The sequence below is a fragment of the Arthrobacter sp. RIT-PI-e genome (assembly GCF_001187915.1).
In the GTDB taxonomy this organism is placed as follows: domain Bacteria; phylum Actinomycetota; class Actinomycetes; order Actinomycetales; family Micrococcaceae; genus Arthrobacter_D.
The window spans coordinates 1-111,289 of sequence record NZ_LGIU01000051.1; the positions used below are offsets into that span (position 1 = coordinate 1).

Genomic DNA, 111,289 nt, shown 5'->3' on the forward strand with positions numbered 1-111,289 from the left:
GCGTGGTGCTTGGAGTGGTGCAGCTCCATGATCCGGCCGGAGATGTGCGGCTCCAGGGCCGCGTAGTCGTAATCAAGATCCGGCAGTACGTAAACGCTCACGTGATCCTCCTCGGTAGTGGTACGGGGGCTTGTGTTCTCCCTGGCCGGTGAGCCGGTCGGGAAGGGGACTGGGGTTCAGGTCAGCAGCGACCGCTCGGTCAGCCGGTGGTAGGCGCGGTCGTGGTAGACGAGCGGCGGGTGCCCGGCGTCGTCCGAGGACTGCTCCACGGACACCACCTCGGCCGCGAGGATCATGGAGCCGCCCACGGGTAGGCGGTGCAGGATCGCGCAGCGCAGCGCCCACGGCGCATCGGTGAGCAGTGGCTCCCCGGTGGGCAGTGTGTGCCAGCGGGTGGTCCCGCCGAACCGGTCGGCGCCACGGGTGGCGAACAGCCGGGCGAGCTCGAGCTGGTCGGCGCCGAGCAGATGCACCACCAGGGTGTCCGCCGTGATCAGTGCTGCGGCGGAGGCCGACGCGGTGGACACCGAGAAGGCGAGGACGGGGGGCTCCGCCGACACCGAGGAGACGGAGGACGCCGTGAGGCCCACCGGCCCATCGCCACCCTGCGCCGTGAGGACGGCGATGCCCGCGGGGTGGTGGCGGAAGGCGAGCTTGAAGAGGTCGGCGTCGGGAAGCGCGGAGACCGCGGGCACTGTCATGTTCCCCACGCTAGGACCTCAACCAAGGTTGAGGTCAATTCGGTCACGACGGGCCCAGGAGCGTGGACGGGACGCCGCTCGAGCCGGCCGCGTCCTCGGGGTTGAGGAACCTGCACGTGACCAGGGAGAGGCACCCGCAGCCGATGCAGCCGTCCAACCGGTCCCGCAGGTTCTCGAGCCGCACGATCCGCGCCTCGATCTCCTGCTGCCACGCGGAGGACATCCGCTGCCAGTCCTCCGCGCCCGGTACGCCGTCCTTCGGCAGTTCCGCGAAGGCCTCGGCCACCGTGGCGAGCGGGATGCCCACCCGCTGTGCCGCACCGATCACCGCGACCCGGCGCAGGATCGAGCGATCGTAGCGGCGCTGGTTCCCGGGTGTGCGGCGGCTGGAGATCAGCCCCTCGCGCTCGTAGAAGTGCAGGGCGGACACGCTCATGCCGCTGCGCGCGGCCAGCTGTCCCACGGACAGGTCGTGGTCGTCGGGCATCGGGCTCCCCCTTCGGCCTACTTCCCGAGGAACTCGGTGACGTACTGCCGCAGCGGCGTGGTGGGACGGCCGATGATGCGGGAGAGGGTGCCGTCGGTGTCGGCGAGCAGACCGTCGGCGATGTTGGCGTCGAGCCCGGCCACGAACCCTGCCGTGCCCTCGTCGAACCCGAAACCCTTGAGCGCGGCCACGTGCTCGTCCGTGGTGACCTGGGTGACGCCCACCTCGCGGCCGGAGACCTCGGCGACGGTGGCGGCCAGCTCGTCCATGTCCCATGGTGTATCGCCGCCGAGCTCGAGGATCTCGCCTGCGTGGTCGTCCGAGAGCAGGACGACGGCGGCCGCCTCCGCGTAGTCCCGGCGCGTGGCGCTGGCCACCTTGCCCGTACCCGTGCTGGTCAGGATGCTGCCGGTCTCGACCGCGTGGCGGATCGTGTCGTCGTAGTTCTCCGTGTACCAGTTGTTGCGCAGCACGGTGTAGGTGAGTCCGGAGCCCTCGAGGAGGCCCTCGGTGGCCTTGTGCTCCGGGGCGAGGATCAGGTCCGACGTCGTGGCCTTCGGGGCGCTCGTGTAGACCAGTTCGGCGTCGACCCTGCGGGCGGCGTCGATCACGGCCTTGTGCTGCACGGACCGCTTGCCCACCTCGCTGCCGGAGATGAGGAGGATCTTCTCCGCGCCGACGAAGGCGTTGTCCAGGGTGGACGGGTCCGAGTAGTCGATCGTGGCGGTGCGGACGCCGTGACCGGCGAGTTCGGCGAGGGCCTCCTGGTTACGGCCGCCGGCGACGACGGTGGAGGGGTCCACCCCGCGGGCCAGCAGTTGCTCCACCACGTGGCGGCCGAGCTGACCGGTGGCTCCGGTGATGACGATGCTCATGGGGTTCTCCTTGTTCGTGGCATGCGGTCGATGCGTCTGCTGGGGGTAACCCGCGGCGCCGCTCGATCCTTCCCGGGGTCTGCGCCTCAGCCGTGCGGGGTGGTCCCGTACCAGCCCGTGCAGTCGAGGATCCGATCGGCTGCGGAACGCGAGGCCCCGACGCGTGCGGCGTTCGGCTCGTCCACCTCGCGTACCCACCGCTCGGCCTCGGGCCGGCTCTTGCCGAAGCGGACGTGCCGCTCGACCAGGCGGCTGCGCCGGAGCGCTGGGTCCACCTCGAGGAACCAGACCTCGTCGAGCTGGTGCCGTGCCTCCCGCCAGCCCGGGGCGTCGAGCAGCAGGTAGTTGCCCTCCGTGATCACGAGTTCGGCCGACGGCGGGACGGCCAGGGCCTGCTCCAGTTCCCGGTCGAAGGAGGGTGCGTAGACGGTGGTGTCCGGAGCACGCCGGAGCCGGGCCAGCAGGGCGGCGTACCCGTGGGCGTCGAAGGTCTCGGGAGCTCCCTTCCGGTCCAGGGTCCCGTGTGCGGCCAGCACCCGGTCCGCGAGGTGGAAACCGTCCATCGGCACCAGTGACGCGGCGGATCGTGCTCCGGCGAGGGCTGCGGCCAGTGTGGACTTGCCCGCTCCGGGAGGCCCGGCGAGACCGAGCAGCATCCGCGTCCCCTCCTCGACAGCAGGCAGCAGGGCCACGAGGTCCTCCGGCCGGTCCACCGAACTGGTCCGCTGCATCCGATCCTCCCCTCGTCGACGTCCTGACCCCATCCTGCCCGCCCCACCCGGTGCGGCAAGCGAACGGCACGGGCGGCACGACCTCCCCGGGACCGATTGCGTAGGGTCGGAGCATGCACTCCGACCAGATCACCGCCCTCCGCCGTCGTTTCCACGCCCACGCCGAACCGGGCTTCCTCGAGTACCGCACCGCGTCCGTGATCCTCGCCGAGCTCGCGGGGATGGGCGTGCCGGTCACCACCGGCGCCGACGCGATCGACGTCGGCAGCATCGCGGTGCCGCCCACGGACGCCGAGAAGGACGAGTGGGGCCGGCGCGCCGTCGAGGCCGGATCGTCCCCCGACGAGGTGGCGTGGTTCCAGGAGCACGGGACGGCCGTGATCGCCGAGCTGGCCGGGAACCGCGAGGGCCCCGTCTGGGGGCTGCGGGTGGACATCGACGCCCTGCCGGTGGACGAGGAGACCGCCGGGGACCACGCCCCCGTGGTCGGCGGCTTCCGCTCCACCACCGGGTACATGCACGCCTGCGGACACGACGGCCACGCCGCGATCGGCCTCGCGCTCGCGGACCGGCTGCGCGACGGCAACTTCCCCGGCCGCGTGCGCATCCTGTTCCAGCCGGCGGAGGAGGGCGTCCGCGGCGCCCAGCCCATGATCGACGCAGGGGTCACCCGTGGGGTGGACCGCATGCTCGCCGTCCACCTCGGCGGGGATCTGCCCACCGGCACCGTGGTGGGAGGGGTCACCGACGCCATGGCCACCACCAAGTGGACGGCCAGGTTCGACGGCGAGGCGGCCCACGCCGCAGCGGCGCCCGAGAAGGGGCGGCACGCGCTCGCCGCGGCCGCGCAGGCCACCCTCGCGATCCTCGCGCTCCCCCGCTTCGCGGAGGCGGACACCCGGGTGAACGTGGGCACGTTCCACGCGGACGGCAGCGCCAACATCATCCCCGCGCGGGCCACCATCACCTACGAGACCCGCTCCACGTCCAACACCGTGCTCGAGGAGCTGAACCGGCGCGCGGAGGCGGCGGTGCAGGGCGCGGCGCAGATGTACGGGGTGACGGCGGCCACCAAGGCGTACGGCCGGGCGGCGGTGTCCCAGCCGGACGACGCCCTGCTCGAGGACGTCACCCGCGCGGCGGCTGCCGTGCCCGCCGTCGAGCACTTCACTCCGAAGGGTCCCTCCGGTGGCGGGAGCGACGACGCCCACCTGCTCATCAACGAGGTGCAGCAGGCCGGCGGGCTGGGGACCTACATCTTCGTGGGGGCCTCCAACCCGGCACCCCATCACCACCGGCGCTTCGACGTGGACGAGGCAGCCCTGCCGATCGCCGTCGACCTCCTGGAGCGGATCCTCCGGGGCTGACCGTACCCGGCGGAGGATCAGCTCCGCAGGTGCATCGGCAGCACGCTGCCGGGGGCCCGGCTGCGGATGTGCAGGAGGTTCCGCGCGTGCTCGTGGAGCCGCCGGTCCTCGTCGGACACCGGTACCCAGGCCGGGACGGGGACGGCACTGCCGTTCTCGTCCCGCGCCACCATGACGGTGAGGCACGTGGTGGTCAGCTCCATGTCACGGGAGCGCGGGCTGCCGGAGCGGACCTGGACCGCCACGTGCATCCCCTTGTTCCCGGTGTAGACGAGCCGTGCCTCCACCTCCACCACGTCACCGATCCGCAGGGGCTTGAGGAAGCGGACGCCACCTGAGAACACCGCCACCGTGTCGCGTCCGCAGTAGCGTGCGGAGCAGACGTAGGCGGCCTCGTCGATCCAGTCCATGACGGTGCCGCCGTGCACCTTGCCGCCCCAGTTGACGTCGGTGGGGGCGGCGAGGAAGCGGAGCACCGTCCGTTCCGCGGTCCCGGCGTCCGTGTACACCTGGCGGCGCATCTCCTCGACGATCTCCCTGCGCACCTCCACGCGGGCCACCGCGTGTTCGCTGTCGGTCCGCTCGGCCTGCGTCCGCGGTTCGAACGCCGGGACGGGAACCGGCGTGCCCTCGGGGCCGACGGCGACGAAGATCACCAGGCACTCGCTGCGCTTCCCGCCGTCACCGCCCGCCACCGAGCCGGAGGAGACCACGGTGCGGATGTGCATGGAGGACGTCCCGGTGTGCACGATCGTGGCCTCGACCTCCACGAGGTCACCCACGGCCACGGGGTCCGCGAAGTGGATGTTGCCCACGTACGCGGTCACGCAGTAGGTCTTCGCCCAGCTGACGGCGGCCGCGTAGGCCGCCTTGTCCACCCACTCCAGCACGGTGCCCGCATCCACGGAGCCGCTGTGGCCGAGATCGGTGGGCGAGGCGAGGAACCGCAGGATCACGGAGTTCGAGGTGGGTCCGGCGGGTGCGGGCGTGATCATGCCCCAGTATCACCGTGCCGGGCGTGCATCCGGTAGCGCGTACGCGCCGGCGGCGTCATGAAGGGGCAGGTGCGGCTCGGAGGTCGACGACGGTGACCCCGCCCGCGGACCGGTCCCCGGCCATCGCGACCAGGGCGTCCGGGACCTCCTCCAGACGGATCCTGCGCTCGACGAGGTCCTGCGGCCGCAACCGGCCCGCGGTCACCAGGTCCAGGAGTCCGGGGTAGTCCTGCGCGGGCATGCCGTGGCTGCCGAGCACGGAGAGCTCCTTGCCGATCACCGCCCCCATCGGGATCACGGGGTCGGTGGGGAACAACCCGATCTGCACGTGCCGGCCGCGCGGCTTCAGGGCGAGGATGCCGGCCGCGGCGGTCTCCTCACGCCCCAGGGCGTCGACGGAGACGGCGAACCCGGACGGCACGGCCTCGGCGAGGGCCGCGAGCAGCCCCCCCCGGGACAGCCCGGGGAGTTTCCGGTCCGCACGGCGCCGAACCGGGCCGCCCGGGTGAGGGCGTCGTCGTCGATGTCCACGGCCACCCCCTCGGCGCCGAGCGCCCCGCCGATCATCCCGGCGCTGAGGCCCACGCCGCCGCAACCCACCACCACGAGGGACTCGCCGGACTGCAGCCTCGCCTGGTGCACGAGGCCGCGGTAGGAGGTCGCGAACCGGCACCCGAGCAACGCCGCGGCACCGCTGTCGAGGGACGCGGGCACGACGACGAGATTCGTGTCGGCGTCGTGCAGGGCCACGGACTCGGCGAAGGACCCCCAGTGGGTGAAGCCGGGCTGGGTCTGGTTGCGGCACACCTGACCGTTGCCGGAGGCGCACTCCGGGCAGCGCCCGCACGCGCACACGAACGGCGTGGTCACGCGGTCACCCACGGAGAAGCGGCGCACCTCCGCGCCGCGGGCGGTGATGGTTCCCACCAGCTCGTGACCGGGGACGTGCGGCAGCGTGATGCCGTCGTCGTGCCCGGACCAGCCGTGCACATCGCTCCGGCACAGCCCGGTGGTCTCCACCCGGACGATGACGCCGCGCGGCGAGGGCACAGGTGCCGGGACCTCCCGGACGGTGGGGCGGGTGGAGAACTCGTCGAACAGGACAGCGCGCATGACACCATCCTGGCAGCCTCAGGCGTGCAGGCGGTGCTTCTCCCGGCGGTCCTTCACGGTGTCCGTGGTGAGACTGAGCGCGAGGCTCGCCGCCACCATCACGATCAGCACGAACGGCAGGATCTCCAGCCCGGCGCCGTCCACGAGCAGACCGCCCACCAGGGCGCCGCCGCCGATCCCGATGTTGAACGCCGTGGTCTGGAGGGCCGCGGCGACATCACGCATCCGGAAGGACGCCGTCCGGAGCATGCGGGTCTGCAACATCGCCGGGATACCGCCGAAGGCCGCACCCCACACGATCACCGCGACCAGCACCATCGCGGTGCTGTCCGCGAGGATCGCGAGGGTGAGCACCGCACCCATGACCAGCAGCACCGCACCCACGAACCCCTTACGCGGGAACCGGTCCGCGGCGTACCCGGCGGCCACCAGACCGATGATCCCGGCGCCGCCGTAGAGGAAGAGCACCAGCGCGACGTCGCCCTGCTCGAAGGAGGACACCTCGGTGAGCCAGGGGGCGATGTAGGTGTAGAAGACGTTCTGCCCGGTGAGGACGATCAGGATGACCACGCACAGGAGGATCACGGCCTTCAGGCTCGCGTCGCGGCGCAATGGCACGCGCTCCTCGCCGGCCTCGTGCTGCACGTGGTGGTCGACGGGCGGGAGGAACTTCACGATCACCAGGGCCAGGAGGGCCACCACCGCACCGATGATCACGAAGGCGGTCCGCCACCCGAACGCGGAGCCGATCGCGGTGCCCACGGGGACGCCGAGCACGAAGGCCGCGGTACCACCGCCGGCCGTGATCGCCACGGCCTTGCCGAGCTGGTGGGCGGGTACGAGGTGCGCCGAGTAGGCGGCCACCACGGCCCAGAAGAGGCCGTGCGCCAGACCCCCGAGGATGCGCGCGGCCACCAGGACGCCGTAGGTGGGCGCGACGGCGGCGAGCACGTTGGCCACGGCGATCACGAGGAGCACGACGACGATCAGGGACTTCCGCGAGAACCGCTGCGTCAGTGCGGCCAGCGGTGTGGTGGCGACCACCACGGTGCCCGCGAAGATGGTCACGAGGTAGCCGGCGGTGGAGATCCCCACATCGAGGTCCTCGGCCATGGCGTTCAGGAGCCCGGTGGGGAGGAACTCGCTGGTCACGGAGACGAAGATGGCCCCGGCAAGGGAGAACAGCCCGATGTAGGGGAACGGTGCGGTGGTCTTCACGGGCGAGGAGGAGGTGGACACAGGGGTACCAATCATGGGGTGGGCGAGTCGAGCGCCCCCGTTGCGCCGTCGGAATCGGACAGGGCGTGCTGTGCCAAGCCTAGTGAGGTCCTGACCTTCGCCCCAACGCCACCGCGCCGCGCGGCATTCCCGGCCTGCCGTGGACGGGGCCCGTCAGGCCAGCAGTGCTGCGATGACCACCAGCGCCGGGATGGCCAGCAGGGAGGAGAGCAGGATCGTGTCGCGGGCCAGGGGGATGCCGCGCTGGTACCGGGTGGCGAACATGAACGTGTTCTGGGCGGCGGGGAGCGCGGCGACCACCACGGCGCCCAGCAGCCGCTCGCCGTCGAGCCCGAAGAGGTACCGGGCCACGACATATGCCGCCACCGGCATGATCGCCGTCTTCAGGATCGTCGCGGTCAGCACCTGGAGACGGTCGGGGCTGCGTTCGAGCGGGCGGCTCCCCGGGATGGACATCCCGAAGGAGAGCAGCACCATGGGGACCGCGGCCCCGCCGAGCAGGGAGACGGAGTCCCACACGGGCGCCGGGGGCCGCAGGCCCGTGGCCGAGACCGCGACACCGAGCAGGGACGCGATGATCATGGGGTTCCGGAAGGGCTGCGTGAACACCGCCCGCAGGGACGGTTTCCGGGCGGAGGTGAGATCCAGGACGGTCAGGTACATCGGGGCGAGCAGCAGCAGCTGGACCAGGAGCACGGGCGCGATCAGCGTGGGGTCCCCGAGCGCGTAGACGGTGATGGGGATGCCGATGTTGTTGGCGTTCACGTAGGAACTCGCCATGGCGCCGATGGCCGTCTCCGCCGCGGGGCGGCGGAACAGGAACCGGCTGATCAGCACGTAGAGCAGTGCGATGGCCAATGAGGAGAGGAGCGCGATGGGCACGTACTCGGAGAACACGGAGTCCAGCTCGGCGCCCGCGAGGACGGTGAAGAGCAGGGCGGGGTTGGTGACGAAGAACGCCACCTGGCTCAGCGTGAAGCTTGCCTGTGGGCCGCCGATGGTCAGGCGCCCGGCGATGTACCCGACGAGGATCACGGCACCCACGACGGCGAACCCGCCCAGCAGTCCCAGCATCCCGATCCCCTCGTCCGCCCCGCCGCCCGTGCGGGAGCACCCCTACGAACCTAGTGCGTGGACCGACCACCCACGAACCCACCGGGGCCGGACCACCCCGCCTCGTGCCCGGGATCCCGGGACCCGGCTCCTGCCTGCGGGTATGCTCGTCGCAATCGATCCGACTGCGAGGGGGCAGGTACGTGGCTGAACGGGTGGGCGTCGACGCGCAGGAGCTGGAGCGACCGCGGTGGCGGCTGGTGGGTCCCGGACTGCTGGCGGCAGCCACCGGCGTCGGTGCGGGTGACCTCGTGGCCACCCTCGTGGCGGGCAGCCGGTACGGGTACGCCCTGCTCTGGGCGGCGGTGATCGGCTGCGTGCTGAAGATCATCCTCGTGGAGGGCGTGGGCCGCTGGTACCTCGCCACGGGCAAGACCATCTTCCAGGGCTGGCGCACCCTGGGCGTCTGGACCAGCTGGTACTTCGGCCCGTACATCGTGCTCTGGGGCTTCGTGTACGGGGCCACGGCCATGAGTTCCACTGCGCTGCCGCTGCAGGCGCTGTTCCCCGCCGTCCCGCTCACCGTCTTCGCCGTCGCCTCCGGTCTGCTCGGGCTCGCGCTCGTCTGGTTCGGCCGGTACGGGTTCTTCGAGAAGATCATGTCCGTCATGGTGGCCATCATGTTCGTCTCGGTGGTCGGCTCCGCCGTGCTCGCCCTCCCGAACATCCCCGACATGCTCGGCGGGCTCGTCCCCACCCTGCCGGAGGGCTCGGTGTTCTACGTCCTCGGTCTCGCCGGCGGGGTGGGCGGCACCATCACGCTCGCCGCCTACGGGTACTGGCTGCGCGAGAAGGGGTGGAACACGCCGCAGTGGATGAAGGTCATGCGGGTGGACAACACCGTGGCCTACGCGATGACGGGCATCTTCGTGGTGTGCATGCTCGTCCTCGGCGCCGAGCTGCTCTACACGGCGAACATCTCCCTGCAGAGCGGCGACCGCGGCCTGCTGGACATGGGCGTGGTTCTCGAGGACCGCTACGGCGTGGTCTGGGCGAAGGTGTTCCTCATCGGGTTCTGGGCGTCCTCCTTCTCCTCGCTCCTCGGGGTGTGGCACGGGGTGAGCCTCATGTTCGCGGACTTCTGGGCGAACTTCCGGAAGAAGGCGGACGACCTCACGGACGACGACGCCCCCGGTGCGCACAGCGCCCCCGCCCGCGCGTACATGCTGTGGCTGACCTTCCCGCCCATGCTCCTGCTGCTGCTCGGCCGGCCCTTCTTCCTGATCCTCCTGTACGGGGTGCTCGGATCCCTCTTCATGCCCTTCCTCGCCGTGACCCTGCTGGTGCTCCTCAACAGTTCCCGGCTCGCACGTCAGTGGCGGAACAGGTGGCTGTCCAACGTGTTCCTGGCCGTCACCACCGTGGTGTTCCTGGTGCTCGGCGTCAACGAGCTCGTCGGCGCCGTCACCGGGGGCTGACCGGGGGGCACCCGCGTGCCAGACTGGGTGCATGCTCGTAGCCTTCAGCGTCGCCCCGTCCGGTTCGTCCGAGCTCACCCGTGAGAACCCGGAGGGGTCGGTGCACGACGCCGTGGCCGCCGCCGTCGCCGTGGTCCGCGAATCGGGGCTGCCGAACTCCACGGACTCCATGTTCACCACCATCGAGGGCGAGTGGGACGAGGTGATGGCCGTGGTGAAGAACGCCACCGACGCCGTGGCCCGGTACGGCAGCCGTGTCTCGCTCGTGCTGAAGGCGGACATCCGCCCGGGCCGCACGGGGGAGCTGACCGGCAAGGTGGAACGGCTCGAGGCCGCGATCCTCGAGCAGGAGCAGTTCGAGGGCCACTCCTGATCCACGGCGGCACACAGTGTCCCCAGGCCACTAAAGTGGAGCCGTGACACAGCCTGCGCTGACGCTGCCCTACCTGATCCGCCCGGCCACCGAGCACGACGCCGAGGCGTACGCACGCACCCATGTGGCGGCCCTGCACCAGACGTACGAGCACATCATGCCCCGCGAGTACCACGAGCACTACGACGCCGAGCTGCCGGCCCTGATCGAGCGCCGTCGTGAGACGTTCGCCGAGGCGGAGCGCGCGCGGGGCGGTGCGCGGAGCTGGCTGGCGTTCGACGACGACGGCGAACCGGTGGCCATCGCGACCTCCGGTCCCGGGCGCGACGACGACCGCCCCGACTTCGAGCTGCACCACATCTACACGCTGCGCTCCACCCACGGTTCGGGTCTCGGGCAGGCACTGCTCGACACCGCGATCGGCGGACGGGGCGCCTACCTGTGGATCCTGAACCACAATCCGCGGGCCGAACGCTTCTACGTCCGCAACGGGTTCACCCCCGACGGCACCTCGATGCTCTGCGGACCCACCTGGCACCACCGGCCCATGTTCCGGATGCACCGCGCCGACCAGGGGCCGGCGGAGCGCGACTAGCATGGGAGTCATGCCCTCGACCGTGTCCCCGGACCACGCGGACCGGTCCTGATGCCGCGACCCACCGGGCCGCGCCCCGAGATCGGCGAGTTCGCCATCGACACCGGGACCTGCGAGCTGGAGCCCGACCCCTACGCCGCCGACGGCTGGGTGCTCCGGATCAACGGCGTCCCCAGCTCCCACATCGATCTCGCCGATCCGCTGCGGCTGGACTTCGAGTACATGCGCTGGATCGCCTCGCTCGTGGACTCCCGCTGGGCGTCCACGGACAGGCTGCGCGCACTCCACCTCGGCGGCGGGGCCTGTTCCCTGGCCCGCCGGTTCGCGGCCTCCCATGCGCAGGCACGCCAGGTGGTCGTGGAGCTCGACGGCAGGCTCGCGGAACTCGTCCGCGGGTGGTTCGACCTCCCGCGCGCACCGCTGGTGCGCATCCGGGTCGGTGAGGCGCGGGCCGTCACGGAGACCCTGAGCGAGGGAAGCCGCGACCTGATCATCCGCGACGTCTTCGCCGGCGCCGTGACCCCGGCCCCGCTGCTCACCGTCGAGTTCGCCCGCGCCGCCAAGCGCGTGCTCGCGGACGACGGCGTGTACGTGGTCAACTGCGGTGACGGCCCGAGCCTCGCGCTCGCCAAGTGCGAAGCCGCGACCATCGGCGCGGAGTTCGCCCACACGGCGATCATCGCGGACCCCGCCATGCTCAAGGGGCGGCGCTACGGCAACGTGATCATCGCCGGCAGCGACGCCCCGCTCGGCGAGGACCCCGCACTGGTGCGCGAACTCCTGGGCGGCGGGGTGCCCGCCCAGCTCTGGCAGGACGCCCGGGTGCGTGCCTTCGCGGCCGGCGCGCAGGTACTCACCGACTGAACGCCCCGGGGAGCGACACCCGGGGTTCCCGCGAGGTCCCCGGGCAAGGAGGTCCCGGCGGCATCGGGATGCCGTCCGCGGACCGCTCCGGCTCCTGCCGTACATTGACCGTACCGGCCGCGTACTGCCGGGAAACTGCCACCGCACCGGTTCCAGGGGGACCATGTCCGACTACCCGGATCGCCGTCCGGTACAGAACGTCGTCGTCCGTTCGGCGAAGGAGACCTGGCTCGCATACCTCCTCTGGTTCCTCCTCGGGACCTTCGGTGTGCACAAGTTCTACCTGCGCCAGAACGGGACGGGCTTCCTCTACCTCGCGCTGGGACTGATCGGAGGAGCCACCGCCTGGTTCCTGGTCGGTTTCATCTTCCTGGTCCCCCTGTGGGTCATGATGGTCATCGACCTCTTCACCATGCCCGGCCGGGTCCGCTCCGTGAATGCCCGGATGCTCGGCGGTCACACCTTCTGACGCCCGGGGAGGAGCGACTCCTCCCCGGAGGGTTCGAGCGTTCCCGCGCAGTGCACCACGGTGCGGGTGGGAGCAGGCGCCGGGACGACGCTGTGCGGTACCCCGACCGTCCGGGTCTAGGCTGACACGGTGGAACTAGGGCTGCTGGGCATCATCGGAATCGTCATCCTCGTGGCGGTCGCCATGCTGTCCCGCCGGGTCGGGGTGGCGGCCCCGCTGATCCTCGTGGTGCTGGGGATCGGGCTCTCCTTCATCCCCGGGGTGCCGGCGTTCAGCATCCCGGACGAGTGGATCCTGGCCGGGGTGCTCCCGCCCATCCTGTACGCGGCGGCCATCAAGACCCCCGTCACCGACTTCCGCCGCAACCTCGCACCCATCGCCAGCCTGTCCGTGGTGCTCGTGGTGGTCTCGGCCCTCGCGATGGGTCTGCTGCTGCACGCGCTCCTCCCGGAGCTGGGACTCGCGGCGGCGATCGCCGTGGGCGCCGTCATCAGCCCACCGGACGCCGTCGCCGCCACGTCGATCGGACGCCGGCTGGGCCTGCCGCCCCGTCTCCTGACCGTGCTGGAGGGGGAGGGCCTGGTCAACGACGCCACGGCCCTCGTGCTGCTGCGGAGCGCCATCGCGGCGTCGGCCGGCGCGCTCGCCGGCTTCGGCTCGGCGCTCGGCGACTTCGTGTTCGCCGTGGTGGTGGCCGTGGTGGTGGGTCTGGCCGTCGGCATGGTCACGGTCTACGTCCGCTCGAAGCTCGACGACGCCGTCCTCGACACCGCGCTGTCCCTCGCCGTCCCGTTCATCGCGTTCATCCCGTCCGAGGAGCTCGGCGCCTCGGGTGTCCTGGCCGTGGTGGTGGCGGGCATCTACACGGGTCATCGCAGCGCCAGCCACCTCGACGCCCGTGCCAGGATCAGCGACGGCGTCAACTGGCGCACCATCCAGTTCCTGCTCGAGAACGGCGTCTTCCTGCTCATCGGGCTGGAGGTGCGCAGCCTGCTGGAGAACGTCGACGAGTCGCAGCTGACCGTCGGGCACACCGTGCTGATCGGTCTCGTGGCCGTCCTCGCACTGAACGTCATCCGCTTCCTCTGGGTCTTCCCGCTCGTGCTCGTGATGCGGCGGGTGCCGGACCGCGCCGAGAAGCGCACGGCCCGGATCCGGCAGGGGCTCACCCACCTCACGCGGAGGCGGAACCTGGACGCGCGGCAGGAGCGCCGTCGTGAGGCCCTCCGCCGGCTGTACCGGCGGCGCCGCGCCGATCTGGAGCTGGAGCGGCGTGAGGGGTTCGGGTGGAAGGGGGCCACCATCCTCGGGTGGTCCGGGATGCGCGGGGTGGTGACGCTCGCAGCGGCGCAGTCCCTGCCGTCGTCGTTCGCGTACCGCGAGCAGCTGGTCCTGCTCGCCTTCACCGTGGCCGTCACCACGCTGCTGGTCCAGGGGAGCACGCTGCCCCTGCTGATCCGGGTGCTGCGCGTCGAGGGGATCGACGTCGCGGAGGACCGCGAGGAGGCGGCCAACCTGTTCGACGAGCTGCGGAACGAGGGCCTGCGGGTGCTCGAGGACCCGCAGGCGATCGTGGGGGAGGACGTCGAGCTGGACCAGGAGGTCCTCGACCGTGTCCGCGCGGACACGGGGATGCGTTCGGAGGTCGAGTGGGAGAAGGTGCACCTGTCCGAGCAGAAACTGGTGCGCTCACCGCACCGTCAGTACCGGGACCTGCGCCTGGCCGTCCTCGAGGCCGAGCGCCAGGCCCTCCTGGCCGCGCGGGCCGGCGGAACCTACACCTCCCGTGCCCTCGCGAGGGCGCAGCGGATCCTCGATGTCGAGGAGACCCGCTTCCACCCCCGCTGAGGCACGTCCCGACCCGGTCCGCCGATCTGCGGCGCCCGGGACCGCCCCCGCTGAGGGTCAGAGGCCGAGCAGCTCCTCGATGGGACCGAGGCCGAAGAAGATGACGAAGGCGCCGGCGACGGCCCACATCAGCGGATGCACCTCGCGGCCGCGGCCCTGGATGGCGCGGATGAGCACGAAGGCGATGAACCCCGCACCGAGCCCGTTGGCGATCGAGTAGGTGAACGGCATCAGGGTGAAGGTGAGGAAGGCCGGGATGGCGATGCCCCAGTCGTCGAAGTCGATGCGGCCCACCTGCGCCACCATCATGAAGCCCACCACCACGAGGGCCGGGGCCACGGCCTCGAACGGCACCAGGCTGATGAGCGGGGTGAGGAACATGGCCAGCAGGAACAGCAGACCGGTCACCACGTTCGCCAGCCCCGTGCGGGCCCCCTCGCCGATCCCCGCACCCGATTCCACGTAGATCTGGTTCGAGGACACCGATCCGGCGCCTCCGGCCACCGCTCCGAGGGCGTCGACGATCAGCACGCGGTTGACCCCCGGGATGTCGCCCTTGGCGTCCACGAGCTTCGCCTCGTTGGCGAGTCCCACCATGGTGCCCATGGCGTCGAAGAAGATGCTGAGCAGGATGGTGAAGGTGAGCAGGACGGCGGCGGTGCCGCCGAGGTGCGCGAACGCCCCGAAGAGGCTCACGTTGCCCACGAGGCTGAGATCGGGGAGGTCCACCCAGGAACTGGTGGGTAGCGCGGGGACCACCAGTGACCACCCCTCCGGGTTGGGGCCCTGCTCGCCCCCGACGCTCGGGCCCACCTGGAACACGGCCTCGAGGATCACCGAGAGGACGGTGGCGCTGAGCACGCCGATCAGGATGGCACCCCGTACCTTCCGCACCACGAGCGCGATGGTCAGGATCAACCCGAAGACGAACACGAGGGTGGGCCAGCCGAGCAGCACACCGCCGAACCCGAGCCCCACGGGCACCGTGGTGTCGGCGACGTCCGGCACGCGGCGCACGAACCCCGCGTTCACCAGCCCGATCAGGGCGATGAACAGGCCGATCCCCACCACGATCGCGGTCTTCAGGCTCTCCGGCACGGCATTGAAGACGGCAGTGCGGAAGCCGGTGAGCACCAGGATCAGCATGGTGAGACCGGCGAGCATCACGAGGCCCATGATGTCCGGCCAGGTGAGCCCGGGGTTGGTGGCGACGGTGATCGCCACGAAGGCGTTGACGCCCAGTCCCGTGGCCAGGGCGAAGGGGTACTTGGCCCAGGCGCCCATGACGATGGTGAGGACCCCGGCCACCAGGGCGGTGACCGCTGCGACGCGCTCGCGGCCGAGCTCGTCGCCGGAGGCGTCGGCGCCCCCGAGGATGAGCGGGTTGAGCACCACGATGTAGCTCATGGCGAAGAAGGTGGCGAGGCCACCTCGGATCTCGCGGGAGAAGGATGATTCCCGCTCGGTGATGGCGAAGTATCGATCCAGCACGGAGCCTTGCTTGAGCATGGTGGGTCCTAGGGCGGGAGGTGGGAGGGACGGCTTGAATTCTATCCCCGTCCTCGCCGCGCATCGGTGGCCGGGGCGGTGGCCGGTCGACGCCCGAGGTCCCGCGCCTGGTCGGGGGGGCCGCGTAGGGTTGGACCATGCCTGTCTCCCCACCCCTTCCCGACTCCCGCCCGGCGCCCGGGCGCACCCGGTCACGGAACGCCGTCGCCACCCCCGCAGCGCTCGTGTCGGCGGTCCTTCCCGCGCTCGCCGCGCCCCCCCGGGGCGGTGGCGCGGCGCACGCCCCCGACGAGCTCGTGGGCCCCGCCCCCCCGGCCGGGGCGACCGCCGGCGCCCTGCCGCCGCGCATCGCCCTGACCTACAGCAGCGTCCCCTCGGGCATCGGTGCCGAGGTCCAAGTGCTCGACGAAGCGGGGACCGACTGGGCCGACGGCGCGGTGGGGATCACCGACCGCACGGCCACCCAGACCCTCCGCACCGGCGGGCCCGCCGGGGAAGCCACCGTGAACGGGGGGGGGGGGCCCGCCGATTCGCCCCCCACCGGGGGTCCTTTCACCTTCACCGCCCGGCGGGGGACGTCGGCGGTCCCCGACTCGGTCACCACCTCCGGCCCGATCGACGCCGAGGAGCCCGCGGCCGGTCAGGAACCGGTGGCCGGGGTGAGTGACTTCCCGTGGAGCATCGTGCTCATGATCGGGGTGCTGGTGGTCATCGTGGCCGCTCTGGGTGTCACGGCGCGCAAGCGGCTCGGCTCGCGCGACTGACGGGACAGGCACCCGGAACGCTCAGGGCCTGCCGACGTGGTCGCGGTGGGCTGCCGGCCCTAGGCGCTCAGGGGTGAGACGGCCGGTGCGGTGGTGAGGCGCTGGAGCGCCGTCGGACCCTGCGCCACGATCGCGTCGCTGACGAGCTTCGCCTGGCGGACGATCTCACGCGTGGTGGGCGTCAGGAGCTCACCCACCCCCACGAGGTGCAGCCCGATCGCCCGTAAGGTCTCCTTGAAGTCCCGCCCGATCGCGATCCCCATGGACCGCAGGAACCTGCGCAGTTCGTTCTGCGGGTACTTGGTGAGCACCACGTGATCGGCGAGCAGGACGCCGTCGGCCGTCTGCACCGCCCACTTCTGCCCCATGGACGCGGCGATGAGCCGCGGGTGCCCGATCACACTGAGGGTCTCGGCGATGGTGGTCTGCCGGATGTCGAGCCGATGTGCGGCAGCGTAACCGCGCAGCAGGCGCATGAGTTCCGTCCGTTCGGAGAGTGACACCGAATCGGTGACCACCGTCCGCATGGACCCGGAATCGAAGCACTCAAGGCTCTCCACCACGATCGACTCGACACCACGCCGGCTGAGTTCGCTGGCCACGGCGAGCCCCGAGAGACCGGAGCCGATCACCACCGTGCTGGTGCGCTCGGTCGGGGAGGAAGCGGTACTCGCGGATCGGAGCGGGTCGAAGGGCAGGGGATCCACCGGGTTACCTCCACACGAAGCATCGGTCCCGTACGGTCCGGGCCTCTTTGCCGGACCGTACGGACTCTTGGCTGCGAACGGGTCAGTCAAGAGCGCCATGCGCGGGGACCTCGGGGCCCTGAGGGGGCCTGCCACCGCAGCAGTGATTGAAGCTTATACAGATTCATGGACCGTGGATAGACCGCTGGGAACCTGTGCGCTACAAAGGGTGGACCCACCGCTTCGGGTGGCGACGGGACGTGACAGAGGGGGCTTCCATGGTGGGAGGACGTGCAGAGGATCCGAGGCCGGGCGTTGCGCGACACGGGATCGTCGTGGGCGTGGACGGTTCGGAGCAGAGCATCGGCGCCCTGCTCTGGGCCGAGCGCGAGGCAGTCCGGCGGCGGGCATCGCTCCATGTGGTGACCACCTACACGGTGCCGATCTTCGCGGCGTCGAGCATGGATGCCGGGTACGCGACGATCAACGACGAGGTGGTCCGCGCGAGCGCGCGCTCCGTGCTCGACGCCGCCGTGGAACACCTCGCGGGAAGCCCGGTGGAGGTGCACCGGCGTATCGAGGTGGGGGACGCGGCGGGCGTGCTGCTGGACCTGTCGGAGGAGGCCGAGCTGATGGTGGTGGGATCGAGGGGGCGCGGCGGCTTCGTGGGCAGACTCCTCGGATCGGTCAGCAGTGCCCTGCCGGCGCATGCCAAGTGCCCGACGGCGGTGATCCCGCTCCGTTCCGGATCCCCGACGCCGGAAGGCGCTCCCGCGGTGCGGGCGGACCGCGTGGTCGTCGGGGGCGACGGCTCCGAGCAGGCCAGGACCGCCTCGCTCGTGGCAGCGCAGGAGGCGCAGGCGAGGGGGCTTCCCCTGGAGGTGATCTGCTCCGTGGCTCCGTTCAGCGGGTCGCTCGCGTGGGTGCCGGCGCCCGTGGACCGGGGGGCGCTCCACGCCGGTCTCGCGGTGCAGCTCGCCGCCGGCAGGGACTGGCTCGCGGGCCATTTCCCCGCCCTGGAGGTCCGCGCGGGGATCCTCGACGGAGCCCCCGCCGAGGTGCTGATCGAGGCGTCCGCGACGGCGGAGCTGGTCGTGCTGGGCACGCGGGGCCGTGGTGGCTTCGCGGGCATGCTCATGGGGTCCACGAGCCAGGGTGTGCTGCACCATGCGCGGGGTCCCGTGCTGGTGGTGCCGGACGAGGCGGATCCGCGCCTGGCGAACCGCAGCTCGTTCGGGCCGATGGTCCCGCCCGCCGGATAGGGCGCACGCAGCGGAGGCGGCACGTCCCGGCGGGTGCGGAAGGGGCCGGTGCGCCGAGTGTCAGGCCCAGCCGAGCTCGTGGAGGCGTTCGTCGTCGATCCCGAAGTGGTGCGCCACCTCGTGGACCACCGTCACCAGGATCTCCTCCACGAGTTCCTCACGGGACCCGCACAGGCGCATCAGCGGGCCGCGGAAGATGCTGATGCGGTCGGGCAGGGAACCGGCGTCCCACCAGGAATCACGCTCGGTCAGGGGTGTCCCCTCGTAGAGTCCCAGCAGTTCCGTGTCCGCGGGCTCTCCCGGTCGGGGCTCGTACTCCTCCACCACCAGGATGGCCACGTTGTCCATGGCCCGGGCGAGGTCGTCCGGGATCCTGTCGATGGCGTCGTCGACGGCTTCTTCGAACTCTTCGCGGGGGATCTCGAACGGCACCCCCCGATCGTACAGACCGGCCCCGGACGGAACCTGGCCGGGGGGTCCGGGGAATTTTGGATAATCAGGATCCTGCCCCTATAGTTTTAGAGGTCCACGACAGGGAGATGATCCGCCGGAGTCGTTCGCTTCCCGGAAGGTCGCAGGAACCCGGATCGTGGTCCAGGCCCCCATCGTCTAGTGGCCTAGGACACCGCCCTTTCACGGCGGCGACACGGGTTCGAATCCCGTTGGGGGTACGCACGAGCAGCCCTCGCGGGTGGTCGAGAGCACTGGGAAGTGCTGGTAGGCTGAAGCTCTTGCGAGAAGCAGGACAGGCAAGTGAAGTACAGCAAGGCCCTGTAGCGCAGTTGGTTAGCGCGCCGCCCTGTCACGGCGGAGGTCGCGGGTTCAAGTCCCGTCAGGGTCGCTCAGGCGATCGGTTCCCCCAGGGAGACGATCGAGCTGGATATGGTGATCATCGCGATGGATGATCGCACGGCTCTGTAGCTCAGTTGGTAGAGCGTTCGACTGAAAATCGAGAGGTCACCGGATCGACGCCGGTCGGAGCCACCGCTGGAAGCCCCGCAGTTCCCCACGGAACGCGGGGTTTTTTCATGGGTCCGGGGGACACGCCCCAGCCGTCACGTGCTGCCGCCGCCCACGCATCGTGGGCCCCTCCGTCCCGGGACCATGACAGGTGGTGCAGGTGATCGGCGGCTCCCAGCAAACACGGAAGTTGGACCCGTAGCATTCCCACGGCCCGACCGATCACGGGTGGTGTTCCGGGCCGGGAGCGCGACGGCACGCCCGTGCGTCGACCCTGCGGTAGTGAACCGAGACGAAAGGATCCAGTGAAACTCCTGTATCCCGCTGTGGGCCTCTGTGCGATGGCCATGGTGCTCACCGGATGCAGCAGAGGATCCACGGTGCCCTCCGAGACGGCGCTGAGCATGCCCCCCAGCCCGGTCCCGGAGCAGGTCAGCCCCGCCCCAGACCCTCGGGGCGTCCGGGATACCGAGGACGGCGGGGGGCCGGGCGGATCGCTCCCGGGCGGCGGCGAGGCGGACGGCAGTGAGGCGGGGAACCCGTCCGAGCACTGCGTGATGGTGGCCGGCGGCGTCACCACCGCCATGCTCGCACCCCTCACCCTGTGGCCGTCGTCGGGCCCGGAGGATCTTCAAGTTCTCGAGCGGCAGATCCTCGAGCTGAGGGACAGGGTGCCCGCCGAGCTCCATGACGACTTCACGGCACTGGCCCGTTCCGTCGAGGCGCCGTCGGAGGACTCCCCGCAGTTCGACGAGCGTGCCCTCCAGGAGGCCACGGAGCCGATCCAGGAGTGGCTGGACGCCCACTGCGCAGACGGCTGAGCATGCACCGACCACGGAGAACCCCCGGGCGCATCTCTTGTCGGACTCGATGTAAGCGCTTACTCTTTCCCTTACTTGGAAAGTGAGGCGGTACGGGCTGGATGTCGGCGAGGAAGCCGGTGGTTCCCGGATCCCCGCGCCGCAGGACAAAGGAGTCTGTTTCAATGACGAGAACTCGCTCGCGGAAATTCGTGCTGCCGACGGCGGCACTCGGTGTCTCGCTCCTCGCCCTCACCGGGTGCGGTTCGGGTGGATCGGACGGCGCAGGTGGATCGGACGATGCCGACTGCTCCACCTACGAGACCTACGGCACCTTCGAGGACGCGGAGGTCAGCGTCTACTCCACCATCGTGGACCTCGAAGCAGAACTGCTGGAGAACTCCTGGGAGGACTTCTCCAGCTGCACGGGCATCGAGGTGGCCTACGAGGGCTCGAAGGAGTTCGAGACCCAGATCGGTGTGCGGGCCCAGGGCGGTACCGCTCCCGATCTCGCGATCTTCCCGCAGCCCGGTCTGCTCGCGGACCAGGCCCCCAACCTGGTGCCCGCCCCGCAGACGGTCTCCGACCTCGTCGACGAGAACTGGTCCCCGGACTGGAAGAAGTACGGCACCGTCGACGGGACGTTCTACGCTGCCCCGATGCTCGCCAGCGTGAAGGGCTACGTCTGGTACGTCCCCGCCACGTTCGAGGAGAAGGGCTGGGAGGTGCCCACCACCTGGGACGAGATGATGGAGCTCAGCGAGACCATCGCCTCGGACGGTGGGATGAAGCCCTGGTGCGCCGGCTTCGAGTCCGGCGAGGCCACGGGGTGGCCGGGTACGGACTGGGTGGAGGATGCCGTCCTGCGCGAGCATGGGCCCGAGGTGTACGACCAGTGGGTCACGCACGAGATCCCCTTCGACGACCCGATGATCGTGGAGTCCTTCGACCGGGTCGGCGAGATCCTCAAGGACGACGCCATGGTCAACGGTGGCTTCGGCGACGTCCGGTCCATCCTCTCCACCCCGTTCTCCGAGGCCGGGCAGCCCGTTCTCGACGGCGACTGCGCGATGCACCACCAGGCCTCCTTCCAGGCCGCGAACTGGCCCGAGGGAACCGAGGTGGCCGAGGACGGCGATGTCTGGGCCTTCATGACCCCGCCGATCGACGAGTCGCAGGGCACGGCCATCACCGGTGGTGGTGAGCTGATCGGCGCCTACGCCGACCGCCCCGAGGTCCAGGCGCTGCAGGCCTACCTGGCCAGTGCCGAGTTCGCGAACGCACGAGTGTCCCAGGGGGGCGCCATCAGCGCCAACACCGGCCTGGACCCGGCCAACGCGCAGTCCGACCTCGATCGCCAGTCGATCGAGCTGCTGCAGGACTCCGAGACGGTCTTCCGGTTCGACGGATCCGACCTCATGCCGGGCGCCGTCGGTGCCAACTCCTTCTGGAGCGGCATCGTGAACTGGATCAACGGCTCCTCCACCGAGGAGGTCACGAAGTCCGTCGAGGACAGCTGGCCCGGCTCCTGATGATATACGGGGGGCCGTCGGCCCGTCCCCTGGCCTGACAGCTCCCCGAGGAACGGGACAGGGCACCCTCCCGATGTGTCCTGTCCCGTTCCGTCCTCCCGACTTCCCGTCATCAAGCGCACCAAGGAGGCTGTGCTGTGGAAGATATTGCAGAAAAAGGGCTACAGGTCGTCGTCGGTCTCGCGGTCTTCGCGGCCATCATCGGGCTCATCATGCTGGTCGTGGACCGCGCCCCCAAGAGCGGCCGGGAGAAGATCCAGATCGCCGGGTTCCTCGCACCGGCCCTCGTGCTCCTCGCCGTCGGCCTGGTGTTCCCCGCCCTCCAGACGTCCTACCTGTCCCTGACGAACCGGAACGGCGAGTTCGTGGGACTCGAGAACTTCGTCTGGATGTTCACGCAGCCCGAAGCGCTCGTGACCCTCCGCAACACCCTCGTCTGGGTGGTCCTCGTGCCACTGCTCGCCTCCTCGATCGGCCTCGCGTACGCCGTGTTCATCGACCGGGCGCGGGGCGAGAAGGCGCTGAAGGCCCTGGTCTTCATGCCGATGGCCATCTCCTTCGTGGGCGCCGGTGTCATCTGGCGCTTCGTGTACGCCTACAAGGGGCCGGAGCAGGACCAGATCGGTCTCCTCAACCAGATCCTCGTCTGGGCCGGTCAGGAACCCAAGCAGTTCCTGCTCGATGCCCCCGAGAACACGCTCTTCCTGATCGCGGTGATGATCTGGATCCAGACCGGCTTCGCGATGGTGGTGCTCTCCGCCGCGATCAAGGGCATCCCCACGGAGATCGTCGAGGCGGCCAGGCTCGACGGCGCGAGCGCGTGGCAGCAGTTCCGCAACGTCACGATCCCCACCATCCGCGGATCGCTCATCGTGGTGGTCACCACCATCACCATCGGGACGCTCAAGGTGTTCGACATCGTCCGCACCATGACGGCCGGCCAGTACGAGACCTCGGTGGTGGCCAACGAGATGTACACCCAGGCGTTCAGGGCCGGTGAACCCGGCCGGGGCGCCGCGCTGGCGCTGGTCCTGTTCCTGATGGTGCTGCCCGTGGTCCTCTACAACGCCCGGCTGCTCCGCAAGCAGAAGGAGATCCGATGAGCACGGTACCGCTCGAGAACAGGAAGGACCTCCTGCCGGAGGTCGAGGACGACGCCACCGAGGGGCGCTCGCCCATGCAGAAGCGGGTGAAGCAGCGCCTCACCTCGAGGGGAGCCACGGCGGCGGCGGTGGTGATCGCCGTGATCTGGACCATCCCGACCTTCGGGCTGTTCATCTCGTCCTTCCGGCCCGAGGCGAACATCAAGGGCAACGGCTGGTGGAACGTCCTCACGGACCGTGAGTTCACCCTCGAGAACTATGCCGATGTCCTGAGTCCGGGGGGCAGCCAATCGCCCAACCTGCTCTCCTACTTCGTCAACTCCCTGGCGATCGTGATCCCGGGAACGGTCTTCACCCTGGTGCTCGGCGCCATGGCCGCGTACATGTTCGCCTGGGGTCGCTTCCGGGGCAAGGACGGGCTGTTCATCTTCGTCTTCGCCCTGCAGATCGTGCCCCTGCAGATGGCCCTGATCCCTCTGCTGCAGCTCTTCACCCAGGTGCTCCGCTTCGGTGACTTCCAACTCCTGCCGAGCGGCACCTACGCACAGCTCTGGGTGGCCCACACGATCTTCGGCCTGCCGCTCGCGATCTTCCTCCTGCACAACTTCATCGCGGAGATCCCCCGGGAGGTCATCGAGGCGGCGCGAGTGGACGGCGCGGGGCACAGTACCATCTTCTGGCGCATCATCGTGCCGCTCGCGACGCCCGCACTCGCCTCCTTCGGGATCTTCCAGTTCCTCTGGCTCTGGAACGATCTCCTGGTGGCACTCGTGTTCTCGGGCGGCGGAGCGGACGTGGCCCCTATCACCCAGCGTCTGGCCGAGCTCCAGGGATCCCGAGGTGGGGAGTGGCAGCGGCTCACCGCCGGTGCCTTCGTGTCCATCATCGTGCCCCTCGCCGTGTTCTTCGGGCTGCAGCGGTACTTCGTCCGAGGTCTGCTGGCGGGCGGCCTGAAGGGCTGAGATGACCAGCATCGACGACGTCGCGGCTTCCCTCGGGGTGTCCACGGCAACGGTCTCGCGTGCCCTGCGCGGGCTGCCGGGGGTCGCCGCGGAGACCCGCGCGAGAGTCACCTCGACCGCCGAGAGCCTCGGGTACGTGGCGTCGTCGTCCGCCTCCGGGCTGGCCTCGGGGCGCACGATGGCCATGGGGGTCCTGGTGCCGGTGATCGACCGCTGGTTCTTCTCCGCCGTGCTCGAGGGCGTCGACCGGAGGCTGCGTGCGGCGGGGTACGACCTCGTCCTGTTCAGCCTCGGCGGCTCGGGCACGAACCGGGACCGGGTCTTCCACCGCTCGATCCTGCGCAAGCGGATCGACGCCCTGCTGGTGCTCAGCATGCACCTGACCGACGAGGAGCGCAGGGCCGTGCAGCAGCTCGACTACCCCACCATCGTGGTGGGCGGCGCCGTCAGGGGTGTGCGGCACGTCGGGATCGACGACGCCGGTGCGGCTCGCGACGCCGTCGAGCACCTGATCGGGCTGGGGCACGTGAGGATCGCGCACATGCGCGGCGGGGGGTCCTTCGACATCGACTTCGAGGTGCCGCGACTACGCGAGCAGGCCTTCCGGGACACCATGGCGGACCACGGGCTGATGGTCCGGGAGGACTGGTCCGCGTTCGGGGACTTCCGGTTCTCCACGGCGCGGGAAGCGGCCCTGGTGCTGCTCGCCGATCACCGGGACCGGCCGAGCGCCGTCTTCTGCTCCTCGGACGAGATGGCGTTCGGTGTACTGAGGGCCGCCGTGGAACTCGGCATCGACGTCCCCGGGGAACTGTCGGTGATCGGGATGGACGACCATGAGTTCGCCGGCCCCATGGGGCTGACCACCATCCGGCAGGATCCGGCGGAGCAGGGGGCCTTCGCCGCCGGGGTGCTGCTCGACGAGCTGCTGCTCGACGCGCCCACCTCCGGTCCCGAGCCGCACCCGCACTCGCTCGTCCCCAGGTCCTCGACCGGCCCGGCGGCCGCCTCGCCCGGTCAGGACGCGCGGGCCAGCTGGCGGATGGGGATCCAGCGGGAGGCCAGGCGGCGGCAGGAGGCGGCCGCGCCCACCATGTCGGCCTCCGCGAGGCCCTCGATCCCGAGCCGGACGTCCGAGGGGGAGTCGTCGGGGACCCCCCGGTCCGCCACGCGACCGTAGTCCACCTCCACCACCGCGTCGCGCCGGAAGATCTCCAGCCACTCCACGATCTCCGTGAGCTCGTCGAGCAGATCCATCTCCGGTGCACCCACGGCGAGCTGGGCCACGGAGCGGCGGGCCCGGCCGAGGCAGTCCTCGATCCGCGCGGTGACCCGCACCGTGATCACCTGCCCGCCGTCCTCGACCACCTCGGTGAGATCGTCCTCGTGGATCAGGGCGAACCAGGCGAACGGCACACCCCAGGTGGCCGAGCGCGTGTGGAGTTTCGCGACGGAGTCGGCGAAGGTGTCCGGATCCAGCCTCGCCTGGTGCGCCTCGCGCGCGATCTCCGGAACCAGGACGTCGATCAACGGACCGCGCAGACTCTGGTCGAGGGACTCGGCTGCGAGGGTGGCGCGTACCGCGAGCTGGTTGGGGCAGTAGTAGGGCGCCGTCGTACCGTCCGGGCGGGGGAAGTGGGTGACGCGGACGAGGTCCGTCCCGTGGTGCGGGAACGGGTCGGACACCGGGCGGAGGATGCGCTGCCGCGACTGCTCCTGTTCCAGTGCCTCGGTGGCCTCGCGGTCCCGCTCGCGCTGCGCGAGCATCGTGAGCTGCTGCGCGTCGGAGAACGCCTCCAGTGGTTCGTAGATGCGCAGGTGGGAGACGTAGGGGAACGGTCCCGCGAGTGCTCCGCCCGAGGGGTTCACTGCCCGTCGAGTTCCACGATCACCGGAGCATGGTCCGAGGCGCCCTTGCCCTTGCGTTCCTCGCGGTCCACGAAGGCGTCGGAGACGCGGGCCGTGAGCGCGGGTGAGCCGAGCACGAAGTCGATCCGCATCCCCTCCTTCTTCGGGAAGCGCAGCTGCTTGTAGTCCCAGTAGGTGTACGAACCGGGTCCGGGGGTGTAGGGGCGGGCGACGTCGGTGAACCCGGCGTCGAGGAAGCCCTGGAAGGCGTCCCGTTCAGCGGGGCTGACATGGGTGTAACCTCCGTCGACGAACAGGTCGATGTCCCAGACGTCCTCGTCCTGCGGCGCGATGTTCCAGTCTCCCATCAGGGCCAGCTGGGCCTGCGGGTCCTCGGTGATCCATGTCCGGGCGTGGGAGCGCAGGGTGTCCAGCCACTCGATCTTGTACGGCATGTGCGGATCGTCGAGTGCGCGTCCGTTCGGCACGTACAGGCTCCACACCCGGACCCCGCCGCAGGTCGCGCCGATGGCCCGTGCCTCCTGCACCGGGTCCACCCCGGGTTTGCCGAAGGCCGGCTGGTCGGGGAAGGTGCGCTGGACGTCGTCGAGCCCGACCCTCGAGGCGATGGCCACACCGTTCCACTGGCTGAACCCGAAGTGCGCCACCTCGAACCCGCTGTTCTCGAACAGTTCCCAGGGGAAGTTCTCGTCCTTGCACTTGGTCTCCTGGATGGCCAGGACGTCGACGTCCGACCTGTCCAGCCAGGCTTCGACGCGGTCCGCGCGGGCACGGAGGGAGTTGACGTTCCAGGTGGCGATCTTCACGGTCCCTACGTTACCAACGGCGGTGTTTACCCACGCCACCAGGAATCGAAGATGGTCACGGGCACGGTGCGCTTGTGCCGGGTGATCCAGTAGCGGTGCTCGATGGCGTCCGCCGCGTCCGGGGCCACCTCGCGTCCCTCGAGGTAGTCGTCGATCTGCTCGTAGGTGAGGCCGAGCTCGTGCTCGTCGGCCCGGCCGGGGAGCTCGTCGAGGAGATCCGCCGTCGGGATCTTGTTGTAGACGGCGGGTGCGGCCCCGAGTTCCTGCAGCAGGGCACGGTTCTGACGCTTGTTGAGACCGAACAGCGGCAGGATGTCCGCGCCGCCGTCACCGAACTTCGTGAAGAAGCCGGTCACCGATTCGGCACCGTGGTCCGTCCCGACCACCAGGAGGTTGTGCTGCCCGGCGAGGGCGTACTGGGCCACCATGCGTGCGCGGGCCTTCGTGTTGCCCTTGGTGAAGTCGGAGATGCTCTCGCCCGTGGTGTCGGTGTACTCCTGCTGGAAGCCGTCCACCGCGCGTGCCACGTTGAAGACCTTCGACGTGCGGGGCTCGATGAACGCCAGGGCCGCCTGGGCGTCGTCCTCGTCCTTCTGCACGTTGTAGGGCAGGCGGACGGCGATGAAATCGGCGTCGAGGCCCTCGGACCGCAGCTCGTCGACCGCGAGCTGGGCGAGCTTGCCGGCGAGGGTGGAGTCCAGCCCCCCGCTGATCCCGAGGACGAATCCGCGGGTGCCGGTGGAGCGGACGTAGTCCTTCAGGAATCCGACCCTGCTGCGCACCTCCGCCGCCGGGTCGATGGTGGGCTTGACGCCCATTTCCTCGATGATCTTCGCCTGGAGTTCGCGCATGCCCCAAGGCTACTCCGCCCGGGTTTCGGCGGGGTTACGGCGGCCCGCTCTCCTCGGGAGGATTGCGGGCCGCCGCAGCGCATGCTCGCGACGCTTCACCCCGGTGCCGCGGCTACCGGGTGAGGGCGGCGTCGGCGGACCCGACCCGGACGACGACGCTCCTGGCCGCCGCACTCTCCTCGACGGAGGCGCGGATCCGGCGGGAACCCTGCTCGGTGACGGGTCCCGTCGCCTCCATGAACCGGAGCTCGTTGAGGTGCTCGAGGTCGAACCGGAGTGCTCCGCGCCCGCCCAACACCTCGACCCCCGGTCCGTTCTCGACACCCGTGGCCACGGCACCGCTGCCCAGCCCGGCGGTGGTCCAGGCGGCGTCGTCCGCGGTGACCGGTTCCGGTCCGTCCGGCCCGGGTCGCTCGTTCACGAAGGTGCGGAGGCGGCCGGAGACCTCGATGATGTCCTCACCCGTCAGGAACCGGACCTGGTCGAGCGCGTGGGAGGCGATGTCCCCGGGTGCGCCGGATCCGGCGGTCTCCCGCAGCCGCCAGGTCATGGGCGACTCCGCGTCCACGAGCCGGTCCTGCAGGTACGCGACGCGCAGCTGCCGGACAGCCCCGAGCCGGCCGCCCGCGACGAGGTCCCGGACGGCGCCGTCCGGGGTGGCCCGGCGGCGTCCGATGACGTGGGAGGGACCACCCGGCGCCGCTCGCTAGACTGACCGCATGACGGCAGAGACCTCCGCGACCACGACCGACCGCTCCCGCCTGCTCGAACTCATCAAGGAACTCGCGGTGGTCCACGAGCGGGTCACCCTCTCCAGCGGCGTGGAGGCGGACTACTACATCGATCTGCGCCGCATCACCCTGCACCACGAGGCCTCGGTGCTCGTGGGGCGGGCGATGCTCGACCTGCCCGACGACGCCGGGATCGCCTTCGAAGCGGCCGGCGGGCTGGCCCGGGGGGCGGTCCCGGTGGGCCCCGCCGTTCTGCACGCCGCCGCGGCCGCGGGCCGGCCGATCGACGCCTTCGTGGGGCGGAAGACGCAGAAGACCCACGGGATGGGCCGGCAGGTGGAGGGCCCGGACGTCTCGGGGCGCCCTGTGGTGGTCCCCGAGGGCACCTCCACCACCGGCGGGTCGGCACTCGCCGCCGTCGAGGGGGTACGCCGTGCCGGAGGCGACGTCCGCGCCGTCGCCGTGATCGTGGACAGGACCACCGGGTCCAAGGAACGCATCGAGTCCGAGGCCGGGGTGCCCTACCTCTTCGCCTTCGGCAAGGACGAGTTGGGCCTGGGCTGACGGACCACCGGGCTGACGGGATCCCCCTGGAGGTGGGCGAGGACGACGCCCGCAGACTGGTGGAGGCCTCCGAGCTCCGGAGGGCGTCGCGCAGGTCCTTCCTGATCGGCTCCGCCGCCGCCGCCGTGCTGGCCGGCGATCTCGGGTTCACCCGCGCGATCCAGTCGGAGCGCAACCAGACGCAGATCCTGCCGCTCGACGACGACCAGGCTCGTGCCCGTTTCCCCACTGCCCGCTGGGTGCTCTTCCCCGGCTACAAGACCAGCTGGGAAGAGGGCCTGTGGATGCTCAACTCATTGCGCCCGGTGCTCTCGCAGCGTGGGCAGCTTGCGGTGATGGGGTACTCGAACACCGGACTGGACATCAACAACGTCGTGGCCACCATGAACCGCTACGTGGCGAACTTCCGCCTCGAGAAGCTGTACTTCTACGGTCACAGCTTCGGCGGGATGGTCGCCGTGGAGGTGGCGGCGCGTCTGCGGGACCGGGGGATCCCGGTGGAGCTCGTGTTCCTCGACTCGTCGCCGTCCAGCAGGTTCGACGTCCGGGACCAGCGGATGTTCGACGGCGTCGTGTACCTGTACGAGGCGGGGGTGCGGATCCCGAGCGGCCTCCGTGGGACGTACGAACTGGGCGAGCGGATCATCCACAAGAACGAACGCACCTGGCGGCAGATCCTCGACCAGACCCTCGAGCAGCTCTCACCCCTGGCGCCCAGCAGCGAACTGATCCAGTCGGAGTCCTCCTACATCTACCACTTCGACGTCTCGAGGTTCCGGCTCTCGCTCGGGGACACCAGCGTGGTCTTCGCCGGCAACCCGGACGACGGCACGGTGAACTATTCGACGACCCGCGCGAGGTGGGCGAGCGCACTGCCCGAGAACGTGAGGGACGTCGACTACGTGACGGAGGGTGCGCTGCCCGCCCACGCCAGTCCGCAGTGGAACGCGGGGATCTACCAGGACATCCTGACCGCGGTGCAGCGGGAGTACGCACCGCTGCCGGGGGGCGGCGGCGGTATGCGCTACTTCTAGACCTGCTCGATCAGGTCCGCCACCGAGGCGCAGATCTGTGCGGGTCTGAAGGGGTAGGCATCGATGTCCTCCGGCTGCGTGATCCCGCTGAGCACCAGGACGGTGTGCAGGCCGGCTTCCATCCCGGCGATGATGTCGGTGTCCATGCGGTCACCGATCATGGCTGTGGTCTCGGAGTGGGCGTCGATCTGGTTCATCGCCGAACGGAACATCATGGGGTTGGGCTTGCCCACGATGTAGGGGGCGCGGTTCGTGGCGGCCGTGATCATCGCGGCGATGGCGCCCGTGGCGGGCAGCGGTCCCTCCTTCGAGGGACCGGTGACGTCGGGGTTCGTGGCGATGAACCGGGCGCCGTCGAGGATCAGGCGCACGGCCTTGGTGATCGCCTCGAACGAGTACGTGCGGGTCTCACCGAGCACCACGTAGTCCGGGGTGGTGTCGGTGAGCACGAACCCGGCGTTGTGCAGCGCCGTGGTCAGGCCGGCCTCGCCGATCACGTAGGCGCGCCCGCCGGGCAGCTGGTCGCTGAGGAACTGCGCGGTGGCGAGCGCGGAGGTCCACAGGTTCTCCTCCGGGATCTCGAGGCCGGACGCCTTCAGGCGAGCCGCGAGGTCGCGGGGCGTGTAGATGGAGTTGTTGGTCAGGACGAGGAAGCGCCTGGAGGTGGCCACCCACCGCTCGATCAGCTCGGCGGCACCGGGGATGGCCTGGTTCTCGTGGACCAGCACCCCGTCCATGTCGGTGAGCCAGCACTCGATGTGTTCGTTCTCGCGCATGGGGCGTCCTTTCACGGGGATGGACCTACGGGGCCGTGCGTAGGCCAGTCTCCCACCATTCACCGCCGTCTACGCTGGGACGGTGAATGAGATGTCGCCCGATCCGGCCGAGAAACCGTCCGTGCCCCAGGCCCCCGCCGTCGGCGTCGGCCCGTGGGAGGGGACGTGGCCCGACGGCGACCACTGGGACCACGAGCTGCTGGCGGCCGGGGACACCCGCAACGTGGTGGACGCCTACCGGTACTGGACGCACGAGGCCATCGTGGCGGACCTCGACGAGCGCCGCCACGGTTTCCACGTGGCGATCGAGAACTGGCAGCACGATCTCAACATCGGCTCGGTGGTGCGCACGGCCAATGCCTTCCTGGCGAAGGAGGTCCACATCATCGGACGACGCCGGTGGAACCGGCGCGGTGCGATGGTCACCGACCGCTACCAGCACGTGCGGCACCACCCCACGGTCGCCGACTTCACCGCGTGGGCCGCGGGGGAGGGGTTGGCAGTGATCGGCATCGACAACTTCCCCGACTCCGTACCCCTGGAGACCTACGACCTCCCCGAGCGGTGCGTGCTCGTGTTCGGTCAGGAGGGGCCGGGGCTCACCCCCGAGGTGCACGAGGCGGCCGAGGCGACGCTCTCGATCGCCCAGTTCGGGTCCACCCGGTCCATCAACGCCTCGGCGGCCGCGGCGATCGCCATGCACGGCTGGGTGCGCAGGCACGTGTTCGGCCAGCACGTCTGACGTCCGGCCGGCGGGACGGGCGCCGACTCCTGCGGCGGGCACCTCCGCTCGCTAGGATGTGGGGAGCACCCACCACGAAGGAGTCCTGCGCATGCCTATTGCCACACCTGATGTCTACGCCGAGATGATCGACCGCGCGAAGGCGGGCGGCTTCGCCTTCCCGGCGGTGAACGTGACCTCCTCCCAGACCCTCAACGCCGCGATGCGCGGGTTCGCCGAGGCGGGCTCCGACGGCATCGTGCAGGTCTCCACGGGCGGCGCCGCCTACTGGTCCGGTGCGAGCGTCAAGGACATGGTCGCCGGTTCCCTGGGCTTCGCCGCGTTCGCGAAGGAGGTGGCGAAGAAGTACGACGTCAACATCGCCCTGCACACCGATCACTGCCCCAAGGACAAGCTGGACGACTTCGTGCTCCCCCTGCTGGCGGCGTCCGAGGCGGCCGTGAAGAACGGCCAGGACCCGATCTTCAACTCGCACATGTGGGACGGCTCCGCCGAGACCCTCGAGGAGAACCTGCGGATCGCCCGGGAGATCCTGCCGCGTGCCGCCGCCGCGAAGATCATCCTCGAGGTGGAGATCGGCACCGTGGGCGGCGAGGAGGACGGCGTGGAGCACGCCATCAACGACAAGCTCTACACCACGGTGGAGGACGCCCTCGCGACCATCGACGCCCTCGGCGCCGGCGAGCACGGCCGCTACATCACCGCTCTCACCTTCGGCAACGTCCACGGCGTGTACAAGCCCGGGGGCGTGAAGCTGCGTCCCGAGATCCTCAAGGACATCCAGGACCAGGTGGGGCAGAAGATCGGCAAGGACAAGCCCTTCGACCTCGTGTTCCACGGCGGCTCCGGTTCCTCCGACCAGGAGATCGCCGACGCCGTCTCCTACGGCGTGATCAAGATGAACATCGACACCGACACCCAGTACGCCTTCACGCGTCCCGTCGCGGACCACATGCTGCGCAACTACGACGGCGTGCTCAAGGTGGACGGCGAGGTGGGCAACAAGAAGACCTACGACCCCCGCGTCTGGGGCGCGTCGGCCGAGGCGGGGCTGGCGGCACGCGTGGTCGAGGCCGCGGCGTCGCTCGGCTCGGCAGGGAAGAAGCTGTAGCGGATGTCCGACGAGTTCCGGAAGAACCTGTTGGGTCCCGACGCCACGCTCCTGCCGGAGGAGTCCGACGTCGTCGAGCGTCTCGCCGCCGGCGACGAGGCCGTGGACCTCGCCGCGAAGCACCCGACGTCGTCGCTCGTCTGGGCGATCCTCGCGGACGAGGCCTACGCCGAGGGACGCACCATCGAGTCCTACGCCTACGCGCGCACCGGGTACCACCGTGGTCTGGACGCGCTGCGGCGCAGCGGCTGGCGGGGCGCCGGTCCCATCCCGTACTCGCACGAGCCGAACCGCGGTTTCCTCCGCGCGCTCTACGCGCTGGGACGCGCAGCCGCGTCCATCGGGGAGATCGAGGAGGCCGAGCGCATCGCGGTGTTCCTGAAGGAGTCCGATCCCGAGGCGAGCGCACAGCTCGCGGGCTGACGGCGGACTGCCACGACGATGACGGGTGCCCCTCCGGCACCCGTCATCGTCCGTTCTGCCGCGCGGTGCGGTGCTACCGGACCGTCGCCGAGCGGAGGAGGTGCACCGTCGCCGTGGCGGCGAACGCGATGACGACGGCGACGGCGACCACCACGAGCCACCACAGCTGCGAGCTCGCGAGCGCGGTGGTGAGGGACGGCAGGGTGAGCACGAGCCCCACGAGTGTGAGGATCACCAGCCCGGCGCCCAGGACGGCGGGACCGCGTGGGCCGAAGCGGGTCCAGGATGCACCGAAGAGCCCGCCCACGGTCAGGCAGAACAGGCTCCCGAGGAACACGATGGGGACCAGCCGCGTGACATCGCCGCTGCCGAGGGTGGAGACGTCGAAGACGTGGAACCCCACGAACCAGTGACCCGTGGCCAGTTCGAGCAGCGTCAGCGCGGTGAGCACCATCGTGAGGTACGCGGCCGTCCCGACCGCCCAGAGCAGGGTCCCGCCCACGAAGGCCCGCCGCGTGGAGCCCAGTGTCAGGGCGAAGGGGAACGTGGTGGCCACGGACTGGACGCCCATGTAGGTAAGGAAGCCTCCGAGCCAGGACGCGATCGAGGCATTGGACCGTGATCCCGAGATCCACTCCGGTGAGCCGATGGAGGAGCCCGCCCGCCAGAACATCAGGGAGATCAGCACCGTGATCACGGCGGCCACCCCGGTGATGTAGAGGGGGACCGCGAACGTCATCTCCTTCTTCGTGAAGTGCAGCCGTGCCGCTGCCCGTACGCCGTTCATGCGCTGACACCTTCCTTCGGGGAGTTCTCCAGGGCATCGCCCGAGCCGTGGGCTATCGCGAGCTCCTGCAGCGATGCACCCTTGATCCGGACGTTGAGATCCGCGGCGAGGGACCGGGCGTCGTCGTCCACCGGTCCCGCCACGGTCACCGCGCGCAGACCCGCGACCGCGTGGGCCCGAAGCACCTCGCGTCCGCGGCAGAAGGCCTCCACCGCGTCCGCCAGGCCGGTCACGCAGGTGGCGAGCTGCCTCGCCTCGTCCGCATCGGTCTGCACCACGATCCTGCCCCGGTCCATGAGCACCACGTGACTGAACAGTGATTCCGATTCGTCGATGAGGTGAGTGGAGAGCAGGACGGTACGGGGGGCCTCCCCGACGTCCCGGACGAGGATCTCGTGGAACAGCGTCCGGGCGCTCGCATCGAGACCGAGATACGGCTCGTCCAGCAGTGTGACCGGTGCCCGGGAGGCGAGTCCCAGGACGATCGCCACGCCGGAGAGCTGCCCCCGCGAGTACTTCTTGACGGGTGTTCCCTCCGGCAGGCGGAATCTCGCGACCAGTTCCGCCGCGAGATCGGCGTCCCACCGCGGCGCGAAGGACGGCGCGATCCGCAGCACGTGCTGCAGATAGTAGTCGTCGGGGTACCGCTGGTTGTCGCGCACGAAGCTGATCCCCGAGAGCACCGAGGCGTTCTCGAACGGCTCCTCCCCGTGGACCAGCACCTCACCCCGGCTCGGCCTGTCGTGTCCCGCGACCAGGGACATCATGGTGGTCTTACCGGCCCCGTTGCGGCCCAGGAGGCCGCAGATCGCCCCCGTCGGAATCGAGAGACCGACGTCGTCCAGTGCGCGGGTGTCGCGGAACGTGCGTGTGACGGAGCGCAGTTCGATGGCGTGGTTCATTGCTCGTACCCCTCCTTGATGAGATCGATCAGTTCGGCGAGGTCCATCCCGACGGCGCGTGCCTCCCGGACGAGGGGCTGCACATGGCGCCGCGGGAGATCCGCCTTCCGCTGCTTCAGGAGCTGCTCCCGGGCACCGGGGGAGACGAACATGCCCACGCCTCGCTTCTTGTAGAGCACACCCTGTTCCACCAGGACGTTGAGTGCCTTTCCCGCCGTGGCGGGATTCAGCTGGAGGAAGGCGGCGAGCTCGTTCGAGGAGGGAACCTGCGATTCCGCGGCATAGCTGCCTGCGGCGATGTCCTCGGCCAGCTGTGCCGCGAGCTGCTGGTAGATCGGGCGGTCCTCGGTGAACATTCCACTTCCTTGGTTAGTTACTGCACTAGTTAACCTAGGAGGCTCGAGGGGTGTCGTCAAGGGATCGGGTCCCCGATACCGATCCACCACGGATTGGGGTAGTCCTGAAAATTAACGAGTAGTCCATCTTCTTGTGCGCGTGTGACCAGTGGGACAAGAGTTGATCCCACGAACATCCATGAGGCGAGCGAAAGTGGTGTGAGATGTCAACGGTGTCGGGAACGAAGCAGTTGTTCACGGTCGCGGAAGTGGCCGCGATGATGCGGGTCTCGAAGATGACGGTCTACCGGATGGTGCAGGCGGGGACGATCGACAGCATCCGGTTCGGCCGGTCCTACCGGGTCCCGCAGAGCGCGGTCCGGAACTACCTCAGTGCCACGAACCCCGGGTCCGACTACACGGTCTGACCGACCCGACCCGTCGATGGCGCCCCGTCCGGGCGGACGGCGGGTCCGGGACAGCAGCCCGACCGGCGCCCGTCCGCGCGGGCCGGAGGCACGAGGACCGGAAGGCCCATGAGAGTACTGGAGAAGTTCCTCCCCTCCGCCCCGGGGCCCGGAAGGGCGGGGGATCCCGGGCTGTACGGACCCGGGTCCGCCGCCTGGAGGATCGGGAGGGAACGCGCCGTCCTCGCCGGCGGGCCCACGGCGCTGCTCCTCCAGGTGGCACACCCCCTCGTGGCGGAGGGGGTCCGTGCGCACAGCGGCTTCGCCGCCGATCCTCTGCGGAGGTTGCGTGGAACGCTCGACGCCGTGCTCACGGTGTCCTTCGGGGACGAGGAGCAGGTCCGTGCTGCGGTGGACCGTGTGGCACGCGCCCATCGCCCTGTGCGGGGGACCCTGCCGGAGGCCACCGACCGCCTGCCCGCGGGAACCCCCTACCGTGCCGCCGACCCGGATCTGGCCCTCTGGGTGTTCGCCACCCTCGTGCAGACGGCGCTCGAGGTCACGGACCTGTTCCTCCGCCCGTCGAGCACGGGGGAGCGGGACGCCTACTACCGGGACATGACCCGCATGGCCGGGTTGTTCGGGGTGCCTGCCGCGCTCCTGCCCGAGGACGGCGCGGGCCTCGACGCCTACGTGCGCGAGCAGGTCCGGTCCGTGCTCGAGGTCGGGGTCACGGCGAGGTCGATCGCCCACCAGATCCTGCGTCCGGACCCGCCGATCGTACCGCCCCGGCTGCGGCCGCTCCCCGGGGTCCTCGCCGCCGGCCTGCTCCCGCCGTCACTGCGGGAGGCCTACGGACTGCCGTGGACCCGGTGGGAACGGGGGGTGTTCGGGACCGGCCGGCGGGTCTTCCGTACCACGGCGCCCCTGCTCCCCGGACGGGTCCGGTACTGGTCGCACTACCGGGTGGCGAGGGCGCGCGTCGGGTGACGGGCCGGCCCCGGCCCTGCCCCGCCGGACGGGTGGGGCCGGGGCCGGGCGGTGCCCTACTGCTCGAGCTTCATGGCCTTCCGCAGCGAGAGCGCGCTGCCGCCCTGCATGACCGCCCGCCGGTAGATCTTCTCGCCCAGGTGCAGCAGGGCCACCGCGGTGACCAGGGCGATCAGCAGGGCCACGATCGGCTCCCACAGTGCCACGTCGGTGCTCAGCAGGCGGATGGGCATGGCCACGGAGGACACCACCGGCACGTAGGACGCCACCACGAGCAGCTGTCCGGAGGCGAACAACCCGGCGGCCAGCGCTGCGAAGATCAGTGCCATCACGGGCATCGAGTTGTTGTTGAGGTCCTCGGGGCGGCTGGCCAGGGACCCGAGCACGGCCCAGATCGCGGCGAGGATCAGGAACCCGAAGAGGAAGAACACGAGGAACCAGCCCGAGGCGGGGATGATGCTGCCCACGAGGTCCGCGGTCCCGGTGATGTTCAGCGCCAGCAGCGCAGCGCCTCCGTAGAGGGCGAGCTGGATCATCGCGAGGACGGTGTTGCCCATCACCTTCCCGTACAGCAGCTGGCGGATGGGGATCGCGGTGGCGAGGATCTCCACCACCCGGTTCTGCTTCTCCTCCACCACCGAGTTGGCGATCTGCAGGCCGAAGACGAGCGCCGCCAGGTAGAACAGGAAGCTGAAGGCGAAGCCGGCGACGGCGGCCACCGCCTGGTTCTCGGCGTTGCCCTCGAGCAGTGACTCCTCCAGCTCGGACCCGGCGAGCAGCTCCGCGGAGGACATCCCGCTCTCGGCGGCGTTCGCGGTGAGCGCGAAGCCCTGCAGCGAGATGCCGAGTCCGCTGCTCAGCCCGGAGGGGACGTCCTCCTTGCCCACCAGGGTCCAGGTGTCGCCCTCGCCCTGCAGGAGCGCGGCGTCGGCCTCCTCGCTGCGCACCTGCTCGCGTGCGTCGTCGTCGGACCCGGCCACCAGCGGGGTGAAGGTCGTGTTGCCGTCGTCGGCCCGGCCCTGCTCGTCCGCGAGCATCACCACGGACTCCCCGGCGTCCGAGGAGACGGCCACCACGTAGTCGTTCCCGCGGTCGGACATGTAGGCGTTGAAGACCACACCCGCGACGATCAGCACGAGGGTCACCAGGGTGGAGATCAGGAAGCTGCGGTCCTTCGCCTTCACCATCACCTCGCGCAGGGTGACGATGAGCCAGGGTGGCTGGGTGCCGTGCGGTGCCGGTGACGTGCTCACGGGGTTCTGCCGTGCCTGGTCCGGTTCGGTCATGGTGCTCACTGTGATACCCCTCGGTAGATCTCGCTGAGACTCGGTCGGATGCGGCTGAACTCGTGGACCGGCCCGCGTGCCAGTGCGTTGGTGAGAAGTCGCTGTGCGGCGTCGTCGTCCGCCAGTTCCACGACGGCGTCCTGGCCCGCGACGTCGATGACCGTCACGCCCGGCTCCTCCCGGACCCAGCCCGCGTCCGGGGAGACCGTGATCCGGTGGCGGCGGGGAGCGGCGGCGCGGAGCTCGTCGCCCGTGCCCGAGGTCACCAGGCGGCCCTTCTGCAGCACCACGAGGTTGTCGCACAGGCGGTCCACGAGGTCCAGCTGATGGCTGGAGAAGAGGATCGGCACGCCCTGCTCCGTGTGCTCGCGGAGCAGATCCACCATGGAGTCCACGGCCACGGGATCGAGTCCGGAGAACGGTTCGTCGAGGATCAGCACCGACGGCCGGTGCAGCAGCGACGCCGCGATCTGGACGCGCTGCTGGTTGCCCAGGGACAGGGACTCGAGCTTGTCCTTCCCTCGGTCCCCGAGCTGGAACCGCTCGAGCAGCTCCTGGGCACGGGACCGTGCGTCCCCCTGGGTCATCCGGTGCAGCTGCCCGAGGTACACGAGCTGGTCGAGGATGGGCTGCTTCGGGTAGAGGCCGCGTTCCTCGGGCATGTAGCCGAAGGAGCTGCGGTCGCCGGCGGTGACCGGGCGTCCGTCCAGCAGCACCTCCCCGGACTGCGCCGTCAGCACCCCCATGATCATCCGCATGGTGGTGGTCTTGCCGGCACCGTTCGCGCCGACGAAGCCCGTCATCTTCCCCGAGGGGACGTCGAAACTGACGGCGTCGACGGCGGTCTTCTCACCGAAGCGTCGGGTCAGCCCCTGTACCTGCAGCATGGTTCCCTTTCCTGATGCGCCGTGACCTACGGCGTTCCTGCCCTTCAAACTATCGGGACGGGGTGGGGGAGGGGATGGGCCGGAAGTCTGAGTTATCCCTCACCCGGACGGATGAGACCGCTCTCGTAGGCGAACACCACGGCCTGGACGCGGTCGCGCACCTGGATCTTGGCCAGCAGGGAGGAGACATGGGACTTGACGGTCGCCTCCGCGAGGTACAGCTTCCCGGCCAGCTCCGCGTTGCTCAGGCCCTCCGCCAGGCACACCAGGACCTCCTTCTCCCGCTGGGTGAGCGAGGCGAGCAGCGCCTGCTTCTGCTGCTGCTCCGGGCCCGGGTCGCGGTGCCCCGCCGGCTGGTGTCCGCCGAGCTGGCGGGCGAACTGCTCGATCACCCTGACGGTGACCTGGGGCGCGAGCAGCGCGTGGCCACCGGCCACCGCCCGAACCGCCGCGACGAGGTCCTCGGGCTCCGCGTTCTTCAGGAGGAAACCGCTGGCACCGCAGCGGATGGCGTCGAAGAGGTAGTCGTCGCGTTCGAACGTGGTGAGGATGATGACCTTGCCCCGGCCCGCGGAGGTGATCCGCTCGGTGGCGCGGATCCCGTCCAGCACGGGCATCTGCACGTCCATGAGGACCACGTCGACGTCGTGGGTGGCCGCGAAGTTCACCGCCTCCTGCCCGTCGGTCGCCTGACCCACCACCTGCATGTCGTCCTCGACGGAGAGCATCGTGGCGAACCCGGCGCGGACGAGGCGCTGGTCGTCGGCGAGCAGTACACGGATGGGATTCACGGTGTTCCTTCCCGGTGGCAGGTGGCAGGTGGCAGGTGACAGGTGGCAGGTGTGCGGGCAGGGGAGGGGTCGTGCTCAGGACAGCAGGAAGCGGGCACGGACCCGCCATCCGCCGTCGGACCGCGGCCCGATCTCCGCGGAGCCGCGGTGCAGGGCCACCCGCTCGCGGACCCCCTGCAGCCCGTACCCGGACCCGGGCTCGGAGCGGGTGCGGGGGCGGCCGCCGTCCACCGTCTCCAGTTCCACCCACCGCTGCTCCCCGGATCTCCCGGTGCGCAGGGTCAACACCGCGGACGAGGCCGTGGAGTGGCGCCGGACGTTCGTCAGTGATTCCTGGGCGGTCCGGTAGAGCGAGAGGGCGAGCGGCGCCGACACCTCCTCGAGGGCGCCCGGGACGTCCTCCACCCGCGCGAACTCCACGGCGAGCCCGAGGTCGCGCTGGCTCTCGGCCAGCGCGCCGATGGCATCGAGGCCCGGTTCCGGGTGCCGGCCGCCGTCGTCCGCCCCGTCCACGAGGGTGTCCGAGCGGAGCACGCCCAGGAGGTTCCGCATGTCCGTGACCGTCTGCCGGCTGGCCTGCTCGATGGTCCGCAGGGACTCCACGGCCACCGCGGGCTTCCGGTCCATGACCCGGCGCGCGGCTCCCGCCTGCACCCCGATCAGGGACACGTGGTGCGCGACGACGTCGTGCAGCTCGCGGGCGATCCGCAGGCGCTCCTCGATGACGGCGCGCCGGGCCAGTTCCGTGGACTGCCGGGCGAGCTGCGCCGCCTGGTCCGCGATCCGCGCGCTCTTGAAGGCGTTGCGCCAGGCGGACATGCCGATCAGGATCGCCCCGCCGAAGTAGGCGATGTTGACCAGCGTGTTGTACAGCGCCAGCGAGGTGAGCGGTTCCAGGATCCCGCGCGAGGTCTCGTCCCCGTCGCGGATGGTCTCGAGCAGGCCGTCGTACGCGGTGGACACCGTCAGCGCCAGGATCAGCCACAGCGCCATGGCGGCCACCACCACCGTGGTGCCCAGCCACAGCATGCGCCGGTCCCTGGCCCAGGCCACCGCCGAGTAGAGCGAGGTGAAGTACGCGGCCTGGAACGAGAGCTGGATCGACACGGCGGGAACCCACAGCGCGAGCAGGATGAACAGTGCGGACATCACCAGCATGACGGCCACGGGGTAGCGGCGCCGGAGCACCAGCGGGAGGATCATCAGAGCGAGGACGAGGTGCTGCAACCAGATGGGGCTGCGCTCGCCGGCCAGCATCCCCACCCCGCGGCCGAGCTCGAGGGCGATCGAACTGACCACGACGGCGACGAGCACTCCCAGCACGTCCCGCCGGAGCTGGTCCCGGGTGGGGCCGGGCCGCTCCCACCGGCTCTCCTCGAGGTCCGTCCCCGAGCCCGGCCGGGACATGGAGGGCAGCACTCTGCCCACTGCGTGCCACATCACTCCCACTCCCCTCCGGATGGTCCTGCGCCAGTGTAGCGAGAGGACCCTTCCGGGTGGTGCCCTGAGCCGCGACCGGGAGGGCTCAGGGCTCAGGGTGCCGGATGCTGGTGGTCACGGTGACCAGCTGCGGCCGGGGCGGCGCGGAACTGAACCCGAAGCGCACAGGCGGACTCACCGGCGCGAGCGCACCGAGGTCACCGCCCTGCCAGGTGGCCGTCACGGCGGTGACGGCGCGCGCGGACGTGACGCCGTAGTACTCGGTGCGTCCGTGGCCCGCCGACCCGGCCGTGGCCACGCCCTTCACCAGCAGCGGGGCCACGGGATTGACGAGCGCCAGCCACCGCGGGTGGGTGGCGAGGCGGCGGGGAACCAGCCCGAGCAGCCGGCCGAGCAGGGTCACCCGGCCGAGCTCGGCGACCACCCGCAGCTCCCCGGTCTCCACCACCAGGCGGTCGGCGGTGAGGGTGGAACGCACTCCGGTCACCACGACGTCGTCGAACGAGTACGTGGCGCCCACGTACTCGGCGACCTCCCGGGACGGCGCCAGGAGGGTGCGGACGCCCGCGGCGTCCTCCATCATCACGTCCGTGAACGCACCGAACGGCGAGGTGTCCCAGCAGCCGACCACCAGCCGGGTCCCGGAGGAGGTCCCGATACCGGCGATGTGTCCTTCGAAGCGGTCCATGCGCCCATTGTGCCCCGGGCCACCCCCGCCGGGAGGTGGTACCCGGTGCGCTCGCGGACCGCGGGGATCCACAGGAAGCCGACGCGTCTTCGACCCCTCCGGGGCCCTCGGCTAAACTCGGTCCGTAAGAGCCCCGCCGGGCCGCAGCATCATGCGCGGCCGGAGGGGGCACTCTGATGCACGGCGAGCTCCGCAGACCTGCGACCCGCCCGTGCCCTAATGGGGGAGGATCCCTTGCCAGCAATCGTCATCGTCGGAGCCCAGTGGGGTGACGAGGGTAAGGGTAAGGCCACCGACCTGCTCGGCGGCCGCGTGGACTACGTGGTCAAGCCCAACGGCGGCAACAACGCCGGTCACACCGTGGTGGTGAACGGTGAGAAGTACGAGCTGAAGCTCCTTCCCGCCGGCATCCTCAGCCCCAACGCCGTGCCGATCATCGGCAACGGCTGCGTGGTGAACCTCGAGGCACTGTTCCAGGAGATTGACGGCCTCGAGGCCCGCGGCGCGGACACCTCGAAGCTTCGCATCTCCGCCAACGCCCACCTGGTGGCCCCGTACCACCAGGTCCTCGACAAGGTGACGGAGCGGTTCCTCGGCAAGCGCGCCATCGGTACCACCGGGCGCGGTATCGGCCCCGCCTACATGGACAAGGTGGCGCGCCTGGGCCTGCGCGTGCAGGACGTCTTCGACGAGTCGATCCTCCGCCAGAAGGTGGAGGGCTCCCTCAAGCAGAAGAACGAGCTCCTGGTGAAGGTCTACAACCGGCGCGACGTCGAGGTGGAGGAGGTCGTCGAGTACTTCCTCGGCTTCGCCGAGCGGCTGCGCCCCCTGGTCATCGACGCCACCTACGTGCTCAACGAGGCGCTCGACGCCGGCAAGGTGGTGCTCATGGAGGGCGGTCAGGCCACCTTCCTCGACGTGGACCACGGCACCTACCCGTTCGTGACGTCGTCGAACCCCACCGCAGGCGGCGCCTCCGTGGGGTCCGGGATCGGGCCCACGCGGATCAGCCGCGCCGTGGGCATCATCAAGGCCTACACCACGCGCGTGGGGGCCGGCCCGTTCCCCACGGAACTGTTCGACGACATGGGGATGTACCTGCAGACCAAGGGTGGCGAGTTCGGTGTGAACACCGGGCGCCCCCGCCGCTGCGGCTGGTACGACGCCGTGCTGGCGCGGCACGCCTCGCGCGTCAACGGCTTCACCGACTACTTCGTGACAAAGCTCGACGTCCTGACGGGCATCGAGAGCATCCCCGTGTGCGTGGCGTACGACGTCGATGGCGTCCGCCACGACGAGATGCCCATGACGCAGACGGAGTTCCACCACGCGAAGCCCGTCTTCGAGTACTTCGACGGCTGGACCGAGGACATCACCGGCGCCCGCGCCATCGAGGACCTCCCCGAGAACGCGCAGAACTACGTCCGGGCGCTCGAGAAGCTCTCCGGTACCCGGTTCTCGGCTATCGGCGTGGGGCCGGACCGCGACCAGACCATCGTGGTCAACGACCTCATCGGCGGCTGAACCCCGGACACGGACACGGCGGACACGGACACGGCCCCCTCGCGAGCGCGAGGGGGCCGTGTCGTCCTGCGGGGGACGTCTACAGGTTGACGGTGATGTCCGCGTCCTCGCGGAGCTGCACGAGCAGCGCCTGCGCGGCCTCGGAGATCTTGCCGCCCACCAGCTGCTGCTCGATCTGCTCGCGGACGTCCTCGAGCGGCGGGAGCGGTGTGGCGGTCTGGCCCGTTGCCTCCTGCTGCGCCACGGCGGCGTCGTACTCGGCCTGGATCTCCTCGTCGGTGGGGGCGGTGTCGCCGGCCTCGTCCTCGAGCAGGGTGTCCAGCCGCACCTGATCGTCCAGCTGGGAGTCGAACTCGGCGTCGTCCAGGCCCTGCTCGGCGAAGGCCGCCCGCAGCTCCTCCTCCGAGCCGAGCCCGCTCGAGGCCAGGAGGTCCTCGATCGCCGCGGTGCGGGCCTCGTCGGTCACCTCGACCCCGCGCTCGTCCGCCTCCTGGCGCAGCAGCTCGGTGCTCACGAGGTTGTCCGCCACCGTGCTCTTCAGCAGGTCCTGGTCGAGTTCCTGCCCGCCGAGCTGGGCCTGCGTGACCGCCTGCGGGAACTGGGCCTCGTAGGCCGAGGTGAACTCGTCCCGGCCGATGTCCGTGCCGTTGACCACGGCGACGACGTCGGGGAGGTCCGCGAGGTCCGGTTCGGGAGCGGGCGGCTGCTCGTCCGGGGCTGCCTCGGCCGGTGCGGATGCTTCCGCCGCCGCGCTGGAGGTCGCGTCCACCTGCGCGTCGTCGGAGCCGCTGCACCCGGTGAGAAGCGCCACGGCCCCGATGAGGACCGCCGCCGCGAGCCGTCGTCGTCGTACTGTTCCGCTGATCGTCATGCCGTGCTCTCCTCAGTGTCGCCCGCAAGCCCAGCGTGGCACTCTAGCAGGGCGTACTGGGCGGAACCGGAGAGCGCAGGGGCCTCCCGCCCGCGACGAGCAGGGTGTGCTGCTACCAGCCCCAGGTGCCGGGCGCGCCCTTGAACGGACCCACGATGCCGGAGGTCAACCAGCCACCGTAGAAATCGCCCTCCTGCGCCTGCACCGCCTCGCCGTCCACCGTGCACGCGTCCATCCGCGACGGGTAGATCGCCACGCGGGTGGCCAGCTCCTCGTAGCCCCGCACCGGCGACGGGTAGGTCCAGGCGCCGCGGGGGATGCGCGCGTCCCCGGAGACGACGTCGAAGTAGGAGGCCGCACCCTTGAACTCGCAGTGCGTGGTCCCCTCGACCGGGACCAGGGTGCCGGGTGCGACGTCGTCGATCGGCAGGTAGTAGACGGGCGGGTGGCTCGTCTCCAGGACGCGGACGGCGTTGCGGGTGCGGACGATCACCCGTCCGTCGAGGCGCACCTCGACGGTGGCGGGGCTCCGCTCCACGCGGGGCGGCCTCGGGTAGTCCCAGACGGATTCCTGGCCGGGTCCCGGCTCCACGCGCTCGATCCTCGACGGGCTGCTCATGGCGTCAGGGTACTCCTGGGTACTGATGGGTACCCGGAGGCGTTCGGTACTCTTGACCGAAGGTCGGCACACGATGATGAGGGGCGGCACCATGAGGGTCAGCGTTGGTCAGTTCAGACCGGGCGGGAACGTCCCGGAGAACCTCGCCGTGATGGGTGAGCTCGCGGGCGAGGCACGTGCCGCCGGCTCGGAGCTGATCATCTTCCCCGAGGAGTCGATGCTGGCGATCGGGACGGTCGAGGGCTCACTGCAGGAGGCCGTGGAGGCGTCGTGGAGCTCCTTCGTGCAGCAGCTCTCCTTCGTGGCCGCGCAGCAGGGGATCGCGGTGGTGGCCGGCGGGTACGAGCCCAGCGGTGAGGCGCGGCCCTTCAACACCCTGGTGCTCATCGACCCCACGGGCCGCATCGTGGACACCTACCGCAAGCTCCACCTCTACGACGCCTTCAGCTACTCCGAGTCCGCCCGGATCAAACCGGGCGACGGCGGCATCAAGGTCGCGGAGCTGGGTGAGGTACGCGTGGGCCTCATGACCTGCTACGACCTCCGGTTCCCAGAGCAGGCACGCGCGATCGCCGACGCCGGGGCGGACCTCATCTGCGTGCCGGCCGCATGGTTCAAGGGCGAGCACAAGATCGAGCACTGGGAGACCCTGCTGAGGGCACGGGCCATCGAGAACACGGTGTGGGTGGCGGCCGCGGGGACCTCCGGCGGGCACACGATAGGTCACTCGGCGGTGATCGACCCGATGGGCATCACGCAGGGGCAGCTGGAGGACGAGGAGCGCGGCATCGTCACGGTGGACGTCACCCGGCGCAGGGTCGACGACGTCCGGGAGTTCCTGCCCGTTCTCCGGAACCGCCGTTTCGCCCCGAACCACACCATCGTCGACCCGCTCTGATGTCCACCCCCACCGACCTCCCGGGCGCCGTCGTCGCGCGTGGGCGTCCCCGTGCAGCGGACCCCCTACGTCCCCGGGAGCCGGTCCGTGCCGCGAACATCCGCGACGTGGCACGGCGGGCCGGTGTCTCCCACCAGACCGTGTCCCGGGTGATCAACGGGCATCCCAGCCTCCGTACCGAGACCCGCGCGCGCGTACTGGCGGCCATGGATGAGCTGAACTTCCGCCCGAACCGGGCTGCCCGTGCTCTCGTGACCAGCCGGACCACCACCATCGGCGTGCTGGTCAGCAAGGGTTTCGAGTACGGGCCGGCCGCGAGTCTCCAGGCGATCGACAGCGCGGCCCGCGCGGCGGGCTACGCCGTGGACATCGCCCACCTGGACACCATGGACGCCTGCCTGATCCGGGCCGCCCTCGACCGCCTCCTGGCGCACGGTGTGGACGGGCTGATCATCCTGGCCCCGCAGGCGCAGACCCTGCGCGAGATCGAGCGCCTGTCCATCACGCTGCCCTTCGTCACCGTCCACTCCTCCCGGGAGCAGGACGACCACCGGCTCTCCGTGGACCAGGCCGGGGGAGCGGCACTGGCGACGCGTCACCTGCTGGAGCTGGGGCACCGGCGGATCGTCCACGTGGCCGGTCCGGGCAACTGGCTCGAGACGGCGGCCCGTGCACGTGGCTACCTGTCCGAGATGCTGGCCTGGGGGCAGGAGCCGGAGATCCTGGGATCCGGGAACTGGACGGCGGAGTCCGGGTACCGGGCGGGGCGGCTCATGCTGGAGGACCCGGGGATCACCGCGGTCTTCTCCTCCAACGACCAGACGGCACTGGGGGTGATGCACGCCTTCCACGAGGCCGGCAGGCGCATCCCCGAGGACCTCAGCGTGGTGGGCTTCGACGACGTCCCCGAGGCGGCGCACTTCTGGCCGCCGCTCACCACGGTGCGGCAGGACTTCCCCGAACTCGGCAGGCGCTGCGTGGCCACCCTGCTGGAACTCATGGGCACCGGTACCGGGGGCGGCCCCTCCGCCGCGGGTGCCGCTCCGTCCCGGCACTCCAGGGTGCTCCGGGAGGTGATACCGGATCTCATCATCCGGGGTTCCTCGGCGCCGGCGCCGGGTCCTGCAGCGGAGTTCCCCCCGGAGGAACGGCGTGATTGACATCACCCGGGGGAGCGCCCTTACACTGATGACCGCGATGTGAACGGTCACATGACTGACACCGCGCCATGACGATCAACCAGAGTGCCGCGTGCCGGCCTCCAGAAGAACAAAGAGGTCCTTCCCCTTGAGCGACTCCACCTCGGGTGCATCCATCACCGCCCAGGAATCCACCGGCACCAGGCCCAGCTACGTGATCGGCGTCGACTACGGCACCCTCTCGGGACGCGCCGTCGTGGTGCGTGTGTCCGACGGCGCGGAGCTCGGCGCCTCGACGCTCGAGTACCCCCATGCCGTGATGGATTCCACCCTCGCCGCCACGGGCGAGCAGCTGCCGCCCGAGTGGGCGCTTCAGGTGCCCTCCGACTACGTGGACGTGCTCCGGACCGCGGTCCCCGCCGCGGTCCGGGAGGCCGGGATCGACCCGCAGGACGTCATCGGCATCGCCACGGACTTCACCGCCTGCACCATGGTGCCCACCATCGCGGACGGCACCCCGCTCAACGAGATCCCCGGGTACGAGGGCCGCCCGCACGCCTATGTGAAGCTGTGGAAGCACCACGCCGCGCAGGGCCAGGCCAACCGCATCAACGAGCTCGCCGCGCAGCGCGGCGAGGTCTGGCTGCCGCGCTACGGCGGACTCATCTCCAGCGAGTGGGAGTTCGCCAAGGGTCTGCAGCTCCTCGAGGAGGACCGCGAGCTCTACGACCTCATGGAGCACTGGGTCGAGGCAGCGGACTGGATCGTCTGGCAGCTCACGGGTGAGTACGTGCGGAACGCCTGCACCGCCGGGTACAAGGGCATCTACCAGGACGGCGCCTACCCCACGGACGAGTTCCTCGCCGCACTGAACCCGGACTTCGCCGGCTTCGCCCGCGAGAAGGTCGAGCACACCATCGGCGCGCTGGCCTCGAAGGCCGGCTCGCTGTCCGAGGAGGCTGCCGGCTGGACGGGGCTCCCCGCGGGGATCGCCGTCGCCGTCGGCAACGTGGACGCCCACGTCACCGCGCCCGCGGCGCAGGCCACGGACCCCGGACAGATGGTGGCCATCATGGGCACCTCCACCTGCCACGTCATGAACTCGGACCGGCTCAGCGAGGTCCCGGGCATGTGCGGTGTGGTGGACGGCGGGATCGTGGACGGGTTCTACGGCTACGAGGCCGGCCAGTCCGGTGTGGGTGACATCTTCGCGTGGTTCGTGGCCAACCAGGTGCCCGGCGAGATCAAGGACGCCGCCACCGCGCAGGGCCTCAGCGTGCACGAGTACCTCACCGAGCAGGCGCAGCACGAACCCGTGGGAGCCCACGGTCTGGTGGCCCTCGACTGGCACTCCGGCAACCGCTCCGTCCTGGTGGACCACGAGCTCTCCGGCACCGTCGTGGGCCTGACGCTGGCCACGAAGCCGCACGAGGTGTACCGGGCGCTGCTGGAGTCCACCGCCTTCGGCACCCGGAAGATCGTCGAGACGTTCAATGCCTCGGGCGTCCCGGTCACCGAGTTCGTCGCCGCCGGCGGGCTCATCCGGAACCCCTTCCTCATGCAGGTCTACGCGGACGTGCTGAACATGCCTCTCTCCGTGATCGGCAGCTCCCAGGGGCCCGCCCTCGGCTCGGCGATCCACGCTGCCGTCGCCGCCGGCGCGTACGAGGACATCCACGCGGCCGCCGCCGCGATGGGCCGCCTGAACCGTGCCGCCTACACGCCCGACGCCGAACGCGCCGCGGCCTACGACGCCCTGTACCGGGAGTACGCCGAGCTGCACGACTACTTCGGTCGCGGCACCAACGAGGTCATGCACCGGCTGAAGGCGCTCCGCCGCTCGGCCCGCACGGCGTCGACGCCGGCACCCGCACAGCAGGAGGTCTCCGCATGAGCAGCTTCTCCCCCGAGATCGAGGCCGCGATCGAGAAGGTCCGGAAGGACGTCTCCGCGCTGCACGCCGAACTCGTGCGCTACGGCCTGGTGGTCTGGACCGGCGGCAACGTCTCCGGTCGCGTCCCGGGCGCGGACCTGTTCGTCATCAAGCCCTCCGGCGTCAGCTACGACGAGCTGACGCCGGAGAACCAGATCCTCTGCGACCTCGACGGCAATGTCATCGAGGGGACGCCGGGATCCGAGCGCTCGCCCTCGAGCGACACCGCCGCCCACGCCTACGTCTACCGGCACATGCCCGAGGTGGGCGGCGTGGTGCACACCCACTCCACCTACGCGGTGGCCTGGGCAGCGCGTGGCGAGGCGATCCCCTGCGTCATCACGGCCATGGCGGACGAGTTCGGAGGGGAGATCCCGGTGGGGCCGTTCGCGATCATCGGCGACGACTCCATCGGCCGCGGCATCGTGGACACCCTCACCGGTCACCGCTCGCGCGGCGTGCTCATGAAGAGCCACGGCCCCTTCACCATCGGCAAGGACGCGAAGGACGCCGTCAAGGCGGCGGTCATGCTCGAGGACGTGGCACGCACCGTGCACATCTCCCGCCAGCTCGGCGACCCCGCGGGCATCGGGACCGAGCACATCGATTCACTCTTCGACCGCTACCAGAACGTGTACGGTCAGCCATCCACCCCAGGAGCACCTGCATGAGCGCCCTCACCACGTCCCTCGAGCCCTACGAGATCTGGTTCGTCACCGGCAGCCAGGACCTCTACGGCGAGGAGACCCTCCAGCAGGTCGCGGAGCAGTCCCAGGAGATCGTGCGGATCCTCGGCGAGGCGGGGCTCCCGGTCAAGATCGTGTGGAAGCCCACCCTGAAGGACTCCGCCTCCATCCGCCGCATGGCGCTGGACGTCAACGCGGACGACAACGCGATCGGCGTGATCGCCTGGATGCACACCTTCAGTCCCGCGAAGATGTGGATCGCGGGCCTGGACGCCCTGCGGAAGCCTCTGCTGCACCTGCACACCCAGATCAACGTGGCCCTGCCCTGGGGCGAGATCGACTTCGACTTCATGAACCTGAACCAGGCCGCGCACGGCGACCGCGAGTTCGGCTACATCCAGTCCCGCCTCGGTGTACCCCGGAAGACGGTGGTGGGGCACGTCTCCAGCCCGGACGTGTGCGCCAAAGTGGCCACCTGGCAGCGCGCCGCCGCCGGCTGGGCCGCGGTGCACGGGCTCAAGGTGGCCCGCTTCGGTGACAACATGCGCAACGTCGCCGTCACGGAGGGCGACAAGACCGAGGCCGAGCTGCGGTTCGGCGTCTCCATCAACACCTGGGGCGTCAACGACCTCGTGGCCGCGGTCGAGGCGCAGTCCGAGGAGGACGTCGACGTGCTCGTCGCGGAGTACGAGGAGACCTACGACGTCGCCCCCGAGCTCCGTCGCGGCGGAGACCGTCACGAGTCGCTGCGCTACGGTGCACGCCAGGAGCTCGGTCTGCTCTCCTTCCTCGAGGAGGGCGACTTCGGCGCCTTCACCACGAACTTCGAGGACCTCGGCGCGCTCCGGCAGCTGCCCGGGCTCGCCGTGCAGCGGCTCATGGCCCGCGGCTACGGCTTCGGCGCCGAGGGCGACTGGAAGACCGCCGTGCTGGTCCGCGCGGCGAAGGTCATGGGCGCCGGGCTGCCCGGCGGCGCCTCCCTCATGGAGGACTACACCTACCACCTGGTACCGGGGGAGGAGAAGATCCTCGGGGCGCACATGCTCGAGGTGTGCCCCACCCTCACCACGTCGAAGCCCACCCTCGAGGTCCACCCGCTCGGGATCGGCGGCAAGGAGGACCCCGTCCGCCTCGTCTTCGACACGGACGCCGGTGCCGGTGTGGTGGTCGCGATGTCGGACATGCGTGACCGCTTCCGCCTCACGGCCAACGCCGTGGAGATCGTCCCGCCGGATGCACCCCTGCCGAACCTGCCGGTGGCACGCGCCGTCTGGAAGCCGGAGCCGAACCTCGAGACCTCGGCCGCGGCCTGGCTGAGCGCCGGCGCCGCCCACCACACCGTCCTCACCACCGCGGTGGGCCTCGAGGTCTTCGAGGACTTCGCGGACATCGCCCAGGTGGAACTGCTGCGCATCGACGCGGACACCACCCTGCGCGGGTTCCAGCGTGAACTGCGCTGGAACGCGGCCTACTACCGGCTCGCGCAGAAACTCTAGAGACCTCCCTCCGAAAGCCGGCGACGTTGCCGGGAACCACTCCAAGAAAGATCCATCATGAATCGGAAATACCTGGCCGGCATCGCGGCCGCCAGCATCCTGACCCTCAGCCTCTCCGCCTGTGGCGGGAGCAGCCGTGGCGGCGAAGCAGCCGATCCCGGCGAGGGCCAGGCGCCGGAGGACATCACCATCGGCGTGGCCATGCCCACGCAGCAGTCCGAGCGCTGGATCGCCGACGGCGCCAACGTGGAGAGCCAGCTCGAGGACCTCGGCTACAAGGTGGACCTGCAGTACGCCAACGACGACATCCCCACCCAGCTCTCGCAGATCGAGAACATGATCAACGGCGGCGTGAGCGCCCTCGTGATCGCCTCGATCGACGGCACCGCACTCACCAGCGTGCTCGACCAGGCGGAGTCGCAGAACATCCCGGTCATCTCCTACGACCGCCTGATCAACGACTCCGACACGGTGGACTACTACACCACGTTCGACAACGAGGAGGTGGGTGTCCAGCAGGCCACCTCCCTGCTCACCGGTCTCGGCGTCCTCGACGCCGACGGTGCCGAGACGGGCGACGAAGGGCCGTTCGACGTCGAGCTCTTCGCCGGCAGCCCGGACGACAACAACGCCACGTTCTTCTGGAACGGTGCCATGTCCGTGCTCCAGCCGTACCTGGACAGCGGCGTGCTGCGCGTGCCCAGCGGCCAGACCAGCTTCGAGCAGGCGGCGATCCTCCGCTGGCTGCCCGACACGGCGCAGGACCGCATGGAGGACCTCCTCACCGTCGGCGGCGGGGAGCGTCTCGAGGGCGTCCTCTCGCCCTACGACGGTCTCTCGATCGGCATCATCTCCGCGCTGACCTCGGGCGGCTACTCCGCGAGCGACCTCCCGGTGGTCACCGGTCAGGACGCCGAGGTGGGGTCCGTGAACTCGATCATCGCCGGTGAGCAGTACTCCACGATCTTCAAGGACGTCCGCGAGCTCGGCGGTCAGGCCGTCTCCATGGTGGACGCCCTCATGAAGGGCGAGGAGCCCGAGGTCAACGACACCGAGACGTACGACAACGGCGTCAAGGTCGTGCCGTCGTACCTGCTCGAGTCCCAGATCGTCACGGTCGACAACTACAAGGAAGTCCTGATCGACAGCGGCTTCTACACCGAGGACCAGCTCGACCAGTAGTCCCCGCACCACACGAGCACCTGTGGCCCCGACCCGTCCGGGCGGGGCCACAGGTGCGTACCTCGCCCGGTACCGCCGGGACACCACTCAAGCAAGCGAGGTTCCACCATGGCGGAGAACATCCTTCGGATGCGCCGCATCACCAAGACCTTCCCAGGTGTGAAGGCACTGCAGGACGTCAACCTGGACGTCGCGCGTGGCGAGGTCCACGCCATCTGCGGGGAGAACGGGGCCGGGAAGTCGACCCTCATGAAAGTGCTCTCGGGCGTGTACCCGCACGGCACGTACGACGGCGACATCGAGTTCGAGGGCGGGATCGCGGAGTTCAAGGACATCCGCGACAGCGAGCACTCCGGGATCGTGATCATCCACCAGGAGCTCGCCCTCTCGCCCTACCTCTCGGTGGCGGAGAACATCTTCCTCGGGAACGAGCGCGAGAAGCGCGGGTTCGTCAACTGGAACGAGACCAACGTGGAGGCCGCCAAGCTCCTCCGCCGGGTGGGGCTGGACCTCAACCCCGTGGTCCGGGCCGGTGACATCGGCGTGGGCAAGCAGCAGCTCGTGGAGATCGCCAAGGCACTCTCCAAGAACGTGAAGCTGCTGATCCTCGACGAACCCACGGCCGCCCTGAACGACGAGGATTCCGCGCACCTGCTGGGACTGGTCAAGGGTCTGCGGGAGGAGGGCATCACCAGCATCATCATCAGCCACAAGCTCAACGAGATCCGCGAGATCGCCGACTCCGTGACCATCCTCCGCGACGGGCAGACCATCGAGACGCTGAGCCTGCACGACGGCTCGGTCTCGGAGGAACGCATCATCAAGGGCATGGTGGGCCGGGACATGGCCAGCCGCTACCCCGACCGCACCCCCTCGATCGGTGAGGAGGTGCTCCGGGTGGAGGACTGGACGGTGCACCACCCGCAGGAGAGCTCACGCGTGATCGTGGACTCCGCGAACCTCAATGTGCGCGCCGGTGAGGTGGTGGGCATCGCGGGACTCATGGGTGCAGGCCGCACCGAGCTCGCCATGAGCGTGTTCGGCCGCAGCTACGGTTCCAACATCACCGGCACGCTCTACAAGAACGGCTCGCCCATCACGGCGAAGACCGTCAGCGAGGCGATCCGGCACGGCATCGCGTACGCCACGGAGGACCGCAAGCGGTACGGGCTGAACCTGATCGACGACATCAAGCGGAACATCTCCGGTGCCGCGCTCGGCAAGCTCGCCAAGGGCGGCTGGGTGGACAGCGGACGCGAGGCCGTGGTGGCCGGCGACTACCGGAAGTCCATGAACATCAAGGCGCCCTCGGTCGCCTCGATCACGGGCAAGCTCTCGGGCGGCAACCAGCAGAAGGTGGTGCTCTCCAAGTGGATGTTCTCCGACCCGGACGTGCTCATCCTCGACGAACCCACCCGCGGTATCGACGTCGGTGCCAAGTACGAGATCTACACCATCATCAACAAGCTCGCCTCGGCGGGCAAGGCAGTCATCGTGATCTCCTCCGAGCTCCCCGAGCTCCTCGGGATCTGCGACCGCATCTACACCCTGGCCGAAGGGCGCATCACCGCCGACGTGCCCATCGACCAGGCCACACCGGAACTCCTCATGCAGTACATGACCAAGGAAAAGGACTGACCCGATGGCCACCACCGTCAAGGACCCCGTCATCACCACACCACCCCCGCCCGCCAAGGCCGGGCTCTCCTTCCTGACGAGCAGGCTGCGGCAGATCGGTATCTTCGTCGCCCTCCTCGTGATCGTGATCCTCTTCCAGGCGCTGACCGGCGGCAGGCTGCTGCAGTCGGACAACGTCTCGAACATCATCGTGCAGAACAGCTACATCCTGCTCCTGGCCATCGGCATGGTCATGATCATCGTGGCCGGGCACATCGACCTCTCGGTGGGCTCCGTCGCGGCCTTCGTGGGCGCCATGTCCGGCATCATGATCCAGAACTGGGGCTTCCCGTGGTGGGTGGCCTTCGTGGGCTCCCTGCTCATCGGTGCCGCGGTGGGAGCATGGCAGGGCTTCTGGGTGGCGTACATCGGCATCCCCGCCTTCATCGTCACCCTCGCCGGCATGCTCGTGTTCCGCGGGCTCACGCAGATCGTGCTCGGCAACCAGCGCATCACCGGTTTCCCCGAGGAGTACCGCCAGCTCGGCGGTGGCTTCCTGTTCCCGGGGCTGTTCCCGCCCGAGACCAACCTCCTCGACTGGACCACGGTGATCCTCGGTGTCGCCGCCGTCGTCGCGCTCGTGGTCACGCAGCTCCGCGGCCGCGCCACCCGGGCACGCCTCAAGCTCGAGGACGAGCCCGCGTCCTGGTTCTTCACCAAGCTCGCGTTCATCGCCGTGATCATCCTCGGCCTGACCTACCTGCTGGCCGGCTCGCGCAGCGGTACGCCGATCGTGCTGGTGGTGCTCGGCATCCTGATCGTCGCCTACAGCGCCGTGATGAGCAACAGCGTGTTCGGACGTCACATCTACGCCCGCGGTGGCAACCTGCAGGCCGCGCAGCTCTCGGGCATCAACACCAAGCGCATCGACTTCATGCTCTTCGTGAACATGGGCGTGCTCGCGGCGCTGGCCGGGCTGATCTTCACCGGTCGCCTGAACTCGGCCGGACCGGGTGCCGGTAACCTCTTCGAGCTCGACGCCATCGCGGCCGCCTTCATCGGTGGTGCCGCGGTGACCGGTGGCGTGGGTACGGTGATCGGTGCCATCACCGGTGGCCTGATCATGGGCGTGCTGAACAACGGCATGTCACTGCTCGGCGTGGGTATCGACTACCAGCAGTTCATCAAGGGCATGGTGCTCCTGCTCGCCGTCGGGTTCGACGTCTTCAACAAGCGCCGCGCGTCCAGCGCCCTCAAATAGGACGGCGGTCCGGGGAGCAGTGATCCCCCCGCCCGATCCCCCTGGAACAGAGCCGCACCGCAAGCCCTCACGGGCCTGCGGTGCGGCTCCTGTCGTTGGCCCGCCCGTCGCCGGACGGCACGCGGCTCAGGAGGTGATCTGGCGCTTCGAGGAGATGACGCCGGTGTTGAACCCCGCGAGGTTGAGGCCGCCGTGGAAGCGCGCGTGCTCGATCTTCAGGCAGCGGTCCATGACCACGTTCAGCCCGGCGGCCTCGGCCCCGCGTGCCACGTCCTCATGCCAGGACCCCAGCTGCAGCCACAGCGTCCTCGCCCCGACGTCGAGGGTCTCCTGCAGCACGGTCGGGAGGTCGTCGTGCTTGCGGAACACGTCGACGACGTCGGGCACCTCCGGCAGGTCCTGCAGGGAGGCGTACGCCGGTTGGCCGAGGATCTCCTTCGCCACAGGGTTCACGAAGTACAGGCGGTAGGGCGCGGAGGACTGCAGGTAGGTGGCCACGAAGTAGGACGCCCGGGAGGGCTTGTCCGAGGCCCCGACGATCGCCACGGAACGGGCGTTGCGCAGCAGCGCCAGGCGTTCGGGGGAGGAGGGGCCTTCCCAGGTGCGCTCCTGCGTGGTCGTGCCGCTCATGCTCCCACCCCTACTGCCCGCGTGGTGTCCGGGGCGTCGTCGTTCTCCTCCGCGTTCTCCGCAGGGACCTGCGGGAGGTCCTCGAACTCCTCGTCCGAGGCCTTCAGGGCGGTGTCCAGCGCCTGGTCGAGGTCCCACAGGATGTCCTCGAGGTCCTCGAGCCCCACCGAGATGCGGACGAGGTCCTCCGGGACCCCCGCCGCCACGAGCTGATCGGCGGAGAGCTGCTGGTGTGTCGTGGACCCGGGGTGGATCACCAGGGTGCGGGAATCGCCCACGTTCGCGAGGTGCGAGGCGAGCTGCAGCGACTCGATGAACTTCTGCCCCGCCTTCCGCCCACCCTTGATGCCGAAGCTGAACACGGAGCCGGGACCCTGGGGCAGGTACGTCCTCGCCCGCTCGTGGTGCGCGTGCGTGGGCAGGCCCGCGTAGTTCACGTACTCCACGCGCGGATCCGCCTGCAGCCATTCCGCCACGGCCTGCGCGTTCTCGAGGTGCTCGTCCAGGCGCTGGGCGAGCGTCTCCACGCCCTGGAGCAGCTGGAAGGCGGACATCGGGGAGAGGGAGGGCCCGATGTCGCGGAGCTGCTCGGTGCGGAGCTTGGTGAGGAACCCGTACTCGCCGAAGTTGGCCCACCACTGGATGCCGCCGTAGGAGGGTACGGGCTCGGTCATCATGGGGAACTTGCCGTTGCCCCAGTCGAAGCGCCCGCTCTCCACGATCACGCCGCCCAGGGTGGTGCCGTGCCCGCCGATGAACTTGGTGGCGGAGTGGATCACGATGTCCGCGCCGTGCTCGATCGGCCGCACGAGGTACGGGGTGCTGAGGGTGGAGTCCACGATGAACGGCACGCCGGCGTCGTGCGCCACCTCCGCCAGCCCGGCGAGGTCCGCGATCTCGCCGGAGGGGTTCGCGATCACCTCTGCGTACACGGCCTTGGTGTTCTCCCGGATCGCGGCGGCGTAGTCCGCCGGATCGGTCCCGGGTACGAAGGTGGTCTCGATGCCGAAGCGGCGCAGGGTCACGTCCAGCTGCGTGACCGTCCCCCCGTACAGCTGGGAGGCGGCCACGATGTGGTCGCCGGCCTGGCAGAGCGCGGCGAAGGTGAGGAACTCGGCGCTCATGCCCGACGCCGTCGCCACCGCGCCGATACCGCCCTCGAGGGAGGCGATCCGCTCCTCGAACGCGGCGACCGTGGGATTGCCGATCCTCGAGTAGATGTTCCCGTACTTCTGCAGCGCGAAGAGGTTCGCGGCGTCGTTGGTGTCCTTGAACACGAAGGACGTGGTCTGGTAGATCGGGACGGCGCGGGCGCCGTGGGTGGCGTCGGGGGTGCCGCCGGCGTGCAGTGCGCGCGTACGGAAACCGAAGGAACGTTCTGCCATCAGGCACCTGCCTTGCTGAGGAGCGGGGTGGGAAGGGTGGACTCCGGATCGAAGTCCACGCCGGCCTTGCGGGCGGCGTCGGCCTCGAGCTCACGGACGATCGGGAGGATGTCCGTGCCGAACGCCGCCACCTCCTCCTGGAAGTGGAGGTAGCAGGTGAGCAGGAGGTTCACGCCGATGAGCTTGTACTCCACGATCCGCTCGGCGATCTGCTCGGGCGTGCCGATGAGCCTGGTCCTGAACCCGTCGTTGTACTGCACGAGGTCCTCGAAGCTGGAGTCCGCCCACATGCCCTTGCCGTCCCTCGTGGAGGCCCCGGCCTCCTGGACGGCGTCACGGAAACCCTCGACGGCGGGACGGTGGGCCTTGGCGACGATCTCACGGATGGTCTCACGTGCCTCCTTCTCGGAGTCGCGCGCGATCACGAAGCCGTTCAGCCCGTAGCGGGGACGTCTGCCGGCTGCAGCGGCGGACGCCCGGACGCCGGCGATGTTCTCCTTGAACCCCTCGAGGTCCTTGCCGTTGGAGAAGTACCAGTCGGCCACGCGGCCCGCGGTGGACTGCGCCGCGGTCGAGTTCCCGCCGAAGAAGATCTCGGGATGCGCACGGCCGGGCACGTCCACGGGAGGCGGGCTCAGGGTGAAGTCGTTGATGTCGTAGTACTTGCCCGCCTGGCTGTAGCCCTCCTCGGTCCACAGGCCCCGCAGCACCCGGATGAACTCCTCGGTGCGCACGTACCGCTCGTCGTGCTCCAGCCATTCCAGGCCGAAGTTCACGAACTCGTCCTTCAGCCAGCCGGACACGATGTTCACGGCGGCACGGCCGTTCGAGATGTGGTCCGCGGTGATGATGAACTTCGCCAGCACCCCGGGGTGCCACATGCCCGGGTGGACGGCGGCGATCACCTTGAGCTTCTCGGTGGCCGCCAGGAGGGCGAGGGAGAAGCTGGTGGCCTCGTGCTGCTTGTCCGCACCGTAGGACGCCGCGTAGCGGGTCTGGGACAGCGCGTACTCGAAGCCGGCGTCCTCCGCGATGCGGGCGAGCTTCCTGTTGTAGTCGAAGTCCCAGCTGGTGCGCTGCTCGATCGTCGAGACCACCAGCCCACCGCTCACATTGGGGACCCAGTACGCGAACTTGAGGGGGGTGGAAAGGTCGGCGACGCTCATCGTGTCCTCCATCGGTCTGGCAGTAGCACCCTACTGTCGCCGCGGGGACGCGGTGGCCAGGGTTGCTGCGGCGTCAGTGAGCCAGATCTCTCGGCCGCTCGGGATGGTCAAGCACGAGTGTGACACCGACCCGGGTGGGGAGCAACCAATGTGTCCTCCCGTGGCGTCTCCGGCCTCGCCTCCGCGGCCCGGATGTCCGACGACGGCCCTCAGGGGAAGTGCAGGGGGAGCGCAGGGGATCTGCAGGCAGCTCACTCCTCGCCGTGAGCCTCGTTACAGGAATGTGACAAATGCGCCGTCCCTGGGTATGGTCTTCGAGTGCCTCCCTCCAGGTGAGGCGCTCCTGGACGGATTGTCGAGCCCTGCCGCCGTCCCATGGACACCGTTCGCACTCACTGACGGCAGGGACGGGGGAACCACCAGTTCCACCGGGCGCCCAGGACCACCTGAGGACGCCCTAGGGGTTAAGTCGCAGCTCACTCGCCGAACAGGGCGCAGGGACTCGACCGGATGTCTCCCATCCGAATCCGACAGCTCACCCCGCAGGCAGAGGAGAGGTACACACCCATGTCACGCAACACTTCTCAGGCACGCCACCGCAACGCCGGTACCGCCTTCCAGGGCCTGTCCACCGCAGCCAAGAACCACGCCCTCGCCGTCGGCCGCCCCGTGGCGATCGTCGCCGTCACCTCCGGCCTCGCACTCAGCGCCGTGGGCACCGCCCACGCCGGTGCGTACACCGACCAGGCGCCCGCCCCCGTCGCAGCAGCTCCCGTGGTGGCCCCGGTCACCGCAGCCGCGAACGCCCCCGCAGCCGCCCCGGTCGCAGCGCCCGCCGCTGCCGCCTCCTCGCACACCGTCGTCGCCGGTGACACCCTCGGTGCCATCTCCGCCCAGTACGGTGCCGATCTGCACGCCGTCCTCGGCGCGAACGGCCTGTCGCTGAGCTCGATCATCTACCCCGGCGACACCATCGTCATCCCCGCCGCCGGTGCTGTCGTCGCGCCGGTCGCCGTCGAGACCGTCGTGGCTCCCGTCGAGACGTTCGTGGCCCCCGCACAGACGGTGGCCGCTCCCGTGGAGTACGCCCCCGCCGCTCCGGTCCAGCACGCTGCCTCCGTGGCACCCGCAGCCCCCGCGAACGACGGCGTGTACCTCGCGGCGTCGAACGTCTCTCCCGCTCCTGCCGAGACCACTCAGGCCGCCTCGAACGTCGCCGGAGCCCTCGTGGCCTCCGCCTACAGCCAGATCGGCGTCACGCAGGACTGCACCGCCATGGTCGAGAAGGCCCTGCGCTCCGCCGGTATCGCCGTCGGCGACCTCGGCCCCTCGCAGTTCTTCCAGTTCGGTCCCACCGTGGGAACCCCCGCACCGGGCGACCTCGTCATCACCGCCGGCCACGTCGCCATCTACATCGGCAACGGCCAGGTCATCAGCGGCGGCATGAACGGCATCAACGCCACCATGCAGCACCCCCTCTCGGACCTCCCGGGAGCATCCTTCGCACGCGTCGCGGGCTGCCACGTCGCGGCACCCTCCGTCGGGGAGCGGAGAGCGGCGGGCGCCCGGGCGGGGGGCCCGCCGCGCTCCCGTTCCCCCCCGGGCCGTCCCGAGGGGCTGTCAGGCGCGCGAGGCCAGGACGGCCTGGATGCCGGGGATGCACTTCTCGTTCTGCAGTGACGTGGTGTCCCCGAGCGGCGCCCCCTCGTAGAGCTGCGTCAGCAGGCGCCGCATGATCTTGCCGGACCTCGTCTTCGGTACGTCGGGCACGACGACGACGGCCGAGGGTCGCGCGATCGGCCCGATGACCTGACCCACCTGCGCGCGCAGGGCCGCGGCGACGTCCTCGTCGTCCTCCGTGCCCGTCGCCGCGGGCGTCAGGACCACGAACGCCGCGATGGCGTGCCCCGTCACCGGATGGGCCACCGGGCAGACACCGGCCTCGGTCACCAGCGGGTGAGCCACGAGGGCGGATTCGATCTCGATGGTGGAGAGCCGGTGGCCCGAGACGTTGATGACATCGTCCACCCTGCCCAGGATCCAGGTGTCGCCGTCGTCGTCGTACCGTGCGCCGTCACCGGCCAGGAACCAGCCCTGCGCGGCGAATGTCCGCCAGTAGGAGTCGAGGTAGCGTTGCGGGTCCCCCCACACCGTGCGGGCCATGGCCGGGCCGTGCCGGTCCACCACGATCAGTCCCTGGACCCCGGGGGGTACCTGCTCGCCGTCCTCGTCCACGATCCGCGTGCTCACCCCGGGGAGCGCGCGGGCCGCGCACCCCGGCTTGAACTCGGTGTCGGTAGGGGCGGGGGAGAGCACGGTGGCACCGGTCTCCGACTGCCACCAGGTGTCCACGACGGGAACCTCGTCCCGGCCGAGGTTCCTGCGGAACCACCGCCAGGCCTCCGGGTTCACGGCCTCACCCACGGTGCCCAGCACGCGGATGCTCGAGAGGTCGTACCCGGCGGGTACGCCGTCCGGGAACCAGCCCATCAGCGAGCGCACCATGGTGGGCGCCGTGTAGTAGCTGGTGACGCCGTAGCGCTCGATGATCTCGAGGTGCCGGCCGGGGTGCGGCGTGTTCGGTGTCCCCTCGAAGATCACCTGCGTGGCGCCGTTGGCCAGCGGACCGTAGAGCTCGTAGGTGTGCGCGGGGACCCACGCGAGGTCCGCCGTGCACCAGTGGACGTCCGTGCCCCGCTGCCCCGGATCCGGGTGGATGAAGAGGTGCTCGAAGCTCCAGGACGCCTGGGTGAGGTACCCGCCCGAGGTGTGCACCAGGCCCTTCGGCTTCCCCGTGGTGCCCGAGGTGTACATGATGAACAGCGGTGTCTCGGCGTCGAACGCCTCCGCCTCGTGGTGCGGGGAGGCCGGGTCGACGACGTCGTGCCACCACACGTCGCGGCCCTCGGTCCAGGCCACCTCGGACTCGGTGCGGCGGATCACCAGGACGTGCTCGATGCCGTTCTCGCCGGACACGGCGGCGTCCGCGTTGTCCTTCACGGCCACGGCGGTGCCGCGGCGGAACTGGCCGTCCGTGGTGACGAGGAGCTTGGCGCCGGTGTCCTCGACGCGGAAGCGCAGCGCCTCCGCGGAGAAGCCGCCGAACACGAGCGAGTGGACGGCGCCGATCCGCGCGCACGCGAGGGTGACCACCACGGTCTCCACGAGCACGGGCAGGTAGATCACCACGCGGTCGCCCTTGCCCACGCCGAGGCCCAGGAGCGCGTTGGCCGCCCGGCCGACGTCGTCCTGCAACTCGGCGTAGGTGACGCTCCGGCGGTCCCCGGGTTCACCCTCGAAGTGCAGGGCCACGCGGTCCCCGTCGCCTGCCCGCACGTGCCGGTCCACGCAGTTCACGGCGACGTTCAAGGTGCCACCGGCGAACCACTCGATGGTGGGCACGCTGAGCGTTCCGTCCTGCTGCTCGGTGGCGCGCTCGAACGTGTGCAGGGTGTGCCAGGGGGTGCTCCATTCGAGCCGTCCGGCCTGCTCCGCCCAGAAGGCCAGGCGCTGCGCCTCCGCCGTGTCCGGTACCAGATCCTCCGCGATGTCCGCCACCTCCTCCCGCGCCGATGCCGTGCTGCTCACGCCCATCGCCGCACCGCCCAGCGCTCCGCGAGTCCCAGCAGGGCGTCGGTGCTCTTGCCGAGTACCGCCAGCAGGATGATGGTGAGGATGATGCGGTCGACGCGCCCGTTCTGCTGGGACTCCGTGAGCAGGTACCCCAGGCCCATGGAGGCGGCGAGGAGTTCCGCCGCGACGAGGAACAGCCAGGCCTGCGCGAGTGCCAGCCGCAGACCGGAGAACAGGGCGGGCACGACGGCGGGCAGCTGCACCGTGAGGAGCAGTCGCACGCCGTTCAGCCCGAAGGCCCGCGCCGCTTCCACGAGGTTCCGGTCCACGTGCCGGAGGGCGAGGTAGAGCGTGGTGAAGACGGGGAAGAACGCCCCGATGGTGATCAGGGTGACCTTGGAGTCCTCGTTGATGCCGATCCACAGCAGGAGCAGGGGCACCCAGGCCAGGGACGGCACCGCGCGCAGTGCCCCGATCATGGGCGTCAGGAGCACGTCCGCGATCCTGGACAGTCCGAGCAGGGCTCCGGCCACCACGCCGAGTGCCGCCCCGCACAGGAAGCCGAGGAGCACGCGCTGGGTGGAGATGAGGATGTGGTCGGTGAGCAGTCCGCGTTCCACGAGGTCCACGGCAGCCGTGTACACGGCTGCGGGTGAGGGCAGCTGCGAGGGACGGAAGAAGCCCGACGCCGTACTCAGGTACCACCCCAGCAGGAGCAGGGCCGGGACGATCAGCCCGAGCAGGAGGGCACCGATCCGCCGGCCTGCGCCCCGGCGTCGTTCCGCTGCCCGGAGGCGCCGCGCTGCTGCGGCTCCCGTGGTGAGGGGGACTCCGGAGACCTCCGAGCCCTCCTTGCTCAGCGGGATGGCACGACCGGTCGGGACCTGCCCGCTCACGAGGAGGAGCCGATGGCGTCCGGGTCCGCGTTCTCGACGAACGAGGGGTCCAGGAGGGTCTCGAGCGCCTCGTCCACCTGGGCCTGCTCCAGCACGTCGCCGTTCTCCACGAACACGGGGCCGATCTTCTCGAGCACGCTGCGCTGGGCGTCACCCGGGGCGGGGTCCACCGCGAGGTTGGTGCGGTCCAGGATCACCGAGTTCGCCACGGCCTGGTCGATGCCGGCGACCTCCGCGAGGATCGCCGCCGTCTCCTCCGGGTTCTCCTCCGCCCAGGCGCGGGCGTGCTCGTAGGCGTCCACCACGGTCTGGGCCACGTCGGGCTGCTCCTCGAGGAAGTCCTCGGTGGCGTTGAGGAAGCCGTAGGTGTTGAAGTCGATGTCGCGGAAGAACAGCTGGGCGCCGTCCTGCTCGGCGGCGGCCATGATCGGGTCCAGTCCGGCCCAGGCGTCCACGGCACCGCTCGCGAGGGCGGAGCGCCCGTCCGCGTGCTGCAGGTTCTCGATGGTCACCTCGGACTGGTCCACCCCCGCCGCCTCGAGGGCCTGCAGCAGGAAGAAGTACGGGTCCGTGCCGATGGTGGCGGCCACCGACTTGCCGCGCAGGTCCTCCACCGACGTGATCCCGGAGTCCGGCAGTGTCACCAGCGCGGACCACTCCGGCTGCGAGTAGATGTCGATGGTGCGGATGGGGGAGCCGTTGGAGCGTGCCAGCAGCGCCGCGGACCCTGCGGTGGAGCCGACGTCGATCGCGCCCGCCCGCAGCGCCTCGTTGGCCTTGTTCGATCCGGCGGACTGCACCCAGTTGACGTCCATGTCCTGCTCCGCGAGCGCGTCCTCGAGCCAGCCCTGCTCCCGGACGATCAGGCTCAGCGGGTTGTAGGTGGCGAAGTCGATGTTCAGCGTGCCGCCCTGCGTGGCGCCGTCCGCGGAGCCGGCGTCCGCTGCGTTCTCACCCGCCATGCAGCCGCTGAGGCCGAGGGAGAGCGCGGTGGCGAGGGCGAGGGTGGGGAGGAGGGTGCGGCGATTCATGGTGGTTCCTTAGCGAGCGGGACGCCGGAGGTGGCGTGGAGGTGGAGGAGGTGTGCAGGGGGCGCCGGTACGGCAGGGCGGTGCGGGGATGGCGCGGGGGTCAGTGGCCGGTGACGCCGAGCAGGGAGAGCAGGGAGCTCCGCAGCCGGCCGAGCTCCGCGGAGTTGCGGTTGCGAGGACGTGATCCGGGAACGGTGACCAGTTCGGCGACCGTGGAGCCCTCGGCGTCGTCATCCGTCCGCCCGAGCACGAGGACGCGGTCCGCGAGCTGGAGCGCCTCGTCGACGTCGTGCGTCACGAGCAGCACCGTGGTGGGCTGTGCGCCGTGGATCTCGAGGAGGAGGTCCTGCATCTTGATGCGGGTGAGGGCATCGAGCGCGCCGAACGGTTCGTCGAGCAGCAGCACGCCGGGGTTCCGGGCGAGTGCCCGCGCCAGTGAGGTGCGCTGCGCCATGCCGCCGGAGACCTCGCGGGGGCGGTGCTTCGCGAACCTGTCCAGTCCCACGAGTTCGAGCAGCTCGCGGACCTTGGCCTTCCCGGCCGCGGCACCCGCGGATCTCGGGAGCCCGATCGCCACGTTGGCCTGCAGCGTGTGCCAGGGCAGCAGCCGGGGTTCCTGGAACGCGACGGCGCAGCGCTCGTCGATCCCGTCGACGGGTGTCCCGTCGATCAGGACCTCACCGGCGTCGGGGACGTCGAGCCCGGCCGCGGCCCGCAGGAGGGTGGACTTCCCGCATCCGCTGGTGCCGAGGATCGCGAGGATCTCACCGGGCCGCACGTCCACGGTGACGTCGCGCAGCACCACGCGCCGGGCGCCGGACGGGCCGAAGCTGCGCCCCAGCCCCGAGAAGCTGACGCCGAGGGCTTGCTTGGAGGAGGGCCGGGTCTTGCCGGGTGCCAGAAGTGCAGTCATCACGTCTCCATCGGTCCTGGCGGTAGCACCCTACGGTTCGAGCCTTGGCCGCCGCACTCGCGGTGGTTCCCGTGGCTCGCACCTCGTTATCGCCTCGCATCAGGGGGATGCGGGCAACCAGGGTTGCTGCGGCTTCATCGATCCAGGTCTCTCGGCCGCTCGGGATGGTCACCCCCATGAAACCCCGGGCTGTCCGGAGGAGCAAAATGGGACGTGTAACAAAGGCTGTAACAATCCACGCCCGAGTCGAGGAGGAACCGTGGCACATCGCAACGATCCGCAGGTGATCGGAAGGCTCCTGACCGAGCCCGGCCGCTGGGCGGTGGTGGGACTCTCGAACAATCCGAGGCGCGCGGCCGTCGGCGTCTCCCGCTTCCTCATGGACCGGCTCGGCATGGAGATCGTCCCGGTGAGCCTGAAGGGCGACGACGTCCACGGGCAGCAGGGCTACACCCGGCTCGCCGACGTCCCCGGGAGCATCGACGTGGTGGACTGCTTCGTGAACTCCACCCGCGTGGGGGCGGTGGTGGACCAGGCGATCGCCGTCGGGGCGAAGGCCGTGTGGCTCCAGCTCGGCGTGATCGACGAGGCCGCGGCGGCCCGCGCGGCGGAGGCCGGGCTCGACGTCGTCATGGACACCTGCCCGGTCATGGAAGCACCCGCGCTCGGTCTTTGATGGCCACGGGGTCCGCGCTTCCACAGATCACGTGTGCCGGTACCTCACATGCGCTGATATCGGGACCGGATTACCATGAACACGCCGTACGCCATGAGCCCGAGGGCCACGGATCCCAGGATCCACATGCCGAACGGCTGATCACGCAGTGACTTCAGTGCACCATCCAGACCGGTGGACTGCTCGGGATCATGCCGGACGGTGCTCACGAGGACGAGGACGCCCAGCACCCCGAGAGCCACCCCCTTGGCGATGTAACCCACCGCTCCGAGCGCCACGAGAGCGGTCCCTGCCGGCCGGAGCGGGAGACGGGTGAGGTGCTTCCGGAAACGGCGGGTCACACCGCTGTGGATGAAGTACCCTCCGACGCCCAGGATGCCGAGGCCCACCGCGAACAGGAGCACCGACCCGGCCGGATGGGACATGAGCGACGCGCTCACAGAACTCGTGCTACTGCTGCTGTCGGTCGAGCCGCCGAGGGCGAATCGACCGAACGTCACACCGATCCCCGCGTACACCACGGACTGCCCGGCGCACTTGGTCCGGAAGACCGCCCTGTCCTTGGCCGAGCCGCTACGGGCGCCGAAGAAGATCTCGCTGACCAGGAAGAGCGCGAGTGCCAGGCAGCCCAGGAAACAGAACCACAGCAGCACCGTGCCACCCGGGCGCGTGGCGAGCTGGCCGATCGCACCGCTCTGGTCGGCACTGCCGGATCCTCCGTCGGAGAGTCCCAGGGCGATGATCCCGATGAGGAGGTGCAGGATCCCTGCAGCCACGTAACCCGCACGGGCCGCGAGCGTGAAACCGGTCGAGTCCGCAGCCTGCTCGGCCGCGTCGGTCGCCTTGTCGACGGCATCCTTGCCCCCGCCGCCCGGCGTCGTCCCCTGTCCCATGATGTTCCCGTCTCCTCGTCGGACCGGCGGGACCGAGGTCCGACGGATCCGTGCCGTCCGGATCATCCTGCCACCGCGTGTCCCGCCGCCACAGGGCATCCTCCTGCCGGACGAGTACCCGGCACGCGGAACGGCGACACCTCCCGGGATGTGTGGCGTCCGATCCGGGAGCGTGGTGCCGCAGGGCCGCATCGAGCAGGGCGCCATCGCCGTCCCACCGCACCCGCGCGCGGGTGCGGTGGATACCATGGCACTGGTGCGTACCGGCCGGCCACCGGGGCCGGGCACCCCTGGTCCTCCTCCACCGGTCCCCTCGAGAGGTACGGCATGGAACGGTTCACCTACAGCGAGCGCGGCGCCACGGACCGCCCGTTCCCCCAGCCGTTCGAGGGCGGCTGGCCCGCCGGGTACACCGTCATGGTGGAGCGGCACGAGATCGTTTCCGCTGATGCGGCGGGGGCCTTCGTGGCACCCCCGGGGGGGGGCCTCGGGGGGGGAATGCCCGCCGTGCGGGCCTCACCCTGGAATCCGACGCCGGGCGCGCGGCGCCCGGGGTGCGGGTGGTGTCCGGGTTCGGTGTGGGCCCCTTCCGCATCAAGGCACCCTGCCGTGTGCTGTGGTCGAGGCCGGGGGAGTTCGACGGCGCATCCCGCGCCGTCGCGGGCCAACGCGGCGGGTTCGGGTACGGGACGCTGCCGGGCCACCCGGTGCGGGGTGAGGAGGGCTTCTACGCCGAGCTCACCGACGACGGACGCCTGTTCTTCGTCTGCTCCGCCTACAGTGCGCCGGCGAGTCTCCTGTACCGGCTGGCCGCTCCGGTGACCCGGTTGACGCAGCGCTTCGTCCTCGCCAGGTATGTCCGAGCGGCGCGGAGCCTCGCGGCAGGAGTCTGAGTCCCTGCCGTGAGGCTTCGTTCATCCGCGGTACCCTCCGACGAGCAGATCCCGCGAGGAACGGAGCGCCCGGATGAGCCGGCAGGTGCAGATCACCTTCGACGCCCATGTTCCCCGGACGCTCTCGTGCTTCTGGCGCGACGTTCTGGGACACGTCCATCCGGGTCCCCCGCGATGAAGCCGCACCACCGATGTGCCTCGAACGCATCGTGATGAGGGGCCCGGAAGGGAACGAATTCTGCCTTAAGTGACGGATTTCTTGTGCGGACCCTACGAGCACCATCGAATCGTTACCGGAACCGACTACTCGTTTTTGTTGCCGAACTACCTGTCAGCACTCTAAGTTAAAAACTACAGTGATCGCCCAGGGTGTTTCCAGGATGTTCGGGTCCACCGCTGGACTCTGCGATCTGCGGATCGTGACGTTCAGCGTGCGGCGGGCCTCCTCCGAGGGTCGTCCCGTGCGAGTGGCCTCCGCGAACTGGGACGTCGGGGGTCGCCCGGGGGAATCTACGTGTTTTCAGGAGACGCGCACACATGAACGTTGGAAAAAAATGGGTTGCTGCCGGATCGACAGCCACCCTTCTTGCCGGTGGACTCTTCCTCGGCGCACCCGCAGCCACCGCTGCACCGGGTGACCAGGCATGCCTCGCCGCATCGACCCAGTTCAACGCGGCCCTCGGTGCCGCCGGCATCGACCTCGCGTTCGTCAACCAGCTCGAGGTCGCCGTCGCGAACGTCGTCACGACACTGGAGAACGCACTGCTGCTCGCCGATGCTGCCGCGAGCACGGAAGCCGCTGTCGCCGCCCAGGGTCAGGTCGAAGCCACCGCGGTGCTGTATGACACAGCGGTCGACAATGTCGATGCCGCCCAGACCGCGTACAACACCGCGCTCGCAGCGGCGAACGGTGATGTCGAGGCTCCTGCCGTTGTCCAGGCGCAGGGTGTGCTGACGCTTGCCCTGGCCGATCAGGCAGCGGCGCTCAACAACGCGGACCTCGCCTTCGCAGCCTACGAGGCCCTGGTCTACACCCCGGAGGTCCAAGCCGCCGAAGCCGCAGCTGAAGCTGCAGCGGCGGAGGCCGACGCCCTAATCGCTCAGCTCGGTGGCGACGAGGCGCTCGCCGCCCAGATCGTCGAGCTGTTCAAGGCCTTCCTCGCCGCTTGTGACGCCAGCGCCATCGGCGTCGACCCCGTGGTCCCGATCGTCACGCCCGTGACCCCGGCTCCCGTGGTCGTGACCCCGGCCCCCGAGGTCGTCGTGGTGACCCCTGCCCCGGAGGTCACCGTCGTGACCCCGGCTCCCGTAGCCGTGGCCCCGGCCACCGGGACCAACAAGGGCCTCAATGTCCAGACCGCCGTCGCCACCGAGGACAACAGCGCAGCGATGACCCTCATCGCTGCGCTGCTGGCCGTCGGCGTCGCGGTTCCCATGGCAACAGCCGCCCGCATGCGCCGCCTCGAGCGCGCACAGCGCTAGTACACCGACTGCTCCGCCCCCGCGTCCTCGGACCGCGGGGGCGGAGCAGTGCATCATCCATCCCTAGCTCAGGACCGCCTGCATCATGGACACTCCCCGGAGCCCCGAAGAACCATTCGATCCCCAGTCCGAGGACGGTGCCGATGTGGCCGTCCGGGAACGGCCGAGGAAGCGGTGGATCGTCCTTCCCCTGGTGGCTGCCGCCGCCCTGGTCGGAGGTGTGGTGCTGTCGCAGGGCTCTGCCGGGGCCCCGCCCGAGGCCTCGCCGACCACCTCGATCTCAGCGGTCGCCGCGCCGTCGTCCTCCGCCACGCCGCAGGACACCGCAGCACAGCCCACGGCGACCCCGGTTGCCGCCGATGCCGGCCCCGCCGCCGCCCAGCCCGTCGGGCTCTCCTTCGCCGCAGCCGGTATCGACATGGCCGTGCTGCCCCTGACCCCCAGCGACGAGGACCTCGCCACGCAGTCCCTGGTCCCGCCCCTCACCATCGACGCCTACTGGCTCACGCCCTATGGGGTCCCCGGCGCAGGATCGCAGAACACCACCTACATCGCCGGGCACAGCTGGGACGGCCAGGACGCCCCCTTCAACCACCTGAGCGACGAGAGCCTCGTGGGGAAGGAGTTCACCCTGACCACCGAGGAGGGCGAGCTCACCTACGTGGTGGACGGCGTGGTCACGCACGACAAGGACACCCTGAAGGACAGTGAGATCTGGGACGTCGTGCCCAACCGCGTGGTGCTGATCAGCTGCTACACCGAGGACCCGTGGGGCAAGAACGTGGTGGTCACCGCGATGCCCAGGACCGCGTAGCACCGCATCACCTCACAGCCGGAGGAGGCCGCCATCCGAGCACGGGTGGCGGCCTCCTCCGGATGTGCGTGGGATTCAGCCGAAGTACTTCGGCAGCGTCCCCTCGTGGGCCTCGCGGAGCTGGTCGAGTGGCAGGTTGAAGTACCCCTGCACGTCCAGCGCCTGGTTCTCCGTGTCCACCACGCCGATCCGGAGGGTGGGGAAGTTCCGCGCGGTGCACATGTCGTTGAAGCGCACCTCCTCGGAGCGCGGCACGCTGACGACGGCGCGGCCCTGGCTCTCGCTGAACAGTGCGGTGAACGCGTCGATACCGTCGCGCTCGCACAGCTCGTCGATCCCGATGCGCGCGCCCACGCCGAAGCGCAGCGCCATCTCGCTGATCCCGGCGGCGAGCCCGCCCTCGGACAGGTCGTGGGCGCCGTCGATCATGCCGTCGCGGCTGCAGTTCACGAGGATCGCCGCGAGGGTCTTCTCCTGCGTGAGGTCCACGGCCGGCGGCTGCCCGCCGAGGTGACCGCGCAGGCGGGCCCACTCCGAGCCGTCCAGCTCGTCGGCCGTGGTACCCAGCAGGTAGACGGCCTGCCCGTCCTCACGCCAGCCCGACGGCGTGCGGCGTGCGACGTCGTCGAACACGCCCAGCACGCCCACCACGGGGGTGGGGTGGATGGCCACGCCGCCCGTCTGGTTGTACAGCGAGACGTTGCCGCCGGTCACGGGCACGCCGAGTTCCTGGCAGGCGTCCGCGAGACCACGCACCGTCTCGGCGAACTGCCACATCACCTCGGGGTCCTCGGGGGAACCGAAGTTCAGGCAGTCGGTGACGGCCAGCGGCACGGCACCGGCGGTCGCGACGTTCCGGTACGCCTCCGCGAGGGCCAGGCGGGCACCCTCGTAGGGGTTCAGGTAGGAGTAGCGGCCGTTGGCGTCGGTGGAGATGGCGACGCCGAGGCCGGTCTCCTCGTCCACGCGGACCACGCCGGCGTCGTCGGGCATGGCCAGGGCCGTGTTGCCCTGCACGTAGCGGTCGTACTGGTTGGTCACCCAGTCCTTGGAGCACAGGTTCGGCGAGGCCATGAGTTCCAGGACCGCCGCCCGCAGATCGGCCGGCTGCTCGATGCCGGAGGAGGGAGCGGTGAAGGAGTCCGCCTGCACGCCGCCCAGCCACGCGGGACGGGAGTAGGGCCGCTCGTACACGGGACCCTCGTGGGCCACGGTCCGCGGGTCGACGTCCACGATCTTCTCGCCGTCCCACTCGATGATCAGGCGCCCGGTGTCGGTAACCTCCCCGAGCCAGGAGTACTCCACGGCCCAGCGGTCCAGGATCGCCTCGAACGCCGCGACGTTCTCCGGCGTCACCACGGCCATCATGCGTTCCTGCGACTCGGACATGAGGATCTCGCCGGGCGTCAGGGACGGGTCGCGCAGCAGTACGTTGGTGAGTTCCACGTGCATGCCGCCGTCGCCGTTGGAGGCCAGCTCCGAGGTGGCGCAGGAGATGCCGGCGGCGCCGAGGTCCTGGATGCCCTCCACCACGGAGGCCTTGAACAGTTCCAGGCAGCACTCGATGAGCACCTTCTCCGCGAAGGGGTCACCCACCTGCACGGCTGGGCGCTTGGAGGGCTTCGAGGAGTCGAAGGACTCCGAGGCCAGCACGGAGGCGCCGCCGATGCCGTCACCACCGGTGCGGGCCCCGAAGAGCACCACCCTGTTGCCCACGCCGGAGGCGTTCGCGAGGCGGATGTCCTCGTGCCGCAGGACGCCGACGGCGAGCGCGTTGACCAGCGGGTTCCCCTGGTACACGGAGTCGAAGACCACCTCGCCGCCGATGTTCGGCAGACCCAGGGAATTCCCGTAGCCGCCGATGCCGGAGACGATCCCGTGCACCAGGCGCGCGGTGTCCGGGTGGTCGATGGCCCCGAAGCGCAGCGGGTCCATGACGGCCACCGGTCGGGCGCCCATGGAGATGATGTCGCGGACGATCCCGCCGACGCCGGTGGCCGCGCCCTGGTAGGGCTCCACGAAGGAGGGGTGGTTGTGGCTCTCCACCTTGAACGTCACGGCCCAGCCGTCCCCGATGTCCACGACGCCGGCGTTCTCGCCGATGCCCACGAGGAGGTGCTCCTTCATCGCGTCGGTGACCTTCTCGCCGAACTGGCGCAGGTGCACCTTGGAGGACTTGTAGGAGCAGTGCTCGCTCCACATCACCGAGTACATGGCGAGCTCGGCGCCGGTGGGGCGCCGCCCGAGGATCTCCTCGACGCGCCGGTACTCGTTCTCCTTCAGGCCCAGCTCGGCCCAGGGGAGCGGCTGACCGGGGGTCGACTCCGCGTTGGCCACGGTGTCGATGTTGAACTTCTTGGACGTCTCTGCAGTCACTTAGCGCACCAGTTTCTTGAGTACCGAGGTGAAGATGCCGAGGCCGTCGGTGCCGCCGCGCACCTCTACCTCGCCGCGGGCGGAGGAGTCGGGGCCGAAGCCGGCCTCCACGGCGTGCTCGGGGTGCGGCATGAGGCCCACCACGTTGCCGGCGGCGTTGGAGATCCCGGCGATGTCCCGGCGTGAGCCGTTCGGGTTCTCGTCCACGTAGCGGAACACCACGCGGCCCTCGCCCTCGAGCTCGTCGAGGGTCCGGTTGTCGGCCACGAACTGGCCGTCCTGGTTCTTCAGCGGGATCACGATCTCCTCACCCGGGGCGTAGTCCGAGGTCCAGAAGGTGTCGGCATTCTCCACCCGGAGGCGCTGGTCGCGGCAGATGAAGTGCAGGTGGTTGTTCTTGACCATGGACCCCGGCAGCAGGTGGGCCTCGGTGAGCACCTGGAAGCCGTTGCAGATGCCGAGCACGGGCAGTGCCTGCGCGCCGCCGGAGGCGGCTGCGATGATCTGCTCCATGAGCGGCGCGAACCGGGAGATGGCACCGGCACGGAGGTAGTCGCCGTAGGAGAAGCCGCCGGGGATGATCACGGCGTCCACGCCCTGGAGGTCGTGGTCGTCGTGCCAGAGGGCGACGGCGCTGCCACCGGCCAGGCGGACCGCGCGGACGGCGTCGCGGTCGTCGAGCGAGCCGGGGAAGGTGACCACGCCCACCCGCACGCCGTCCAGGGAACCGTCACCGGTGTCCGAGGCGATCGGCTGGGGGTACCCGATCAGCGGGGTCTCGACGTTCGAGGCGGTCACTGTGCGCCGTCCTCGATGACCTCCACGCGGGTGACGTCCTCGATCACGGGGTTGGAGAGCAGCGTGGACGCGGCCTGGCGGGCCTGCTCGAGGACCTCCTCGGGGACCTCGCCGTCCACGGTGAGCTCGAAGCGCTTCCCCTGGCGGACACCGGCGAACCCGGTGAGGCCGATCCGGGGGAGCGCCCCGGCGATCGCCTTACCCTGCGGGTCGAGGATCTCGGGTTTGGGCATGACGTCGACGACGATCCGGGGCATCCGGCAACTCTCCTGTACGTGAGCGGCGCTGGGTGGTCCCAGCATTGGCGGCAGGAGCCCGGGAGTGCCGTCTCACGCCGTATCAGGGATGACACCGGCGCTCCGCGAGCTTGCCCCACGAGTCTACCGGGCCCGCCGTTCCGTCCGCGCGGGCCGGACGCCCGGGATCGTGCTCCTGGAGGCCCCGCAGGTCAGCTCGCGCCCGGCGCCCCGAGGATGTCCTGGGCCGCGGTCCACCGCGAGATCTGGCAGCCGTCCGTCAGGGAGAAGGCGGCGATCACGGAGGTGCCGTCGAGGGTCCCGGTGATGCTCGCCGTCTGCGGCCCGCCGTACTGCTGGGTGCAGATCACGTCCTTGTCCGGCCGCGCGGTGAAGAACGCGGCACCGAGCCGGGTGAGTGCGGCGCAGGCGCTCTCGGCCCCGGGGAGCGTGGTGGCGGCGCCGGGTGCTCCACCCACGCATTCCAGGACGTACTGCACGGGTCCCGCCGCGGCGTCCTGCTGCAGGGTGACGGGCAGCAGGGCCTCGGTGCCCGCCGGCGACGGTCCTGCATCCGCGCTCGACGACGGGGTGCTCGACGGCGGTGGGGTGGAGGGCGGGGCCGACGGCGTCCCCCCGGGGTCGGGTGTGGGCTCGGACGGTGTGGGCTCGGGCGAGGCGGACTGCACGGTCGGCTCCTGCTCTGTCGGTTCGGTCGTGGTTCCACCCGGTGAGCAGGCGGTGAGGGTGAGGGCGAGGGCCGCGAGCAGACTCCCTGTGCGGAGACCCCTCGGCATCCGGGTGCCGCCGGGTGGCGGGGTTGTGCGGGTCATGGTTCCCCCTTCGACTGGTTCCCCAGCGTAATCGCCGCTGGACATCCGACGTCGGCGAACCTCCGACGAACGAAGCCTCCGTGATGTCCCGCGTCTGGTGACGCCTCCCTCAGCCCAGGACCAGGGCCTCCTCGAGCTGCCGCAGCAGGATCTTCCGGAGGTCCTGGGACTCCGCGGCGAAACCGCGCTGCAGGCGCACGTACTCGGCCTTCCCCTCGGGGGTCTCGATGGCGATCGGCGTGTGGCCCCAGGCGGAGAGGTCGTAGGGGGAGGCCCTCATGTCCATCATCCGGATACGCCAGGAGAGCTCGAAGCAGTCCATCACGGTCTCGCTCGGGATCAGGGGCGTCAGCTTGTAGGCCCACTTGTAGAGGTCCATGTTCGCGTGGAGGCATCCGGGCTGCTCGAGGTCCCGCTGGTTCTGGCGGGTGGGCGAGAGCTCGTTGAGCGGGATGGCCTCGGGGGTGTAGAAGCGGAAGGCGTCGAAGTGGGTGCAGCGGATCCGGGCGGATTCGACGACGTCGTCCGTCCCCGAGGCGCCCAGGCGCAGCCCGAGGTACTCGTGCCGCACGCCGTTCACCGCCGAGCGGTAGGCCATGGCCCACTCGTGCAGGCCGAAGCAGCCGAACTGGGCCGCCCGTGCCGCCGTGCGCCCGAGGATCACGCGGGTGAAGTCGATGGTCTCGCGCCGCTCCGCGACGAATCTCGGCACATCCACCCGCACGCCGCCGTCGTCCGCGGTGTAGTACTTCCAGGCGGCGCGGTCGGTGGAGGCAGGCCCCGTGAGGGTCACGCCCGCTCCCGGGTGCCACCGCCGGAGCTGACCGGGTTTCTGGTTGTAGTACGTGAAGAGGAAGTCCTCTACCGGGTGCTTCGCCCCGCGTGAGCGCCGTTCCAGGTACGGGCCGGCGAAGCGGTCCACCCGCGCGGTGTGCACCGCCTCCCGCTCCCGCCACTCGTCCGCGGTGGCGGTGCGTGCAGGTGAAGACGGCATCCAGCCATTATCACCCCGCCGCATGAAGGTAAACACCTCGTGTTAATTCTGGGTAACGGGGCTGAATTCGAGTGGTCAGTAAGTGTTGCCTCGGGTAAGTTTGTCTCGCTGCGACGTCTGTGAGAGTCATCACAGTTCGGGGATCCTATCCGGGAGATCGCAGCACAGGGGGAACGGCTTCCGGCCGCTCCGCACTTTCACGAGAGGCACCACCTTCCTATGACACAACGGAGAAAAGCCGGGCAGGGCAGCAGCACGCTGCGGGCTGTCACGGCGATCGTCCTGGGTCTGCCGCTGCTGGTCACGTCCACGGCCGTGGCGCCCATGGCGTACGCCGCACCCGCGGGTGCGCTGTCGGCGCAGAAGGCTCCCACCAAGGAACTCGACCCGGCGCAGTACCCCGATGGCAAGTACATCGTGGTCCTCGCCGACAAGCCGGTGGCCACCTACGAGGGTGAGATCCAGGGTCTGGAGCGGACCAAGCCGGAGCAGGGGCAGAAGCTCGACGCCGCGGACGCGGACGTCCAGCAGTACTCGGACTTCCTCGAGGGCAAGCAGCAGGAGATCGCGGCCGGCGAGAACGTCGAGATCAACCGCACCTACACCGCGGCGATCAACGGCTTCGCGGCGGACCTCAGCACGGACCAGGCGGTGGAGCTCGCCAAGAGCGACGACGTCCTGTTCGTGGCACCGGACGTCGAGAACGCACCCGACTACTCGAGCACCGACTTCCTGAACCTTCCCGGGAACAAGGGCGTGTGGAAGAGCCAGTTCGGCGGCGAGAAGAACGCCGGTGCCGGCACGGTGGTCGGCGTGATCGACACCGGGTACGCACCCGACAACCCTTTCTTCGCAGGTGCACCCGTCAAGCGCCTCCCCGGCAACTCCAAGCCGAAGGTGGGCGAGCCCTACCTGAACGCGGCCGGCAGGATCGCCATGCTGAAGACCGACGGGAGCACCTTCGTCGGCGAGTGCCAGGTCGGCGAGGACTTCGACGGCAGCCTCTGCAACTCCAAGGTCCTCTCGGCCCGCTACTTCGCCGACACGTTCCTCGCGAACGTCCCTGCGGAGAACCGTGCTCCCGAGGAGGTCATCTCCCCCGTGGACATCGACAACCACGGTACGCACACCGCCAGCACCGCCGCCGGCAACGCCGGCGTACCCCAGCGTGTGGACGGCCGCGACTTCGGCATCGGTGCCGGTGTGGCGCCCGCCGCGAAGATCGCCGTCTACAAGATCTGCTGGGAGGACGACAACCCGGACACGGGCGGCTGCTACTCCTCCGCGGCGGTCGACGCCATCAACCAGGCCATCCTCGACGGCGTGGACGTGCTGAACTACTCGATCTCGGGCAGCACCACCACGACGACGGACCCCGTGGCCCTCGCGTTCCTCTCCGCAGCGTCCGCGGGTGTGTTCGTCGCGGCCTCGGCGGGTAACTCCGGTCCTACCGCGAGCACCGTGAACCACGGTTCCCCGTGGCTCACCACGGTGGCCGCGAGCACGTTCAACTACGAGCTGCAGGGTACGGCCGAGTTCTCCGACGGATCCAAGTACCGCGGTGCCTCGATCATGCGCAACGGCGTCCCCGCCAGCCCCGTGGTCCTCGCCGCGAATGCCGCTGCCGCAGGTGCCCCCACGCCGGAACTGTGCGGCCCGAACCCCTTGGAGCCCGCGAAGGCCGCGGGCAAGATCGTGGTCTGCGCCCGCGGCGTCGTGGACCGCACCGCCAAGAGCGCGGAGGTCCAGCGCGGCGGCGGTGTGGGCATGATCCTCGTCAACGTCACGCCGTCCTCCACGGACGCCGACAAGCACGTGATCCCCACGGTGCACGTCGACGCCCCCGCCGCTCTCGAGCTGAAGGCCAAGGTCGCCGCGAACCCGAACCTGACGGTCGCCCTGCAGCCCCGGGACACCACGGGCCAGCCGCTGCCTCCCACCCCGCAGATCGCCGGGTTCTCCTCGCGTGGACCGCTGCTGGCCACCGGATCCGATCTCCTGAAGCCGGACATCACGGCTCCCGGTGTCGGCGTCCTCGCCGGTGTCTCCACCGTGGGTTCGAACGGTGAGCAGTTCGGTTTCCTCTCCGGGACCTCCATGGCGTCCCCGCAGGTCGCCGGTCTCGCAGCACTGGTCCTGGCGAAGAACCCGACCTGGTCCCCGGCCGCCGTGAAGTCGGCCATGATGACCACGGCGTACCCCTTGAAGACGGCCACCGGTGCCGTCGAGACGGACGTCCTCGCGGTCGGCGCGGGTCACATCAACCCGGCGTCGGTGCTCAGCCCCGGCCTGGTCTACGACCAGGACGCGGACGACTACCTGCGCTTCATCCAGGGCACGGGGCTCGACCTCGGCATCGACGGGATCGAAGCCGTCGAGGCGAAGAACACGAACGCCCCCCCCTTCTCACTGGGCAACCTGCCCGGCCGCTCCGAGGTGACCCGCACGGTCACCGCCGTGACGCCGGGCCTCTACCGCGCCACCGTCAACATCCCCGGGGTGAAAGCCACGGTCACGCCGTCGATCCTGAACTTCAGCGCAGCCGGCGAGAAGCGCACCTTCAAGGTGACCTTCGAGAACCAGAGCGCCCCCGTGGGTCAGTTCGCCGCCGGGTCGCTGACCTGGTCGGGTCAGAACAAGAAGGTCACCTCACCGGTGGCCGTCCGCCCGCAGGCCGTCAACGCTCCCGCCGAGGTGGCCTTCACCTCCAACGGCGCCAGCGGCAGCGGCAGCTTCGACGTCACCTCGGGGACCAACAGGCCGATCGCGATGACGCTGCAGGGTCTCGCCAAGGCGGACACCACGGACATCGAGCTGGTGCCCGGCAGTGCTGCCATCGGCAACAACGTCTCCAACGCCGTGAAGACCGTCGAGGTGCCGGCCAACACGTCGCTGGCCCGCTTCTCGGTGCTCTCGAGCACCGAAGCGGCGGACTTCGACATGTTCCTGGTGCGCCCCAACGGCAGCGTCACCCAGGTGGCGACGTCCGACGCCAGCGAGACCATCACGCTCCAGAACCCTGCGGCGGGCACCTACCAGATCGTGGCCAACCTGTACTCCAGCCCCGGGAACGCCCCGACGGCGGGAACCATCGAGGCCGTCGTCCTGGGTGCCGGTCTGAACAACGCCACGGTCACCCCGAACCCGCTGGTGCTGGCGAACGGCTCCACCGGCGCCGTCACGGTCAACTGGACCGGGCTCGCCCCCGGTTCCTACGTGGGCCGGATCACCTACGCGGGCTCGTCGGCCATCACCAACGTGGCCGTGACGGTCACCGGGACGGCTCCGACGGCTGCGCCGGCAGCGGTCGAACTGCCCACGGTGAACCCGGCGGACAAGCTGATCACCGGCCCCCGCGAGTTCACCACCCCCACCGGGAACAAGTAGGCGGACCTGCAATACTGATGGTCAGCACCGACTGACCGGACACGAGGAAGGCCGGTGGATCCGATCCACCGGCCTTCCTCGTGCTCTGTGCGTCGGTTGGAAGGAGCGTGCCCGGTCAGCGCCCCGTCCCGGCATACACGGTGGCCGTGGCCTCGCCGTCGAGCTCGAACGCGGCGTGCACGGCGCGCACCGCGGTGTCCAGCAGATCCGCGTCCGTGACCACGGAGATGCGGATCTCCGAGGTCGAGATCATGTCGATGTTCACCCCGGCGTCGGAGAGCGCCCGGAAGAAACGGTACGAGACCCCCGGGTTGGAGCGCATGCCAGCGCCGATCAGGGAGAGCTTGCCGATCTTCTCGTCGTACTCCACGGTCTCGAACCCCACGCGCTCCCGTGCCTCGCCGAGGGCCGCGAGGGCGTCGGCGCCGTCCACGATCGGCAGGGTGAAGGAGATGTCCGTGCTCTCGGACCCGTGCGTGGAGACGTTCTGCACGATCATGTCGATGTTGGTGTTGGCCCCGGCCACAATACCGAAGATCTCCGCGGCCTTGCCGGGGATGTCGGGGACGCCCACCACCGTGACCTTCGCCTCGGAGCGGTCGTGGGCTACGCCGGAGATGATGGGCTGTTCCAAGGGTTCTCCCTCTTGAATCTTGATCTGGTCGTCGGGGCTGGGCAGCACCCAGGTGCCCTCGTTGTGGCTGAACGAGGAACGGACGTGCAGGGGCACACCGAACCGGCGCGCGTACTCGACGCAGCGCAGGTGCAGGATCTTGGCGCCGGAGGCCGCCATCTCCAGCATCTCCTCGCTGGAGATGGTGTCGATCTTCTGCGCCGACGGCACCACACGGGGGTCCGCGGTGTAGATGCCGTCCACGTCGGTGTAGATCTCGCAGACGTCGGCGTCGAGCGCCGCGGCGAGGGCCACGGCGGTGGTGTCGGAGCCACCCCTGCCCAGGGTGGTGATGTCGTTGCTGTCGCGGCTCATGCCCTGGAACCCGGCCACGATGGCGATGTCGCCCTTCTCGATGGCGGTCCGGATGCGGTGGGGGGAGACGTCGATGATGCGCGCCTTGCCGTGGATGGCATCCGTGATCATCCCGGCCTGGCTGCCCGTGAACGACTGCGCGGAGGCACCGATCCCGTGGATGGCCATGGCGAGCAGGGCCATGGAGATGCGCTCCCCGGCGCTCAGCAGCATGTCCATCTCGCGGGCGTCGGACGACGCCTTGCTCACCTGGGCGGCGAGGTCCAGCAGCTCGTCGGTGCTGTCACCCATCGCGGACACGACCACCACCACCTGGTGACCCGCGGCCCAGGTGTCCACCACGCGCCGCGCAACACGCTTGATGCCGTCGGCGTCGGCAACGGACGATCCGCCGAATTTCTGGACTATGAGGCTCATGCACTCGCTCACTGCTGAGAGGACGACGGCGGAGGTCCGGCTGCCCGGGCCGTGCGGCCGCGGGCGGCGGCATCTTCGCCTGGGCGTCGGGGCGCTGTGACCCCAGCGCCCGTGCCAGTGTAGCGGCGCGCCGAATGCTGTCCCAAAGTTCGGGTCGGAATGAGACCGTATGGCTCCACGTCCCGTCTCAGCCCCTGGGGGGAGGCCGGGTCGAAGGACTTTCGCATACCCTCGGAGCATGACTGACAGCTTCGGGGGAATCGTCGTCGAGGGCCTCGCCCGGAGCTTCGGCCCGGTGCAGGCGATCCGCACCATCGACTTCCAGGCCCCGCCCGGCGAGGTGACCGCCCTGATCGGTTCCAACGGCTCCGGCAAGACCACCCTCATGCTGATCCTCGCGAGCCTGCTGGCACCGGACTCCGGGACCGTGCGCGTGGCCGGGTTCGATCCCGTGGTCCATCCGGCGGAGGTCCGCAGGAGGGTGGGCTGGATGCCGGACACCCTGGGCACCTGGGAGTCCCTGACCGCGTCCGAGGTGCTCCGGACCGTGGGCGCCCTGTACGGGATGAGCCCCGCGGACCGTTCCCGGCGCGCCGACGAGCTGCTGCGCACGGTGAACCTCACCGAGTTCGGGCGCCAGGCGGCCCGCGTGCTCTCGCGCGGTCAGCAACAGCGGCTCAGCCTCGCCCGCGCCCTCATCCACGACCCCGAGGTGCTCCTGCTCGACGAGCCGGCGTCCGGCCTCGATCCGGGATCACGGCTGGAACTGCGCACCCTCCTGCGCTCCCTCGCCGCCGCCGGCAAGACCGTGGTGGTGTCCAGCCACGTCCTCTCGGAGCTGGACGAGATCGCGGACCGCGCCGTGTTCGTCAGCCGCGGGCACTCCGTGAAGACCCAGACGCTCGACGAGGCCGGGAGCCAGCTGCGCCGCTACTACGTGCAGGCGCAGCCGATGTCCGCCCTCGCCGACACCCTGCGCAGCCAGGAGATCCGCTTCGAGACCCGCGGCGATTCCCGGCGCGAGGAGTTCCTGGTGCAGCTCGGCAGCACCGCGGAGGCCTCGTGGCTGCTGCGCACCCTGGTGCTGGCCGGCGTCGTCGTCACCGCGTTCGCGCCGGCCGGCGGCGCGCTCGAGGAGACCTACATGAGCTTGGACACGGACAGATTATGAGCACCGCTGCACCCTCCCTCATGCCCCGAACCGGCCCGGCGGTGACCACGCTGCCGTTCTGGTCCGCGGTCCGCACCGTGTTCGTCCTCGAGACCAGGCAGCGCCTGCGCGGGAAGGGCTGGTACTGGATGCTCGGCATCTGGTTCGTGGTGATCGGGTTCGTCTTCGTGCTCACCTCCGCCTACTCGGACAACACGCCCAACGAGGGCGGCATGCTCTTCGACCTCGTGGTGGGCTTCGTGCTGGGGTTCGGGCTGCTCGTGGCCCCCGGACTGTCCGCCAATGCGGTGAACGGTGACCGCGCCGGGGGTACGCTCGCCATCCTCCAGGTGACCCTGCTGACCCCCGGGCAACTCCTCATGGGCAAGTGGCTCGCGTCCTGGGTGGGCTCTCTCGCGTTCCTCGTGCTCAGTACGCCCTTCATCTTCTGGGCACTCGCGCTCGGCGGGGTGGGTGGAGCGGTGGCCTCCGTGTCCCTGCTGATGCTGGCCGTCCAGCTGGGCGTGGTCTGCGCCCTCGGCGTCGCGGTGTCCGCGATCGCCGGCCGCCCGCTGTTCTCGATCGTCACCACGTACATGCTGGTGGCACTGCTGACCGTCGGGACCGTGATCGTCTTCGCACTCAGCGCCGCCCTGGTCACCGAGCAGCGCAGCATCACCACCTCCTCCTACAACCCCCCGGAGTCCGCCTTGCGGGAGGACGGGACCCTCGACGAGACCGTCGAGTGGGAGTGCTATACGCAGACCTATGTCACCGACGTGGCGCACACCGAGTACATCGCGTGGGTCCTCGCCGCCAACCCGTTCGTGGTGGTGGCCGACGCCGTGCCCTACACGTACGAGGAGCCGGAGGAGGCACCCCCGGTACAGGGTTTCGCCTACACGGGCGGCACCTACTACGCCCCTGGCGTCATGGAGGGCGTCAGCCAGCTGGTCCGTCAGTCGCAGGCCGGACCGGATCTCGAGGTCACGTGCGAGGAGGCCCTGCAGGGAATGCGACCCCTGCAGCAGGAGACGCCGATCTGGCCGCTCGGTCTCGGACTGCAGGTGCTTCTCGCCGTGGCTCTCCTCCTGCTGGCCAGGCGGCGCCTGACCATGCCGGCGATGCGCCTGCCCCAGGGCACGCGCATCGCCTGAGCAGGATCAGGACATGGCCCGCCGGCCCTCGAAGGCGCGGCCCAGGGTCACCTCGTCCGCGTACTCGAGGTCCCCGCCCACCGGGAGTCCGGAGGCCAGCCGCGTGACCGGGATGCCGATGGTCTTCAGCATGCGGACCAGGTAGGTGGCCGTGGCCTCACCCTCGAGGTTCGGGTCCGTGGCGATGATGATCTCCTGGACCTGCTCGTCCGAGAGCCGTGCGAGGAGCTCGCGGATGCGCAGCTGGTCCGGGCCCACCCCGGCGATCGGGTTGATGGCCCCGCCCAGCACGTGGTACCTGCCGCGAAAGGACCGCGTGCGCTCGACGGCGATGACGTCCTTGGATTCCTCCACCACGCAGATCATGCTCGGATCGCGGCGGGGATCCCTGCAGATCGCGCACTTCTCCTGCTCCGCCACGTTGCCGCAGACGGCGCAGAACTTCACGCGTTCCTTCACCGTGGTGATGGCGGTGACGAGGCGCGCCATGTCCTCGCCGTCCGCTTCCAGGATGTGGAAAGCGAGGCGTTGAGCCGACTTCGGCCCGACACCGGGGAGGCGTCCGAGCTCGTCGATCAGCTCCTGGACTGCGCCTTCGTACACGATGGTTCCTCTTCTGCCGTTCGATGATGGTGCCGGTGCCGGGTCCACCGCAGTGCGGCGCCGGCTCCGCCCGGTCCGGCCGGCGGAGAAGTGTCCCCTCCATTGTCCGCCCTACGGCGGCCCGGCGCTGCGCGAGGCGCCGGCGCTCCTCCCAGGGCGAAGAGGATCACCGGCCGTCGACGCCCCGCTCCTCGATCAGCCGCCCGTTGAGGATCCGTTCGATCGCCGTGCGCCCCACGAGCCCGGAGTCCTCGAGGGTCTCGTCGTCGGCGCTCGGCTCGTCCTCCACGTACCGGAGGTCGACGACGCCCCGAGCGGCCGCCGCCTCCTCCGCACGGGCGCGTTCCGCCTCGTCGAGGAGCTGCTGGTACCGGCTGCCCGGCTTCCTCGGCGCATCGCCGACAGGACCGGACGCTTCGGCACCTGCGCCGTCCCTCCCCGGGAGGTCCGTTCCCGGGGCTACGGGCCGAGTCGGTGGCGCGGTCGTCCCCACCGGTGTCTGCGGACCGCTGCCGGCGTCGTCGGTGTCGGGGCTCCAGATCACCGAGCGCGAGGAACGTGGCGCCGGCTGGTCGGCCGCGACCGGTGGACCCCCCTGCGTCCTCCCGGGCGCCGGTGCAGCCGGTGTTCCGGGCTGTGCCCGAGGAGCCCCACCGCGTGGACCGTCCCCACGGGTGGCGGGTCCCTGCTGTGCCGCTGCGTCCCCGTGCCCCCCCTCCCGGCGCGCCTGCTGGGTCCCCTCGGAGCGATGCCCATCCTGCCGACGGTCGCCCGGGTTCCGCGAGGAGGCCTGGTGCGAGGGAGCCCGCGTCGGGCCGTGGCGGGCGCCCGGTCCGCCGTCTGCCGGGCGGCGCTCGGCGGGATCCTGCGGTGCCGGTTCCCATCCCGGTCCTGGGTCGAAGGCCTCCTCGGGGGGTTCCACGAGGGCCCAGGAGTCGTCGGACATGGACGGGTTCCAGGCGCTGACGGCCTCGGGCGCAGCCTCCGCCGCACCCGCCTCACCCGTACCTGTGGGGCCGCGCCCCGCCGAGGGCCGGCTCCCCGGCTTCGGCGCCTGGGGGCGAGGAGCACCCGGGGCGGGGATGTCCGCCACGCGATCCTCCGGGGCGGGGGTGGACAACGGCTCCGGAGCCTCGTTGTCCGGAGCCTGATCGGCCGTCGCCCCGTTGTCCGGATCCTGGGGGACGGAGGGGCCGCCTGCCTTGGAGTGCCGCGGATTCTCCGCGCGGGTCACCGGCGCATTCCCCACGTGCGCCACCCTGCGCTGCTCGGCGGGTACTGCCCAGGTGCCGGCCCCGTGCGGTGCAGGAGCAGCAGGTGCGCGTCCGATCGGGGAGTCCTCCCGGCCGCGTTGCGGATCGGCCTCCGGCTGCATCGTCGGGGACGAGGTCGCAGGCCCCGGTGCCGACGGCTCCCGTGTGGGGGGCAGAGTGGAGGTGGTGCCCGGGATGCTGTCCCGGGCCGGTGAGCTAGCCGGTACTTTTGGGCCCGACTCACCCGACCCGCCGGCGTCGTGCATGGCCTCGATGGAACAGGTGAGACCGAGCACCGTGTGGATGGCCTGTCTCAGGTTGTCCATGTGCGGCCCCCGCTGGAAGCCGATCGCGTTGCCCTGGTTGACGAAGGACAGCACCAGCTGGTTGCCCTCGAACGAACGCGGTTTCGCGGACACGTTGACGATCAGCCAGGTGGCCCGCTTGATCTTGGCCACCTCGTCCATGATCTCCGGCCATGCCCTGCGGACCATCTCGATGTTGCCGCCCGAAGCAGCGGACTGCGGCTGCGGTTCGGCTCCGTGTCCGGTCTCCGGAGGACGCGGTGCACCACCCTGCTGCCCCTGCTGTCCGGCAGGGTCAGGCCGTCCGTCGGTCCGCTGAGTCTCCGCCGGCGCGCCCGGCCGGTCCTCGGTCCGCTCGGCGGGAGCTCCCCGGTCCTGCCGTCCGTCGCCACGGGCCTCCGCGGCGGGATCCTCCGTGGAGGACCATGCGGCATCGGGTTCGGAGGGGGAGCCGGGCTCGCTCCCGGACCACGGGGCGGATGCAGGCTCGGTGGACTCCCCGGAGGGGTGCCGGGCGGCGTCGGCTGCACCGCGTCCGGGCTCCTCACCACGGGCCGCTGCCGGACCCGACTGCTGTGCGGGGCTCCCGGGTGTGGTCCCCGTGGCGGGTGGCGGCTGCGCCGGCGATGCGGGCTCGGCGAAGGCGGAGTCCGTGGAGAGCCCCCAACTCCCACCCCAGTCCGGGGAGGAGTCCGCGGCGGACGCGTCGGAACCCGGGCGGGTGGCCGAGGGGGCACTCGTGGCGGAGTCGGCGGCGCCGGTCGTCGGGAGCGCCCATCTGGCGGCCGCCTCCTCGGCGTTCCGCGGGACGTCCAGACGTGGCCGCGCCGGTGTCTGCGGGGTCTCCGCCGTCTCTGCCGCACCGGTTCCGGAGGGAGTGCCTCCGGCGTACTCCAGGCGCCGCTCGATGCGGTCCACCCGCGCCAGGGTGCCCCGCTCGCTGGCATCGGCCGCCGGGAGCAGGAGCCGGGCGCACAGCAGTTCCAGGTGGAGCCGGGGGGAGGGGGCGCCGGTCATCTCGGTGAGGGCGGCGTTGGTGACATCGGCGGCCCGGGGCAGCTCGCCTGCACCGAGCTGGTTCGCCTGGGTGCGCATGCGGTTCAGCTGGTCCTCCGGGATCCCCCGGAGGATCGAGGTGGCGCCCTCGGGTACCGCGTTGATGACGATCAGGTCGCGGAAGCGCTCCAGGAGGTCCTCCACGAAGCGCCGGGGATCGTGCCCGGTCTGGATCACGCGGTCCACGGCGTTGAACACCGTACCGGCATCGTCCGCCGCCATGGAGTCGACGACGTCGTCGAGGAGCGTGGCGTGCGTGTAGCCGAGGAGGGACACCGCGAGTTCGTAGTCCAGGCCGTTCTCGCCCGCGCCGGCCATGAGCTGGTCCAGGACGGACAGGGAGTCACGCACCGAGCCGCCTCCGGCGCGGATCACGAGGGAGAGCACGCCCGGTGCCACCGGTACGTCCTCCTGGTGGCAGAGTTGCTCCAGGTACGCCATGAGCGGCTCCGGGGGCACCAGGCGGAACGGGTAGTGGTGCGTGCGGGAGCGGATGGTGCCGATCACCTTGTCCGGCTCCGTGGTCGCGAAGATGAAGAGGATGTGCTCGGGCGGCTCCTCCACGATCTTCAGCAGGGCGTTGAACCCGGCGGACGTGACCATGTGGGCCTCGTCGATGATGAAGATCTTGAAGCGGTCGCGCACCGGGGCGAAGGTGGCCCGCTCGCGCAGATCGCGGGCGTCGTCCACGCCGCCGTGGCTGGCGGCGTCGATCTCGATGACGTCGAGGCTGCCGGAGCCGTTGCGGGCGAGCTCCACGCAGCTGTCGCAGACACCGCACGGGGTGGAGGTGGGGCCCTGTGCACAGTTGAGGCAACGGGCCAGGATGCGGGCCGAGGTGGTCTTGCCGCACCCGCGCGGACCGGAGAAGAGATAGGCGTGGTTGATGCGGTTCTTGTCGATCGCCGCCATCAGGGGGGAGGTGACGTGCTCCTGACCGATGACGTCCGCGAAGGTCTCGGGACGGTAGCGGCGGTAGAGGGCTGTACTCACGGGGAAACCTTATCGGTTGGTACTGATGGATTGCATGCCGGTGGGGCGGGGGTGGAGGACAGGACGGCAGGATCGACCACCCAGGGGATCTGCGGCAGGGCATCCGGGGCGAACACCGCCAGCGCGTCCTCCAGCGAGCTGCCGGGCAGTCCGAGGGAGGTCAGGAGCAGCTCCAGCACTTCCGGCGCAGTGCGGCCGAGTGCGGCGAGGTCCTCGAGGGTCACCGCGCCGTCCCGTTTCGCGAGGCGACGCCCGCTCCCGGTGACGGCCAGGGGCACGTGCGCGTAGGCCGGGGCGGGCAGTCCCAGCAGCGAGGCGAGGTGGGCCTGCCGCGGAGCGGAGTCCAGCAGATCGTCCCCACGGACCACCTGGTCGATGCCGTCCGCGGCGTCGTCCACCACCACCGCGAGGTTGTAGGCGATCACGCCGTCGTTCCGCCGGAGCACCAGATCGTCCACGGGACCCTCGGTCCTCCCCGCGAGCAGGTCCGTGACGCTCCAGGAGTCCACGCCGGAGCGCAGGCGCAGGGCCGGGGCGCGCAGGGCCCGACGTCGTTCCCGTTCACCCTCGTCCAAGTCACGGCAGGTGCCCGGGTAGAACCCGGTGCGTGCATGGGGCGCGCTCGCCGCCTCCGCGACGTCACGGCGGGTGCAGAAGCACTCGTACACCAGGCCGCGCCCGCGGAGGTGGTCCAGGGCCCGGTCGTACCGTTCGCCCTGCTCACTCTGGCGGGTCACGGGTGAATCGGGGGTCAGCCCCAGCGCGGCCAGTTCGGCGAGATGCTCCGCCTCGGCGCCCGCGCGCACGCGGTCGAGGTCCTCCACGCGGATGAGGAAACGGCGTCCGGTGGAGCGGGCGAAGAGCCAGGCGAGCACGGCGGTGCGGAGATTGCCGAGGTGGAGCTGCCCGGACGGGGTCGGGGCGAAGCGGCCGGCGCCTCGGTGCGTCATCCCCGACCTCCCACCCGTCCTTAAAAAGTTGAGACCCCCCATGCACCTGCCAGAGCCCGCTTACCCTTGCTACCTTCCGGTCCTGGGGGAGTTCAACAGGATGACACCACATGAGGGGCCGAGGACCAGTGTACACAGACGGGCGGGTGGCTCCTGAATCGACTGGACCTCCGCCTCGGGGACCGATTCGGCAGAATCGGGTTGCATGGGTACTCTGGTATCTGCTCCACATCAGGAGGATTCGCCTAGCGGCCTATGGCGCACGCCTGGAACGCGTGTTGGGTTAACGCCCTCGGGGGTTCAAATCCCCCATCCTCCGCTGCAATGAGAAGAGGGACCCCTGCTCCGGCCGAGGGTCCCTCTTCTCATTGGGCACTCACCCGCCGGATCCGGTTCTTCGCCGCGGTCTCCGCAGGACCCTCCGGTCCCAGGCCCAACCGGATGACACCGAGCACCAGGCGGACGGCGGTGCGGATGGGCAGTGGGACGGGACCCAGCGACGGCACCTTCAGGCCGAGCAGCTCACGGTGCCGGGGCTCGAGCGTGGCCACCGCCCCTGCGAACAGGATCCTGTACCCGAGCCGCTGCGAGCGCGGGAGCGGCGGGCGGCGGATGTAGGTGAGTACCTCCTGCACCTGCTCGCTGTCCCTGAGCTCGGCGTCGAACGCGGCGAGTTGTACGCGTAGCTCGGCCTCGGACCGCGGTGGGTCCTCGATCCCCATGAGCTCTCCGGCGTGCGACCACTCGGCGACGTAGCGGTCCACCCCGCCCGGGATGGATCCGCCGTAGGCATGGTGTGCTGCGACGAACGCGTCCGTGAACGCGAGGTGCACCCAGCGCAGCAGGTCGGGATCCGAGGCGGCGTAGGGCTTCTCCTGCCCGCGAGCGTCCACGTAGGTGCCGTGCACCCGGGTGTGGAGATGCTGCACGAACGCGGACCCCTTCTTCGCCGCCACCTTCGAGCCGTAGGTCACGGTGAAGATCCACCGGATGGTGTTGGCGAGGCGGCCGAGGGGTTCCTCGCGGAAACTCGAGTGGGCGTGGACGCCGGCCATGGCACCGGGGTGCAGCGCCTGCAGCAGGAGGGCGCGGATGCCGGCCACCGTGGGGGTCATGGAGCTGTGGACGGTCCAGACGGCGGAGTCGACGGCGAAGTACCCGGCGTCGTCGCCCTTCTCGAACTCGTACTGCCACTGCGGGATCGCCGGATCGCCGTCGGTGAAGGTGGTGCGGAGCTGCGTCTTCCACGTGGCGATCATGCCCATGCGGTGGCCGTCCTGTCGATGATCCGGTGGCCCCGGGACGGGGCCGTCCCTGTTCCCAACGAACCCGGTGGCCGGTTTGCTCCGCCGGATGCCCGGTCGGAGTAGGGTCGAGCAGGAGACGTCCCATCGACCGCGGAGACCCCATGTCATCGTCACCCCTGTACGAGATCGACCTGACCATGAACGACGGCAGCGGCGGGTCCTTCGGCGACTACCGCGGCAAGCCGGTGCTGGTGGTCAACGTGGCCTCCAAGTGCGGCTTCACGCCGCAGTACGCCGGGCTGGAGGAGCTGTACGGGAAGTACGCGGAGCGCGGTCTGGTGGTGCTCGGGATGCCGTGCAACCAGTTCATGGGGCAGGAACCCGGGAACGACGCCGACATCGCCGAGTTCTGCTCCACCACCTTCGGCGTGAGCTTCCCCCTCCTGGCCAAGGGGGATGTGCGCGGGAAGGACCAGCACCCGCTGTACGGGGAGCTGACGCAGTTCAAGAACGGCGTGCTTCCCGGGCTCGTGAAGTGGAACTTCGAGAAGTTCCTCGTGGGCCGCGACGGCAAGGTGATGGCACGCTTCGCCCCCACCGTGGAACCGGACGCCCCCGAGGTGATCGCCGCGATCGAGCAGGCGCTCGAGGCTCCCGCCGGGTGACGCACGTCGTCGGACCATCCGCGGCGGGACGGGACCCCGCACTCCTGGTGCGGCAGCGCTAGTCCAGGAGCGCGACGCAGCGGGCGAGGAACTCCGCCCCGGCCTCCTCGTGGACCAGGTTCCCCTCGGTGAGGACCTCGTAGGGTTTCACCGGGACGCCGTCGGCCGGGCGCACGTCCACGTGGGCGACGTCGAACCCCTGCTCGTGCAGGTAGTCGGCCATCGCGTAGTCCGTGCGTGAATCGCCCACCGTCCGCCAGGTGTGCGGCGGGTCCATGAGCGGGGCCACCAGGGTGAGGGCCCGCTTGGCACCGAGGTCCTTGCCCACCCGGACCGACTCGATGTCCGTGGAGATGATGGTGGGGTCCACCCGGTACTCGATGTCCCCGTTGCTGTCGGGCTCCTCGCGGTCCAGCCTGCAGGCGCCCATGTCGTGGCTGTGGAGGATGTCCAGGGCGTCGTCGTCGAAGCCTCGCTGGCCCGCGAGGTAGTCGGCGTTCGTGGCAGTGAGCTGCTGCTCCACCGACACCATCGCCAGCTTGGTCTCGTCGAAGAACATGAGGTCCGCGTACTTCTCCTCCACGAGGTCCCGGACGTCGTCACCGAAGCTCGTGGGCAGCGCCAGCTCCCGGTCCACGAAGACCTCGCCCGCGCCGTCGGAGGTGAAGGAGAACCAGGTGGCGCCCTTCTCGCACACCGCGTGGAAGGTCACACCGTCCGGGATGCCGGCCGCGAGCATGGGTGTCATGACCTGATCCCGGATGAAGGCGTCGGACCTCCCGGTGTTGAACACCACGGGCCACCCGGCCGCCGCGAGGGTCAGCAGATCGGCGATGATGCCGGCGGGGACGGTGCGCGTGACCGGGCTCGCCACCGGCCCGTCGACGTCCAGCAGCAGGCCCTGGACGGGTTTCCCCTCGGTGGTGGGAGGCAGAGCGGGGGAATCGGGGAGCAGGTCGATCGGGGCATCCGTAGGCATGGACCCATTATGTTCCGGCAGGCCTCCGGGGACCCATTCCGGGTCGGTTGACGGTTCGTGTGATTCGCCCCATACTTGTGGAATCGATTCCATGGAATCGATTCCACAATGGCGTAGGGAGCAATGTGCGGTCAGTGACGATCAAGGATGTCGCCGAGAAGGCAGGTGTCTCCGTTGCGACCGCATCCCGCGTCCTGTCCGGTCACCCCAGTACGTCGTCCGCTGCACGCACCGCCGTGGAGCAGGCCGCCACAGGGCTCGGATTCCGCCCGAACGCGCAGGCGCGATCGCTCCGGAGGACCAGCACCCAGACCATCGGGCTGCTCCTCCCGGACATCAGGAACCCCTTCTTCGCTGATCTCGCGCATGCCGTGGAGCAACGAGCCAGCGAGGCTGGATATGTCACGGTCTTCGGCAACGCCAACGAGAGCTCCGAGCAGCAGGACCGGTACTTCGACGTCATGCTCTCGCAGCGCGTGGACGGGCTCATCGCCGCACCGCAGGGGGATCGCGCGGGTCTCGAGGGCATCCTGGGCAGCGGGCTGCCCACGGTCTTCGTGGACCGTGTGATCGAGGGCGCGGACGTCCCGAGCATCAGTCCGGACAACCGCACGGGGATCCGGGAGGCCGTCGAGCATCTCATCGCCCGCGGTCATCGACGCATCGGATACATCGCCGGCCCTCAATCCACTTCCACGGGACGCGAACGGTTGCAGGCATACAAGGAGGCTCTCGCCGGGTCCCCGGCGGAACTCTCGAGCGACCTCGTGTACATCGGTGACTTCCAGGCCGCCAGCGGAGCGGCCGGAGCACACACGCTGCTGAACCTCCCGGAGGTGCCCACGGCGCTTCTCGCCGCGGACAGTCTCATGTCCATCGGGGCGATCAGCGTCTGCAACGAGCGTGGACTCGCCATCGGGAGCGACATCGCCTTCGTCGGCTACGACGACATCGAGGCATTCACACTCCTCAACCCGGCCCTCACCGTGATCGCGTCCGACGTCGACGCCATGGGCACGGGGGCCGTCGACATGCTGATGCAGGTCATCACGGGCGAGCCCGCCACGTCTCGGGTTCTTCCCAGCCGCCTGATCCGGCGCGGCTCCACCCCAGAACTCCCGGAAGGAACCGGCGCATGAGCACACCCATCCTCTCGCTGGAGAACGTCAGCAAATCCTTCGGTCCCGTCACGGTGATCGACGACGTCTCCGTGGACGTGTACCCGGGGAAGGTGCAGGTGCTCCTCGGCGAGAACGGTGCCGGGAAGTCCACCCTCATCAAGATGATGGCGGGCGTCTACCAGCCCGACGGTGGCCGGATCCTCGTGGACGGGAAGGAGGTCACGCTACCGGACACGAAAGCCTCCGAGAACCTCGGTATCGCGACCATCCACCAGGAGCTCAACCTCGTGGGGTCGATGAGCATCGCCGAGAACATCTCGATGGGCCGTATGCCGAAGCGGTTCGGTCTCGTGGATCGCCGCCGCATGAGGGCCGATGCCCGGGCGGCACTGGCACTCATCGGCCTCGACCTCGACGTGGACCAGCACGTCGGCGAGCTCGGCATCGCCCGTCAGCAGCTCGTCGAGATCGCGAAGGCACTCAGCATGGACGCACGCATGCTCATCCTCGACGAACCGACCGCAGCCCTGACCAAACGTGAGATCGCCGCGCTGTTCGGTGTCGTCGAGGATCTGCGTCAGCAGGATGTCGGCATGATCTTCATCTCGCACCACCTCGACGAGATCGCCGCCATCGGTGATTCGGTGTCCGTGCTGCGGGACGGATCGTTCGTGGCCGAGGTGCCCGCGACCACCCATGAGGACGAGTTGGTCCGGCTCATGGTGGGTAGGGACATCGCCCAGCAGTTCCCGAGGCGGCGCGAGTACCAGGGCCCGCCGGACACGCTGCTCTCCGTGCAGAACCTCTCCACGAAGGGCATGGTGAACGACGTCTCGTTCGAGGCCCGTGCCGGTGAGGTGGTGGCTCTGGCCGGTCTCGTGGGTGCGGGACGCACGGAAGTGGTCCGCGCCATCGCAGGGGTGGACCCGTACCTGTCCGGGACCGTGCAGGTCAGGGGCAAGGACCTGCCGAGACTCGACGTCGGAGCAGCCATCCGCGCGGGCGTGGGCCACGTCCCGGAGGATCGCAAGGTGCAGGGACTCGTCCTCGGGGCAAGCGTGAACGACAACATCGGGTACGCGACCCTCGCCTCGACGGCGAGGGCCGGCGTGGTGGACTTCGCCGGGCAGCGTTCACGCGCCCAGGGTGTCGCGGACACCCTCCGGATCCGCATGCGGGACCTCGACCAACCCGTGGGCAGCTTGTCCGGCGGCAACCAGCAGAAGGCGGTCTTCGCGCGGTGGATCCTCGCCGAGTCCTCCGTCCTGCTGCTCGACGAACCCACCCGCGGGGTGGACGTCGGGGCGAAGGTCGAGATCTACGAACTGATCAACGCCATCACAGCGGCAGGGGGAGCCGTGGTGATGGTCTCCAGTGAACTCCCCGAAGTGCTCGGGATGGCCGACCGCATCCTCGTGATGAGTGGTGGCCACATCTCCGGTGAGCTCGACGCCACCGACGCAACCCAGGACGCCGTCATGTCCCTCGCCGTCCGCGACGTGCAGAGGGATCTCGAGGACCAGCAGATGAAGGACGAAGCATGAACACCGTAGCTGTCAGGAAGCCCACCACCTCGGGTAGGGCGAGGATCACCACGTTCCTTGCGAACAACGGAGCGCTCGTGGGGCTCCTGGTCCTGGGGCTCGCCCTCTTCATCGCCACCCCCGACTTCCTCACCGGGCCCAACCTGCTGAACATCGGCATCCAGGCTTCCGTCATCGCCGTCCTGGCGTTCGGGCTGACCTTCGTGATCGTGGCCGGAGGGATCGACCTCTCCGTCGGGTCCGTGGCGGCCCTGAGCGCCATGGGTTCCGCCTACATGTTCAGCACCGCGGCGCTACCCGGCTGGCTCGCCCTGATCGGCGGGCTCCTGGTTGGTGCGCTGGCCGGTGCCGTCAGCGGCTTCGCCGTCGCCTTCGGCCGCCTGCCCTCGTTCATCGCCACCCTCGCCATGCTCAGTGTGGCTCGCGGGCTCACGCTCGTGCTCTCCGACGGACGGCCGATCGCCACCGCCCCCACCGTCTCCTTCCTCGGCAGCACCGTGGCCGGTGTCCCGATGCCCATCGTGGTGCTCGTGATCGCGGGAATCGTGGCGGCGCTGATCCTCAACTACACCGTGACGGGGCGCTACATGTACGCCGTCGGCGGTAACACCGAGGCTGCACGCCTTTCCGGCATTCCCGTGCGCCGTGTCCTCGTCATCGTCTTCGCCCTGTCGGGGCTCTTCGCGGCGCTCGCCGGTCTGCTGCTCTCCGGCCGGTTGGACTCGGCACAGCCGCAGGCCGCCGCCGGCTACGAACTGGATGCGATCGCCGCCGTCGTGATCGGTGGTGCCTCCCTCGCCGGCGGGGTGGGGAGGATCAGCGGCACCCTGATCGGCGCCCTGGTCCTCGTGGTCATCCGCAACGGTCTCAACCTCCTCAACGTCTCGTCCTTCTGGCAGCAGGTGGTGATCGGTCTGGTCATCGCGCTCGCCGTCGGTATCGATTCCCTCCGCCGCAAGAGTGGCAGCCACTAGCCCTCTCCTCCCATCTCCACCGACACGAACCTGTACCAACCAACCGAAGGATCCGACGATGAAGTTCTCCTCCACCTCCAAGGCCGCGGCCGTCACGATGTCACTCGCTCTCCTGCTCAGCGCCACGGCTTGCAACCGTGACACCGGTGGCACCGGTGACGCTGCCGCCGAGGACCGTAGTGTCACCCTCGCCGTGTCAACACTGAACAACCCCTTCTTCGTGGAACTGCGCGACGGCGCCCAGGAAGCAGCGGACACCGCCGGCGTCGAGCTGAACATCGTGGACGCCCAGAACGATTCCGCCACGCAGACCAACCAGTTGGCCACTGCGGCGACCAGCGGGACCGACGGCGTGATCATCAACCCGGTGGATTCAGATGCCGCGGCGGCATCGGTCGCTCCCCTGGTGGCGGACGGCACGCCCGTCGTCGCCGTGGACCGCGCGGTGAACGGGGCCGAGGTGCAGTCCCTGGTTTCCAGCGACAACGTGGCGGGTGGCCGCCAGGCGGCCGACGAGCTCGCAGCGGCCATGGGTGAGCAGGGCACGGTGATCGTCCTGCAGGGGGTGGCCGGGACCTCGGCGAGCCGCGACCGCGGAGCCGGTTTCACGGAGGGCCTCGCCGCCTACCCGGACATCGAGATCGTGGCACAGCAGACGGCGAACTTCGACCGCGCCGAAGCACTGAATGTCGCCACGAACCTCCTGCAGGCACACCCGGACGCCACCGGGGTGTTCGCGGAGAACGACGAGATGGCGCTCGGTGCCATCCAGGCGCTCGGCGCCCGTGCGGGTGATGACGTCAAGGTGGTCGGGTTCGACGGTACGGCGGATGGACTGGCCGCGGTCGCGGCGGGGACGCTGCCCGCCCCGGGGGCGCAGCAGCCGGCCGCGCTGGGCAAGCGTTCGGGGGAGGTGCTCGTCCAACTGCTCGACGAGGAGACGGTCGAGAGCTCCATCCCCGTACCGGTCACCACGGTCACCACCGAGAACGTCGCGGACTTCGCCGGATGAGCGTCCCGTCGCCGGGCATCGTCGTGGTCGGGTCCATCAATGCGGATCTCGTGGTGACCCTGGAGCGTCACCCACGGCCGGGTGAGACCGTGCTGGGCCGGACCTTGACGGTACTGCCCGGCGGCAAGGGCGCCAATCAGGCCGTGGCCGCGGCGCTGCTCGGCGCGGACGTCACCATGGTCGGGGCCGTGGGGGACGACGCGTACGCCGAAACCGCACTGTCCGGGCTGCATGCGGCGGGGGCAGACCTCCGAGCGGTCCGGCGGGCGGACGGCAGCACCGGGGTGGCGATCGTGGAGGTCTCCGACGACGGCGAGAACACCATCGTGGTGCTGTCCGGTGCCAACACGGAGGTGACCCCGGACGTCGTGGCGGCGTCGGCGGACGCCATCCGGGACGCCGCCGTCGTCGTGGTGCAGGGTGAGCTGTCGGCCCCGGCCACCGCCGCCGCCGTTCGTGCGGCAGCCGGCCGGGTGATCGTGAATCTCGCCCCCGTCATGGAATTGGACCGCGAGGCGCTCCTGCGTGCCGATCCCCTCGTGGTCAACGAGCACGAGGGCGAACTGGTCCTCGCACAGTTCGGGGGTGCGAAGCGCCCCGATCATGAGGCGGTGGTGACCGCACTGCTCGCCTCGGGCTTCGCGTCCGTGGTGATGACGCTCGGCGGTGAGGGAGCACTGATGTCCGACGGCGGACCCGTGCGGCACGTCCCCGCGCCGCGGGTGACCGCCGTGGACACCACGGGAGCCGGCGATGCCTTCGTCGGCGCGCTCGCTGCGCGCCTCGTGGCGGCCGACGCCCTCGAGGACGCCGTCCGCTTCGCCGTTCGCGTGGGGTCCTACGCGGTCCAGTACCCGGGTGCCCAGCCCTCGTACCCCACTCCTGCGGACGAGCTTCCCGAGGTACTCACCGACGACCATGAGGAGGCTTCGCGGTGAAGAAGGCAGGCATCATCAATGCTCCCTTGAGCGGAGCGCTGGCCGCCCTCGGCCACGGTCACCTCGTAGCGATTGCCGACTGCGGTCTGCCGTTGCCGGCCTCGGTGCCGGTCATCGACCTCTCGCTGGTGCGTGGCATCCCGTCCTTCCCGGATGTCCTGGCTGCTGTACTCGACGAAATCGTCGTGGAGGGGGCGATGGCTGCCCGAGAAGTCACTGGCAGCATCGTCGAGGAGTGGATGGACTCTGCGGGTCTCACCCCGAGCTCGATCTCTCACGAAGAGCTCAAGAGGATGCTGTCCGGCGTGCAGGTGATCGTACGCACGGGGGAGGCAACCCCGTACGCGAATGTGATCCTGCGTTGCGGCGTCGACTTCTGAGCTCCGATGACACCTCGGCCCACCGGCAACCCGTAACCATTCGGCCACGAGATGACGGGCTCAACGGGGCCGCGTTCCATTGAGTGCTGCGATTACCTAGGCTGTAGCAGTGATCTTCAAAGCAGTGAGCGACGGCAGGCCCTACCCGGACCACGGACACGTGACCCCCAAGGACTGGGCGGAAGTGCCACCACGGCAGGTGCGGCTGGATGAACTCGTGACCACCAAGACCACCCTGGACCTCGAAGCGCTCCTGGCCGAGGACTCCACCTTCTTCGGTGACCTCTTCCCCCACGTGGTGCAGTGGAAGAGCGCCCTCTACCTCGAGGACGGCCTGCACCGTGCCGTCCGGACCGCACTCCACCAGCGCACCATCCTGCACGCCAGGGTGCTCGTGCTCGATGACTGAGCAGGAGACGCCACGCCAGCGTCGGGCGAGGGCCAAACGTGATCCGATCGAGTGGCACGGCCACCACATCGTCACGGAGACGGACCTCGGTGCGGTCTTCCAGGACGACGTCGTGGACCGGCGGCGCACCAAGCGCCGCCGCATCCTCCACGGCATCGTCCTCGCACTCCTGGTGGGACTGCTCGGCGCGGCCGGGTACGTGGCGCTGGGTGTTACGCGCGGCGAGATCCGGCTGGAGTTCCTCGAGACTGCCGGGTCCCCCGATCCCTCGGCGGCCGCGGAGGAGTGCCCTGCCGGGCCGTTCGACTACCAGGACCCGAGCAGCATCACCGTGGACGTCTTCAACAGCACCACCATCGACGGGCTCGCCGGTACGGCGGCAGGTCAGCTGCGCGAACGTGCCTTCGCCGTGCGGACCATCGGCAACCGGGAGGCCCCGACCACGGCCATGATCGCGGAGATCGTCTCCGGCGAGGCGGGCCGTGCGAATGCCTTCACGCTGCAGCGCAACCTCCCCGGCACCACCTACCGCTCCGACGATCGCGACGACCGGTCGGTGGACGTGATCCTGGGGTCCGGGTACGACGGCGTGGTGCCCGAGGAGGGCCTCGACATCACGCCGGCCGGGCTGACCTGCGCCGAGGACGAGGATTCCACCGAGGCGCCTGAGGCGGGATGAGCTCGGGCGGCTTCCCGGAAGGACCCGTCGGTGCGCGCACCGCACCGCGGACCGGCGGCACGGAGCGGACGCGCGCGAAGGACCGGCTGATCGGCGCGCTCGGGATGCTCCTGGCCATGGTGCTGGCCCTGGCGGTGCTCTGGTGGGTAGTGAGCGAACCCGCCGGAAGTCCCGCTGCAGCAGGGCCGTCGGTGTCCGCCGACCCTCCGACGGCAGGAGCATCACCTCCCGCCGGACTCGAGGAGGGCCGGGTGTGGTTCGCGGAGCTCGAGCTCGACGCCGGGACCGTGGTCACCTCGGGCACCACCCTCCGCGACGTCCGCGCCGTGGGACAGGACGTGGTGTCGGGCCCTGACGAACTGAGGTCCGGGTTCCTCACGGTGGACGCCACCGTCCCGTTCGACGTCGTGGCCGCAGAGCTCGACGACGGCAGCGTGGTCAGTGCAGCCGGCGAGGGCCGGGCGCGGGTGGTCCGCACCGTGGAGGCGCTCGGACGGGAGATCCGCGTCGTCGCCGAGGGGTCGGTGGAGGTGGCGGACGGCCGGCTCGTGGTGGTGCCGCGCTCCATCGATGTCGGCGGTCCCGCGTTCCTCTCCGACGCCACGGCCGCCGTGGTCCGCGGCCTCGTGACCATCGAGCACGAGGTGGAGGGCCTGCCCGACGGCCTGGTGCTGCAGGATGTCACGGTGCAGGAGGACGGCTTCCGCGTGGAGCTGCAGGGTGAGGACGTGCCTCTCGGCCGGTGACCCGGTGCATCCAGCCCGAGACCGCCGGCACGGCGGCCCGGGCTGCGCCTGCCTAGGAGGTGCGTCCGCCGCCCTGCCACACGGCGTCGAACGGTGCGTTCGAGGAGACCCGGTTCCGGATCCCCTCGGTGACGAACTGCTTGGCCGCGCGCGCGGCCTCCAACGGGGTGGCTCCCTTGGCGAGCTCCGCGGTGATCGCCGCGGCCAGGGTGCAGCCGGCACCGCTGACGGCCACCTCGCCGACCTTCGGGGCGGTGAGGACCTCGAGGGTCTCGCCGTCGAAGAAGACGTCCACGGCGTCGGGGCCGTCGATCCGCACGCCGCCCTTGGCGAGCACCACGGCGCCGCTCTGCCGGTGGATGATGCGGGCCGCCTCCTTCAGGTCCTCGAGCGAGTCGATACTGGTGCCGGAGAGGGATTCGGCCTCGAAGTGGTTGGGGGTCACGAAGGTGGCCAGCGGCAGGATGTTCGCCTTCAGGGCCTGGTCCGTGTCCAGTGCGGCCCCCGGCTCCTGCCCCTTGCAGATCAGCACGGGGTCCAGCACCACGTTGTCCCACGCCTGGCTCTTCAGCGCTGCCGCCACGGTGTCGATCGTGGCGGGGGTGCCGAGCATGCCCAGCTTCACCGTGCCCAGTGCGTAGCAGGACTGGATGGCTTCGAGTTGATCGGCGATCACCTGCTGGTCCACGGGGACGAAGCGGTGCTGCCAGGAGTCCTTCGGGTCGAAGGACACGATGCACGTCAGGGCGGCGATGCCGTAGACGCCGAGTTCCTGGAAGGTCTTGAGGTCCACCTGGGCGCCGGCGCCGCCGGTGGCCTCGGATCCTGCGATGGTGAGGGTGACGGCGGGGGAGGCGTGCAGCTGGTTCTCGGACATCCTCCTAGTGTGCCCGAACGGGTTGCACGGCAGCCACTTCGGACGACGCCGGAACAGCCTTCACCGCAGGCCCCGGGATGGGGTAGGGCGGTGAATCGCTCAGGCTCCCCGCACGCGGACCAGTCTCCACACGCTGGCACGGGCCAGTGCGCCCGCGCCCCCGACCACCAGTGCGGCGGGAACGCTGCTCACCACCGAGGAGACCATGACGGCAGGGAGGACCCCGAGAGCTGCTCCTGCGAAGCCGGTGAAGAACACGGCGACATGGATCCACTGGTGCCGCACCCGGAGCAGGAGGAGCCCGAGCACGATGCCGAGGGGGAGCCCCGTGAAGATCCCGACGATCATGCCCCACCAGAGGATCAGGAAGAAGGCCCCGATCACCGCCGGGACGTCGTCCCAGGCGAGGGCGTCGAGGGTGAGGCCCGCACTGAAGGCGAAGGCGAGCGCCAGGACGATCACGCCCACGAGGAACCCGACCAGGACGGCGCAGGGCCCGAAGGTGATGACGGAGCGCGGTGCCGCCGCACCGACGTCGTCCGGGGTGTACCGGCCGGTCAGGTTCCCGCCCCGCGGGTCGGCTGGATGGTGTCCTCGACCTTCCGGCACGATGGCTCCTTCCCGAGTGCGTCCGATCCTCAACCGTAGTACCGGCCGAGGACCTCCGCCTTCAGCTCGGAGAACGTGCCGTCCTCGATGGCGCGGCGGGCGTCGTCGACCATCCGCACCACGAAGCGCTCGTTGTGGATGGAGATCAGCGTGGCGGAGACCATCTCCTTGGCCTTGAACAGGTGGTGGATGTAGGCACGGGTGTAGCTGGTGCAGGTGTAGCAGTCGCACCCCTCCATCAGCGGGGTGAAGTCCCGTTTGAAGCGCGCGTTGGAGAGGTTCCACCGGCCGTCCGGAGTGTAGAACGCGGAGTTCCGGGCCACCCGGGTGGGGGAGACGCAGTCGAACGTGTCGGCCCCGTTCTCGATCCCGGTGAAGAGGTCGTCCGGCTCCGAGATGCCGAGGAGGTGCCGCGGCTTGTCCTCGGGGAGCTCGTCGCTGCACCAGGCGAGGATCGTGCCGAGGTTCTCCTTCTCCAGGGCGCCGCCGATCCCGAAGCCGTCGAACTCCATGGCGCCGAGATCGGCGGAGGCCTTCCGGCGGAGGTCCTCGTACTGCGCTCCCTGGATCACGCCGAACAGCGCCTGGTACGGGCGGTGGCTGCGTTCCCGGGTGAGCCGCCGGTGCTCGGCGATGCAGCGCAGCGCCCAGAGCCGCGTCCGCTCGAGGGACTCCTCCTGGTAGCCGCGCGAGTTCATGAGGGTGGTGAGCTCGTCGAAGGCGAACATGATGTCCGCGCCGAGCCGGTGCTGCACCTGCATGGAGATCTCGGGGCTGAAGCGGTGGCGGTCACCGTTGAGGTGGGAGGTGAACCAGACGCCGTCGTCGTCGATGTGGGCCAGGCGCTCCTTGCCCGCCGCCACGCGGTCGTCGGCGCCGGCCAGCCCGGTGTCCACGGGGACGTCCATGGAGATGACCTTCTTGAAGCCCGCCCCGAGGCTCATCACCTGGAAGCCGCCCGAATCGGTGAACGTGGGGCCCGACCAGTTCATGAACGCGCCGAGACCTCCGGCCTCGTCGAGCACGTCCGGCCCGGGCTGCAGGTAGAGGTGGTACGCGTTGGCCAGCAGCGCCTGCGCGCCCAGGTCCGCCATGGCGCCCGGCAGCACGGCCTTGACCGACGCCTTGGTGCCCACGGGGATGAAGGCGGGGGTCCGGATCTCGCCGTGGGGCGTGCTGATGGTGCCGGTGCGCCCATGACGATGCGTGCCCGTGGCGGGCGTGGTGTCCTCGAGGCGGCTGCCGACCGAGAAGGAGAACGCAGGATCCTGGGAGGTGGAGGGCATGCGCCCATCCTGCCAGCCCGCCGCCGGGCCGATCGATCACGAGCGGATCAGCGGGGGATCAGGAGTCGGTGAGCTGCTCGTTCAACGAGGCGACGGCGGCGAGCTCGGCGGCGATCCGGCGCTCCAGGACCTCCCGGTTCAGCGTCTGGGAACCCCCGTGCGCCCGCAGGTACAGCAGGACGCCGATCCGCAGGACCCGCCAGTCGCGTTCCGCAGCCGGCTTGCCCGCTGCGGAGGCCCGCAGGATCTCCGGGTCGTACACGTTCGGTTCGTTGAGCTGGCGCTGCCGGTACATCGCCGCCGTCTTGGCGCGCAGCGGGTCCGTCTCGGCGTCGTCCGCCACGCGCAGGGCGGCGGAGTACCGGGCGGAGCGCTCGGCGTCGTGCCGGGTGAGGTACGCGGCGAGCGCGAGGCCGCCCTCGATCCACTTCCACCGGCCGAAGTTGCCGTCGAACGGGAGCTCCGCCAGGAGACCGGCGACGGTGAGCGCGGCTGCGGCGTCACCCTCGTCGATGAACAGTGCGGAAGCCAGCTGGTGGAGGTCCTGGAGGTTGCTGCCGGACTTCAGATTGCTGCCACGGGCCAGGCGCGCGGCGGTGTCCTGGACGGCGGCGCTGTCCGGGTGGGCCTGCGCGATCTGCGCCCCCAGGGCCTCGGGCGAGCCGTGGTCCGCCGCGACGGCGGAGGCGCCGAGCCCAGCGTCGGCCGGTTCCACGTACACCATGGAGCCCGTGGCGATGGAGACGCTGCGGCCCTCGGCCGCGGTGGCGCCCACGAGGGCGGGGACGCCGAAGTCGTCGGGACGCACCTCCACCGCGGTGACCTCGGCGGGATCGTCCGCCCCCGGGAGCGCGAGGACGTCACCGACGGCCAGTACCTCCGCCGGGACGGCGCGCAACCCTGTCCTGTCCATCCTGTTCACCACCATGTCCGCTGTGCCGTTCCTGCCCGTAGCCCCGAAATGCGTTCCCGCGACCCCAGCGCGCCTGTAGAACCTTACGGCAGGAGCCCGGGGGCCGTGCTCCGCAGGATCAGCGACCCCATCCGGCGTGGGCGAGGGCCTGACGCAGCACGTCCCCGCGGCCGCCCGAGAACTCGGCCTGGATGCCGGGGCTGAGTGCCTCGGCGGGTGTCAGCCAGGACAGTTCGAGGGCGTCCTGGCGGGGGGCGCACTCACCGGTCACGGGGACCAGGTAGGCGAGGGCGACGGCGTGCTGGCGGTCGTCCGTGAGACCGGTCTCCGAGGGGGAGGGGAAGTACTCGGCGATGGTGAACGGCAGCGGGGAGGGCGAGAGCTGCGGCAGGGCCATGGGCCCGAGGTCCTTCTCGAGGTGCCTGAGGAGGGCCGCCCGGATGGTCTCGCGGTACATCACGCGGCCGGAGACGAAGGTGCGCATCATCTCGCCCTGGTCGTTGCCCTGCAGGAGCAGCCCCACCTCGTTGACGTACCCGAGGGAGTCGCACCGCACGGGGATCGCCTCCACGTACACCATGGGCAGGCGGCGGCGGGCCTCGTAGAGATCGTCCTCGGAGAGCCAGCCGGGATTGGGGTCAGGGGTGCGAACGTTCATATCCCAGTTTTATAGCAGACACCCGGGCAGGACGACGCCGCGCCCGGTTCTTCGGCCCCTGGCTGAATCCGGTGTACGCCCCGGATCAGGGTGCGGTGGTGTCATCCGGCTGCCGCTGGTGGATGCCGAGAGCCGTACCCCAGGGGGTGTCCACGCGGAGCGACCGGCCGGTGCGGTCCTCGACGCTCACCGGCCCGCTCCCGACGGCGGCGAGGTCCCCCAGCAGCTCGCGCACATCGCCGTCGTACTCGAACGCGAGATCCACCGTGACCCGGTCGGACGGGGCGTCGTCCTGCCCTGTCTGCCCTGCCTCTACGGTGACCAGTCCGCCGTTCTTGGCCCGGTACCGGTACCGGTGCCCTCCGCCCCGGCTGTGATGGGGCTTCGCGCCGATGTCCTCGAGGACCCGGCGGGCGTCGTCGGGGTCCGCGGTGCGCCAGCGGGCCACGACCGTCAGGGGCGAGGCGGGCGCCCCCGTGTCCCGTGGTCCCACCGCGGCGGGGAAGGTGGTGCCGTCCGGAGTGTCCACCCATGCAGTGAGCCCGGCACCCTCACCGGAGATCTCCGTGAGGGTGCCGGCCTCGTTGGTGCGGCGGGCGAACTCGCGGACGTCGCCGACGTCGAACGCGAGGTCGGTGGTGCCCTCCCCGACGGTGCCAGGGGCGTCACCGACAGGTCCGGTGTGCAGCGTGACGCGGCCGTGCCCGGCGTCGAACACCACGGTGGACGGCGTCGGTGCCGGGTCCTCCGCCGGCCGGAGTCCCAGGGCCCGGAGGAACGCGGCCGCCCGCGGAAGATCGGAGGTCCGGATGGCGGGATGCACGCGGAGCATCGGGTTCTCCTTCGGGTGGGCACGGAGGCATGGGGTTGGGCGCCGTGCACCCGTTCGACCGGCTCCACGGCATCGCCGTCCCACGGTAGCGGAGCCTCCACCTTCCCCTGGCCGGACACCTCGTGCGCGTGCCCCGTGCGGCGTAGGGTGACGCCATGAAGGCCGAGCTCCCCGAACTCCTGCTCCCGGATGCCGACGCCTGGCGGCACTGGCTCGAGGGGAACCACGCGGTGTCGCCGGGGGTCTGGCTGGTGGAGCACAAGAAGGGCGGTGCCGTCACGGCGCTGACCTACGCGCAGGCACTCGACGAGGCGCTGTGCTTCGGCTGGATCGACGGCCAGGCGAAGCCCCGCGACGCCGCCAGCTACCTTCAGCGCTTCACGCCGCGGGGCCCGCGCAGCATGTGGTCCATCCGCAACCGGACGCACGTGGACCGGCTGCGCGCGGAGGGCCGCATGCGCGAGGCCGGCGAGCAGGCCGTCGCCGCCGCGCAGGCGGACGGCCGGTGGGAGCGGGCCTATGCAGGGCAGGCCACCGCGGAGGTCCCGGCGGATCTCCTGGCCGCCATCGAGGCCGACCGCGTGGCGTCGGACATGTTCCGCACGCTGTCCTCGCAGAACCGCTACGCGATGATCTTCCGGCTGGGGCAGCTGCGGACGCCGGCGGCCAGGGAGCGGAACATCGCGAAGTTCGTGGCCATGCTCGCCCGCGGCGAGACACTCCATCCGCAGGGCCCGGGACGGACGCGGAGCACAAGATCACCGCGGGGCGACGGCGATCAGTCGGGCCCCGCCGCCCGGTAGGCCTCCAGGACCATCCAGGACTGCAGCTGGGAGGACAGGCTGACGGGACCCTCCTGGTGCGGCGGGAACAGGGTGGCCCCGTGCTCCGCGGGGACGCGCCCGGCCCAGAGGTGGTCCGCCGTCGCACCGAGCAGGGCACGCGCCGTCGCAGCGGCGGATCCGTTCAGGCCGGGTGCTGACGCCGCGACGGCCAGGTACCGCGCGAGGATCCCGGTGAAGAGCCCGCCGTCGCCCCGGTGGTCCAGCGGCAGCACGCCGTCCGCGTCGGCGAGGTGGCGGGCCACGGCGTGGACCAGGGCGCCCGCCCGGGCCAGGTTCTCCGGGCCGCCGGTCGCCACGAGCGCGCCCAGCACCGTGCCCTGGTTGTACGTGTACACCGCGTGCTCGATCCGTTCGTCCGCCTTCACGCCGTCGCCGTAGAGACCGGTCACGGGATCCTGCAGCCGGTCCTGCAGCCAGTCGACCAGCTGCTGGGCGCGGACGGTGTCGCCCGCCCGGGCGAAGAACAGGGCCGACGGCGCCGTGGTGGCCGTGTTCTTGTAGTCGCGCCGCGTGTTCCAGTAGACGCCACCGCCGAGCTCGCCCGTGTGCGCGGATCCGAGGGCAGCCCCGAGGACCCGCACCCCGCGTCGCGGCGGCCGTTCCGCCAGCGCGTCCAGCCGCTGGAGGGCCAGGGCCAGCCACGCCATGTCGTCGTAGTAGGAGTTCCGCCAGCGCGCCCCGTTCCGCAGCCAGATGCCGCGCGCCAGCTCCTCGGCCTCGACCAGGGCGTGCCCGGCAGGGTCCCGGAGGTGCTCGTCCAGCAGGCAGTCGAGGTAGTGCGCCTGCCACCAGTAGTGCCAGTGCAGCTGCGGTCCCCGCGGCGCCGGGTGGGCGATCGCGGCCAGCCTGGTGCCGGGGACATGACGGGCGCGCCGGGCGAAGAGCCGCCGCACACTCGCCGCGGCCGTCGCCGCAGCGGAATCGGGAGTGGGCATATCACCCACCCTAGCCACGATGGATGCCCGGCGGACCGAGCAGGATGCACGGCCGGACCGGCATCGGGTGCGCAGTGCGCCACGTCACACTACCCTGGGGTCAGGCGGTCCGACGGCGGTCCGTCCGGGATCGAGGGAGCAGCATGGACATCAGCGGAGCGGTGGCCCTGGTCACGGGTGGCGCCTCGGGCCTCGGGCTCGCCACCGTACGGCGCCTGGTGGACGCCGGCGCAGCGGTGGTGGTGGCCGATCTGCCACGGTCCGCCGGTGCGGACGTCGCCGGCGAGCTGGATCCCTCGGGCACCCGGGTCCGCTTCGTCCCCACCGACGTCACCGCGACCGCCGACGTCGAGGCGGCCGTCGCCGCCGCCGTCGAGCTCGGACCCCTGCGGATCGTGGTGAACTGTGCCGGGATCGGGACCCCGGGGAAGGTGCTGGACCGGGACGGGGTGCTGCCGCTGGAGCAGTTCGCCCGGGTGGTGGAGGTCAACCTGATCGGCTCGTTCAACGTTCTCCGCCTGGCCGCCGAGGCCATGTCCGCCACGGGAATCGTGACGGGCGACGGCGGGTCCCCGGAGCGCGGCGTGATCGTCAACACCGCGTCCGTGGCCGCGTTCGACGGGCAGATCGGCCAGCCTGCGTACGCGGCGTCGAAGGGCGGGGTGGCGGCCATGACGCTCCCGCTGGCCCGCGAGTTCGCCCGGCACCTCATCCGGGTGGTCACCGTGGCCCCCGGCATCTTCCAGACCCCCATGATGGCCGGCCTGCCGCAGGAGGCCCAGGACTCCCTCGGCGCTCAGGTACCCCACCCCTCCCGCCTCGGCAGACCCGCGGAGTACGCCGCGCTCGTGGCGCACATCGTCGAGAACCAGATGCTCAACGGGGAGACCATCCGCCTGGACGGGGCCATCCGCATGGCCCCGAAGTAGTCCCCCCCAGGACGTACCACCCGATCGAAAGGACGGCTCGATGGAGAGCCAGCTACCCACCGCGGACTTCCTCGGCGTCGAGTCCCTGCTCGCGCCCCACGAGCAGGAGAAGCTGCAGGACGTCCGGGACTTCCTGGCCAAGGAGGTTGCCCCCCGGGCAACCGAGTGGTGGGACCGGGCCGAGTTCCCGCACGAGATCCTGCCGAAGCTGGCGGAGCTGGGACTCAGCACCCCCGTGGCCCAGGGGTACAGCCACCTGTTCAGCGGTCTGCTGATCGCCGAACTCACCCGGGCGGACACCTCGATCGCCACGTTCTTCATGGTCCACCACGACCTCTTCGTGGAGGCGCTCCACACCTTCGGCAGCGCCGAGCAGAAGGCACGCCTCCTGCAGGACGCCACGGACCTGAGGATCACCGGCGCCTTCGCGCTCACGGAACCGCAGCACGGCTCCGACGTCGCCGGCCGCATGGACACCACGGCAGTCCGCGACGGCGACACCTGGGTGGTGAACGGTGCCAAGCGGTGGATCGGCAACGGTACCTTCTGCGACCGCCTGGTGCTGTGGGCGCAGGAACCGGCCACGGGTGCCGTGCGCGGATTCCTCCTCGACGCGACCCTGCCGGGGGTGACCCGGACGCCCATCCGGAACAAGACGGCACTGCGGACCGTGCAGAACGCGGACATCGCCCTCACCGGCGTCCGGATCCCCGAGGCCGATCGCCTCGCCGGCATCGGGAGCTTCGAGGACACCCGGCAGCTGCTGCTCGGATCCCGGATCCTGGTGGGCTGGCAGGCGGTGGGTCAGCAGCTGGCCGCGTTCGACGTCGCCCGGCAGTACGCCGTGGAACGTCACCAGTTCGGGCGGCCCGTCGCCGGGTTCCAGCTGATCCAGGACCAGCTGGTGACCCTGCTGGGCAACACCGTCTCCAGCATGGCCGTCATGGCGCGGATCTCGGCACTCCAGGAGCAGGGTGCGGCGGACATGGCGCAGGCTGCCTTCGCGAAGTCCTTCACCACGGGGCGGATGCGCGAGAGCGTGGCCCTGGGGTGCGGGATCCTCGGCGGGAACGGGATCCTGACGGACCACGGGATGGCGAAGATCTTCGCGGACGCCGAGGCCGTCTACACGTACGAGGGCACCTATGAGATCAACAGCCTGATCGTGGGCCGGGCGCTGACCGGCATCTCGGCCTTCACCTGAGCTCACCGGGGGCGGGGTCGTGGCTGCCACATGACGGACGCGGTGAGGTGCAGGGCACTTCCCTGGGTAGGATCCGAACAGGAATCCGCGGCACCCCGTGCCGCCCACCTCCAGCTCCCGAAAGCAGGCACCTGTGACCTCGAACCTCGACAGCTCCCCGGAGAACGCCGCCGAGAAGTTCAGCGAAGCGGCCGGTGACATCAGCTCGGACCTCCGGGCCGATGTGCGCCGCGTCAGCACGCTCCTCGGCGAGTCCCTCGTCCGCCAGCACGGTCAGGAACTCCTCGATCTCGTGGAGCGCGTGCGGCTGCTCACCAAGGACTCGAAGGAGTCCGGGAGCGGGGGCGACGCCGAGGAGCGCGCCGTGCTCGCCGACCGGGTGCGCGAGCTCCTCGCCGGGCTGCCGATCGACCAGGCCACCGAGCTGGCCCGCGCCTTCGCCTCCTACTTCCACCTCGCCAATGCCGCCGAGCAGGTGCACCGGGTGCGTGGCCTGCGGGCCCGGCCCGAGGAGGAGGGCTGGCTCGCCCGAACCGTGGCCCGCATCGCCGCGGACGCCGGCCCGGAGGCCCTCGCCGAGGTGGTCGGGGAACTGGACGTGCGCCCGGTGTTCACGGCGCACCCCACCGAGGCGTCCCGGAGGTCCGTGCTGGACAAGCTCCGCCGGCTCTCCGACGTCCTCGCCGAGACCACCCAGGAGGGCTCGCAGCAGCGCCGCCGGCAGGACCGCCGGCTCGCCGAGGTGATCGACCTGATCTGGCAGACCGACGAGCTCCGGCAGGTGCGGCCCACGCCCATCGACGAGGCCCGGAACGCGATCTACTACCTGGGTGACATCCTCACCACCTCCCTGCCCGAGCTGCTGGAGGACCTCGGCGACCTCCTCGCGGACCACGGGGTCACCCTGCCGGACGCCACGGCGCCGCTGAAGTTCGGCTCCTGGATCGGCGGGGACCGCGACGGCAACCCCAACGTGACCGCAGCCGTGACGCGGGAGATCCTGCAGATCCAGAACCAGCAGGCCGTGCGCATCGCCATCCACTTCATCGACCGGCTCATCTCCTCGCTCTCCTCCTCCACCGCGATCGTGGGGGCGTCCCCCGAGCTGATGGCCTCCATCGAGGAGGACCTGGCCAAGCTGCCCCGCCTGGACAAGCGGGTGCTGGAGCTCAACGCCCAGGAGCCCTACCGGCTGAAGCTGACGTGCGTGAAGGCGAAGCTCCTCAACACGGCGTCCCGGATCCAGCAGCAGGGCGCCCATGAGCCCGGCCGCGACTACAACGACACCGCGCAGACCCTCGCGGACCTCGCACTCGTGGCGGACTCGCTGCGGCAGAACGCGGCGGGCCTCGCGGCGGACGGCGCCCTGGCCACCGCGTCCCGCGTCATCTCCTCCTTCGGGCTGCACCTGGCCACCCTGGACATCCGTGAGCACGCGGACATGCACCACGACGTCATCGCGCAGCTCACCGACCGTCTCGGTGAGCTGGATCTGCCCTACCTCGAGCTGGACCGCCCCGCACGCCTCGGCGTGCTCTCCCGCGAGCTCGCCTCACGCCGTCCGCTCGCCACCACCAACCCGCCGCTGGACGACGGTGCGCGGAAGACCTTCGACGTCTTCCGGGAGATCGCCTCGGCGCTCACCACCTACGGGCCCGACGTCATCGAGACGTACATCGTCTCGATGACCCGCGGTGCGGACGACGTCCTGGCGCCGGTGGTGCTCGCGCGCGAGGCGGGCCTGGTGGACGTCGTCGGCGACGGATCGGGCGGCCCCGACTCCGGGGCCTTCGCGCTCATCGGCTTCGCGCCGCTGCTCGAGACCGTGGACGAGCTCCGGGTCTCCGCCGAGATCGTGGACACCCTCCTGTCCGATCCCACGTACCGCGAGGTGGTGCGCCTGCGCGGTGACGTGCAGGAGGTGATGCTCGGGTACTCCGACTCGAACAAGGAGTCCGGTGTGCTCACGAGCCTCTGGGAGATCCACAAGACCCAGCGGCGCCTGCGCGACGTCGCGGCCGAGCACGGCGTGCGGCTGCGCCTCTTCCACGGCCGCGGAGGCTCCGTGGGCCGCGGCGGCGGGCCCACCTACGACGCCATCCTCGCCCAGCCCAACGGCGTGCTCGAGGGGGAGATCAAGTTCACCGAGCAGGGTGAGGTGATCAGCGACAAGTACTCGCTGCCCGCGCTGGCCCGGGAGAACCTCGAGCTCTCGCTCGCCGCCGTCATGCAGGGCTCCGCACTGCACCGGGCACCGCGCACCTCCGACGACGAGCGCGGCCGGTGGGCCGAGGTGATGGAGACGGTGTCCGACGCCGCCTTCTCGCGGTACCGGGGCCTGATCGACCACGAGGACCTGCCGGCCTACTTCCTCGCCTCCACCCCGGTGGAGCAGCTCGGCTCGCTGAACATCGGCTCCCGCCCGTCCAAGCGCCCCGACTCCGGCAGCGGTCTCGGGGGCTTGCGGGCCATCCCCTGGGTGTTCGGGTGGACGCAGTCGCGGCAGATCGTCCCCGGATGGTTCGGGGTGGGCTCGGGCCTCCACGCGGCGCGGGAAGCCGGGCACGAGGGCCTGCTCACCGAGATGCTGGAGCGCTGGCACTTCTTCCGCACCGTGGTCTCCAACGTGGAGATGACCCTCGCCAAGACGGACCTGGAGATCGCCGCCCACTACGTGGATGCCCTGGTCCCGGAGGAGCTCCGGCACCTCTTCGACGTGATCCGCCAGGAGTACGAGCTGACCCTGGCCGAGATCCGCCGGCTCACCGGCGAGCACGAACTGCTCGACAACCAGCCCACGCTGAAGCGCTCGCTGGCCGTCCGTGACCAGTACCTCGACCCGATCTCCTACCTGCAGGTGGAGCTGCTGCGCCGCATGCGGGCCGAGGGCGACGCCGGGCAGACCGACGAGCAGCTCCAGCGCGCCATGCTCATCACCATCAACGGTGTGGCGGCGGGGATGCGCAACACGGGCTGATCCGTCGTCGCCCGCCCTGGCCGCCGCCGGGAGACCGTGCTCCGGAATACCGCGCCTCCGGCACCGGTTCCCGCCCATGGAAGCCAGTCCGAGCGCCGGCCCGCCGGCAGATCCGAGGAGGAGCACCATGAGAGCAGTCTTCTACGAGCAGTACGGGGACCCCGGCGTCCTGCAGTACGGGGAGCAGCCGGACCCGAAGGTGGGGCCGGACGCCGTCCTCGTGGAGGTCCGTGCCTCCTCGGTGAACCCCGTGGACTGGAAGGTCACAGCCGGCTACCTCGACGGTGCCCTGCCCACGTACTTCCCGGTGATCCCGGGGTGGGACCTGGCCGGCGTGGTCACGCAGCCCGGCCCCTCGGTGACCGAGTTCCAGGCCGGTGACGAGGTGATCGGGTACGTCCGCATGGACACCGTGGGTCTCGGGACCTTCGCCGAGCAGGTCGCGGCACCGGTGCGTACCCTGGCCCGCAAGCCCCGGAACGTCTCCTGGGCCGAGGCCGCCACCATGCCGCTGGCCGGGCTCACCGCGTACCAGTCGCTCGAGGCCGTGGGTGTGTCCGAGGGCGAGACCGTCCTGGTGCACAACGGCGCCGGTGGCGTGGGGACCTACGCCATCCAGATCGCGAAGGCGCGGGGTGCCCGCGTGCTCGCCACGGCCTCCGAGAAGAACCACGAGTTCCTGCGCTCGCTCGGCGCCGAACCGGTCACCTACGGCGAGGGCATCGCGGCGCGCATCGCCGAGGTGGCGCCCGACGGCCTGGACGCGATCGTGGACTTCGTGGGCGGCGACGACTGGGTGGCGTCCCTCGAGCACCTGAACGATCCGGGCCGCGTCGCGTCCGTGGCGGACGCCGAGGTCAAGGAGCACGGCGGGTCCTACGTGTTCGTGCGGCCGAACCCGGCGGACCTGCTCGCGCTCACCGAGCTCGTCGAGGCCGGCAGCGTGACGCCGGTGCTCGCGGAGTCCTTCCCGCTGGAGCGGGCGGCGGACGCCTTCCGCAGCAGCATCGAGGGTCACGTGCGCGGCAAGATCGCCGTCACGGTCGGGGAGCACTAGCCCCCCCCGGCCCGGACCCGGCCGACGACGAGGCGCCCCGATCGTGATGATCGGGGCGCCTCGTCGTGCTGCTCCGGGGTCGGGCCGGAGCGGGTGCGGATCAGTACCGTGAGGGCGAGTACAGGGTCCCGTCGCCCTCCGGGGCGTCGGCGTCCTCGTCGCGGACGTCCAGCGGCGCGCGCCTGGAATCCTCCTCGGCGCGCAGGGAGCGGCGGTAGGCGTGGTCCCCCCGGTGCCGGCGCGAACCGGCGGTGATGACCAGCAGGAAGATGGCGAGCGCCGCCACGAAGGTCACGTTGACGGCACCGGGTTCACCGGTGGCGCGCTCGACGGCGATCCAGCCCAGCCCCCACGAGGTGGCCGCGGCCACCGCCAGCCGGCCGCGGTCCGTGGAGCACACCACGGCGGCGGTGATCAGGACGGCGACGATCCCGAGGATGGCCCACGTGGTGCCGTGCCAGTCGAAGAGGTCCACCCCGCGGTCCGTCAGCAATGCCGCGGCATTGGCGGCGGCGGCCACCAGGACCCAGCCCAGGTAGAGGCCCAGGGGGATGTCCACGCACACGCTCTCGGCTCGCGGGCGCTCCGGGATCGCGTTCAGCGTCCGCATGATGAACAGCAGCGTGAAGAACAGCAGCAGGATCACCACGAGGCTGAGCACCAGCAGGCCCGCCTGCGCGCTGAGGATCCACGCGAGGTTGAGGATCATGGACGCCGCCACGGGCCACCCGAGAGCGCGCTGCCGTCCGCGGGTCCGCTGCGAGGGGAGCCACTGGTACGCCGTGTACGCGACGAGTCCCACGTAGATGACGCGCCAGAGGGAGAAGGCGGTGGACGACGGCGCGAGGAGCGTCGCGTCCGGGGCGAAGAGGCCGCCGGCGGCGTCGCGGATGGACGGACCGCCGAACGCACCCGCCCCTGCTGCCGAGCCGAGGATGCAGACCACGGCGCAGAGGGTCACCACGCACTGGCGGACGAGGTCAGGGTCCCAGGTGCGGGCGTTGCGCACGGCTGCGCTGCTCCCGCGTCGCACCGCCCGGCCCGTGGCTCCCGCCAGCACCCCGGCACCGTGTGCGGCCCGCCGGGTCTGCTGTCCCGCGGTCCGGGCGGCCGAACGCAGCTGCGCCGCCCGTTCCGGGGAGATCCGCCAGGTCGGGGCCCGGCCGTCCGCCGGTTCCTTCCGTCCGGTCGCGGTGTCCTGTCGCCCGGACCC

The 111,289-nt window shown here is 70.3% G+C and carries 105 protein-coding genes, 4 tRNA genes, 1 other RNA gene, 3 pseudogenes and 1 riboswitch (1 of these 114 cut by a window edge); of the genes and pseudogenes, 57 read left to right on the top strand and 56 right to left on the bottom strand.

Annotated features, from left to right (window positions below; translation table 11 throughout):
- The 5 genes and pseudogenes from AC792_RS16335 to AC792_RS06690 all read right to left on the bottom strand — a co-directional run.
- Positions 1 to 101 (bottom strand): annotated as a pseudogene (locus tag AC792_RS16335) (superoxide dismutase); the annotation flags it as partial.
- Positions 102 to 176: 75 nt separating this feature from the next.
- Positions 177 to 701 carry a flavin reductase family protein gene (locus AC792_RS06675; protein WP_049829881.1) on the bottom strand — a complete coding sequence of 175 codons (525 nt, stop codon included), beginning with the start codon at positions 699 to 701 and terminating at the stop codon, positions 177 to 179.
- A 43-nt stretch (positions 702 to 744) separates the two neighbouring features.
- Positions 745 to 1,188, bottom strand: coding sequence for a redox-sensitive transcriptional activator SoxR (soxR, locus tag AC792_RS06680; protein ID WP_049829790.1), 444 nt, complete (start codon positions 1,186 to 1,188; stop codon positions 745 to 747).
- A 17-nt stretch (positions 1,189 to 1,205) separates the two neighbouring features.
- Positions 1,206 to 2,063 (bottom strand): SDR family oxidoreductase, encoded by an 858-nt coding sequence (locus AC792_RS06685; protein ID WP_049829791.1) that lies wholly within the window; start codon positions 2,061 to 2,063, stop codon positions 1,206 to 1,208.
- A gap of 86 nt (positions 2,064 to 2,149) precedes the next feature.
- A complete protein-coding gene (locus tag AC792_RS06690; RefSeq protein ID WP_082177531.1) occupies positions 2,150 to 2,794 on the bottom strand; it encodes a nucleoside/nucleotide kinase family protein in 645 nt (214 codons plus the stop codon).
- A 113-nt stretch (positions 2,795 to 2,907) separates the two neighbouring features.
- Here AC792_RS06690 and AC792_RS06695 point away from each other — a divergent pair, with 113 nt between their 5' ends.
- Positions 2,908 to 4,161, top strand: coding sequence for an amidohydrolase (locus tag AC792_RS06695; protein ID WP_049829792.1), 1,254 nt, complete (start codon positions 2,908 to 2,910; stop codon positions 4,159 to 4,161).
- 17 nt (positions 4,162 to 4,178) lie between these two features.
- Here the strand turns inward: AC792_RS06695 and AC792_RS06700 are convergent, their stop codons facing one another.
- From AC792_RS06700 to AC792_RS06715, 5 genes are all read right to left on the bottom strand, one after another.
- Complete coding sequence (locus AC792_RS06700) at positions 4,179 to 5,156, bottom strand: acyl-CoA thioesterase (protein ID WP_049829793.1); 978 nt, start codon at positions 5,154 to 5,156, stop codon at positions 4,179 to 4,181.
- Between the two features lie 55 nt (positions 5,157 to 5,211).
- Positions 5,212 to 5,577 (bottom strand): zinc-binding dehydrogenase, encoded by a 366-nt coding sequence (locus AC792_RS18000; protein ID WP_326947849.1) that lies wholly within the window; start codon positions 5,575 to 5,577, stop codon positions 5,212 to 5,214.
- Positions 5,502 to 6,269 carry an alcohol dehydrogenase catalytic domain-containing protein gene (locus AC792_RS06705; protein ID WP_326947850.1) on the bottom strand — a complete coding sequence of 256 codons (768 nt, stop codon included), beginning with the start codon at positions 6,267 to 6,269 and terminating at the stop codon, positions 5,502 to 5,504. The genes AC792_RS18000 and AC792_RS06705 overlap by 76 nt, the downstream gene beginning before the upstream one ends.
- 18 nt (positions 6,270 to 6,287) lie before the next feature.
- Complete coding sequence (locus AC792_RS06710) at positions 6,288 to 7,523, bottom strand: MFS transporter (protein ID WP_082177532.1); 1,236 nt, start codon at positions 7,521 to 7,523, stop codon at positions 6,288 to 6,290.
- A gap of 138 nt (positions 7,524 to 7,661) precedes the next feature.
- Positions 7,662 to 8,582: an AEC family transporter gene (locus tag AC792_RS06715; protein WP_049829795.1), complete on the bottom strand. Its 921-nt coding sequence runs from the start codon at positions 8,580 to 8,582 to the stop codon at positions 7,662 to 7,664.
- 182 nt (positions 8,583 to 8,764) lie between these two features.
- On the opposite strand from AC792_RS06715, the gene AC792_RS06720 reads away from it, so the two are divergent.
- The 6 genes from AC792_RS06720 to AC792_RS06745 all read left to right on the top strand — a co-directional run bounded on the left by AC792_RS06720 (position 8,765) and on the right by AC792_RS06745 (position 14,188).
- Complete coding sequence (locus tag AC792_RS06720) at positions 8,765 to 10,039, top strand: Nramp family divalent metal transporter (RefSeq protein ID WP_235436435.1); 1,275 nt, start codon at positions 8,765 to 8,767, stop codon at positions 10,037 to 10,039.
- A gap of 31 nt (positions 10,040 to 10,070) precedes the next feature.
- Complete coding sequence (locus AC792_RS06725; RefSeq protein ID WP_049829796.1) at positions 10,071 to 10,412, top strand: thiamine-binding protein; 342 nt, start codon at positions 10,071 to 10,073, stop codon at positions 10,410 to 10,412.
- A 43-nt stretch (positions 10,413 to 10,455) separates the two neighbouring features.
- On the top strand, positions 10,456 to 11,007 hold the full coding sequence (locus AC792_RS06730; protein WP_049829797.1) for a GNAT family N-acetyltransferase: 552 nt from the start codon (positions 10,456 to 10,458) through the stop codon (positions 11,005 to 11,007).
- Between the two features lie 51 nt (positions 11,008 to 11,058).
- Entirely contained in the window at positions 11,059 to 11,871 is an 813-nt protein-coding gene (locus tag AC792_RS06735) for a spermidine synthase (RefSeq protein ID WP_049829798.1), read from the top strand.
- 163 nt (positions 11,872 to 12,034) lie between these two features.
- On the top strand, positions 12,035 to 12,340 hold the full coding sequence (locus AC792_RS06740) for a TM2 domain-containing protein (RefSeq protein WP_049829799.1): 306 nt from the start codon (positions 12,035 to 12,037) through the stop codon (positions 12,338 to 12,340).
- A gap of 129 nt (positions 12,341 to 12,469) precedes the next feature.
- A complete protein-coding gene (locus AC792_RS06745; RefSeq protein ID WP_049829800.1) occupies positions 12,470 to 14,188 on the top strand; it encodes a cation:proton antiporter in 1,719 nt (572 codons plus the stop codon).
- Between the two features lie 57 nt (positions 14,189 to 14,245).
- Here the strand turns inward: AC792_RS06745 and AC792_RS06750 are convergent, their stop codons facing one another.
- Positions 14,246 to 15,697: an NCS2 family permease gene (locus AC792_RS06750; RefSeq protein WP_049829801.1), complete on the bottom strand. Its 1,452-nt coding sequence runs from the start codon at positions 15,695 to 15,697 to the stop codon at positions 14,246 to 14,248.
- A 137-nt stretch (positions 15,698 to 15,834) separates the two neighbouring features.
- Here AC792_RS06750 and AC792_RS06755 point away from each other — a divergent pair, with 137 nt between their 5' ends.
- Positions 15,835 to 16,461: a copper resistance protein CopC gene (locus AC792_RS06755; RefSeq protein ID WP_152916070.1), complete on the top strand. Its 627-nt coding sequence runs from the start codon at positions 15,835 to 15,837 to the stop codon at positions 16,459 to 16,461.
- A 59-nt stretch (positions 16,462 to 16,520) separates the two neighbouring features.
- Here AC792_RS06755 and AC792_RS06760 read toward each other — a convergent pair whose 3' ends face one another.
- The gene (locus AC792_RS06760) at positions 16,521 to 17,168 is read right to left on the bottom strand and encodes an FAD-dependent monooxygenase (RefSeq protein WP_049829803.1); all 648 of its coding nucleotides are present in this window, start codon (positions 17,166 to 17,168) and stop codon (positions 16,521 to 16,523) included.
- A 257-nt stretch (positions 17,169 to 17,425) separates the two neighbouring features.
- On the opposite strand from AC792_RS06760, the gene AC792_RS06765 reads away from it, so the two are divergent.
- Complete coding sequence (locus AC792_RS06765) at positions 17,426 to 18,409, top strand: universal stress protein (RefSeq protein ID WP_049829804.1); 984 nt, start codon at positions 17,426 to 17,428, stop codon at positions 18,407 to 18,409.
- 60 nt (positions 18,410 to 18,469) lie between these two features.
- Here AC792_RS06765 and AC792_RS06770 read toward each other — a convergent pair whose 3' ends face one another.
- On the bottom strand, positions 18,470 to 18,841 hold the full coding sequence (locus AC792_RS06770) for a metallopeptidase family protein (protein WP_326947855.1): 372 nt from the start codon (positions 18,839 to 18,841) through the stop codon (positions 18,470 to 18,472).
- A 166-nt stretch (positions 18,842 to 19,007) separates the two neighbouring features.
- Between AC792_RS06770 and AC792_RS06775 the strand changes: the two genes are divergently transcribed.
- The 8 genes and pseudogenes from AC792_RS06775 to AC792_RS06810 form a co-directional block, all read left to right on the top strand.
- Positions 19,008 to 19,080, top strand: a tRNA-Glu gene (locus AC792_RS06775).
- A gap of 96 nt (positions 19,081 to 19,176) precedes the next feature.
- Positions 19,177 to 19,250 (top strand) — tRNA-Asp (locus AC792_RS06780).
- A gap of 70 nt (positions 19,251 to 19,320) precedes the next feature.
- Positions 19,321 to 19,393: transfer RNA gene (locus tag AC792_RS06785), tRNA-Phe, on the top strand.
- A gap of 356 nt (positions 19,394 to 19,749) precedes the next feature.
- On the top strand, positions 19,750 to 20,190 hold the full coding sequence (locus tag AC792_RS17270) for a hypothetical protein (protein ID WP_160317620.1): 441 nt from the start codon (positions 19,750 to 19,752) through the stop codon (positions 20,188 to 20,190).
- Between the two features lie 164 nt (positions 20,191 to 20,354).
- Complete coding sequence (locus tag AC792_RS06795; protein ID WP_049829807.1) at positions 20,355 to 21,701, top strand: ABC transporter substrate-binding protein; 1,347 nt, start codon at positions 20,355 to 20,357, stop codon at positions 21,699 to 21,701.
- A 137-nt stretch (positions 21,702 to 21,838) separates the two neighbouring features.
- Positions 21,839 to 22,804 (top strand): carbohydrate ABC transporter permease, encoded by a 966-nt coding sequence (locus AC792_RS06800; protein ID WP_049829808.1) that lies wholly within the window; start codon positions 21,839 to 21,841, stop codon positions 22,802 to 22,804.
- Positions 22,801 to 23,766 carry a carbohydrate ABC transporter permease gene (locus AC792_RS06805; RefSeq protein ID WP_049829809.1) on the top strand — a complete coding sequence of 322 codons (966 nt, stop codon included), beginning with the start codon at positions 22,801 to 22,803 and terminating at the stop codon, positions 23,764 to 23,766. The genes AC792_RS06800 and AC792_RS06805 overlap by 4 nt, the downstream gene beginning before the upstream one ends.
- Before the next feature lies 1 nt (position 23,767).
- Positions 23,768 to 24,748, top strand: a pseudogene (locus tag AC792_RS06810) (LacI family DNA-binding transcriptional regulator); the annotation flags it as partial.
- Between the two features lie 35 nt (positions 24,749 to 24,783).
- Here the strand turns inward: AC792_RS06810 and AC792_RS16340 are convergent.
- The 4 genes from AC792_RS16340 to AC792_RS06830 form a co-directional block, all read right to left on the bottom strand.
- The gene (locus AC792_RS16340) at positions 24,784 to 25,635 is read right to left on the bottom strand and encodes a hypothetical protein (RefSeq protein WP_082177534.1); all 852 of its coding nucleotides are present in this window, start codon (positions 25,633 to 25,635) and stop codon (positions 24,784 to 24,786) included.
- On the bottom strand, positions 25,632 to 26,441 hold the full coding sequence (locus tag AC792_RS06820) for an exodeoxyribonuclease III (RefSeq protein ID WP_049829811.1): 810 nt from the start codon (positions 26,439 to 26,441) through the stop codon (positions 25,632 to 25,634). The genes AC792_RS16340 and AC792_RS06820 overlap by 4 nt, the downstream gene beginning before the upstream one ends.
- Positions 26,442 to 26,467: 26 nt before the next feature.
- On the bottom strand, positions 26,468 to 27,292 hold the full coding sequence (gene nadE / locus AC792_RS06825; RefSeq protein WP_049829812.1) for an ammonia-dependent NAD(+) synthetase: 825 nt from the start codon (positions 27,290 to 27,292) through the stop codon (positions 26,468 to 26,470).
- A gap of 112 nt (positions 27,293 to 27,404) precedes the next feature.
- Positions 27,405 to 27,968 (bottom strand): Gfo/Idh/MocA family protein, encoded by a 564-nt coding sequence (locus AC792_RS06830; protein ID WP_082177535.1) that lies wholly within the window; start codon positions 27,966 to 27,968, stop codon positions 27,405 to 27,407.
- Positions 27,969 to 28,011: 43 nt separating this feature from the next.
- Here AC792_RS06830 and AC792_RS06835 point away from each other — a divergent pair, with 43 nt between their 5' ends.
- Complete coding sequence (locus AC792_RS06835; RefSeq protein ID WP_049829814.1) at positions 28,012 to 28,587, top strand: orotate phosphoribosyltransferase; 576 nt, start codon at positions 28,012 to 28,014, stop codon at positions 28,585 to 28,587.
- Positions 28,588 to 28,619: 32 nt separating this feature from the next.
- Positions 28,620 to 29,621, top strand: a complete 1,002-nt coding sequence (locus tag AC792_RS06840; RefSeq protein WP_082177536.1) for a thioesterase domain-containing protein — start codon at positions 28,620 to 28,622, stop codon at positions 29,619 to 29,621.
- Here AC792_RS06840 and AC792_RS06845 read toward each other — a convergent pair.
- Positions 29,618 to 30,397 (bottom strand): HAD-IIA family hydrolase, encoded by a 780-nt coding sequence (locus AC792_RS06845; RefSeq protein ID WP_152916074.1) that lies wholly within the window; start codon positions 30,395 to 30,397, stop codon positions 29,618 to 29,620. The two genes, AC792_RS06840 and AC792_RS06845, sit on opposite strands and share 4 nt — an antisense overlap.
- Positions 30,398 to 30,488: 91 nt before the next feature.
- On the opposite strand from AC792_RS06845, the gene AC792_RS06850 reads away from it, so the two are divergent.
- The 3 genes from AC792_RS06850 (at position 30,489) to AC792_RS06860 (ending at position 32,673) form a co-directional block, all read left to right on the top strand.
- Positions 30,489 to 31,139, top strand: a complete 651-nt coding sequence (locus AC792_RS06850; protein WP_082177537.1) for a TrmH family RNA methyltransferase — start codon at positions 30,489 to 30,491, stop codon at positions 31,137 to 31,139.
- Positions 31,140 to 31,230: 91 nt separating this feature from the next.
- Entirely contained in the window at positions 31,231 to 32,250 is a 1,020-nt protein-coding gene (gene fbaA, locus AC792_RS06855) for a class II fructose-bisphosphate aldolase (protein WP_049829817.1), read from the top strand.
- Between the two features lie 3 nt (positions 32,251 to 32,253).
- Positions 32,254 to 32,673 carry a DUF3151 domain-containing protein gene (locus AC792_RS06860; protein WP_049829818.1) on the top strand — a complete coding sequence of 140 codons (420 nt, stop codon included), beginning with the start codon at positions 32,254 to 32,256 and terminating at the stop codon, positions 32,671 to 32,673.
- Between the two features lie 73 nt (positions 32,674 to 32,746).
- Here AC792_RS06860 and AC792_RS06865 read toward each other — a convergent pair whose 3' ends face one another.
- From AC792_RS06865 to AC792_RS06875, 3 genes are read right to left on the bottom strand one after another with little or no spacing between them, the layout of a single operon-like run.
- Positions 32,747 to 33,460 carry a hypothetical protein gene (locus AC792_RS06865; protein ID WP_049829819.1) on the bottom strand — a complete coding sequence of 238 codons (714 nt, stop codon included), beginning with the start codon at positions 33,458 to 33,460 and terminating at the stop codon, positions 32,747 to 32,749.
- Positions 33,457 to 34,362 (bottom strand): ABC transporter ATP-binding protein, encoded by a 906-nt coding sequence (locus AC792_RS06870; protein WP_049829820.1) that lies wholly within the window; start codon positions 34,360 to 34,362, stop codon positions 33,457 to 33,459. The genes AC792_RS06865 and AC792_RS06870 overlap by 4 nt, the downstream gene beginning before the upstream one ends.
- Positions 34,359 to 34,718 carry a GntR family transcriptional regulator gene (locus AC792_RS06875; protein ID WP_049829821.1) on the bottom strand — a complete coding sequence of 120 codons (360 nt, stop codon included), beginning with the start codon at positions 34,716 to 34,718 and terminating at the stop codon, positions 34,359 to 34,361. The genes AC792_RS06870 and AC792_RS06875 overlap by 4 nt, the downstream gene beginning before the upstream one ends.
- Positions 34,719 to 34,921: 203 nt before the next feature.
- On the opposite strand from AC792_RS06875, the gene AC792_RS06880 reads away from it, so the two are divergent.
- Complete coding sequence (locus tag AC792_RS06880; RefSeq protein ID WP_049829822.1) at positions 34,922 to 35,125, top strand: helix-turn-helix domain-containing protein; 204 nt, start codon at positions 34,922 to 34,924, stop codon at positions 35,123 to 35,125.
- 108 nt (positions 35,126 to 35,233) lie between these two features.
- Positions 35,234 to 36,094: an oxygenase MpaB family protein gene (locus tag AC792_RS06885; RefSeq protein ID WP_049829823.1), complete on the top strand. Its 861-nt coding sequence runs from the start codon at positions 35,234 to 35,236 to the stop codon at positions 36,092 to 36,094.
- Positions 36,095 to 36,150: 56 nt separating this feature from the next.
- Here AC792_RS06885 and AC792_RS06890 read toward each other — a convergent pair whose 3' ends face one another.
- From AC792_RS06890 to AC792_RS06910, 5 genes are all read right to left on the bottom strand, one after another.
- Positions 36,151 to 37,380 (bottom strand): ABC transporter permease, encoded by a 1,230-nt coding sequence (locus tag AC792_RS06890; protein ID WP_152916075.1) that lies wholly within the window; start codon positions 37,378 to 37,380, stop codon positions 36,151 to 36,153.
- Between the two features lie 5 nt (positions 37,381 to 37,385).
- Positions 37,386 to 38,267 carry an ABC transporter ATP-binding protein gene (locus AC792_RS06895; protein ID WP_049829825.1) on the bottom strand — a complete coding sequence of 294 codons (882 nt, stop codon included), beginning with the start codon at positions 38,265 to 38,267 and terminating at the stop codon, positions 37,386 to 37,388.
- Between the two features lie 92 nt (positions 38,268 to 38,359).
- Positions 38,360 to 39,058, bottom strand: a complete 699-nt coding sequence (locus AC792_RS06900; protein WP_049829826.1) for a response regulator — start codon at positions 39,056 to 39,058, stop codon at positions 38,360 to 38,362.
- Between the two features lie 75 nt (positions 39,059 to 39,133).
- Positions 39,134 to 40,498: a sensor histidine kinase gene (locus AC792_RS17905; RefSeq protein ID WP_049829827.1), complete on the bottom strand. Its 1,365-nt coding sequence runs from the start codon at positions 40,496 to 40,498 to the stop codon at positions 39,134 to 39,136.
- Between the two features lie 85 nt (positions 40,499 to 40,583).
- Entirely contained in the window at positions 40,584 to 41,186 is a 603-nt protein-coding gene (locus tag AC792_RS06910) for a hypothetical protein (protein ID WP_049829828.1), read from the bottom strand.
- 234 nt (positions 41,187 to 41,420) lie between these two features.
- Between AC792_RS06910 and AC792_RS06915 the strand changes: the two genes are divergently transcribed.
- Positions 41,421 to 42,710: an adenylosuccinate synthase gene (locus tag AC792_RS06915; protein ID WP_049829829.1), complete on the top strand. Its 1,290-nt coding sequence runs from the start codon at positions 41,421 to 41,423 to the stop codon at positions 42,708 to 42,710.
- 79 nt (positions 42,711 to 42,789) lie between these two features.
- On the opposite strand, the gene AC792_RS06920 is transcribed toward AC792_RS06915, so the two are convergent.
- Both AC792_RS06920 and AC792_RS06925 read right to left on the bottom strand, forming a co-directional pair.
- On the bottom strand, positions 42,790 to 43,581 hold the full coding sequence (locus AC792_RS06920; RefSeq protein WP_049829830.1) for a SurA N-terminal domain-containing protein: 792 nt from the start codon (positions 43,579 to 43,581) through the stop codon (positions 42,790 to 42,792).
- Between the two features lie 112 nt (positions 43,582 to 43,693).
- On the bottom strand, positions 43,694 to 44,200 hold the full coding sequence (locus AC792_RS06925) for a DUF427 domain-containing protein (protein ID WP_049829885.1): 507 nt from the start codon (positions 44,198 to 44,200) through the stop codon (positions 43,694 to 43,696).
- Between the two features lie 91 nt (positions 44,201 to 44,291).
- Here AC792_RS06925 and AC792_RS06930 point away from each other — a divergent pair, with 91 nt between their 5' ends.
- The 8 genes from AC792_RS06930 (at position 44,292) to mmsB (ending at position 54,412) form a co-directional block, all read left to right on the top strand.
- Positions 44,292 to 45,098 carry a carbon-nitrogen hydrolase family protein gene (locus AC792_RS06930; protein ID WP_049829831.1) on the top strand — a complete coding sequence of 269 codons (807 nt, stop codon included), beginning with the start codon at positions 44,292 to 44,294 and terminating at the stop codon, positions 45,096 to 45,098.
- Positions 45,098 to 46,258 (top strand): LacI family DNA-binding transcriptional regulator, encoded by a 1,161-nt coding sequence (locus tag AC792_RS06935; RefSeq protein ID WP_082177539.1) that lies wholly within the window; start codon positions 45,098 to 45,100, stop codon positions 46,256 to 46,258. The genes AC792_RS06930 and AC792_RS06935 overlap by 1 nt, the downstream gene beginning before the upstream one ends.
- A 154-nt stretch (positions 46,259 to 46,412) precedes the next feature.
- On the top strand, positions 46,413 to 48,131 hold the full coding sequence (araB, locus tag AC792_RS06940; protein ID WP_049829887.1) for a ribulokinase: 1,719 nt from the start codon (positions 46,413 to 46,415) through the stop codon (positions 48,129 to 48,131).
- Positions 48,128 to 48,841 (top strand): L-ribulose-5-phosphate 4-epimerase, encoded by a 714-nt coding sequence (locus AC792_RS06945; RefSeq protein WP_049829832.1) that lies wholly within the window; start codon positions 48,128 to 48,130, stop codon positions 48,839 to 48,841. Before araB ends, AC792_RS06945 begins: the two co-directional genes overlap by 4 nt.
- Positions 48,838 to 50,352 carry an L-arabinose isomerase gene (araA, locus tag AC792_RS06950; protein ID WP_049829833.1) on the top strand — a complete coding sequence of 505 codons (1,515 nt, stop codon included), beginning with the start codon at positions 48,838 to 48,840 and terminating at the stop codon, positions 50,350 to 50,352. The genes AC792_RS06945 and araA overlap by 4 nt, the downstream gene beginning before the upstream one ends.
- Before the next feature lie 57 nt (positions 50,353 to 50,409).
- Positions 50,410 to 51,534: a multiple monosaccharide ABC transporter substrate-binding protein gene (chvE, locus tag AC792_RS06955; protein ID WP_049829834.1), complete on the top strand. Its 1,125-nt coding sequence runs from the start codon at positions 50,410 to 50,412 to the stop codon at positions 51,532 to 51,534.
- 108 nt (positions 51,535 to 51,642) lie between these two features.
- Positions 51,643 to 53,172, top strand: a complete 1,530-nt coding sequence (mmsA, locus tag AC792_RS06960) for a multiple monosaccharide ABC transporter ATP-binding protein (protein WP_049829835.1) — start codon at positions 51,643 to 51,645, stop codon at positions 53,170 to 53,172.
- Between the two features lie 4 nt (positions 53,173 to 53,176).
- Complete coding sequence (mmsB, locus tag AC792_RS06965; protein WP_082177540.1) at positions 53,177 to 54,412, top strand: multiple monosaccharide ABC transporter permease; 1,236 nt, start codon at positions 53,177 to 53,179, stop codon at positions 54,410 to 54,412.
- 126 nt (positions 54,413 to 54,538) lie between these two features.
- Here the strand turns inward: mmsB and AC792_RS06970 are convergent, their stop codons facing one another.
- From AC792_RS06970 to sfnG, 3 genes are read right to left on the bottom strand one after another with little or no spacing between them, the layout of a single operon-like run.
- The gene (locus AC792_RS06970; RefSeq protein ID WP_049829836.1) at positions 54,539 to 55,042 is read right to left on the bottom strand and encodes a CoA-binding protein; all 504 of its coding nucleotides are present in this window, start codon (positions 55,040 to 55,042) and stop codon (positions 54,539 to 54,541) included.
- Positions 55,039 to 56,427, bottom strand: a complete 1,389-nt coding sequence (locus AC792_RS06975; protein WP_082177541.1) for an O-acetylhomoserine aminocarboxypropyltransferase/cysteine synthase family protein — start codon at positions 56,425 to 56,427, stop codon at positions 55,039 to 55,041. Before AC792_RS06975 ends, AC792_RS06970 begins: the two co-directional genes overlap by 4 nt.
- Positions 56,427 to 57,593 carry a dimethylsulfone monooxygenase SfnG gene (gene sfnG / locus AC792_RS06980; protein ID WP_442853603.1) on the bottom strand — a complete coding sequence of 389 codons (1,167 nt, stop codon included), beginning with the start codon at positions 57,591 to 57,593 and terminating at the stop codon, positions 56,427 to 56,429. The genes AC792_RS06975 and sfnG overlap by 1 nt, the downstream gene beginning before the upstream one ends.
- 5 nt (positions 57,594 to 57,598) lie before the next feature.
- A riboswitch (SAM riboswitch) is annotated at positions 57,599 to 57,703 on the bottom strand.
- A gap of 457 nt (positions 57,704 to 58,160) precedes the next feature.
- Between sfnG and AC792_RS06985 the strand changes: the two genes are divergently transcribed.
- A complete protein-coding gene (locus AC792_RS06985; protein ID WP_082177542.1) occupies positions 58,161 to 59,273 on the top strand; it encodes a LysM peptidoglycan-binding domain-containing protein in 1,113 nt (370 codons plus the stop codon).
- Here the strand turns inward: AC792_RS06985 and acs are convergent.
- The 4 genes from acs to AC792_RS07005 form a co-directional block, all read right to left on the bottom strand.
- Positions 59,214 to 61,187, bottom strand: coding sequence for an acetate--CoA ligase (acs, locus tag AC792_RS06990; protein ID WP_049829838.1), 1,974 nt, complete (start codon positions 61,185 to 61,187; stop codon positions 59,214 to 59,216). The genes AC792_RS06985 and acs overlap by 60 nt on opposite strands.
- Positions 61,178 to 62,032, bottom strand: coding sequence for an ABC transporter permease (locus tag AC792_RS06995; RefSeq protein ID WP_082177551.1), 855 nt, complete (start codon positions 62,030 to 62,032; stop codon positions 61,178 to 61,180). The genes acs and AC792_RS06995 overlap by 10 nt, the downstream gene beginning before the upstream one ends.
- Positions 62,033 to 62,058: 26 nt before the next feature.
- A complete protein-coding gene (locus tag AC792_RS07000; protein ID WP_049829839.1) occupies positions 62,059 to 63,093 on the bottom strand; it encodes an aliphatic sulfonate ABC transporter substrate-binding protein in 1,035 nt (344 codons plus the stop codon).
- A 100-nt stretch (positions 63,094 to 63,193) separates the two neighbouring features.
- Positions 63,194 to 64,006, bottom strand: a complete 813-nt coding sequence (locus AC792_RS07005; RefSeq protein WP_049829840.1) for an ABC transporter ATP-binding protein — start codon at positions 64,004 to 64,006, stop codon at positions 63,194 to 63,196.
- A gap of 259 nt (positions 64,007 to 64,265) precedes the next feature.
- On the opposite strand from AC792_RS07005, the gene AC792_RS07010 reads away from it, so the two are divergent.
- Positions 64,266 to 64,682: a CoA-binding protein gene (locus AC792_RS07010; RefSeq protein WP_049829841.1), complete on the top strand. Its 417-nt coding sequence runs from the start codon at positions 64,266 to 64,268 to the stop codon at positions 64,680 to 64,682.
- A 44-nt stretch (positions 64,683 to 64,726) separates the two neighbouring features.
- On the opposite strand, the gene AC792_RS07015 is transcribed toward AC792_RS07010, so the two are convergent.
- Positions 64,727 to 65,575, bottom strand: a complete 849-nt coding sequence (locus tag AC792_RS07015; RefSeq protein WP_049829890.1) for a DUF1206 domain-containing protein — start codon at positions 65,573 to 65,575, stop codon at positions 64,727 to 64,729.
- A 515-nt stretch (positions 65,576 to 66,090) separates the two neighbouring features.
- On the opposite strand from AC792_RS07015, the pseudogene AC792_RS07020 reads away from it, so the two are divergent.
- The 3 genes and pseudogenes from AC792_RS07020 to AC792_RS07030 all read left to right on the top strand — a co-directional run.
- Positions 66,091 to 66,468: pseudogene (locus AC792_RS07020) on the top strand (DUF1990 family protein); the annotation flags it as partial.
- A gap of 537 nt (positions 66,469 to 67,005) precedes the next feature.
- Complete coding sequence (locus AC792_RS07025) at positions 67,006 to 67,950, top strand: hypothetical protein (protein WP_049829843.1); 945 nt, start codon at positions 67,006 to 67,008, stop codon at positions 67,948 to 67,950.
- An 85-nt stretch (positions 67,951 to 68,035) separates the two neighbouring features.
- Entirely contained in the window at positions 68,036 to 68,764 is a 729-nt protein-coding gene (locus tag AC792_RS07030) for a class F sortase (protein WP_049829844.1), read from the top strand.
- 75 nt (positions 68,765 to 68,839) lie between these two features.
- On the opposite strand, the gene purL is transcribed toward AC792_RS07030, so the two are convergent.
- The 5 genes from purL to AC792_RS07055 form a co-directional block, all read right to left on the bottom strand.
- Complete coding sequence (gene purL, locus AC792_RS07035; RefSeq protein WP_049829845.1) at positions 68,840 to 71,140, bottom strand: phosphoribosylformylglycinamidine synthase subunit PurL; 2,301 nt, start codon at positions 71,138 to 71,140, stop codon at positions 68,840 to 68,842.
- Positions 71,141 to 71,911, bottom strand: coding sequence for a phosphoribosylformylglycinamidine synthase subunit PurQ (gene purQ, locus AC792_RS07040; protein WP_152916080.1), 771 nt, complete (start codon positions 71,909 to 71,911; stop codon positions 71,141 to 71,143).
- 23 nt (positions 71,912 to 71,934) lie between these two features.
- Positions 71,935 to 72,195: a phosphoribosylformylglycinamidine synthase subunit PurS gene (purS, locus tag AC792_RS07045; protein ID WP_049829847.1), complete on the bottom strand. Its 261-nt coding sequence runs from the start codon at positions 72,193 to 72,195 to the stop codon at positions 71,935 to 71,937.
- 191 nt (positions 72,196 to 72,386) lie between these two features.
- Positions 72,387 to 73,007, bottom strand: coding sequence for an SSI family serine proteinase inhibitor (locus AC792_RS07050; RefSeq protein ID WP_160317621.1), 621 nt, complete (start codon positions 73,005 to 73,007; stop codon positions 72,387 to 72,389).
- Positions 73,008 to 73,116: 109 nt separating this feature from the next.
- Positions 73,117 to 74,001: a hypothetical protein gene (locus AC792_RS07055; RefSeq protein ID WP_049829849.1), complete on the bottom strand. Its 885-nt coding sequence runs from the start codon at positions 73,999 to 74,001 to the stop codon at positions 73,117 to 73,119.
- A 219-nt stretch (positions 74,002 to 74,220) separates the two neighbouring features.
- On the opposite strand from AC792_RS07055, the gene AC792_RS07060 reads away from it, so the two are divergent.
- Entirely contained in the window at positions 74,221 to 77,388 is a 3,168-nt protein-coding gene (locus AC792_RS07060) for a S8 family serine peptidase (protein ID WP_082177544.1), read from the top strand.
- A gap of 115 nt (positions 77,389 to 77,503) precedes the next feature.
- Here AC792_RS07060 and AC792_RS07065 read toward each other — a convergent pair whose 3' ends face one another.
- A complete protein-coding gene (locus tag AC792_RS07065) occupies positions 77,504 to 78,793 on the bottom strand; it encodes an aspartate kinase (RefSeq protein ID WP_082177545.1) in 1,290 nt (429 codons plus the stop codon).
- Positions 78,794 to 79,031: 238 nt separating this feature from the next.
- Here AC792_RS07065 and AC792_RS07070 point away from each other — a divergent pair, with 238 nt between their 5' ends.
- Both AC792_RS07070 and AC792_RS07075 read left to right on the top strand, forming a co-directional pair.
- The gene (locus tag AC792_RS07070) at positions 79,032 to 79,964 is read left to right on the top strand and encodes an ABC transporter ATP-binding protein (protein WP_049829851.1); all 933 of its coding nucleotides are present in this window, start codon (positions 79,032 to 79,034) and stop codon (positions 79,962 to 79,964) included.
- Positions 79,961 to 81,100 (top strand): ABC transporter permease, encoded by a 1,140-nt coding sequence (locus AC792_RS07075; protein WP_049829852.1) that lies wholly within the window; start codon positions 79,961 to 79,963, stop codon positions 81,098 to 81,100. The genes AC792_RS07070 and AC792_RS07075 overlap by 4 nt, the downstream gene beginning before the upstream one ends.
- Before the next feature lie 6 nt (positions 81,101 to 81,106).
- On the opposite strand, the gene recR is transcribed toward AC792_RS07075, so the two are convergent.
- From recR to ffs, 4 genes are all read right to left on the bottom strand, one after another.
- Positions 81,107 to 81,703 (bottom strand): recombination mediator RecR, encoded by a 597-nt coding sequence (gene recR, locus AC792_RS07080; RefSeq protein ID WP_049829853.1) that lies wholly within the window; start codon positions 81,701 to 81,703, stop codon positions 81,107 to 81,109.
- Between the two features lie 166 nt (positions 81,704 to 81,869).
- Positions 81,870 to 85,310: a DNA polymerase III subunit gamma and tau gene (locus tag AC792_RS07085; RefSeq protein ID WP_082177546.1), complete on the bottom strand. Its 3,441-nt coding sequence runs from the start codon at positions 85,308 to 85,310 to the stop codon at positions 81,870 to 81,872.
- Positions 85,307 to 86,260, bottom strand: a complete 954-nt coding sequence (gene gluQRS, locus AC792_RS07090) for a tRNA glutamyl-Q(34) synthetase GluQRS (protein ID WP_049829854.1) — start codon at positions 86,258 to 86,260, stop codon at positions 85,307 to 85,309. Before gluQRS ends, AC792_RS07085 begins: the two co-directional genes overlap by 4 nt.
- A 26-nt stretch (positions 86,261 to 86,286) precedes the next feature.
- An RNA gene (gene ffs / locus AC792_RS16350) (signal recognition particle sRNA small type) lies at positions 86,287 to 86,383 on the bottom strand.
- A gap of 111 nt (positions 86,384 to 86,494) precedes the next feature.
- On the opposite strand from ffs, the gene AC792_RS07095 reads away from it, so the two are divergent.
- Positions 86,495 to 86,579 (top strand) — tRNA-Ser (locus AC792_RS07095).
- A gap of 46 nt (positions 86,580 to 86,625) precedes the next feature.
- Here AC792_RS07095 and AC792_RS07100 read toward each other — a convergent pair.
- Positions 86,626 to 87,525 (bottom strand): oxygenase MpaB family protein, encoded by a 900-nt coding sequence (locus tag AC792_RS07100; protein WP_049829855.1) that lies wholly within the window; start codon positions 87,523 to 87,525, stop codon positions 86,626 to 86,628.
- 143 nt (positions 87,526 to 87,668) lie between these two features.
- On the opposite strand from AC792_RS07100, the gene AC792_RS07105 reads away from it, so the two are divergent.
- Positions 87,669 to 88,172 carry a glutathione peroxidase gene (locus tag AC792_RS07105; RefSeq protein ID WP_049829856.1) on the top strand — a complete coding sequence of 168 codons (504 nt, stop codon included), beginning with the start codon at positions 87,669 to 87,671 and terminating at the stop codon, positions 88,170 to 88,172.
- Positions 88,173 to 88,230: 58 nt separating this feature from the next.
- On the opposite strand, the gene AC792_RS07110 is transcribed toward AC792_RS07105, so the two are convergent.
- Complete coding sequence (locus AC792_RS07110; RefSeq protein WP_049829857.1) at positions 88,231 to 89,151, bottom strand: hypothetical protein; 921 nt, start codon at positions 89,149 to 89,151, stop codon at positions 88,231 to 88,233.
- A 134-nt stretch (positions 89,152 to 89,285) separates the two neighbouring features.
- On the opposite strand from AC792_RS07110, the gene AC792_RS07115 reads away from it, so the two are divergent.
- The 9 genes from AC792_RS07115 to AC792_RS07155 all read left to right on the top strand — a co-directional run bounded on the left by AC792_RS07115 (position 89,286) and on the right by AC792_RS07155 (position 96,954).
- Positions 89,286 to 90,290 carry a LacI family DNA-binding transcriptional regulator gene (locus AC792_RS07115; RefSeq protein WP_235436439.1) on the top strand — a complete coding sequence of 335 codons (1,005 nt, stop codon included), beginning with the start codon at positions 89,286 to 89,288 and terminating at the stop codon, positions 90,288 to 90,290.
- Positions 90,287 to 91,816: a sugar ABC transporter ATP-binding protein gene (locus tag AC792_RS07120; RefSeq protein WP_049829859.1), complete on the top strand. Its 1,530-nt coding sequence runs from the start codon at positions 90,287 to 90,289 to the stop codon at positions 91,814 to 91,816. The genes AC792_RS07115 and AC792_RS07120 overlap by 4 nt, the downstream gene beginning before the upstream one ends.
- Entirely contained in the window at positions 91,813 to 92,790 is a 978-nt protein-coding gene (locus AC792_RS07125) for an ABC transporter permease (protein WP_049829860.1), read from the top strand. Before AC792_RS07120 ends, AC792_RS07125 begins: the two co-directional genes overlap by 4 nt.
- Before the next feature lie 58 nt (positions 92,791 to 92,848).
- Positions 92,849 to 93,802, top strand: a complete 954-nt coding sequence (locus AC792_RS07130; RefSeq protein WP_049829861.1) for a substrate-binding domain-containing protein — start codon at positions 92,849 to 92,851, stop codon at positions 93,800 to 93,802.
- On the top strand, positions 93,799 to 94,740 hold the full coding sequence (locus AC792_RS07135) for a ribokinase (protein WP_049829862.1): 942 nt from the start codon (positions 93,799 to 93,801) through the stop codon (positions 94,738 to 94,740). Before AC792_RS07130 ends, AC792_RS07135 begins: the two co-directional genes overlap by 4 nt.
- Positions 94,737 to 95,120: a D-ribose pyranase gene (rbsD, locus tag AC792_RS07140; RefSeq protein ID WP_049829863.1), complete on the top strand. Its 384-nt coding sequence runs from the start codon at positions 94,737 to 94,739 to the stop codon at positions 95,118 to 95,120. Before AC792_RS07135 ends, rbsD begins: the two co-directional genes overlap by 4 nt.
- Positions 95,121 to 95,229: 109 nt before the next feature.
- Complete coding sequence (locus AC792_RS07145; protein WP_049829864.1) at positions 95,230 to 95,529, top strand: type II toxin-antitoxin system VapB family antitoxin; 300 nt, start codon at positions 95,230 to 95,232, stop codon at positions 95,527 to 95,529.
- Positions 95,522 to 96,208 (top strand): LytR C-terminal domain-containing protein, encoded by a 687-nt coding sequence (locus AC792_RS07150; protein ID WP_049829865.1) that lies wholly within the window; start codon positions 95,522 to 95,524, stop codon positions 96,206 to 96,208. The genes AC792_RS07145 and AC792_RS07150 overlap by 8 nt, the downstream gene beginning before the upstream one ends.
- Positions 96,205 to 96,954 (top strand): LmeA family phospholipid-binding protein, encoded by a 750-nt coding sequence (locus AC792_RS07155; RefSeq protein ID WP_235436443.1) that lies wholly within the window; start codon positions 96,205 to 96,207, stop codon positions 96,952 to 96,954. Before AC792_RS07150 ends, AC792_RS07155 begins: the two co-directional genes overlap by 4 nt.
- Before the next feature lie 52 nt (positions 96,955 to 97,006).
- Here the strand turns inward: AC792_RS07155 and AC792_RS07160 are convergent, their stop codons facing one another.
- The 6 genes from AC792_RS07160 to AC792_RS07185 all read right to left on the bottom strand — a co-directional run bounded on the left by AC792_RS07160 (position 97,007) and on the right by AC792_RS07185 (position 102,129).
- A complete protein-coding gene (locus AC792_RS07160; RefSeq protein ID WP_049829866.1) occupies positions 97,007 to 97,831 on the bottom strand; it encodes a hydroxymethylpyrimidine/phosphomethylpyrimidine kinase in 825 nt (274 codons plus the stop codon).
- A gap of 99 nt (positions 97,832 to 97,930) precedes the next feature.
- A complete protein-coding gene (locus AC792_RS07165) occupies positions 97,931 to 98,440 on the bottom strand; it encodes a hypothetical protein (protein WP_049829867.1) in 510 nt (169 codons plus the stop codon).
- Positions 98,441 to 98,469: 29 nt separating this feature from the next.
- Positions 98,470 to 99,726 (bottom strand): tRNA guanosine(34) transglycosylase Tgt, encoded by a 1,257-nt coding sequence (tgt, locus tag AC792_RS07170; protein ID WP_049829868.1) that lies wholly within the window; start codon positions 99,724 to 99,726, stop codon positions 98,470 to 98,472.
- A 58-nt stretch (positions 99,727 to 99,784) separates the two neighbouring features.
- On the bottom strand, positions 99,785 to 100,639 hold the full coding sequence (locus AC792_RS07175) for a DUF6707 family protein (RefSeq protein ID WP_152916078.1): 855 nt from the start codon (positions 100,637 to 100,639) through the stop codon (positions 99,785 to 99,787).
- Between the two features lie 118 nt (positions 100,640 to 100,757).
- Positions 100,758 to 101,297 (bottom strand): NUDIX hydrolase family protein, encoded by a 540-nt coding sequence (locus tag AC792_RS07180; protein WP_049829870.1) that lies wholly within the window; start codon positions 101,295 to 101,297, stop codon positions 100,758 to 100,760.
- Between the two features lie 85 nt (positions 101,298 to 101,382).
- Positions 101,383 to 102,129: a VOC family protein gene (locus AC792_RS07185; RefSeq protein ID WP_049829871.1), complete on the bottom strand. Its 747-nt coding sequence runs from the start codon at positions 102,127 to 102,129 to the stop codon at positions 101,383 to 101,385.
- Between the two features lie 155 nt (positions 102,130 to 102,284).
- Here AC792_RS07185 and AC792_RS07190 point away from each other — a divergent pair, with 155 nt between their 5' ends.
- Positions 102,285 to 102,932 (top strand): YdeI/OmpD-associated family protein, encoded by a 648-nt coding sequence (locus tag AC792_RS07190; RefSeq protein WP_049829872.1) that lies wholly within the window; start codon positions 102,285 to 102,287, stop codon positions 102,930 to 102,932.
- Here the strand turns inward: AC792_RS07190 and AC792_RS07195 are convergent.
- Entirely contained in the window at positions 102,908 to 103,909 is a 1,002-nt protein-coding gene (locus AC792_RS07195; RefSeq protein WP_049829873.1) for a glycoside hydrolase family 76 protein, read from the bottom strand. The genes AC792_RS07190 and AC792_RS07195 overlap by 25 nt on opposite strands.
- Positions 103,910 to 104,052: 143 nt before the next feature.
- On the opposite strand from AC792_RS07195, the gene AC792_RS07200 reads away from it, so the two are divergent.
- The 4 genes from AC792_RS07200 to AC792_RS07215 all read left to right on the top strand — a co-directional run bounded on the left by AC792_RS07200 (position 104,053) and on the right by AC792_RS07215 (position 110,076).
- The gene (locus tag AC792_RS07200; protein ID WP_049829874.1) at positions 104,053 to 104,838 is read left to right on the top strand and encodes an SDR family NAD(P)-dependent oxidoreductase; all 786 of its coding nucleotides are present in this window, start codon (positions 104,053 to 104,055) and stop codon (positions 104,836 to 104,838) included.
- Between the two features lie 40 nt (positions 104,839 to 104,878).
- On the top strand, positions 104,879 to 106,042 hold the full coding sequence (locus AC792_RS07205; RefSeq protein WP_049829875.1) for an acyl-CoA dehydrogenase family protein: 1,164 nt from the start codon (positions 104,879 to 104,881) through the stop codon (positions 106,040 to 106,042).
- Positions 106,043 to 106,241: 199 nt separating this feature from the next.
- Entirely contained in the window at positions 106,242 to 109,019 is a 2,778-nt protein-coding gene (gene ppc / locus AC792_RS07210; RefSeq protein ID WP_049829893.1) for a phosphoenolpyruvate carboxylase, read from the top strand.
- Positions 109,020 to 109,146: 127 nt separating this feature from the next.
- Positions 109,147 to 110,076, top strand: a complete 930-nt coding sequence (locus AC792_RS07215; protein ID WP_049829876.1) for an NADP-dependent oxidoreductase — start codon at positions 109,147 to 109,149, stop codon at positions 110,074 to 110,076.
- Between the two features lie 100 nt (positions 110,077 to 110,176).
- Here the strand turns inward: AC792_RS07215 and AC792_RS07220 are convergent, their stop codons facing one another.
- Positions 110,177 to 111,289: the 3' portion of a tryptophan-rich sensory protein gene (locus AC792_RS07220; RefSeq protein ID WP_049829877.1), read on the bottom strand. 291 nt of this gene lie beyond the right edge of the window; 1,113 of the gene's 1,404 nt are visible here — the last part of the coding sequence; the start codon falls outside the window, past its right edge — the gene reads right to left on this strand; its stop codon occupies positions 110,177 to 110,179.

What these genes read in the sequence shown, in the direction of transcription:
- AC792_RS06675 (WP_049829881.1), bottom strand. Translation starts at nt 701, where the DNA reads ATGACAGTGCCCGCGGTCTCCGCGCTTCCCGACGCCGACCTCTTCAAG.
- soxR (WP_049829790.1), bottom strand. Translation starts at nt 1,188, where the DNA reads ATGCCCGACGACCACGACCTGTCCGTGGGACAGCTGGCCGCGCGCAGC.
- AC792_RS06685 (WP_049829791.1), bottom strand. Translation starts at nt 2,063, where the DNA reads ATGAGCATCGTCATCACCGGAGCCACCGGTCAGCTCGGCCGCCACGTG.
- AC792_RS06690 (WP_082177531.1), bottom strand. Translation starts at nt 2,794, where the DNA reads ATGCAGCGGACCAGTTCGGTGGACCGGCCGGAGGACCTCGTGGCCCTG.
- AC792_RS06695 (WP_049829792.1), top strand. Translation starts at nt 2,908, where the DNA reads ATGCACTCCGACCAGATCACCGCCCTCCGCCGTCGTTTCCACGCCCAC.
- AC792_RS06700 (WP_049829793.1), bottom strand. Translation starts at nt 5,156, where the DNA reads ATGATCACGCCCGCACCCGCCGGACCCACCTCGAACTCCGTGATCCTG.
- AC792_RS06705 (WP_326947850.1), bottom strand. Translation starts at nt 6,269, where the DNA reads ATGCGCGCTGTCCTGTTCGACGAGTTCTCCACCCGCCCCACCGTCCGG.
- AC792_RS06710 (WP_082177532.1), bottom strand. Translation starts at nt 7,523, where the DNA reads ATGATTGGTACCCCTGTGTCCACCTCCTCCTCGCCCGTGAAGACCACC.
- AC792_RS06715 (WP_049829795.1), bottom strand. Translation starts at nt 8,582, where the DNA reads ATGCTGGGACTGCTGGGCGGGTTCGCCGTCGTGGGTGCCGTGATCCTC.
- AC792_RS06725 (WP_049829796.1), top strand. Translation starts at nt 10,071, where the DNA reads ATGCTCGTAGCCTTCAGCGTCGCCCCGTCCGGTTCGTCCGAGCTCACC.
- AC792_RS06735 (WP_049829798.1), top strand. Translation starts at nt 11,059, where the DNA reads ATGCCGCGACCCACCGGGCCGCGCCCCGAGATCGGCGAGTTCGCCATC.
- AC792_RS06740 (WP_049829799.1), top strand. Translation starts at nt 12,035, where the DNA reads ATGTCCGACTACCCGGATCGCCGTCCGGTACAGAACGTCGTCGTCCGT.
- AC792_RS06750 (WP_049829801.1), bottom strand. Translation starts at nt 15,697, where the DNA reads ATGCTCAAGCAAGGCTCCGTGCTGGATCGATACTTCGCCATCACCGAG.
- AC792_RS06755 (WP_152916070.1), top strand. Translation starts at nt 15,835, where the DNA reads ATGCCTGTCTCCCCACCCCTTCCCGACTCCCGCCCGGCGCCCGGGCGC.
- AC792_RS06765 (WP_049829804.1), top strand. Translation starts at nt 17,426, where the DNA reads ATGGTGGGAGGACGTGCAGAGGATCCGAGGCCGGGCGTTGCGCGACAC.
- AC792_RS06795 (WP_049829807.1), top strand. Translation starts at nt 20,355, where the DNA reads ATGACGAGAACTCGCTCGCGGAAATTCGTGCTGCCGACGGCGGCACTC.
- AC792_RS06805 (WP_049829809.1), top strand. Translation starts at nt 22,801, where the DNA reads ATGAGCACGGTACCGCTCGAGAACAGGAAGGACCTCCTGCCGGAGGTC.
- nadE (WP_049829812.1), bottom strand. Translation starts at nt 27,292, where the DNA reads ATGCGCGAACTCCAGGCGAAGATCATCGAGGAAATGGGCGTCAAGCCC.
- AC792_RS06835 (WP_049829814.1), top strand. Translation starts at nt 28,012, where the DNA reads ATGACGGCAGAGACCTCCGCGACCACGACCGACCGCTCCCGCCTGCTC.
- AC792_RS06845 (WP_152916074.1), bottom strand. Translation starts at nt 30,397, where the DNA reads ATGCGCGAGAACGAACACATCGAGTGCTGGCTCACCGACATGGACGGG.
- AC792_RS06850 (WP_082177537.1), top strand. Translation starts at nt 30,489, where the DNA reads ATGTCGCCCGATCCGGCCGAGAAACCGTCCGTGCCCCAGGCCCCCGCC.
- fbaA (WP_049829817.1), top strand. Translation starts at nt 31,231, where the DNA reads ATGCCTATTGCCACACCTGATGTCTACGCCGAGATGATCGACCGCGCG.
- AC792_RS06860 (WP_049829818.1), top strand. Translation starts at nt 32,254, where the DNA reads ATGTCCGACGAGTTCCGGAAGAACCTGTTGGGTCCCGACGCCACGCTC.
- AC792_RS06865 (WP_049829819.1), bottom strand. Translation starts at nt 33,460, where the DNA reads ATGAACGGCGTACGGGCAGCGGCACGGCTGCACTTCACGAAGAAGGAG.
- AC792_RS06870 (WP_049829820.1), bottom strand. Translation starts at nt 34,362, where the DNA reads ATGAACCACGCCATCGAACTGCGCTCCGTCACACGCACGTTCCGCGAC.
- AC792_RS06875 (WP_049829821.1), bottom strand. Translation starts at nt 34,718, where the DNA reads ATGTTCACCGAGGACCGCCCGATCTACCAGCAGCTCGCGGCACAGCTG.
- AC792_RS06880 (WP_049829822.1), top strand. Translation starts at nt 34,922, where the DNA reads ATGTCAACGGTGTCGGGAACGAAGCAGTTGTTCACGGTCGCGGAAGTG.
- AC792_RS06885 (WP_049829823.1), top strand. Translation starts at nt 35,234, where the DNA reads ATGAGAGTACTGGAGAAGTTCCTCCCCTCCGCCCCGGGGCCCGGAAGG.
- AC792_RS06890 (WP_152916075.1), bottom strand. Translation starts at nt 37,380, where the DNA reads ATGACCGAACCGGACCAGGCACGGCAGAACCCCGTGAGCACGTCACCG.
- AC792_RS06895 (WP_049829825.1), bottom strand. Translation starts at nt 38,267, where the DNA reads ATGCTGCAGGTACAGGGGCTGACCCGACGCTTCGGTGAGAAGACCGCC.
- AC792_RS17905 (WP_049829827.1), bottom strand. Translation starts at nt 40,498, where the DNA reads ATGTGGCACGCAGTGGGCAGAGTGCTGCCCTCCATGTCCCGGCCGGGC.
- AC792_RS06910 (WP_049829828.1), bottom strand. Translation starts at nt 41,186, where the DNA reads ATGGACCGCTTCGAAGGACACATCGCCGGTATCGGGACCTCCTCCGGG.
- AC792_RS06920 (WP_049829830.1), bottom strand. Translation starts at nt 43,581, where the DNA reads ATGACGATCAGCGGAACAGTACGACGACGACGGCTCGCGGCGGCGGTC.
- AC792_RS06925 (WP_049829885.1), bottom strand. Translation starts at nt 44,200, where the DNA reads ATGAGCAGCCCGTCGAGGATCGAGCGCGTGGAGCCGGGACCCGGCCAG.
- AC792_RS06930 (WP_049829831.1), top strand. Translation starts at nt 44,292, where the DNA reads ATGAGGGTCAGCGTTGGTCAGTTCAGACCGGGCGGGAACGTCCCGGAG.
- AC792_RS06935 (WP_082177539.1), top strand. Translation starts at nt 45,098, where the DNA reads ATGTCCACCCCCACCGACCTCCCGGGCGCCGTCGTCGCGCGTGGGCGT.
- AC792_RS06945 (WP_049829832.1), top strand. Translation starts at nt 48,128, where the DNA reads ATGAGCAGCTTCTCCCCCGAGATCGAGGCCGCGATCGAGAAGGTCCGG.
- araA (WP_049829833.1), top strand. Translation starts at nt 48,838, where the DNA reads ATGAGCGCCCTCACCACGTCCCTCGAGCCCTACGAGATCTGGTTCGTC.
- chvE (WP_049829834.1), top strand. Translation starts at nt 50,410, where the DNA reads ATGAATCGGAAATACCTGGCCGGCATCGCGGCCGCCAGCATCCTGACC.
- mmsA (WP_049829835.1), top strand. Translation starts at nt 51,643, where the DNA reads ATGGCGGAGAACATCCTTCGGATGCGCCGCATCACCAAGACCTTCCCA.
- mmsB (WP_082177540.1), top strand. Translation starts at nt 53,177, where the DNA reads ATGGCCACCACCGTCAAGGACCCCGTCATCACCACACCACCCCCGCCC.
- AC792_RS06970 (WP_049829836.1), bottom strand. Translation starts at nt 55,042, where the DNA reads ATGAGCGGCACGACCACGCAGGAGCGCACCTGGGAAGGCCCCTCCTCC.
- AC792_RS06975 (WP_082177541.1), bottom strand. Translation starts at nt 56,427, where the DNA reads ATGGCAGAACGTTCCTTCGGTTTCCGTACGCGCGCACTGCACGCCGGC.
- sfnG (WP_442853603.1), bottom strand. Translation starts at nt 57,593, where the DNA reads ATGAGCGTCGCCGACCTTTCCACCCCCCTCAAGTTCGCGTACTGGGTC.
- AC792_RS06985 (WP_082177542.1), top strand. Translation starts at nt 58,161, where the DNA reads ATGTCACGCAACACTTCTCAGGCACGCCACCGCAACGCCGGTACCGCC.
- acs (WP_049829838.1), bottom strand. Translation starts at nt 61,187, where the DNA reads ATGGGCGTGAGCAGCACGGCATCGGCGCGGGAGGAGGTGGCGGACATC.
- AC792_RS07000 (WP_049829839.1), bottom strand. Translation starts at nt 63,093, where the DNA reads ATGAATCGCCGCACCCTCCTCCCCACCCTCGCCCTCGCCACCGCGCTC.
- AC792_RS07005 (WP_049829840.1), bottom strand. Translation starts at nt 64,006, where the DNA reads ATGACTGCACTTCTGGCACCCGGCAAGACCCGGCCCTCCTCCAAGCAA.
- AC792_RS07015 (WP_049829890.1), bottom strand. Translation starts at nt 65,575, where the DNA reads ATGGGACAGGGGACGACGCCGGGCGGCGGGGGCAAGGATGCCGTCGAC.
- AC792_RS07025 (WP_049829843.1), top strand. Translation starts at nt 67,006, where the DNA reads ATGAACGTTGGAAAAAAATGGGTTGCTGCCGGATCGACAGCCACCCTT.
- AC792_RS07030 (WP_049829844.1), top strand. Translation starts at nt 68,036, where the DNA reads ATGGACACTCCCCGGAGCCCCGAAGAACCATTCGATCCCCAGTCCGAG.
- purS (WP_049829847.1), bottom strand. Translation starts at nt 72,195, where the DNA reads ATGCCCCGGATCGTCGTCGACGTCATGCCCAAACCCGAGATCCTCGAC.
- AC792_RS07050 (WP_160317621.1), bottom strand. Translation starts at nt 73,007, where the DNA reads ATGACCCGCACAACCCCGCCACCCGGCGGCACCCGGATGCCGAGGGGT.
- AC792_RS07055 (WP_049829849.1), bottom strand. Translation starts at nt 74,001, where the DNA reads ATGCCGTCTTCACCTGCACGCACCGCCACCGCGGACGAGTGGCGGGAG.
- AC792_RS07060 (WP_082177544.1), top strand. Translation starts at nt 74,221, where the DNA reads ATGACACAACGGAGAAAAGCCGGGCAGGGCAGCAGCACGCTGCGGGCT.
- AC792_RS07065 (WP_082177545.1), bottom strand. Translation starts at nt 78,793, where the DNA reads ATGAGCCTCATAGTCCAGAAATTCGGCGGATCGTCCGTTGCCGACGCC.
- AC792_RS07070 (WP_049829851.1), top strand. Translation starts at nt 79,032, where the DNA reads ATGACTGACAGCTTCGGGGGAATCGTCGTCGAGGGCCTCGCCCGGAGC.
- AC792_RS07075 (WP_049829852.1), top strand. Translation starts at nt 79,961, where the DNA reads ATGAGCACCGCTGCACCCTCCCTCATGCCCCGAACCGGCCCGGCGGTG.
- gluQRS (WP_049829854.1), bottom strand. Translation starts at nt 86,260, where the DNA reads ATGACGCACCGAGGCGCCGGCCGCTTCGCCCCGACCCCGTCCGGGCAG.
- AC792_RS07100 (WP_049829855.1), bottom strand. Translation starts at nt 87,525, where the DNA reads ATGGGCATGATCGCCACGTGGAAGACGCAGCTCCGCACCACCTTCACC.
- AC792_RS07105 (WP_049829856.1), top strand. Translation starts at nt 87,669, where the DNA reads ATGTCATCGTCACCCCTGTACGAGATCGACCTGACCATGAACGACGGC.
- AC792_RS07110 (WP_049829857.1), bottom strand. Translation starts at nt 89,151, where the DNA reads ATGCCTACGGATGCCCCGATCGACCTGCTCCCCGATTCCCCCGCTCTG.
- AC792_RS07120 (WP_049829859.1), top strand. Translation starts at nt 90,287, where the DNA reads ATGAGCACACCCATCCTCTCGCTGGAGAACGTCAGCAAATCCTTCGGT.
- AC792_RS07125 (WP_049829860.1), top strand. Translation starts at nt 91,813, where the DNA reads ATGAACACCGTAGCTGTCAGGAAGCCCACCACCTCGGGTAGGGCGAGG.
- AC792_RS07130 (WP_049829861.1), top strand. Translation starts at nt 92,849, where the DNA reads ATGAAGTTCTCCTCCACCTCCAAGGCCGCGGCCGTCACGATGTCACTC.
- AC792_RS07135 (WP_049829862.1), top strand. Translation starts at nt 93,799, where the DNA reads ATGAGCGTCCCGTCGCCGGGCATCGTCGTGGTCGGGTCCATCAATGCG.
- AC792_RS07150 (WP_049829865.1), top strand. Translation starts at nt 95,522, where the DNA reads ATGACTGAGCAGGAGACGCCACGCCAGCGTCGGGCGAGGGCCAAACGT.
- AC792_RS07155 (WP_235436443.1), top strand. Translation starts at nt 96,205, where the DNA reads ATGAGCTCGGGCGGCTTCCCGGAAGGACCCGTCGGTGCGCGCACCGCA.
- AC792_RS07160 (WP_049829866.1), bottom strand. Translation starts at nt 97,831, where the DNA reads ATGTCCGAGAACCAGCTGCACGCCTCCCCCGCCGTCACCCTCACCATC.
- tgt (WP_049829868.1), bottom strand. Translation starts at nt 99,726, where the DNA reads ATGCCCTCCACCTCCCAGGATCCTGCGTTCTCCTTCTCGGTCGGCAGC.
- AC792_RS07175 (WP_152916078.1), bottom strand. Translation starts at nt 100,639, where the DNA reads ATGGACAGGACAGGGTTGCGCGCCGTCCCGGCGGAGGTACTGGCCGTC.
- AC792_RS07180 (WP_049829870.1), bottom strand. Translation starts at nt 101,297, where the DNA reads ATGAACGTTCGCACCCCTGACCCCAATCCCGGCTGGCTCTCCGAGGAC.
- AC792_RS07185 (WP_049829871.1), bottom strand. Translation starts at nt 102,129, where the DNA reads ATGCTCCGCGTGCATCCCGCCATCCGGACCTCCGATCTTCCGCGGGCG.
- AC792_RS07190 (WP_049829872.1), top strand. Translation starts at nt 102,285, where the DNA reads ATGAAGGCCGAGCTCCCCGAACTCCTGCTCCCGGATGCCGACGCCTGG.
- AC792_RS07195 (WP_049829873.1), bottom strand. Translation starts at nt 103,909, where the DNA reads ATGCCCACTCCCGATTCCGCTGCGGCGACGGCCGCGGCGAGTGTGCGG.
- AC792_RS07200 (WP_049829874.1), top strand. Translation starts at nt 104,053, where the DNA reads ATGGACATCAGCGGAGCGGTGGCCCTGGTCACGGGTGGCGCCTCGGGC.
- AC792_RS07205 (WP_049829875.1), top strand. Translation starts at nt 104,879, where the DNA reads ATGGAGAGCCAGCTACCCACCGCGGACTTCCTCGGCGTCGAGTCCCTG.
- AC792_RS07215 (WP_049829876.1), top strand. Translation starts at nt 109,147, where the DNA reads ATGAGAGCAGTCTTCTACGAGCAGTACGGGGACCCCGGCGTCCTGCAG.